107 protein-coding genes and 2 pseudogenes (2 of these 109 only partly in view) are annotated in these 111,007 nt (G+C 67.4%); 55 read left to right on the top strand and 54 right to left on the bottom strand.

What is annotated here, in order from left to right; all coding sequences use genetic code 11:
* The 3 genes from ACT2FV_RS11400 to ACT2FV_RS11390 form a co-directional block, all read left to right on the top strand.
* Nucleotides 1–425, top strand: the 3' portion of a protein-coding gene (locus tag ACT2FV_RS11400; RefSeq protein ID WP_444503865.1) for a sigma-54-dependent transcriptional regulator. Its footprint begins 937 nt before the window's first position; 425 of the gene's 1,362 nt are visible here — the last part of the coding sequence; its start codon lies beyond the left edge, outside the window; it ends in the stop codon at nt 423–425.
* Between the two features lie 25 nt (nt 426–450).
* On the top strand, nt 451–792 hold the full coding sequence (locus tag ACT2FV_RS11395) for a DUF3579 domain-containing protein (protein WP_059599091.1): 342 nt from the start codon (nt 451–453) through the stop codon (nt 790–792).
* A gap of 258 nt (nt 793–1,050) precedes the next feature.
* The gene (locus ACT2FV_RS11390; RefSeq protein ID WP_444503864.1) at nt 1,051–1,902 is read left to right on the top strand and encodes an alpha/beta fold hydrolase; all 852 of its coding nucleotides are present in this window, start codon (nt 1,051–1,053) and stop codon (nt 1,900–1,902) included.
* A gap of 99 nt (nt 1,903–2,001) precedes the next feature.
* Here the strand turns inward: ACT2FV_RS11390 and ACT2FV_RS11385 are convergent, their stop codons facing one another.
* Complete coding sequence (locus ACT2FV_RS11385; RefSeq protein WP_124904989.1) at nt 2,002–2,442, bottom strand: PACE efflux transporter; 441 nt, start codon at nt 2,440–2,442, stop codon at nt 2,002–2,004.
* Between the two features lie 97 nt (nt 2,443–2,539).
* Between ACT2FV_RS11385 and ACT2FV_RS11380 the strand changes: the two genes are divergently transcribed.
* Nucleotides 2,540–3,430, top strand: a complete 891-nt coding sequence (locus ACT2FV_RS11380) for a LysR family transcriptional regulator (protein ID WP_059599088.1) — start codon at nt 2,540–2,542, stop codon at nt 3,428–3,430.
* Between the two features lie 184 nt (nt 3,431–3,614).
* Here ACT2FV_RS11380 and opcM read toward each other — a convergent pair whose 3' ends face one another.
* The 4 genes from opcM to ACT2FV_RS11360 are packed head-to-tail and all read right to left on the bottom strand — an operon-like array spanning nt 3,615 to nt 10,517.
* A complete protein-coding gene (gene opcM / locus ACT2FV_RS11375) occupies nt 3,615–5,150 on the bottom strand; it encodes a multidrug efflux transporter outer membrane subunit OpcM (protein WP_124624244.1) in 1,536 nt (511 codons plus the stop codon).
* 10 nt (nt 5,151–5,160) lie between these two features.
* Nucleotides 5,161–8,361 carry a multidrug efflux RND transporter permease subunit CeoB gene (gene ceoB / locus ACT2FV_RS11370; protein WP_444503863.1) on the bottom strand — a complete coding sequence of 1,067 codons (3,201 nt, stop codon included), beginning with the start codon at nt 8,359–8,361 and terminating at the stop codon, nt 5,161–5,163.
* Between the two features lie 46 nt (nt 8,362–8,407).
* A complete protein-coding gene (ceoA, locus tag ACT2FV_RS11365) occupies nt 8,408–9,625 on the bottom strand; it encodes a multidrug efflux RND transporter periplasmic adaptor subunit CeoA (protein WP_059528484.1) in 1,218 nt (405 codons plus the stop codon).
* A gap of 31 nt (nt 9,626–9,656) precedes the next feature.
* Nucleotides 9,657–10,517 (bottom strand): alpha/beta hydrolase, encoded by an 861-nt coding sequence (locus ACT2FV_RS11360; protein ID WP_059599086.1) that lies wholly within the window; start codon nt 10,515–10,517, stop codon nt 9,657–9,659.
* A 173-nt stretch (nt 10,518–10,690) separates the two neighbouring features.
* Between ACT2FV_RS11360 and ceoR the strand changes: the two genes are divergently transcribed.
* Complete coding sequence (ceoR, locus tag ACT2FV_RS11355; protein ID WP_124624250.1) at nt 10,691–11,695, top strand: putative multidrug efflux transcriptional regulator CeoR; 1,005 nt, start codon at nt 10,691–10,693, stop codon at nt 11,693–11,695.
* 417 nt (nt 11,696–12,112) lie between these two features.
* Nucleotides 12,113–12,409, top strand: a complete 297-nt coding sequence (locus ACT2FV_RS11350) for a DUF4148 domain-containing protein (RefSeq protein ID WP_151048080.1) — start codon at nt 12,113–12,115, stop codon at nt 12,407–12,409.
* Nucleotides 12,410–12,637: 228 nt separating this feature from the next.
* Here ACT2FV_RS11350 and ACT2FV_RS11345 read toward each other — a convergent pair whose 3' ends face one another.
* From ACT2FV_RS11345 to selD, 3 genes are all read right to left on the bottom strand, one after another.
* Nucleotides 12,638–13,717, bottom strand: coding sequence for a purine-nucleoside phosphorylase (locus ACT2FV_RS11345; RefSeq protein WP_151048081.1), 1,080 nt, complete (start codon nt 13,715–13,717; stop codon nt 12,638–12,640).
* Nucleotides 13,718–13,958: 241 nt separating this feature from the next.
* Nucleotides 13,959–14,549: a LysE family translocator gene (locus ACT2FV_RS11340; protein WP_151048082.1), complete on the bottom strand. Its 591-nt coding sequence runs from the start codon at nt 14,547–14,549 to the stop codon at nt 13,959–13,961.
* A gap of 70 nt (nt 14,550–14,619) precedes the next feature.
* Nucleotides 14,620–15,684, bottom strand: a complete 1,065-nt coding sequence (selD, locus tag ACT2FV_RS11335) for a selenide, water dikinase SelD (protein WP_082728817.1) — start codon at nt 15,682–15,684, stop codon at nt 14,620–14,622.
* Between the two features lie 114 nt (nt 15,685–15,798).
* Here selD and ACT2FV_RS11330 point away from each other — a divergent pair, with 114 nt between their 5' ends.
* Nucleotides 15,799–16,635, top strand: coding sequence for a DMT family transporter (locus ACT2FV_RS11330; RefSeq protein ID WP_151048083.1), 837 nt, complete (start codon nt 15,799–15,801; stop codon nt 16,633–16,635).
* A gap of 96 nt (nt 16,636–16,731) precedes the next feature.
* Here ACT2FV_RS11330 and pdxR read toward each other — a convergent pair whose 3' ends face one another.
* Nucleotides 16,732–18,240: a MocR-like pyridoxine biosynthesis transcription factor PdxR gene (gene pdxR, locus ACT2FV_RS11325; protein ID WP_059599079.1), complete on the bottom strand. Its 1,509-nt coding sequence runs from the start codon at nt 18,238–18,240 to the stop codon at nt 16,732–16,734.
* 126 nt (nt 18,241–18,366) lie between these two features.
* Here pdxR and ACT2FV_RS11320 point away from each other — a divergent pair, with 126 nt between their 5' ends.
* Together ACT2FV_RS11320 and gabD are read left to right on the top strand one after the other, a co-directional pair.
* Nucleotides 18,367–19,650 (top strand): 4-aminobutyrate--2-oxoglutarate transaminase, encoded by a 1,284-nt coding sequence (locus tag ACT2FV_RS11320; protein WP_124624267.1) that lies wholly within the window; start codon nt 18,367–18,369, stop codon nt 19,648–19,650.
* 100 nt (nt 19,651–19,750) lie between these two features.
* A complete protein-coding gene (gene gabD, locus ACT2FV_RS11315) occupies nt 19,751–21,220 on the top strand; it encodes an NADP-dependent succinate-semialdehyde dehydrogenase (protein ID WP_044845770.1) in 1,470 nt (489 codons plus the stop codon).
* A 117-nt stretch (nt 21,221–21,337) separates the two neighbouring features.
* Here the strand turns inward: gabD and ACT2FV_RS11310 are convergent, their stop codons facing one another.
* Together ACT2FV_RS11310 and ACT2FV_RS11305 are read right to left on the bottom strand one after the other, a co-directional pair.
* Nucleotides 21,338–22,882 (bottom strand): methyl-accepting chemotaxis protein, encoded by a 1,545-nt coding sequence (locus ACT2FV_RS11310; protein WP_151048084.1) that lies wholly within the window; start codon nt 22,880–22,882, stop codon nt 21,338–21,340.
* A gap of 395 nt (nt 22,883–23,277) precedes the next feature.
* Nucleotides 23,278–24,822, bottom strand: a complete 1,545-nt coding sequence (locus ACT2FV_RS11305) for a methyl-accepting chemotaxis protein (RefSeq protein WP_174919834.1) — start codon at nt 24,820–24,822, stop codon at nt 23,278–23,280.
* 536 nt (nt 24,823–25,358) lie between these two features.
* Between ACT2FV_RS11305 and ACT2FV_RS11300 the strand changes: the two genes are divergently transcribed.
* On the top strand, nt 25,359–25,838 hold the full coding sequence (locus tag ACT2FV_RS11300) for a DUF523 domain-containing protein (protein ID WP_420868019.1): 480 nt from the start codon (nt 25,359–25,361) through the stop codon (nt 25,836–25,838).
* Nucleotides 25,839–25,935: 97 nt separating this feature from the next.
* Here the strand turns inward: ACT2FV_RS11300 and pcaF are convergent, their stop codons facing one another.
* Nucleotides 25,936–27,138, bottom strand: coding sequence for a 3-oxoadipyl-CoA thiolase (gene pcaF / locus ACT2FV_RS11295; protein WP_059599074.1), 1,203 nt, complete (start codon nt 27,136–27,138; stop codon nt 25,936–25,938).
* Between the two features lie 227 nt (nt 27,139–27,365).
* Here pcaF and ACT2FV_RS11290 point away from each other — a divergent pair, with 227 nt between their 5' ends.
* A complete protein-coding gene (locus ACT2FV_RS11290) occupies nt 27,366–28,154 on the top strand; it encodes an IclR family transcriptional regulator (RefSeq protein ID WP_059599073.1) in 789 nt (262 codons plus the stop codon).
* Between the two features lie 91 nt (nt 28,155–28,245).
* Here ACT2FV_RS11290 and ACT2FV_RS11285 read toward each other — a convergent pair whose 3' ends face one another.
* Both ACT2FV_RS11285 and ACT2FV_RS11280 read right to left on the bottom strand, forming a co-directional pair.
* Nucleotides 28,246–29,577 (bottom strand): MFS transporter, encoded by a 1,332-nt coding sequence (locus ACT2FV_RS11285; protein WP_124904971.1) that lies wholly within the window; start codon nt 29,575–29,577, stop codon nt 28,246–28,248.
* A gap of 56 nt (nt 29,578–29,633) precedes the next feature.
* Entirely contained in the window at nt 29,634–30,824 is a 1,191-nt protein-coding gene (locus tag ACT2FV_RS11280) for a M20 aminoacylase family protein (protein ID WP_151048996.1), read from the bottom strand.
* A gap of 510 nt (nt 30,825–31,334) precedes the next feature.
* Between ACT2FV_RS11280 and ACT2FV_RS11275 the strand changes: the two genes are divergently transcribed.
* Nucleotides 31,335–31,913: a peroxidase-related enzyme gene (locus ACT2FV_RS11275; RefSeq protein ID WP_124624312.1), complete on the top strand. Its 579-nt coding sequence runs from the start codon at nt 31,335–31,337 to the stop codon at nt 31,911–31,913.
* Between the two features lie 122 nt (nt 31,914–32,035).
* Here the strand turns inward: ACT2FV_RS11275 and ACT2FV_RS11270 are convergent, their stop codons facing one another.
* Together ACT2FV_RS11270 and ACT2FV_RS11265 are read right to left on the bottom strand one after the other, a co-directional pair.
* Complete coding sequence (locus tag ACT2FV_RS11270) at nt 32,036–32,911, bottom strand: SDR family NAD(P)-dependent oxidoreductase (RefSeq protein ID WP_444503862.1); 876 nt, start codon at nt 32,909–32,911, stop codon at nt 32,036–32,038.
* A gap of 199 nt (nt 32,912–33,110) precedes the next feature.
* Entirely contained in the window at nt 33,111–33,689 is a 579-nt protein-coding gene (locus ACT2FV_RS11265) for a TetR/AcrR family transcriptional regulator (protein ID WP_444503861.1), read from the bottom strand.
* Nucleotides 33,690–33,891: 202 nt separating this feature from the next.
* On the opposite strand from ACT2FV_RS11265, the gene zwf reads away from it, so the two are divergent.
* Nucleotides 33,892–35,367, top strand: a complete 1,476-nt coding sequence (gene zwf, locus ACT2FV_RS11260; protein ID WP_444503860.1) for a glucose-6-phosphate dehydrogenase — start codon at nt 33,892–33,894, stop codon at nt 35,365–35,367.
* A 101-nt stretch (nt 35,368–35,468) separates the two neighbouring features.
* Here zwf and ACT2FV_RS11255 read toward each other — a convergent pair whose 3' ends face one another.
* Entirely contained in the window at nt 35,469–36,413 is a 945-nt protein-coding gene (locus tag ACT2FV_RS11255; protein ID WP_444503859.1) for a LysR substrate-binding domain-containing protein, read from the bottom strand.
* A 101-nt stretch (nt 36,414–36,514) separates the two neighbouring features.
* Here ACT2FV_RS11255 and ACT2FV_RS11250 point away from each other — a divergent pair, with 101 nt between their 5' ends.
* The 7 genes from ACT2FV_RS11250 (at nt 36,515) to ACT2FV_RS11220 (ending at nt 42,922) form a co-directional block, all read left to right on the top strand.
* A complete protein-coding gene (locus tag ACT2FV_RS11250) occupies nt 36,515–37,717 on the top strand; it encodes an MFS transporter (RefSeq protein ID WP_444503858.1) in 1,203 nt (400 codons plus the stop codon).
* 28 nt (nt 37,718–37,745) lie between these two features.
* Nucleotides 37,746–38,069 (top strand): MoaF-related domain-containing protein, encoded by a 324-nt coding sequence (locus tag ACT2FV_RS11245; protein ID WP_151049001.1) that lies wholly within the window; start codon nt 37,746–37,748, stop codon nt 38,067–38,069.
* A gap of 16 nt (nt 38,070–38,085) precedes the next feature.
* The gene (locus ACT2FV_RS11240) at nt 38,086–39,048 is read left to right on the top strand and encodes an LLM class oxidoreductase (RefSeq protein WP_151049002.1); all 963 of its coding nucleotides are present in this window, start codon (nt 38,086–38,088) and stop codon (nt 39,046–39,048) included.
* A 149-nt stretch (nt 39,049–39,197) separates the two neighbouring features.
* On the top strand, nt 39,198–40,004 hold the full coding sequence (dkgB, locus tag ACT2FV_RS11235) for a 2,5-didehydrogluconate reductase DkgB (RefSeq protein ID WP_151049003.1): 807 nt from the start codon (nt 39,198–39,200) through the stop codon (nt 40,002–40,004).
* 90 nt (nt 40,005–40,094) lie between these two features.
* On the top strand, nt 40,095–41,210 hold the full coding sequence (locus ACT2FV_RS11230) for an alkene reductase (RefSeq protein WP_444503857.1): 1,116 nt from the start codon (nt 40,095–40,097) through the stop codon (nt 41,208–41,210).
* 20 nt (nt 41,211–41,230) lie between these two features.
* On the top strand, nt 41,231–42,235 hold the full coding sequence (locus ACT2FV_RS11225) for an aldo/keto reductase (RefSeq protein WP_444503856.1): 1,005 nt from the start codon (nt 41,231–41,233) through the stop codon (nt 42,233–42,235).
* A gap of 171 nt (nt 42,236–42,406) precedes the next feature.
* Nucleotides 42,407–42,922, top strand: coding sequence for a DUF3455 domain-containing protein (locus tag ACT2FV_RS11220; protein WP_151049006.1), 516 nt, complete (start codon nt 42,407–42,409; stop codon nt 42,920–42,922).
* A 137-nt stretch (nt 42,923–43,059) separates the two neighbouring features.
* On the opposite strand, the gene ACT2FV_RS11215 is transcribed toward ACT2FV_RS11220, so the two are convergent.
* Nucleotides 43,060–43,725, bottom strand: a complete 666-nt coding sequence (locus ACT2FV_RS11215) for an O-methyltransferase (RefSeq protein WP_444503855.1) — start codon at nt 43,723–43,725, stop codon at nt 43,060–43,062.
* 93 nt (nt 43,726–43,818) lie between these two features.
* Between ACT2FV_RS11215 and ACT2FV_RS11210 the strand changes: the two genes are divergently transcribed.
* The 7 genes from ACT2FV_RS11210 (at nt 43,819) to ACT2FV_RS11180 (ending at nt 50,719) form a co-directional block, all read left to right on the top strand.
* The gene (locus ACT2FV_RS11210) at nt 43,819–44,451 is read left to right on the top strand and encodes a TetR family transcriptional regulator (RefSeq protein ID WP_444503854.1); all 633 of its coding nucleotides are present in this window, start codon (nt 43,819–43,821) and stop codon (nt 44,449–44,451) included.
* 543 nt (nt 44,452–44,994) lie between these two features.
* Complete coding sequence (locus tag ACT2FV_RS11205; RefSeq protein ID WP_444503853.1) at nt 44,995–46,383, top strand: NCS2 family permease; 1,389 nt, start codon at nt 44,995–44,997, stop codon at nt 46,381–46,383.
* A 202-nt stretch (nt 46,384–46,585) separates the two neighbouring features.
* On the top strand, nt 46,586–47,179 hold the full coding sequence (locus tag ACT2FV_RS11200) for a hypothetical protein (protein ID WP_151049008.1): 594 nt from the start codon (nt 46,586–46,588) through the stop codon (nt 47,177–47,179).
* Nucleotides 47,172–47,420 carry a hypothetical protein gene (locus ACT2FV_RS11195; RefSeq protein WP_444503852.1) on the top strand — a complete coding sequence of 83 codons (249 nt, stop codon included), beginning with the start codon at nt 47,172–47,174 and terminating at the stop codon, nt 47,418–47,420. The genes ACT2FV_RS11200 and ACT2FV_RS11195 overlap by 8 nt, the downstream gene beginning before the upstream one ends.
* Nucleotides 47,417–48,337, top strand: a complete 921-nt coding sequence (locus ACT2FV_RS11190; protein ID WP_170296426.1) for a LysR family transcriptional regulator — start codon at nt 47,417–47,419, stop codon at nt 48,335–48,337. The genes ACT2FV_RS11195 and ACT2FV_RS11190 overlap by 4 nt, the downstream gene beginning before the upstream one ends.
* A 225-nt stretch (nt 48,338–48,562) precedes the next feature.
* The gene (locus ACT2FV_RS11185; RefSeq protein ID WP_059528597.1) at nt 48,563–49,345 is read left to right on the top strand and encodes an ABC transporter substrate-binding protein; all 783 of its coding nucleotides are present in this window, start codon (nt 48,563–48,565) and stop codon (nt 49,343–49,345) included.
* Between the two features lie 258 nt (nt 49,346–49,603).
* The gene (locus ACT2FV_RS11180) at nt 49,604–50,719 is read left to right on the top strand and encodes a succinylglutamate desuccinylase/aspartoacylase family protein (protein WP_059608103.1); all 1,116 of its coding nucleotides are present in this window, start codon (nt 49,604–49,606) and stop codon (nt 50,717–50,719) included.
* A gap of 142 nt (nt 50,720–50,861) precedes the next feature.
* On the opposite strand, the gene ACT2FV_RS11175 is transcribed toward ACT2FV_RS11180, so the two are convergent.
* Nucleotides 50,862–51,668 (bottom strand): MetQ/NlpA family ABC transporter substrate-binding protein, encoded by an 807-nt coding sequence (locus ACT2FV_RS11175; protein WP_124624350.1) that lies wholly within the window; start codon nt 51,666–51,668, stop codon nt 50,862–50,864.
* A gap of 308 nt (nt 51,669–51,976) precedes the next feature.
* Here ACT2FV_RS11175 and ACT2FV_RS11170 point away from each other — a divergent pair, with 308 nt between their 5' ends.
* From ACT2FV_RS11170 to ACT2FV_RS11155, 4 genes are all read left to right on the top strand, one after another.
* Entirely contained in the window at nt 51,977–53,137 is a 1,161-nt protein-coding gene (locus ACT2FV_RS11170) for a porin (RefSeq protein ID WP_059467242.1), read from the top strand.
* 220 nt (nt 53,138–53,357) lie between these two features.
* Nucleotides 53,358–53,618 (top strand): DUF2866 domain-containing protein, encoded by a 261-nt coding sequence (locus tag ACT2FV_RS11165; protein WP_059528608.1) that lies wholly within the window; start codon nt 53,358–53,360, stop codon nt 53,616–53,618.
* Nucleotides 53,619–53,741: 123 nt separating this feature from the next.
* Entirely contained in the window at nt 53,742–54,125 is a 384-nt protein-coding gene (locus ACT2FV_RS11160) for a DUF6232 family protein (RefSeq protein WP_151049009.1), read from the top strand.
* Nucleotides 54,126–54,196: 71 nt separating this feature from the next.
* On the top strand, nt 54,197–54,424 hold the full coding sequence (locus ACT2FV_RS11155; RefSeq protein WP_059608121.1) for a hypothetical protein: 228 nt from the start codon (nt 54,197–54,199) through the stop codon (nt 54,422–54,424).
* 324 nt (nt 54,425–54,748) lie between these two features.
* Here ACT2FV_RS11155 and ACT2FV_RS11150 read toward each other — a convergent pair whose 3' ends face one another.
* Both ACT2FV_RS11150 and ACT2FV_RS11145 read right to left on the bottom strand, forming a co-directional pair.
* Nucleotides 54,749–55,360, bottom strand: a complete 612-nt coding sequence (locus tag ACT2FV_RS11150) for a trimeric intracellular cation channel family protein (RefSeq protein ID WP_444503851.1) — start codon at nt 55,358–55,360, stop codon at nt 54,749–54,751.
* Nucleotides 55,361–55,368: 8 nt separating this feature from the next.
* Nucleotides 55,369–57,492 carry a penicillin-binding protein 1A gene (locus ACT2FV_RS11145; RefSeq protein WP_444503850.1) on the bottom strand — a complete coding sequence of 708 codons (2,124 nt, stop codon included), beginning with the start codon at nt 57,490–57,492 and terminating at the stop codon, nt 55,369–55,371.
* A 210-nt stretch (nt 57,493–57,702) separates the two neighbouring features.
* On the opposite strand from ACT2FV_RS11145, the gene ACT2FV_RS11140 reads away from it, so the two are divergent.
* Nucleotides 57,703–58,497 (top strand): aminoglycoside phosphotransferase family protein, encoded by a 795-nt coding sequence (locus tag ACT2FV_RS11140; protein ID WP_444503849.1) that lies wholly within the window; start codon nt 57,703–57,705, stop codon nt 58,495–58,497.
* Nucleotides 58,498–58,599: 102 nt separating this feature from the next.
* Here the strand turns inward: ACT2FV_RS11140 and ACT2FV_RS11135 are convergent, their stop codons facing one another.
* From ACT2FV_RS11135 to ACT2FV_RS11115, 5 genes are all read right to left on the bottom strand, one after another.
* On the bottom strand, nt 58,600–59,436 hold the full coding sequence (locus ACT2FV_RS11135) for a bifunctional allantoicase/(S)-ureidoglycine aminohydrolase (protein ID WP_059608096.1): 837 nt from the start codon (nt 59,434–59,436) through the stop codon (nt 58,600–58,602).
* Between the two features lie 703 nt (nt 59,437–60,139).
* Nucleotides 60,140–60,577 carry a hypothetical protein gene (locus tag ACT2FV_RS11130; protein ID WP_059608095.1) on the bottom strand — a complete coding sequence of 146 codons (438 nt, stop codon included), beginning with the start codon at nt 60,575–60,577 and terminating at the stop codon, nt 60,140–60,142.
* A 376-nt stretch (nt 60,578–60,953) separates the two neighbouring features.
* Complete coding sequence (locus ACT2FV_RS11125; RefSeq protein WP_444503848.1) at nt 60,954–61,613, bottom strand: methyltransferase family protein; 660 nt, start codon at nt 61,611–61,613, stop codon at nt 60,954–60,956.
* Nucleotides 61,614–61,777: 164 nt separating this feature from the next.
* Nucleotides 61,778–61,942: a hypothetical protein gene (locus ACT2FV_RS11120; RefSeq protein WP_006760791.1), complete on the bottom strand. Its 165-nt coding sequence runs from the start codon at nt 61,940–61,942 to the stop codon at nt 61,778–61,780.
* A 265-nt stretch (nt 61,943–62,207) separates the two neighbouring features.
* On the bottom strand, nt 62,208–62,627 hold the full coding sequence (locus ACT2FV_RS11115) for an HIT family protein (protein ID WP_059608093.1): 420 nt from the start codon (nt 62,625–62,627) through the stop codon (nt 62,208–62,210).
* A 116-nt stretch (nt 62,628–62,743) separates the two neighbouring features.
* On the opposite strand from ACT2FV_RS11115, the gene ACT2FV_RS11110 reads away from it, so the two are divergent.
* A complete protein-coding gene (locus tag ACT2FV_RS11110; RefSeq protein WP_151050201.1) occupies nt 62,744–62,992 on the top strand; it encodes a hypothetical protein in 249 nt (82 codons plus the stop codon).
* Nucleotides 62,993–63,185: 193 nt separating this feature from the next.
* Nucleotides 63,186–64,589, top strand: coding sequence for a serine hydrolase domain-containing protein (locus tag ACT2FV_RS11105; protein WP_444503847.1), 1,404 nt, complete (start codon nt 63,186–63,188; stop codon nt 64,587–64,589).
* Between the two features lie 66 nt (nt 64,590–64,655).
* On the opposite strand, the gene ACT2FV_RS11100 is transcribed toward ACT2FV_RS11105, so the two are convergent.
* The 4 genes from ACT2FV_RS11100 to ACT2FV_RS11085 form a co-directional block, all read right to left on the bottom strand.
* Nucleotides 64,656–65,279, bottom strand: a complete 624-nt coding sequence (locus ACT2FV_RS11100) for a glutathione S-transferase family protein (RefSeq protein WP_059608091.1) — start codon at nt 65,277–65,279, stop codon at nt 64,656–64,658.
* Nucleotides 65,280–65,420: 141 nt separating this feature from the next.
* Nucleotides 65,421–65,891 (bottom strand): DUF2269 family protein, encoded by a 471-nt coding sequence (locus tag ACT2FV_RS11095; RefSeq protein WP_124624373.1) that lies wholly within the window; start codon nt 65,889–65,891, stop codon nt 65,421–65,423.
* The gene (locus ACT2FV_RS11090) at nt 65,888–67,141 is read right to left on the bottom strand and encodes an SDR family oxidoreductase (protein WP_444503846.1); all 1,254 of its coding nucleotides are present in this window, start codon (nt 67,139–67,141) and stop codon (nt 65,888–65,890) included. Before ACT2FV_RS11090 ends, ACT2FV_RS11095 begins: the two co-directional genes overlap by 4 nt.
* Nucleotides 67,142–67,284: 143 nt before the next feature.
* Complete coding sequence (locus tag ACT2FV_RS11085; protein ID WP_059608088.1) at nt 67,285–67,818, bottom strand: GbsR/MarR family transcriptional regulator; 534 nt, start codon at nt 67,816–67,818, stop codon at nt 67,285–67,287.
* 205 nt (nt 67,819–68,023) lie between these two features.
* Between ACT2FV_RS11085 and fabV the strand changes: the two genes are divergently transcribed.
* Nucleotides 68,024–69,226 carry an enoyl-ACP reductase FabV gene (fabV, locus tag ACT2FV_RS11080; protein ID WP_059608087.1) on the top strand — a complete coding sequence of 401 codons (1,203 nt, stop codon included), beginning with the start codon at nt 68,024–68,026 and terminating at the stop codon, nt 69,224–69,226.
* Between the two features lie 164 nt (nt 69,227–69,390).
* Here fabV and ACT2FV_RS11075 read toward each other — a convergent pair whose 3' ends face one another.
* Both ACT2FV_RS11075 and ACT2FV_RS11070 read right to left on the bottom strand, forming a co-directional pair.
* On the bottom strand, nt 69,391–69,969 hold the full coding sequence (locus ACT2FV_RS11075) for a hypothetical protein (protein WP_174906839.1): 579 nt from the start codon (nt 69,967–69,969) through the stop codon (nt 69,391–69,393).
* Between the two features lie 179 nt (nt 69,970–70,148).
* Nucleotides 70,149–70,679, bottom strand: coding sequence for a GNAT family N-acetyltransferase (locus tag ACT2FV_RS11070; RefSeq protein WP_444503845.1), 531 nt, complete (start codon nt 70,677–70,679; stop codon nt 70,149–70,151).
* Between the two features lie 196 nt (nt 70,680–70,875).
* Here ACT2FV_RS11070 and ACT2FV_RS11065 point away from each other — a divergent pair, with 196 nt between their 5' ends.
* The 3 genes from ACT2FV_RS11065 to ACT2FV_RS11055 all read left to right on the top strand — a co-directional run bounded on the left by ACT2FV_RS11065 (nt 70,876) and on the right by ACT2FV_RS11055 (nt 72,298).
* The gene (locus ACT2FV_RS11065; protein WP_124624388.1) at nt 70,876–71,253 is read left to right on the top strand and encodes an ArsR/SmtB family transcription factor; all 378 of its coding nucleotides are present in this window, start codon (nt 70,876–70,878) and stop codon (nt 71,251–71,253) included.
* A complete protein-coding gene (locus ACT2FV_RS11060) occupies nt 71,216–71,701 on the top strand; it encodes an SRPBCC family protein (protein ID WP_059608083.1) in 486 nt (161 codons plus the stop codon). Before ACT2FV_RS11065 ends, ACT2FV_RS11060 begins: the two co-directional genes overlap by 38 nt.
* A gap of 120 nt (nt 71,702–71,821) precedes the next feature.
* Nucleotides 71,822–72,298 carry an SRPBCC family protein gene (locus ACT2FV_RS11055; protein WP_059608082.1) on the top strand — a complete coding sequence of 159 codons (477 nt, stop codon included), beginning with the start codon at nt 71,822–71,824 and terminating at the stop codon, nt 72,296–72,298.
* 25 nt (nt 72,299–72,323) lie between these two features.
* Here ACT2FV_RS11055 and ACT2FV_RS11050 read toward each other — a convergent pair.
* Nucleotides 72,324–72,539, bottom strand: a pseudogene (locus tag ACT2FV_RS11050) (amidohydrolase family protein); the annotation flags it as partial.
* Between the two features lie 163 nt (nt 72,540–72,702).
* On the opposite strand from ACT2FV_RS11050, the gene ACT2FV_RS11045 reads away from it, so the two are divergent.
* Together ACT2FV_RS11045 and ACT2FV_RS11040 are read left to right on the top strand one after the other, a co-directional pair.
* Nucleotides 72,703–73,341 (top strand): 2-hydroxychromene-2-carboxylate isomerase, encoded by a 639-nt coding sequence (locus ACT2FV_RS11045; RefSeq protein WP_444503844.1) that lies wholly within the window; start codon nt 72,703–72,705, stop codon nt 73,339–73,341.
* 528 nt (nt 73,342–73,869) lie between these two features.
* Nucleotides 73,870–74,565 carry a phosphatase PAP2 family protein gene (locus tag ACT2FV_RS11040; RefSeq protein WP_444503843.1) on the top strand — a complete coding sequence of 232 codons (696 nt, stop codon included), beginning with the start codon at nt 73,870–73,872 and terminating at the stop codon, nt 74,563–74,565.
* Nucleotides 74,566–74,701: 136 nt separating this feature from the next.
* Here ACT2FV_RS11040 and ACT2FV_RS11035 read toward each other — a convergent pair whose 3' ends face one another.
* The 3 genes from ACT2FV_RS11035 to ACT2FV_RS11025 all read right to left on the bottom strand — a co-directional run bounded on the left by ACT2FV_RS11035 (nt 74,702) and on the right by ACT2FV_RS11025 (nt 77,957).
* A complete protein-coding gene (locus tag ACT2FV_RS11035; protein WP_059608119.1) occupies nt 74,702–75,361 on the bottom strand; it encodes a glutathione S-transferase family protein in 660 nt (219 codons plus the stop codon).
* Nucleotides 75,362–75,485: 124 nt separating this feature from the next.
* The gene (locus tag ACT2FV_RS11030; RefSeq protein ID WP_124624409.1) at nt 75,486–76,556 is read right to left on the bottom strand and encodes a rhodanese-like domain-containing protein; all 1,071 of its coding nucleotides are present in this window, start codon (nt 76,554–76,556) and stop codon (nt 75,486–75,488) included.
* 309 nt (nt 76,557–76,865) lie between these two features.
* A complete protein-coding gene (locus ACT2FV_RS11025) occupies nt 76,866–77,957 on the bottom strand; it encodes an IS630 family transposase (protein WP_444503777.1) in 1,092 nt (363 codons plus the stop codon).
* 174 nt (nt 77,958–78,131) lie between these two features.
* Between ACT2FV_RS11025 and ACT2FV_RS11020 the strand changes: the two genes are divergently transcribed.
* The 5 genes from ACT2FV_RS11020 to ACT2FV_RS11000 all read left to right on the top strand — a co-directional run bounded on the left by ACT2FV_RS11020 (nt 78,132) and on the right by ACT2FV_RS11000 (nt 80,729).
* Nucleotides 78,132–78,539, top strand: a complete 408-nt coding sequence (locus ACT2FV_RS11020) for a PAAR domain-containing protein (RefSeq protein WP_151050218.1) — start codon at nt 78,132–78,134, stop codon at nt 78,537–78,539.
* A 4-nt stretch (nt 78,540–78,543) separates the two neighbouring features.
* Nucleotides 78,544–79,047, top strand: coding sequence for a DUF4123 domain-containing protein (locus tag ACT2FV_RS11015; RefSeq protein WP_151050220.1), 504 nt, complete (start codon nt 78,544–78,546; stop codon nt 79,045–79,047).
* Nucleotides 79,040–79,519 carry a hypothetical protein gene (locus ACT2FV_RS11010; protein WP_239007227.1) on the top strand — a complete coding sequence of 160 codons (480 nt, stop codon included), beginning with the start codon at nt 79,040–79,042 and terminating at the stop codon, nt 79,517–79,519. Before ACT2FV_RS11015 ends, ACT2FV_RS11010 begins: the two co-directional genes overlap by 8 nt.
* A gap of 118 nt (nt 79,520–79,637) precedes the next feature.
* A complete protein-coding gene (locus tag ACT2FV_RS11005) occupies nt 79,638–80,006 on the top strand; it encodes a restriction endonuclease fold toxin 5 domain-containing protein (RefSeq protein ID WP_338084137.1) in 369 nt (122 codons plus the stop codon).
* Nucleotides 80,007–80,018: 12 nt separating this feature from the next.
* Nucleotides 80,019–80,729, top strand: coding sequence for an immunity 52 family protein (locus ACT2FV_RS11000; RefSeq protein WP_151050224.1), 711 nt, complete (start codon nt 80,019–80,021; stop codon nt 80,727–80,729).
* A 39-nt stretch (nt 80,730–80,768) separates the two neighbouring features.
* On the opposite strand, the pseudogene ACT2FV_RS10995 reads toward ACT2FV_RS11000, so the two are convergent.
* Nucleotides 80,769–81,173 (bottom strand): annotated as a pseudogene (locus ACT2FV_RS10995) (DNA adenine methylase); the annotation flags it as partial.
* Between the two features lie 274 nt (nt 81,174–81,447).
* On the opposite strand from ACT2FV_RS10995, the gene ACT2FV_RS10990 reads away from it, so the two are divergent.
* The 3 genes from ACT2FV_RS10990 (at nt 81,448) to ACT2FV_RS10980 (ending at nt 84,301) form a co-directional block, all read left to right on the top strand.
* Nucleotides 81,448–82,467 carry an IS110 family transposase gene (locus ACT2FV_RS10990; RefSeq protein ID WP_124557756.1) on the top strand — a complete coding sequence of 340 codons (1,020 nt, stop codon included), beginning with the start codon at nt 81,448–81,450 and terminating at the stop codon, nt 82,465–82,467.
* Between the two features lie 609 nt (nt 82,468–83,076).
* Nucleotides 83,077–83,982 carry an HTH-type transcriptional regulator ArgP gene (locus ACT2FV_RS10985; RefSeq protein WP_059598957.1) on the top strand — a complete coding sequence of 302 codons (906 nt, stop codon included), beginning with the start codon at nt 83,077–83,079 and terminating at the stop codon, nt 83,980–83,982.
* A gap of 106 nt (nt 83,983–84,088) precedes the next feature.
* On the top strand, nt 84,089–84,301 hold the full coding sequence (locus tag ACT2FV_RS10980; protein ID WP_059598956.1) for a DUF1059 domain-containing protein: 213 nt from the start codon (nt 84,089–84,091) through the stop codon (nt 84,299–84,301).
* Nucleotides 84,302–84,410: 109 nt separating this feature from the next.
* Here ACT2FV_RS10980 and ltaE read toward each other — a convergent pair whose 3' ends face one another.
* The 3 genes from ltaE to ACT2FV_RS10965 form a co-directional block, all read right to left on the bottom strand.
* The gene (gene ltaE / locus ACT2FV_RS10975) at nt 84,411–85,424 is read right to left on the bottom strand and encodes a low-specificity L-threonine aldolase (protein ID WP_444503842.1); all 1,014 of its coding nucleotides are present in this window, start codon (nt 85,422–85,424) and stop codon (nt 84,411–84,413) included.
* 218 nt (nt 85,425–85,642) lie between these two features.
* Nucleotides 85,643–86,170, bottom strand: coding sequence for a hypothetical protein (locus tag ACT2FV_RS10970; RefSeq protein ID WP_444503841.1), 528 nt, complete (start codon nt 86,168–86,170; stop codon nt 85,643–85,645).
* Nucleotides 86,171–86,183: 13 nt separating this feature from the next.
* Nucleotides 86,184–86,507, bottom strand: coding sequence for a hypothetical protein (locus ACT2FV_RS10965; protein ID WP_444503840.1), 324 nt, complete (start codon nt 86,505–86,507; stop codon nt 86,184–86,186).
* Nucleotides 86,508–86,998: 491 nt separating this feature from the next.
* Here ACT2FV_RS10965 and ACT2FV_RS10960 point away from each other — a divergent pair, with 491 nt between their 5' ends.
* The 3 genes from ACT2FV_RS10960 to ACT2FV_RS10950 are packed head-to-tail and all read left to right on the top strand — an operon-like array spanning nt 86,999 to nt 89,608.
* On the top strand, nt 86,999–88,420 hold the full coding sequence (locus tag ACT2FV_RS10960; protein ID WP_124624418.1) for a cytochrome ubiquinol oxidase subunit I: 1,422 nt from the start codon (nt 86,999–87,001) through the stop codon (nt 88,418–88,420).
* A 29-nt stretch (nt 88,421–88,449) separates the two neighbouring features.
* A complete protein-coding gene (gene cydB / locus ACT2FV_RS10955; RefSeq protein ID WP_059598951.1) occupies nt 88,450–89,457 on the top strand; it encodes a cytochrome d ubiquinol oxidase subunit II in 1,008 nt (335 codons plus the stop codon).
* Entirely contained in the window at nt 89,429–89,608 is a 180-nt protein-coding gene (locus ACT2FV_RS10950; RefSeq protein WP_059598950.1) for a hypothetical protein, read from the top strand. The genes cydB and ACT2FV_RS10950 overlap by 29 nt, the downstream gene beginning before the upstream one ends.
* Nucleotides 89,609–89,711: 103 nt before the next feature.
* Here ACT2FV_RS10950 and ACT2FV_RS10945 read toward each other — a convergent pair whose 3' ends face one another.
* The 6 genes from ACT2FV_RS10945 to ACT2FV_RS10920 form a co-directional block, all read right to left on the bottom strand.
* Complete coding sequence (locus ACT2FV_RS10945) at nt 89,712–89,906, bottom strand: YqaE/Pmp3 family membrane protein (RefSeq protein ID WP_044848494.1); 195 nt, start codon at nt 89,904–89,906, stop codon at nt 89,712–89,714.
* Nucleotides 89,907–89,969: 63 nt separating this feature from the next.
* Nucleotides 89,970–90,440: a TIGR00725 family protein gene (locus ACT2FV_RS10940; protein WP_409360394.1), complete on the bottom strand. Its 471-nt coding sequence runs from the start codon at nt 90,438–90,440 to the stop codon at nt 89,970–89,972.
* A 70-nt stretch (nt 90,441–90,510) separates the two neighbouring features.
* Nucleotides 90,511–91,326, bottom strand: a complete 816-nt coding sequence (locus ACT2FV_RS10935) for an ABC transporter permease (RefSeq protein ID WP_420868018.1) — start codon at nt 91,324–91,326, stop codon at nt 90,511–90,513.
* 25 nt (nt 91,327–91,351) lie between these two features.
* Nucleotides 91,352–92,440: an extracellular solute-binding protein gene (locus tag ACT2FV_RS10930; RefSeq protein WP_151051831.1), complete on the bottom strand. Its 1,089-nt coding sequence runs from the start codon at nt 92,438–92,440 to the stop codon at nt 91,352–91,354.
* Nucleotides 92,441–92,475: 35 nt separating this feature from the next.
* Nucleotides 92,476–93,507: an ABC transporter ATP-binding protein gene (locus ACT2FV_RS10925; RefSeq protein ID WP_059598946.1), complete on the bottom strand. Its 1,032-nt coding sequence runs from the start codon at nt 93,505–93,507 to the stop codon at nt 92,476–92,478.
* 7 nt (nt 93,508–93,514) lie between these two features.
* Complete coding sequence (locus tag ACT2FV_RS10920; protein ID WP_059598945.1) at nt 93,515–94,366, bottom strand: ABC transporter permease; 852 nt, start codon at nt 94,364–94,366, stop codon at nt 93,515–93,517.
* 162 nt (nt 94,367–94,528) lie between these two features.
* Here ACT2FV_RS10920 and ACT2FV_RS10915 point away from each other — a divergent pair, with 162 nt between their 5' ends.
* The gene (locus ACT2FV_RS10915) at nt 94,529–95,425 is read left to right on the top strand and encodes a LysR substrate-binding domain-containing protein (protein WP_444503839.1); all 897 of its coding nucleotides are present in this window, start codon (nt 94,529–94,531) and stop codon (nt 95,423–95,425) included.
* Nucleotides 95,426–95,504: 79 nt separating this feature from the next.
* Here ACT2FV_RS10915 and ACT2FV_RS10910 read toward each other — a convergent pair whose 3' ends face one another.
* Nucleotides 95,505–97,181, bottom strand: a complete 1,677-nt coding sequence (locus tag ACT2FV_RS10910; RefSeq protein ID WP_444503838.1) for an alkaline phosphatase family protein — start codon at nt 97,179–97,181, stop codon at nt 95,505–95,507.
* Nucleotides 97,182–97,470: 289 nt separating this feature from the next.
* Between ACT2FV_RS10910 and ACT2FV_RS10905 the strand changes: the two genes are divergently transcribed.
* Nucleotides 97,471–97,692: a hypothetical protein gene (locus ACT2FV_RS10905; protein ID WP_059448952.1), complete on the top strand. Its 222-nt coding sequence runs from the start codon at nt 97,471–97,473 to the stop codon at nt 97,690–97,692.
* A gap of 69 nt (nt 97,693–97,761) precedes the next feature.
* Here ACT2FV_RS10905 and ACT2FV_RS10900 read toward each other — a convergent pair whose 3' ends face one another.
* On the bottom strand, nt 97,762–101,550 hold the full coding sequence (locus tag ACT2FV_RS10900; RefSeq protein WP_174919840.1) for a DUF748 domain-containing protein: 3,789 nt from the start codon (nt 101,548–101,550) through the stop codon (nt 97,762–97,764).
* 152 nt (nt 101,551–101,702) lie between these two features.
* The gene (locus ACT2FV_RS10895) at nt 101,703–103,142 is read right to left on the bottom strand and encodes a DUF1254 domain-containing protein (RefSeq protein ID WP_151052380.1); all 1,440 of its coding nucleotides are present in this window, start codon (nt 103,140–103,142) and stop codon (nt 101,703–101,705) included.
* Between the two features lie 378 nt (nt 103,143–103,520).
* Between ACT2FV_RS10895 and ACT2FV_RS10890 the strand changes: the two genes are divergently transcribed.
* Nucleotides 103,521–106,334 carry a heavy metal translocating P-type ATPase gene (locus tag ACT2FV_RS10890; RefSeq protein WP_444503837.1) on the top strand — a complete coding sequence of 938 codons (2,814 nt, stop codon included), beginning with the start codon at nt 103,521–103,523 and terminating at the stop codon, nt 106,332–106,334.
* A 168-nt stretch (nt 106,335–106,502) separates the two neighbouring features.
* On the opposite strand, the gene ACT2FV_RS10885 is transcribed toward ACT2FV_RS10890, so the two are convergent.
* The 4 genes from ACT2FV_RS10885 to ACT2FV_RS10870 form a co-directional block, all read right to left on the bottom strand.
* Complete coding sequence (locus tag ACT2FV_RS10885) at nt 106,503–106,982, bottom strand: GNAT family N-acetyltransferase (RefSeq protein ID WP_059598939.1); 480 nt, start codon at nt 106,980–106,982, stop codon at nt 106,503–106,505.
* A 159-nt stretch (nt 106,983–107,141) separates the two neighbouring features.
* On the bottom strand, nt 107,142–107,297 hold the full coding sequence (locus tag ACT2FV_RS10880) for a hypothetical protein (protein ID WP_170296432.1): 156 nt from the start codon (nt 107,295–107,297) through the stop codon (nt 107,142–107,144).
* 175 nt (nt 107,298–107,472) lie between these two features.
* Nucleotides 107,473–108,894 carry a flagellar hook-length control protein FliK gene (locus ACT2FV_RS10875; RefSeq protein WP_444503836.1) on the bottom strand — a complete coding sequence of 474 codons (1,422 nt, stop codon included), beginning with the start codon at nt 108,892–108,894 and terminating at the stop codon, nt 107,473–107,475.
* 104 nt (nt 108,895–108,998) lie between these two features.
* Nucleotides 108,999–109,697, bottom strand: coding sequence for an MgtC/SapB family protein (locus ACT2FV_RS10870; RefSeq protein ID WP_124624448.1), 699 nt, complete (start codon nt 109,695–109,697; stop codon nt 108,999–109,001).
* Nucleotides 109,698–109,809: 112 nt separating this feature from the next.
* Between ACT2FV_RS10870 and ACT2FV_RS10865 the strand changes: the two genes are divergently transcribed.
* A complete protein-coding gene (locus ACT2FV_RS10865) occupies nt 109,810–110,919 on the top strand; it encodes an AGE family epimerase/isomerase (RefSeq protein WP_444503835.1) in 1,110 nt (369 codons plus the stop codon).
* Here the strand turns inward: ACT2FV_RS10865 and ACT2FV_RS10860 are convergent.
* Nucleotides 110,892–111,007, bottom strand: the final stretch of a protein-coding gene (locus tag ACT2FV_RS10860; RefSeq protein WP_444503834.1) for a methyl-accepting chemotaxis protein. Its footprint extends 1,513 nt past the window's final position; only the last 116 of its 1,629 coding nucleotides appear in the window; the start codon falls outside the window, past its right edge — the gene reads right to left on this strand; the stop codon is at nt 110,892–110,894. The two genes, ACT2FV_RS10865 and ACT2FV_RS10860, sit on opposite strands and share 28 nt — an antisense overlap.

Here is a 111,007-nt window from a genome sequence, read left to right as displayed (position 1 = left end):
AGCTGCCGCCGCTGCGCGAGCGGCGCGAGGACGTGCCGCTGCTGTTCGAGCATTTCGTGCTCGCGGCCGCGCGGCGCTTCGGGCAGCCGGCGCCGGTCGTCACCGCTGCGCAGGTGTCCGAACTGATGACGCACGCGTGGCCCGGCAACGTGCGAGAACTGCAGAACGTGGCCGATCGCTTCGTGCTCGGGCTGACCGGCGACAGCCTGCTGTCGTCCGGCGGCGAACCGGCGGCAGGCGGCACGCTTGCCGAGCAGATGGCGTATTTCGAGCGGATGCTGATCGAGGACGCGCTGCAGCGTCACCACGGCAACGTGGCGGACGCAAGCGTCGCGCTCGGCATGCCGAAGAAGACGCTTTATCACAAGCTGCGCAACCTGCGGATTCCCGCGCGCGGCGACGCGGCTGCCGACGGCGGCGAGTGACGCGAACGAGGATACGCACACCGGCATGGATCGCATCGACATCACCGAACACGGCCGCCTCATTGGCCAGACACGCGGCCACCTGATCCGCGGCGTCACGCGCGCGCAGAAGACCTTCCGCCCGAGCGACTGGCCCGAACGGCTCGCGGGCGTCATCACGCTGTTCGTCGGCGAGCGGCGGCCCGGCTATCCCTGCGCGCTGTCGCGGCTCGCGATGCCGATCGTCGACGGCGGCGTCAAATGCCTGTTCGTGTCGGACGAATTGCGCGACGTATGCGCCGACGCGTTCGACTTCGCGATGCAGTTCGCCGCCGACAACGATCTTCCCGTCGAGCTTCAGACCGCGCCCGCGCTGGCGGTGCGGTAATGCGCGGGCCGCATTCGGCGGCCCTTCCCCCGCTTTTTCCCGTTCCGATGCGCGCGTGCGCAGGCGTCGGCATGTGCTTTCAGCCGCGCAACCAATCGTCATACGATTGAAAGGTCCGACACATCCCCAAGCTGCGACAAGGGTTTTCAGCCTTGCCATCAATAAAATTGATCGTGACGATGAAAATTATGCGTTTTCCTTGCAGCTTGCCGTGAGGCATAGTTGCGACGTGATGACGCACCCATTGAGTTTTCAGTCATGAACATGCGAATCGAGCCGTCGGTGCTCGCGAACCCCGACCTGCAATTTGCGACGCTTTCGTCGGGCATCAGCCTGCCGTATGTCGAGCGGGGGAGCGGCGCGCCGATGGTGTTCGTGCACGGATCGTTGTGCGACTACCGTTACTGGGATCCGCAACTCGCGTCGCTGTCGGCCCACTACCGCTGCATCGCGCCGAGCCTCAGCCACTACTGGCCGGCCGTCGAAGCGGGCATCCAGGATGACTTCAGCTGGCAGAACCACGTCGACGAGCTCGCCGAATTCATCGACGCACTCGACCTCGGCCCCGTGCATCTCGTCGGCCACTCGCGAGGCGGCAGCGTCGCGTTCAACGTCGCACGCCAGCATCCGCAGCTCGTCGACACACTCACGCTCGCCGATCCGGGCGGCCCGCTGCAGCAGCCGGGCGTGCGCGAAGCCGCGCTGCCGCCCGCCGCGATCGCACTGCGCACGAAGGCCGTGAACCTGATCGGGCAAGGCGAAGTCGAAGCCGGCCTCGAGATGTTCGTCGATTCGGTCAGCCTGCCCGGCGCATGGAAGAAGAGCACGTCGCGCTTTCGCACGATGGCGATCGACAACGCGAGCACGCTGCCGAAGCAGCTTCAGGATCCGCTGCCCGCGTATTCGCAGCACACGGCGTCGGACATCGCGTGCCGCACGCTGCTGATCGACGGCCAGCGCAGCCCGAAGATGTTCCGCAACAACGTCGACACGCTGTCGCAGTGGATCGGCGCTGCGCAACGGCAGACCGTCGCCGGTGCGTCGCACGGGATGAACGCGGCGAGCCCCGCGGTGTTCAACCGTTACGTGCACGAGTTCGTCGCCGCGTAACGCTCGTGGGCGGCATGCGCGCCGCCCGCGGCTCCCCTTTCTCATTCGAAGCGAAGCGATGCGGACTGCCTGCATCGCGTCGCTTCGTCCGCCTCGGCGTCACATGATCGGTTCGGGCTTGCGCGTCACCGCATCAGGCAACCCGAACACGCTGTCGAACGACCAGTTGTACGCGAACGTGAAGATCGGGAAGAACACGATCAGCACCGCGTCGTACAGGAACGCCTGCAGCAGCGACACGTCGAGCCACCACGCGATCAGCGGGATCAGGAACGTCACGAGCGCGACCTGAAAACCGATCGCGTGCACGACGCGCCGCGCGACGGTGCGCGTCGTTTCCGCACGCCGCCGCTCCCACGCCTCGAATCCCAGGTTGTACAGAAAATTGACGATGACGCCCGTCGTCGAGATCATCACGCCGAGCAGGCCGCTCGTCGTCGCGCTCGCGCCGCTCAGCATGCCGAGCACCGACGACGCGACGAGGATGCCGAGCACCTCGAACATCACGACGTAGACTATGCGTCTCTTCCATCCTTGCATGACCCACCACCTTCCTGTCGAACGAGGTGGCGAGACTACAGCGGGCACTTCGCCCGCAAAAGTCAGGTCCTTTCAATTTTTCTGACAGGAGGCGCGCGTGCTGACCAGCGACCATATCGACATGCTGCTTACGGTCATCGACAAAGGCTCGTTCTCGGCGGCCGCGCGCGCGCTCGGCCGCACACCGTCGGCGGTCAGCATGGCGATCGCGAACCTCGAGGCCGAGCTGGACCTCGTGCTGTTCGACCGCGGCACGCGCGAGCCGACGCCGACGGCCGCGATGGCCGCGCTGCTGCCCGATGCGCGGTCGATCGCCGAACGGTTGCAGGCATTGCGCGCGCATGCGCAGCATCTGTCGGAAGGCGTCGAGGACACGCTGCGGCTCGGCCTCGCGGCGGAGCTCGACGGCGCGCCCGTTGCGCGCGCACTGACCGCCGTCGCCGCGAAATATCCGGCGCTCGCGATCAGCATCGTCTCCGCGCCGCAGGACGCGATCGTCGACGCATTGCATCGCGGCGCGGTCGATCTCTGCGTCGCGTACGGCGGGCTCGATCTTCATCCGCAGGAACAGATCCACGCGCTGTGGACCGAAACGCTGATCGCCGTCGCCGCGCCCGGTCATCCGACGATCGCCGAAGCCGCGCATCCCGGGGCGATCGAGCGGCTGTCGGGATTCCGGCAGATCGTGATCGCGGACCCGGAACGGCCGCTCACCGACGTGCGCCCCGTGATCGGCAACCGCACGTGGAAGGTGACAGACATGGCCACCGCGATCGCGCTCGTGAAGGCCGGGCACGGCTGGGCGAACCTGCCCGACTCGGTGATCGGCCGGTATGTCGCCGACGGCGAACTCGCGCCGCTCGTGTTCGCGAACATCCGCAACGGGCTGCGGCTGCCCGTGTACCTGCGCCGGCCGAAGCACACGGGGCTCGGCAAGGCGGCCAGCGAACTGGTGCGGGCGCTGCGGGCTGAAGACAGTCTCAGCTGAACGGTGCGGCGAATCATCGCCGCGCCGTGGGTCAACGCACGGCGGATCGACCGTTAGTTGCAATCAACGCATCGTCGTTGCCCCGTTGATCGACCGATCCGCGTCGCCGCGGATCGGTTGTTTCGATCGTCGACCAAACACCGGTTTCGGTGACGCATGGCGAACCGCCACGCGCACCGACGCCTCAACGCACGGCGACTTCCTGCTTGGCCGTCGCCGCATCGCCGACCGCCGTCGGCGCCGCGCCCCACCCGCCGCCGAGCGCGCGGATCAGGTTGACGGTCGACACGGCCTGCGCACCGGTCAGCTGGTTCGCCTGCAATTGCGACTGCAGCACCGACCGCTCGCTGTCGATCACGTCAAGATATGCGACCTCGCCCTCCTGATACTGCGTACGCGACAGTGTCGCCGCACGACGCGACGCATTGACGGCCGCATCCTGCGCGCGGATCTGGTCGTCGAGCAGACGCAGATCGGCGAGATTGTCCTCGACCTCACGGAACGCGACGAGCACCTGCTGCCGGTAGTTCGCGACCTGCTCGTCATACTGCGCGCGCGCCTGCTGCACGCCGGCCGCACGGCGCCCGCCGTCGAACAGCGGCAGCGTCAGCGCGGTGCCGGCGAACGGCCCGAGCAGGAACGTGCGGCTCGACCACAGGAACAGGTTGCCGAGCGTCGACGCTTCATAGCCGAACGCGCCCGTGATATCGAGCTTCGGGAAATACGCCGACTTCGCGAGGCCGATCCGCGCGTTCGCGGCCGCCATCGCGCGTTCCGCAGCCGACACGTCCGGGCGGCGTTCGAGCAGCGCGGACGGCAGGCCCGCGGGGACCTTCACCGCGACCGGCACGATCGGCGTCTCCTTGAACGCGAAGTCCGCGGGCGCCTTGCCGAGCAGGATCGCAAGCGCATGCTCGGACGCCGCGCGCCGGCGCGCGACGCCGACCGCATCGGCCTGCGCGCTCGCCAGTTCGTTCTTCGCGCGCGACACGTCGAGCTCGCTGATGTCGCCTTCGTTGAAGCGGCGCTGCACGAGCTTCAGCGCCTGGTCGCGCAGTTCGACCGTGCGGCGGTACAGGTCCTGATCCGCGTCGAGCTGGCGCAGTTCGAAGTAGTTCTGCGCGACGTCCGCCTGCAGCGCGAGCTGCACCGAACGGAACAGCGCTTCGCTCTGCGCCTGGTCGGCACGCGACGCCTCGACGTTGCGGCTCACGCGGCCGAACAGGTCGGCCTCGTACGACACCGTGCCTTGCGCGCGCCACAGCGTCGCGTTGGTCGGGCCCGTGCCCTGCGGCTGGAACTGCGACGCCGACGACAGCCCTTCCCGCGTCGGCCCGAACCCGGCGCCGACCTGCGGGAACCACTGCGAGCGCGCGGTGCGGGTCGCCGCGCGCGCTTCCTCGACGCGCGCCGCCGCGGCCTTCAGGTTCTGGTTCGCGGCGAGCGCCTGCGACTCGAGCGAGTCGAGCACCGGATCGCCGAACACCTTCCACCATTCGCCGCGATGCTCGCCGTCCGCCGGTTCGGCGGTTTTCCACGTGCCGGCCTGTTCGCCGGCCGCGAGCGTCGGCGCTTCCTTGAACGCCGCGGGCGTCGACACGTCCGGGCGCTTGTAGTCGGGCCCCACCGCGCACGCGGCGAGCAGCGTCGCGAGCAGGGTGCTCGCGGCCGCCACCTTCGCGAAGCGCATCAGGCCATTCGTGTTGTGCATGTTGTCCATCTTGTTTTCCTCAAGCATCCGATGCCGGCACGCCCGGGGCCGTCACGCCGTAACCGGCCGAGTCCTTGCCCGCGACGTGGATCTTGCCGCCCGCGAGCGTACGCAGCACGACGTAGAACACCGGCGTCAGCATCAGCCCGAACAGCGTCACGCCGAGCATCCCGAAGAACACCGCGACACCCATCGCATGCCGCATCTCGGAGCCCGCGCCCGTCGACATGACGAGTGGCACGACGCCCATGATGAACGCGATCGACGTCATCAGGATCGGGCGCAGCCGCAGCCGGCTCGCCTCGATCGCGGCCTCGAGCGGCGTCCTGCCGTCATGCTCCAGTTCGCGTGCGAATTCGACGATCAGGATCGCGTTCTTCGCCGACAACCCCACCAGCACCATCAAGCCGATCTGCGTGAAGATGTTGTTGTCGCCCTGCGTGAGCCACACGCCCGTCAGCGCCGACAGAATGCTCATCGGCACGATCAGGATCACCGCGAGCGGCAGCGTCAGGCTTTCATACAGTGCGGCGAGCACGAGGAACACGAGCAGCACGCTGATCGGGAACACATACATCGCTGAATCGCCGGCAAGAATCTGCTGGTACGTGAGGTCGGTCCATTCGAACCGCACGCCACGCGGCAGCGTTTCATGCGCGATGCGCTCGATCGCGGCCTGCGCCTGACCCGACGAGAAGCCCGGCGCCGGGCCGCCGTTGATGTCGGCCGCCGTGTAGCCGTTGTAGCGCACGACCATTTCCGGGCCGAACGTCGGCGTCACCGTGACGAGCGACGACAGCGGCACCATCTCGCCACGGTCGTTGCGCGTCTTCAACTGCAGGATGTCGTCCGCGCGCTGGCGGAACGGCGCATCGGCCTGCACGCGCACCTGGTACACACGCCCGAAGCGGTTGAAGTCGTTCACGTACAGCGAGCCGAGATACACCTGCATGGTGTTGAACACGTCGGTGACCGGCACGCCGAGCTGCTTCGCCTTCACGCGGTCGAGATCGACGTTGAGCTGCGGCACGTTGATCTGGTAGCTCGTGAACAACGGGCCGAGTTCAGGCGCCTGCTGCGCGCGCTTGATGAAGTCGTTGGTCGCATCCGACAGCTTCGCGTAGCCGACCGCGCCGCGATCCTCGATCTGCATCTTGAACCCGCCGAGCGTGCCGAGGCCCAGCACCGGCGGCGGCGGGAACACCGCGACGAACGAGTCCTTGATCGCACCGTACTGCTGGTTCAGCGCACCCGCGATCGCACCGGCCGACAGCGCCTTGCCGTGCCGCTCCGAGAACGGCTTGAGCGTGACGAACACGATGCCCGCGCTCGAACTGTTGGTGAAGCCGTTCACCGACAGCCCCGGGAACGCGACCGCGCTCTCGACGCCAGGCTGCTTCAGCGCGATCGAGCCCATGTCGCGGATCACCTTCTCGGTGCGATCGAGCGACGCGCCGTTCGGCAGCTGCGCGAACGCGATCAGGTATTCCTTGTCCTGCGCGGGCACGAAGCCGCCCGGCACGATCTTCGACACGAGCACGGTCGCGCCCACCAGCACGAGGTACACGCCGAGCATCAGCGTCTTGCGCGACAGCACGCCGCGCACGCCGCGGCCGTAGTTCTCCGCGCCGCGATGGAACACCTTGTTGAAGCGCTTGAAGAAGCCGCCGAGCACGCGGTTCATCACGCGCGTGAGCCAGTCCTCCTTGTCGCCATGGCCCTTCAGCAGGATCGCGGACAGCGCCGGCGACAGCGTCAGCGAGTTGAACGCCGAGATCACCGTCGAGATCGCGATCGTCATCGCGAACTGCTTGTAGAACTGGCCGGTCAGGCCCGACATGAACGCGAGCGGCACGAACACGGCGACGAGCGTCAGCGCGATCGCGATGATCGGCCCGCTCACTTCCTGCATCGCCTTGTAGGTCGCCTGCCGCGCGTTCATCCCGCTTTCGATGTTGCGCTCGACGTTCTCGACGACCACGATCGCATCGTCGACCACGATACCGATCGCGAGCACCATCCCGAACAGCGACAGCGCGTTGATCGAATAACCGAAACCGAGCAGCAGCGAGAACGTGCCGATGATCGACACCGGCACCGCGATCAGCGGAATGAGCGATGCGCGCCAGGTCTGCAGGAACACGATCACGACGAGCACGACCAGCGCGATCGCTTCGAGCAGCGTGTGCACCACGGCCTTGATCGACGAGCGCACGAACTGCGTCGGGTCATAGACGATCTTGTAGTCGACGCCGGCCGGCATGTCCTGCTTCAGCTCGGCCATCGTCTTGCGCACTTCGTCGGAGATCTGCAGCGAGTTCGCGCCCGGCGACTGGTTGATCGCCATCGCGACGGCCGGCTTGTTGTCGAGCAGCGAGCGCAGTCCGTACTCGGACGCATCCAGCTGGATCCGCGCGATGTCGCGCAAGCGCGTGACGCCGCCGTCCGGCGTCGTCTTCACCACGATGTCGCCGAATTCGTCCTCCGTCTGCAAGCGGCCGCGCGCGTTCACCGACAGCTGCAGCGGCGTGCCGGGCAGCGACGGCGACGCGCCGATCACGCCGGCCGCAACCTGCACGTTCTGCTCGCGGATCGCCTGCACGACGTCCTCCGCGGACAGCCCGCGCTGCGCGACCTTCTGCGGATCGAGCCATATGCGCATCGCGTAGTCGCCCGAACCCCACAGCTGCACCTGGCCGACGCCCTGGATCCGCGACAGGCGATCCTTCACGTTGATCAGCGCGTAGTTGCGCAGATAGGTCATGTCGTAGCGGTTGTCCGGCGAGATCAGGTGGACCACCATCGTCAGCGTCGGCGAGCTCTTCACCGTCGTGATGCCGAGCCGCTGCACGTCTTCCGGCAGGCGCGGCAGCGCCTGGTTCACGCGGTTCTGCACGAGCTGCGTGGCCTTGTCCGGATCGGTGCCCAGCTTGAACGTGACGGTGATCGTCATGTTGCCGTCGCTGTTCGCCTGCGACTGCATGTAGAGCATGTCCTCGACGCCGTTGATCTGCTCCTCGAGCGGCGACGCGACCGTCTCGGCGATCACTTTCGGGTTGGCGCCGGGGTACTGCGCCTTCACGATCACGGAAGGCGGCACGACTTCCGGATACTCCGAAATCGGCAGCAGGAACATCGCGATCACCCCGCCGAGCAGGATGATCACCGATAGGACTCCTGCAAAGATCGGCCGGTCGATAAAGAATTTGGAAATGTTCATGTGTGGCTCTGTCTGGTTGAACGCGGAAACCGTAGCGGCGGGCCGCTTACGATTCCGCCTTCGCCGGTGCGGCCGGCTTCGCGTTATCCGCGAGCGGCGCGGACGGCGCATCGCCGCCCGTCATCGGGACCATGTGCGGTTTCACCTGCTCGCCCGGCCGCACGCGCTGCGTACCGTTCACGATCACGCGGTCGCCGGCGGACAGGCCGCTCACGATCACGCGCCGGTTGCCGTGCTGCAGGCCCTGCTGCACTTCGCGATACGACACGCGGCCCTGCTGGTCGACGACGAACACGAACTTCTTGTCCTGGTCGGTGTTGATCGCCGCGTCGTCGACGAGCAGTGCCTGGTGCGGCGCGCTGCCGCCCACCTTCACGCGTGCGTAGAGGCCCGGGACGAGCGCGCCGTCAGCATTGTCGAAACGCGCGCGCACGCGGATCGTGCCGGACGACGTGTCGAGCCGGTTGTCGACCGAGTCGATCTCGCCGCTGCGCGAGTAGCCGGTTTCATTCGCGAGGCCGAGCTCGACCGGCACCTTGCGGCCGTTACGCGCGCCGTTGATGTATTGCAGGTAGGTCTGCTCGTCCGCGTCGAACGATGCGTAGATCGGCGACACCGACACCAGCGTCGTCAGCGGCGCGGCCGATGCACCGGCCGACACGACGTTGCCGAGCGTGATTTCCGCGCGCGACACGCGGCCCGACACAGGTGCGGTGATGCGCGTATAGCCAAGGTTGATGCGCGCCGTTTCCAGCGCGGCTTCCGCGGCCTTCAGGTTCGCGCTCGCCTCGCGCGCGGCGTTCTGCTTCTCGTCGTAGTCGCGCTTCGCGATCGCGTTGTCGCCGATCAGCCGCTGCGCGCGCTGCCAGTCGCTCTGCGCGTAGCCGTTGCGGGCCTGCGCGGCGGCGAGCTGCGCGGCCGCGCGGTCGGTTTCGGCCTGATACGGGCGCGGGTCGATCACGAACAGCACGTCGCCCTTCTTCACGAGCGCGCCGTCCTTGAAGTTCACCGCGACGATCGTGCCCGACACCTGCGGGCGCACGTCGACTTTCTCGACCGCCTCGAGGCGGCCCGAATAGCTTTGCCAATCAGTGACGGTCTGCGGCACGACGGTCGCGACGTCGACTTCCGGCAGCGGCGCCGCCGCTTTCTCGGGTGCGTTCGCGTTCACGCGCATCGCGCCGAACGTGCCGAGGCCGACGACGGCGAGCGTCACGATCGCCGCTGTCGCGATTCGGGAACGGGAGGTGCGTAGGATGGCCATGTGGATCTCCAATAAGCGTGGATTGGTGTGGTTATTCGGAACGATTCGGCTGGCGCGCCTGGAAGCGGCACTGGAAGAAGCGCACTGCTTCCTCGAGCGCGGCTTCGTGCATCGCGAGCGCCGCGTGCGTGACGTCCGGGTAGCGGATCACCTGCGTGAGCACGCCCGATGAAATCAGGCAGCCCGCATATTTCTCCGCTTCGACGTGCAGCACGTCGTTCTGCGCGGTGACGACGAGCGTGGGCGGCAGGCCCGCGAGGCGCACCGATTCGAGCGGTGCCGCGTATGGGTGCATGCGCTGCGCCGCCTGCGGCAGATAGGCGCGATAACAGGCCGCGCATTCCCGCGCGGTGATGTCCGACGAAAGGCGTTCGGCGTCGCCGATGCGCGTCATGCTCGGGTCGAGCATCGGCCCGAACAGCGCCTGCGCGGCGATCGACACTTCACCGCGATCGCGCGCGATGAACGCGAGACAGTTCGCGAGCTGGCCGCCCGCGTCGTGCCCCGCGACGCCGATCTTCTTCGGATTGCCGCCGAACGCGCGGGCGCGCGTCGCGGCCCATACGGCGGCGCGATACGCATCCTCCGGCGCGGCCGGAAAAGGAAAGGCCGGCGCGAGCGAATAATCGACCGACACTACGAGAGCTGGTAAGCGTTCTGCTAAAAAGCGCGCGGCGAAGTCGGCGTCGTCGAGCGTGCCGCGCACGAAACCGCCGCCGTGGAAATAAAGCACTACTGGCAGCCCGGTCTTGTCCGGGCGGCGGTAGAGGCGCAGAACGATGTCCTGCGCGTAGCCGGGGATTTCCACCTCAGCGACCGTCAATGCCGCGCCGGCTCTGGCTTCGGCAGGCAATGCGGCTTTCAGGAATTTGCTGAATTCAGAAGCGTCCATGACGATGCAGCATCCATTTCGAGATGGAACGAATTCTGGGTCCGGCAGACATCGGGATAAATGCCTATAATCCGGCAACACAATTCAACACCCCCGAACAATCCCAGGCTGCTCCGCCTACAAAGCGGCGCAGCCTTGTTGTTCCGGCGGCAAATTAGATTGCGGAGGTTGTGATGGACCGGCTTCAGGCCATGCAGGTGTTTACGCGCGTCGTCGATACGAGCAGCTTCACCAAGGCAGCAGAAACGCTCAGCCTGCCGCGGGCGTCCGTCACGACGATCATCCAGAATCTCGAAGCATTCCTCGGCGTGCGCCTGATGCACCGGACCACGCGCCGGCTGTCGCTGACGCCTGACGGCGCCGCGTACTACGAACGCTGCGTGCGGATCCTCGCCGATGTCGAGGAAACCGAAGCAAGCTTCCAGAACAACAACCGGAAGCCGCACGGAAAGTTGCGTATCGACATGCCGGGCTCGATCGGGCGGCTGCTCGTGATCCCGTCGCTGTGCGAATTCCACACGCGCTATCCGGACATCGACCTGCAGCTCGGCCTGTCCGACCGACCGGTCGACCTGCTGCAGGAAGGCGTCGACTGCGTGATCCGCGTCGGTGCGCTGCAGGACTCGTCGCTCGTCGCGCGCCGCGTCGGCCTGTTCGAATGCGTGTCGGTCGCGTCGCCCGCGTATCTCGAGAAGCACGGCGAGCCGCAAGCGATCGAGGACCTGAGCGACCACAGGGCCGTCAACTATTTCTCGAGCCGCACCGGCCGCACGATCGACTGGACCTTCCTCACGGACGGCAAGGAAGTCGAGGTCAAGATGAACTCGATCGTGTCGGTCAACGACGCCGATGCGTACGTGACCTGCGGGCTCGAAGGCTTCGGCCTGATCCAGCCGCCGTTGTTCATGGTGCTGCCGCACCTGCGCGACGGCCGGCTCAAGGAAGTGCTGCCCGGCCTGAAACCGCTGCCGATGCCGATCTCGGTCGTGTATCCGCACAGCCGGCACCTGTCGCCGAAGGTGCGCGTGTTCGTCGACTGGATCGCCGAAGTGTTCGACCGCTGCCCGCTGCTGAGCGGCAAGGGCAGCCTCGACGCGACGTGCAGCAAACGCACGTTCGAGGAAGCCGAGCGTGCACCGGCGCTCGACACGCCGGTCATCAACGAGTGGGTCGCGTAATAGCCTGAACCACGGCGCGCGGGCTGTCCGGCCCGCGCGCCGCCCCGCCTTCGTGCCGCTTCGGTGTCACCTTCGTGCCACCTTCCTCGCCGCGCACCTCGCCTTTTCCGAATCCGCATCAGACCTTTGCGCCGCGTGCGGCAATCGTCCGCGCACGTCATCGCGCGAGCGGCGGCATACCGCCGCGAGGCCCGCTGCAGGCGGCTGCGGGCGATTTCGACGTCACCCTGACGACATTGCGAATCGCGATTGTTCCTCGAACACGACAAATCAATTCGCGTCTGCCGCATTTATCGCGTCCGAACAGATACCTAGAGTAAACCCTGTCGCGCACCTCGATGCGCATCGAACAGCCCCGTTTGACGGGGCCGGAGCGAGCGCTCAGGCGCCAACTCCGACCAACACAGGAGTTACGTCATGAACCGCCGCCATCTTCTCTCCGCCGTTGCCCTCGCACTCGCCGTGTCCGCACCGGCCTTCGCCGATACGAACACCCCGCACGCCGGCGACTACGGCAACACGTCGTGGTACACGCAGCACAACAACGGCCCGCGCACGCGCGCCGAAGTGAGCGCCGAAGTCGTGCAGGCTCGCCGCGACGGCACGCTGGCCTGGCTGCGCAAGGCGAATTCGTATCCGCAAGGGCTCGAACTCGCGGAAGGCCCGTATCGCCCGATGCCGGAAAGCAACCAGCTCGCAGGCGGGGGCCGCTAAACGTCGGTCAATGTGCAACGCCGCGCAGCGGATGATCCGCCGCGCGGCGTCGCGATACCGCCGTCGAACACTCGATTAGTCAGTTAGTTGCAGGAGTCTGTGATGAACGATCAACTTCCTTCGCCGCTCGATCATTGGGACGACACCACACCGGTGTGGACGCCGTTCCGTTCCACGCCGCAATCGCATTGACCGTCGCGCCGACGCCTCGTCGACAGCGTCCGGCCGTCAACGGCGCGGCACACCGTCGCGCCATTCGCCCCAGTGCGTGACGATGTCCTGCACGAGCGGGTTGCCGGCGCGATACAGGTTTTCGGTCGCCGGCGCGAAGCCGCCCTGCTCCGCGTAGTTCAGCAGGTTGTCCGCGCTCGTCTGCCCCGCATACGGCCGGTCGAAATCGGAGCCCGTGCGCAGCACCGCGACGCGCGACAGGTCGACCCGCTTCACGCTCGCCGCGCGTTTGAGCGCTTCATACGTCGCGTTGTCTTCCTGCGCGGTCATGCAGTAGGTGCCCTTGCCGTCGGTGAGGATCTTCGTCCACTGACGCGCGCGCTCGCCGATCAGCGTGCCCGAGAACCACGTATTGCCCGATGAGGTGTCGCACTGGATCACAGTCGGCGGCCGGTTCGCCGGCGCATACGTGAACTTCGCGCGCGCGGCCTGGGCCTGCGCGCTGTCGGCAAGCACGACGTTGCGCGACAGCGCATAGGCGGCGTCCGTCAGCTGCGGGTTGAGCTGGAATACTTCGGTGCGATAGTCGAGCGGCGGCTTGTCGTTCGGGCTCTTGGTATTGATGCCGAGAAAGCCGGTGTTCCAGCCGGCCGGAATCTCGCGCGCATCGAGCTCCCACTGCAGGCTGAAGTCGACCAGATATTTCGACCACGCGGCGGAACCGACCGTGCCTTGCGCGGGGTCGACGCCCGCGATGCCCGACACGAGGAAATACGTGCGGCGCAGGTCGAAGCGCTGCGAGAACGTGAGCGCCATGATCGTCGCGGAGGCGTTCGCATAGCCCATGCCGGTCGTCACCACGCACACGTCCTGCTTGTTGCAGTGAACGGCCGGATAATCGGGCGACAGGCCGGGCACGGTGATGTCGCGCCACGGGCCGAGCCGGTCGAGCCATGCCTGGCCTTCCGGACCGAACATCGTGATGATCATGACCTTGACCGGGCGGCCCTGTGCACCGGTCTCGGCGAATGCAGCGTTGCCCGCGTCGTTGCCCTGGTTGTCCTGCGCGATCGACGGCGCGGTCGCACAGGCGGCAAGCGAGAATGCAGCGGCGGAAAGGATGGAGCGAGTCAGCATCGGCGTTCCTTGTTTCGGGGATGTTGGGTGAGAACGGCTCTCGGAGACTGCGCGAGGGAGTATAGAACGCGCATGCGCGAGGAGGAACCCGGCTACGAAACGGGCTGCGGTGTTTGGTCACGCGGTTCTTGCGCGCGTGGTTCGAACGATATCCGACAAAAAATCAGGAATGCCATTCGATTGAGCGACGCGACATTGCCGCTACCGATCGTGACGGACGACGGCACCCGATTCGCTAAAGCTAAACGCGCAGCATCCCCGCGACGCCATAACCGAGCACGACCAGCGCCGCCAGCACATGGCTCGCCACGAGCCATCGCGTCGACTTCACGATGCGCCCGATCGCGCTGCCGCCGAACGCGAACACGAGTTGTCCGACGAGACTGCCGGCAAACACGCACAAGGCGCCGAGCAGCCAGTGCCGATGCGCGCCGGCCGCGGCAGTGGCATAGCCATAGAACAGCAGGATGGTCAGCGGATTCGCGAGCGTGACGAGGAACATCGACGTGAACGGGCGCGTGCCCGGCGCCGGGGCGACGCCATCCAGCGTGCGGCGCCGATCCTTCAACGCCTGCCACAGCATGCGTGCGCCCATTGCGAGCAACACGAGCGCGCCGACGACGCGAAACAGCGGCAGGTACGACGCGAGCGTGCTCGCGAGCAACGCCCCGATCGTGAACGCGACGAGCGCATAGCAGCCGTCGGCCGACGCCACGCCGACCGCCGCGCGAACGCCGCTCGCGATGCCGGCGCGCATCCCGTGGTTCGCGATCATCAGCGCGACGGGCCCGACCGACAGCGCGATCGTCAGCCCGAACAGGAAATCGTTCATCGGTCGTCGATGCCTTCGAGGGAAGGTCTCGATTCTAGCGACCGAAAGCGATCCGCAGTCAGGAAACGCGTCAGGCGACGTCGACGCGCGCGGGGCCGTCCACCATCTCGCCGATCACCGCCGCGCGGTCGAAACCGTCGGCGCGGAAGCACGCGAGCACGTCGTCGACCGCGTCCGGCGCGCACGCGACCAGCAGGCCGCCGGACGTCTGCGGGTCGGTCAGCAGCGCCTGCGCGACCGGCGGCAGCCCGTCGGCGAGCCGCACGTCGGCGCCATACGCGGCCCAGTTGCGGCCCGATGCCCCGGTGAACACGCCGTCGGCGACGAACGCCTCGACGCCCGCCAGCCACGGCAGCGACGCGTAATGCACGCGCGCGGTGAGGTGCGCGCCGCGCGCCAGTTCGAGTGTGTGGCCGAGCAGCCCGAAGCCCGTGACGTCGGTCAGCGCATGCACGCCCGGCAGCGCGGCAAGTTCGGTGCCCGGCCGATTCAGCTTGGTGGTCGTCGCAACCATCTGCGCGTAGCCCGCGTCGTCGAGCTGGTTCTTCTTCAGCGCGGCCGACAGCACGCCGACGCCGAGCGGCTTGCCGAGCACGAGCACGTCGCCCGCGCGCGCGGCCGCGTTACGCTTCACGCGCGACGGATGCACGACACCGATCGCCGCGAGCCCGTAGATCGGCTCGACCGAATCGATCGAGTGGCCGCCCGCGACCGGAATACCGGCATCCGCGCACACCGATTCGCCGCCGCGCAGCACGGCTGCGATCGTCTCGTGCGGCAGCACGTTGATCGGCATCCCGACCAGCGCGAGCGCGAGAATCGGCTTGCCGCCCATCGCGTAGACGTCGGACAGCGCGTTGGTTGCCGCGATGCGGCCGAAGTCGAACGGGTCGTCGACGATCGGCATGAAGAAGTCCGTGGTCGCGACGATCGCCTGTTCGTCGTTCAGCCGGTAGACGGCCGCGTCGTCGGAGGTCTCGGTGCCGACCAGCAGGTCCGGGAACAGCGCTGGCGGCGTGGCCCGCTTCAGCAGTTCGGACAGCACGCCCGGCGCGATCTTGCAGCCGCAGCCGCCGCCGTGGGACAGGCTCGTGAGGCGCGGAACAGCGGGCGGGGTGAGGGTGGCTTCGGTCATCGTCGGCATCCGGTGAATAACAACGCTCCATTATCGACAATTCCGCGCGAGCGCGCCGGATACCCACATAATTGATGGCGCTCGCCGCTCCCCCTCCCGTCCGCACCTTCGTTCATGGATCACCTGTTCATCGGCCTCGTGCTGTGCTCCGCGTTGCTGCACGCGATCTGGAATGCCTTCCTCCACGTCAGCGAAGACCGGCTCGTCCAGCTCGGCACGATGTCGCTGCCGTATCTCGCGTTCGGCATCGCAGGCGCCGTGCTGCTGCCCGCGCCGGCGCCCGCCGCCTGGCCGTATGTCGCGGCGTCGGCGGTGCTCGAGGTCGCGTACTGCTTCACGCTGGCGCGTGCGTACCGCAACGGCGAGTTCGGGCAGATCTATCCGATCGCGCGCGGGATCTCGCCGCTGCTCGTGTCGGTGCTGGCGCTCGCGATGCTGCACGAGCGGCCGACGCCGTTCGGCTTCGCGGGCATCGCGCTCGTGTCGTTCGGCATCATGTCGCTCGCGCTGCGGCGCGGCTTCCGGTTCTCCGGCGAAGGCGTGCCGTACGCGCTGCTCACGGGTGTGTTCATCGCCGCGTATTCGATCTGCGACGGGATCGGCTCGCGCGTGTCCGGCAGCGCGCTCGGCTACATCGCATGGGTGTACCTGCTGTGGAGCGTGCCGCAGCTCGTGCTCGTCTGCGTGCTGCGCGGCGGCCCGCGCGCGGTGCTCGGCTCGCGCACCGCCCTCACGCAGGGCGCGATCGCCGGCACGATATCGCTCGCCGCGTATGCGATCGTGATCCTCGCGTACCGGCACCTGCCGGTCGCGACGGTGTCGGCGCTGCGCGAGACGAGCTCGATCTTCGCGGTCGCGATCGGCTGGTTCGTGATGCGCGAGCGGCCCGGTGCGCAGCGGCTTGCCGCATGCGCGCTGGTGGTCGCGGGCGCGGCGTTGATTCGGCTTTGACGTGCGGCAACGACGGGCCGGTACGGTGGAGACACTCATTGGCCAATCTGCCGACGCCCCGCCCCGCAGCACGCGCATGCCGCCGTCCCGTTCTCGTCAGACCGTCGCGACGACCTGGTCGAACGCCCGCTCGTCGATCGCCTCGGCCAGCGTCGCGAACGCCGTCGCGATCTCGTCCTCCGGCACGCACGCATAACCGAGCAGCAAGCCCGATGCCGCACGTTCGCGCTGCGCGTAATAACCGGACAACGGCCGCACGACGATGTTGCGTTCGAGCGCGGCCTGCGCGACCGCGCGATCGTCGACACCGTCCGGCAGCCGCGTGACGAGATGCAGCCCCGCGTCGCTGCCGAGCGCCTGAAGCGTGTCGCCGTAGCGGCGCGCGACCGCGTCGAGCAGCACCTCGCGGCGCTGCCCGTACAGCGTGCGCATCTTGCGGATATGCGACACGAAGTGCCCTTCCGCGATGAACTCCGCGAGCACCGCCTGCTGCAGCAGCTGACCTTCGCGATACAGCTCGGCGCTCGCGGTCGCGAAGCTCTCCGCGAGCGGCTCCGGCGCGACGAGATACCCGACCCGCAGCCCCGGGAACAGCGTCTTGCCGAAGCTGCCGACGTAGATCACCTGCCCGGCCGTATCGAGCCCCTGCAGCGACGCGAGCGGGCGGCTGCCGTAACGGAATTCGCTGTCGTAGTCGTCCTCGATGATCCAGCAGCCGTGCTGGCGCGCGTATTCGAGCAGCATCCGGCGCCGCGCGAGGCTCATCACCATCCCGAGCGGATACTGGTGCGACGGCGTGACGAGCATCAGCTTCGGCGGCTCCGCGAGATCGGCGGCCGACGGCGCGATCCCTTCGTCGTCGACCGGAATCGGCCGCGTGGTGAGCCCCGATACGTTCAGCACGCTGCGCACGCCCCAGTAGCACGGATCCTCGGTCCAGATCGCGTCGCCCGGATCGGTCAGCAGCCGCACCGCGAGGTCGATCGACTGGTGGATCCCGGTCGTGATCACGATCTGCTCGGGCGTGCAGCGCACCGAGCGCGACGTGCGCAGATAGTCGGCCAGCGCCTCGCGCAACAGCGCGAGCCCGCCGCCCGGCGCATAGGTCAGCAGATCCGGGCGCAGGCGCCGCCAATACTTGTTGTGCAGCCGCGTCCACACGCGCGCCGGAAAGCGCGACACATCGGGCACGCCCGGCATGAACGCGCCGCCCTGGCGCTTCGACACGCCCGCGCCTTCGACGAGCCGCGTGCCGCGCGAGGACAGCCGGCGCGCGGAAGAAGGCGCCACCGCCGGCCCGGCACCCGCGTCTGCCGGCGCGCCGACGATCTCGTCCGGCGCGCTGTCGGCGACGAACGTGCCGCGCCCCGTGGCCGAGTTCACATAGCCTTCGAGCGCAAGCTGTTCGTAAACCTGCGTAACCGTGTTGCGGGCGATCCCCAGCTCGGCCGCGAGCAGCCGCGACGACGGCACGCGCGTGCCGGCCGGCAGTTCGCGCGACAGGATCGCCTGCTGCAGCAGCCGGTGCAGCTGCCGGTAGATCGGCTGTTCGCCGCCGCGCACGAGGCGCTGCGCCAGCCAGTCCGACAACACGCTAGCGCGCATGATTGGCTCCTGAATATTTATTGAAATGGCTCTGATTGCCAGAGCCAAATGTGATTATAGTCGCCTCCATGGGCTGCCAACGCGGCCGTTTTTTATCCCACCGGACAGAACATCAAGGAGATGACCGTGAAGAATGCCGACCTGCAGGCCCGCAAGAACGCCGCCACCCCGCGCGGCGTCGGCGTGATGTGCGATTTCTACGCAGCCCGCGCCGAAAACGCGGAGCTGTGGGATGTCGAAGGCCGCCGCTTCATCGATTTCGCCGCCGGCATCGCGGTGCTGAACACGGGCCACCGCCACCCGAAGATCGTCAAGGCGATCGCGGATCAGCTGAACAGCTTCACGCACACCGCTTACCAGATCGTCCCGTACGCGTCGTACGTCGAACTGGCCGAAAAGATCAACGCGCGCGCACCGGGCGACTTCCCGAAGAAGACCGCGTTCTTCACGACCGGCGCCGAAGCCGTCGAAAACGCGATCAAGATCGCGCGCGCGGCAACCGGCCGTCCGGGCGTCATCGCGTTCTCGGGCGGCTTCCACGGCCGCACGATGATGGGCATGGCGCTGACCGGCAAGGTCGCCCCGTACAAGCTGAACTTCGGTCCGTTCCCGGGCGACGTGTTCCACGCACCGTACCCGAACGCGCTGCACGGCGTGACGACGGCCGACTCGATCAAGGCGATCGAGATGCTGTTCAAGGCCGACATCGATCCGAAGCGCGTCGCCGCGATCATCTTCGAACCGGTCCAGGGCGAAGGCGGCTTCAACCCGGCGCCGGCCGAGTTCGTGCGCGCGCTGCGCAAGATCTGTAACGAGCACGGCATCCTGCTGATCGCCGACGAAGTCCAGACGGGCTTCGCGCGTACCGGCAAGCTGTTCGCGATGCAGCACTACGACGTGCTGGCCGACCTGATCACGATGGCGAAGAGCCTCGCGGGCGGCATGCCGCTGTCGGGCGTCGTCGGCCGTGCCGACGTGATGGACGCGGCAGCCCCCGGCGGCCTCGGCGGCACGTACGCGGGCAACCCGCTGGCCGTCGCCTCGGCGCACGCGGTGCTCGAGATCATCGACGAAGAGAAGCTGTGCGAACGCGCGACGCAGCTCGGCGACGTGCTGAAGGCGAAGCTGAATTCGCTGCAGGCCGACGTGCCGCAGATCGCCGACGTGCGCGGCCCGGGCGCGATGATCGCGGTCGAGTTCCTGAAGCCGGGTTCGGGCGAGCCGGACGCGGAATTCACGAAGCGCGTGCAGGCGCGTGCGCTCGAGCGCGGGCTGCTGCTGCTCGTGTGCGGCGTGTACTCGAACGTCGTGCGCTTCCTGTTCCCGCTGACGATCCCGCAGGCCGTGTTCGACGAAGCGCTCGTGATCCTCGAGGAAGTGCTGAAGGAAACGGTCGGCGTGCCGGCCTGAGTGCCCGTCCGCTTCAACTGAATGGGCCGCCGCCGTCGTGAAGACGGCGGCGGTCGTTTTCATCCGTCCTTATCCGTCCTTTTCAAAGCAGGCGAAGCATATGAGCACTGTTCAGGAAACCCTGGCACTGAAAGACCCGTCGCTGTTCCGTCAGCAGGCGTACGTCAACGGCGAATGGCAAGGCGCGGCGAACGGCGAGTCGTTCGAGGTCCGCAACCCGGCAACCGGCGGCCTGCTCGGCACCGTGCCGGCGATGGGCACGGCCGAGACGCGCCACGCGATCGAAGCCGCGAACGCCGCATGGCCGGCGTGGCGCAAGAAGACCGCGAAGGAACGCGCGGCGATCCTGCGCAAGTGGCACGACCTGATGATGGAAAACGCCGACGACCTGGCGCTGATCCTGACCACCGAGCAGGGCAAGTCGCTGGCCGAAGCGAAAGGCGAGATCGGCTACGCGGCATCGTTCCTCGAGTGGTTCGCAGAGGAAGGCAAGCGCGTGTACGGCGACACGATCCCGACGCCGGCGAGCGACAAGCGCATCGTCGTGACGAAGGAAGCGATCGGCGTGTGCGCGGCGATCACGCCGTGGAACTTCCCGGCGGCAATGATCACCCGCAAGGTCGGCCCGGCGCTCGCGGCAGGCTGCCCGATCGTCGTGAAGCCGGCGGAAGCCACGCCGTTCTCGGCGCTCGCGATGGCCGTGCTGGCCGAGCGCGCGGGCGTGCCGGCCGGGGTGTTCAGCGTCGTCACGGGCGACCCGAAGGCGATCGGCGGCGAACTGACGTCGAACCCGATCGTGCGCAAGCTGTCGTTTACCGGCTCGACGCCGGTCGGCCGCCTGCTGATGTCGCAATGCGCGGCGACGGTCAAGAAGGTGTCGCTGGAGCTCGGCGGCAACGCACCGTTCATCGTGTTCGACGACGCCGATCTCGATGCGGCCGTGCAGGGCGCGATCGCGTCGAAGTACCGCAACAGCGGCCAGACGTGCGTGTGCACGAACCGCTTCTACGTGCATGAAGCCGTGTACGACCAGTTCGCGCAGAAGCTCGCGGCGGCGGTAGGCCAGCTGAAGGTCGGTCGCGGCACGGAGCCGGGCGTCACGCAAGGCCCGCTGATCAACGAAGCGGCCGTGCTGAAGGTCGAGGCGCACATCGAGGACGCGCTCGCGAAGGGCGCGACCGTCGTGACGGGCGGCAAGCGCCACGCGCTCGGCCACGGCTTCTTCGAGCCGACCGTGCTGACGGGCGTCACGCCGGCGATGAAGGTCGCGAAGGAAGAGACGTTCGGGCCGCTCGCGCCGCTGTTCAAGTTCGGCAGCGACGACGAGGTGATCCGCCTCGCGAACGACACCGAGTTCGGTCTCGCCGCGTATTTCTACAGCCGCGACATCGGCCGCGTGTGGAAGGTCGCCGAGGCGCTCGAATACGGGATGGTCGGCGTCAACACGGGCCTGATCTCGAATGAAGTCGCGCCGTTCGGCGGCGTCAAGCAGTCCGGCCTCGGCCGCGAAGGCTCGCACTACGGCATCGACGACTACGTCGTGATCAAGTACCTCTGTCTCGCCGTCTGACGGTTCAGGGCCGGTCGCGTCCGTGACCGGCCCTGACCGCCCGGCCGGAGCCGGGCGGTCACGACGCGGGCCGGCGCCCCCTCTCCGCCGCGCCCGCGTCACCTCCCTCCGCCGCCTTCAACGAAACACGTTCACCGCATCGACGAGTCGCGTCGCCTGCTGCTTCAGACTTTCCGACGCCGCCGCGCTCTGCTCGACCAGCGCCGCGTTCTGCTGCGTGATGTTGTCCAGATGCACGACCGCCTGATCGACCTGCGCGACGCCCGTGCTCTGCTCGGCCGTCGACGAACTGATCTCCGCGATCAGGTCCGACACACGCTTCACCTGCGTGACGATGTCCTCCATCGTCCTGCCCGCGCCGTCGACGATCCGTGCGCCCGATTCGACCCGCTCGACGCTCGCGCCGATCAGCGTCTTGATCTCCTTTGCCGCGTTCGCGCTGCGCTGCGCGAGCGCCCGCACCTCGCCGGCGACCACTGCGAAGCCTCGCCCCTGATCGCCCGCGCGCGCCGCCTCGACCGCCGCGTTCAGCGCGAGGATGTTGGTCTGGAACGCGATGCCGTCGATCACGCCGATGATGTCGGAAATCTTGCGTGAACTGGCCGTGATGTCGTTCATCGTCGTCACGACCTCGCTCACCGCCTGCCCGCCTCGCTCGGCCGCCTCGCTCGCGGAAACCGACAACTGGTTGGCCTGCAGCGCCGTCTCCGCATTGCTCGACACCGTGGCCGTCATCTCGGCCATCGACGCGGCCGTCTGCTGCACGCTGGTCGACGCCTGCTCGGTGCGCGCGCTCAGGTCGTTGTTGCCCTGCGCGATCTCGTTGCTCGCGCGCTGCACGTTGTGCACCTGCTCGCTGACGTCGTCGACGAGCCAGCGGAACATCAGCCCGAGCTGGTTGATCGTGCGCAGCGTCATGCCGATCTCGTCGACGCGGTTCATCGCCACGCCGGTACGGCTCTCGCCGGACGCGACGCGCAACGCCTGGTCGCGCAGCTGCATCAGTGGACGCGCGATCTGCGCATCGAGCCACAGGCCAGCGGCCACCGACACGCCGGCCGTCGCGGCGGCAAACGCCGCGAGCCCGCCGCCGGTCAACCCGCATGCCCAGCCCGCGCCGACGACGGCCGGCGCCAGCACGCACAGCGTCGAATGCAGCCGCGCGCGCACCGACATCGTCTGGAACAGCGACGCGACGCGCATCAACCCGGTCCGGACGATCAGCCCCTTGTGGAACCGGCGATTGCCCGCCTTGCCTTCGCGGAATGCGCGATACAGCGCGTCGGCCGCGGCGATCTCGTCGCGCGACGCCTTCGTGCGCACCGACATGTAGCCGGTCGGCTGCCCGTTGCGCATCACCGGCACCGTATTCGAACGGACCCAGTAGTGATCGCCGTTCTTGCGGCGATTCTTAACAAGCGCGGTCCACGGTTCGCCGTTCTTCAGCGTCGCCCACATGTCGGCGAACGCCTCCTTCGGCATATCCGGGTGCCGCACGACGTTGTGCGGCTGGCCTTCGATCTCCTCGGGGGAAAATCCGCTGACCTGGATGAACGCGGCATTCGCGTATTTGATGTAACTGTCCGCGTCGGTGGTCGACATCAGCGTCGCGTCATCGGGGAATTCGAATTCGCGTTGCGTGACAGGCTGGTTATTGCGCATGGTGTGGAGTTCCCGGTTGCGGATCTTGCGTCCGCTTGTGAATTGGATCGAGACCGTACGCATCGCGGTCGTCCCGCATGCGTTCGATCACACTCCTGCGCTTTCGGCAAATCTGCCGAAAACATTATGCCGACCACGGGTAAATATGCATTAATTTCGCACCATCTTGATTCAGCCGAAAATTTTGTTTACAGGTGAATCAAAAAAACCGTCTTATCAAATACTTGGCCACTAATTGTCTGATTAATGTAAACATATCCTCCGCCCGGATCAGCGAATAAATCCGGGCCCGGAAATGAGAATTCTTCTCGTTCTATATATATTCGAATCGAATCGGAACGCCGGGATTTAACCAGCTCGCCGCGACGGAACGCGCAGGCGCCCGCCCCCGTCGATTATCGAAACACGTTCACCGCATCGACGAGTCGCGTCGCCTGCTGCTTCAGGCTTTCCGACGCCGCCGCGCTCTGCTCGACCAGCGCCGCGTTCTGCTGCGTGATGTTGTCCAGATGCACGACCGCCTGATCGACCTGCGCGACGCCCGTGCTCTGCTCGGCCGTCGACGAGCTGATCTCCGCGATCAGGTCCGACACACGCTTCACCTGCGTGACGATGTCCTCCATCGTCCTGCCCGCATCGTCGACCCGCCGCGCGCCCGACTCGACCCGCTCGACGCTCGCGCCGATCAGCGTCTTGATCTCCTTCGCCGCGTTCGCGCTGCGCTGCGCGAGCGCCCGCACTTCGCCCGCGACCACCGCGAAGCCTCGCCCCTGTTCGCCCGCGCGCGCCGCCTCGACCGCCGCGTTCAGCGCGAGGATGTTGGTCTGGAACGCGATGCCGTCGATCACGCCGATGATGTCGGAAATCTTGCGCGAACTCGCCGTGATGTCGTGCATCGTCGTCACGACCTCGCTCACCGCCTGCCCGCCTCGCTCGGCCGCTTCGCTCGCGGACACGGCGAGCTGGTTCGCCTGCAGCGCGGTCTCGGCATTGCTGTCGACGGTGGCCGTCATCTCGGCCATCGACGCGGCGGTTTCCTGCACGCTCGACGCCGCCTGCTCGGTACGCGCGCTCAGGTCGTTGTTGCCCTGCGCGATCTCGTTGCTCGCGCGCTGCACGTTGTGCACCTGCTCGCTGACGTCGTCGACGAGCCAGCGGAACATCAGCCCGAGCTGGTTGATCGTGCGCAGCGTCATGCCAATCTCGTCGACGCGGTTCATCCGCACGCCGCGGCGGCTTTCGCCGGTCGCGACGTTCAGCGCCTGGTCGTGCAGCCGTTTCAGCGGACGCACGATCTGCGCATCGAGCCACAGGCCAGCGGCCACCGACACGCCGGCCGTCGCGGCGGCAAACGCCGCGAGCCCGCCGCCGGCCAGCCCGCATGCCCAGCCCGCGCCAACGACGGCCGGCGCCAGCACGCACAGCGTCGAATGCACGCGCGCGCGCACCGACATCGTCTGCGGCAGCGACAGGATCCGCATCAACCCGGTCCGGACGATCAGCCCTCTGTGGAACCGGCGATTGCCCGCCTTGCCTTCGCGGAACGCGCGATACAACGCGTCGGCCGCGGCGATCTCGTCGCGCGGCGCCTTGGTGCGCACCGACAGGTAGCCGCGCGGCACGCCGTCGCGCATCACCGGCACCGCGTTCGCGCGCACCCAGTAGTGGTCGCCGTTCCTGCGGCGGTTCTTCACGAGTGCGGTCCACGGTTCGCCGTTTTTCAGCGTCGCCCACATGTCGGCGAACGCCTCCTTCGGCATATCCGGGTGCCGCACGACGTTGTGCGGCTGACCGACGAGTTCGTCGTTCGAGAAGCCGCTCACGTATTCGAACGTCGTGTTCGCGTACGTGATGATGCTGTCGGGATCAGTGGTCGACATCAGCGTGACGTCATCGGGAAATTCGAATTCTTGTTGGGTAACAGGTTGGTTGTTGCGCATGCAAGGCTCCGAAAGGCGGATCCGTCTGCGGGATCCGCGCGGCGCGAAAATCACGCTCAGTAGCCGAAAAACGGTTTATCGCTTTACGACGGTCTCGTCCTTACTGTCGGCAACCACCGGGAAATCCTTAGTCCGAAAGCGCATGAAATATCGGATTCCGTCATCGACATGATTTCGATCAAATATTCCAGCGATAATCGCGTCCAGCGCTTCGCGGATACAGCCCGATGCTTGGCGGGATTACGTCACGCGACGCATCGGTTCAGACAACCATTGCGCACAGCGAAACGATTCGGCCTGATCGACTCCATTCAACCGGCATATGAATTCGACGCAATAATCCGGCGATCAATGGAATCGGTCGTGTCGGAATGCGGTGGCGGACATGCCGCTCGGCGCGAGATCATCCGTCATCCGTACGCGCGCGAACGCAGCCCGTGCGTAGAATTTCCGCTCGCTCACCACCACCGCCCGCTCGGAGAACGACATTGCAGAACGCGTCGCCGCCACCCGCCTCGCCGAAGATCCTCGTCAGCATGTGCGTGCTCGGTCACCCCGTCCGTTACAACGGCTCGGCGAAGACCGCGGCGCACGAAACGCTCGCACGATGGCAGCGCGAAGGGCGCCTGGTGCCCGTGTGTCCGGAACTGGCAGGGGGATTGAGCGTGCCGCGTCCGCCCGCCGAAATCGCCGACGGGGAATCAGGGCAACGCGTTTTGTCGGGTGCCGCACGCATCGTCGACGTGCACGGCACCGACGTGACAGCGCCGTTCGTCGACGGCGCGCACACCGCGCTCGCGCTGGCACGCGCGCACGACTGCCGCTACGCGATCCTGGCGGACGGAAGTCCGTCGTGCGGAAGCAGTTTCATTTACGACGGGCGTTTTGCGGGCCGGCGGCATGCCGGCGCCGGTGTGACGGCGGCGCTGCTGCGCCAGCATGGCGTCGAGGTGTTCGCGGACACCGAGATCGACGCGCTCGTCGCACGCCTCGCGCAACGATCGCAAGCTGAATGACGATGTGGCCGGCACGTTGATCGCGTGCCAGCCACATCGTTTGGAGAGGGAACCCGGTCAAGCGGCGTGAACCTCGCCACGTGACCGGATGACGCGATCAGACGCGCTCGATCGCGATCGCGATGCCCTGGCCGACGCCGATGCACATCGTGCACAGCGCGAAGCGGCCGTTGGTGCGGTGCAGCTGATACATCGCCGTCGTCACGAGGCGCGCGCCCGACGCGCCGAGCGGATGGCCGAGCGCGATCGCGCCGCCGTTCGGGTTCACGCGAGGATCGTCGTCGGCGACGCCCAGCATGCGCAGCACCGCGAGGCCCTGCGACGCGAACGCTTCGTTCAGCTCGATCACGTCGAACTGGTCGATCGTCATCCCGAGCCGTGCGAGCAGCTTCTGCGTGGCCGGCGCGGGGCCGATACCCATCACGCGCGGCGCGACGCCCGCCGTCGCGATGCCGAGCACGCGTGCGCGCGGCGTCAGGCCGAAGCGCTTCGCAGTGGCTTCGTTCGCGAGCAGCAGCGCGGCGGCGCCGTCGTTGACACCCGACGCGTTGCCGGCCGTCACCGAGCCGTCCGGACGCACGACGCCCTTCAGCTTCGCGAGCGTTTCGAGCGACGTTTCGCGCGGATGCTCGTCACGCGAAAAAACGACCGGATCGCCCTTCTTCTGCGGAATCGTCACCGGGACGATTTCCTCGGCGAGCGTGCCGTCCTGCTGCGCACGCGCGGCCTTCTGCTGGCTGCGCAGCGCGAACAGGTCCTGGTCGGCGCGGCTGATGTTGTAATCGACCGCGACGTTCTCGGCCGTCTCCGGCATCGAATCGACGCCATGCAGTTGTTTCATCAGCGGATTGACGAAGCGCCAGCCGATCGTCGTGTCGTAGATGTCGGCCTGACGCGCAAATGCGCTGGCAGCCTTGCCCATCACGAACGGCGCGCGCGTCATGCTTTCGACGCCGCCGGCCACCATCAGCGCGGCTTCGCCCGATTTGATCGCACGCGCGGCCACACCGACCGCGTCCATCCCGGAACCGCACAGGCGGTTGATCGTCGAACCCGGCACGCCCTCCGGCAGCCCCGCGAGCAGCGCGGACATGCGCGCGACGTTGCGGTTGTCCTCGCCGGCCTGGTTCGCGCAGCCGTAGATCACGTCGTCGATCGCCGTCCAGTCGACGTCGCGGTTACGCTCGACGAGCGCCTTGAGCGGCACCGCGCCGAGGTCGTCGGCGCGCACGCCGGACAGCGCGCCGCCGTAACGGCCGATCGGGGTACGAATCGCATCACACAGAAAAGCTTCGGTCATCAGTGTCTCCGGTCTCATGCAAGGCTGGGAAGTGAATGAAACGCGCCCCTTGCATTGCCCGCCGGGATGCGCTTAAATGTTCTATATACGAACATAAGATCGTGTATCGAACGTTCAGCGCATCATAGGGAGTGCGGGGACGACCTGTCAAGCGCCCGGTCCGCGGTGCGGTTGGCGTGTCAGGCCCCATGCGCTATCTTCTCGGCTGCACGACAATCCGACCGTTCATGACAACCGAAGACATCCAGACGAAACCGGGCGACTCCTATGTGCAGTCGTTCGCGCGCGGCCTCGCGGTGATCCGCGCATTCGACGCCCAGCGCCCGGAGCAGACGCTCACCGAGGTCGCCTCGGCCACCGGGCTCACGCGCGCCGGCGCGCGCCGGATCCTGCTGACGCTGCAGACGCTCGGCTATGTCGAGGCCGACGGCCGGCTGTTCCGGCTCACGCCGAAGATCCTCGAACTCGGCTTCGCGTATCTCACGTCGATGCCGTTCTGGAATCTCGCCGATCCGGTCATGGAGCAGCTGTCCGCGCAGATCCACGAAAGCTGCTCGGCCGCCGTGCTCGACCGCACCGAGATCGTCTACGTGCTGCGCGTGCCGACCCGCAAGATCATGACGATCAACCTGTCGATTGGCAGCCGCCTGCCCGCATACTGCACGTCGATGGGCCGTGTGCTGCTGTCCGCGCTCGACGACGCGGCGCTCGACGAAACGCTTGCGCAGAGCGGCATCCGCGCACACACGCCGCGCACGATCACAGACATCGGCGAGCTGAAGGCGACGATCGCACAGGTGCGCCAGCAAGGCTGGGCCGTGGTCGACCAGGAACTCGAAGTGGGCTTGATGTCGATCTCGGCGCCGATCCGCAACCGGCGCGGGCAGGTGATCGCCGCGATGAACATCAGCGGCAACGCGCAGCGGCACACCGCGAAGCAGATGGTGAAGGAGTTTCTCGGGCCGCTGCAGCAGGCCGCGCAGACGGTGTCGGAGCTGGTGGCACGGCGCGGATGAGCGAAGGGGCGCGCGTCGTACCTGAGGGTGGTGCGCGGGCGGTAAGCGCGTATCGCCGCTTGCCGCCCGTCGTGCCGCGCCATGCTTTGCGTCAGTCCATCGAATCCCGCGCCGTCTCGCGCAGCATCGCGACCGCGATCAGCGACAGCACCACGCACGCGGCCACGTAGCCGGCCGGCGCGAGCTTGCTGCCCGTCGTCTTCACGAGCCAGGTCGCGATCAGCTGCGCGGTGCCGCCGAAGATCGTCACCGCGAGCGCATACGCGATCGAGATGCCCGTCGCGCGCACGTGGCGCGGCAGCGATTCGCACATCAGCGCCATTTCGGATGCCGAACCGAGCGAATAGAACAGCAGCATCAGCGCGGTCAGCGGCAGGATCACCGGCAGCGTCGGATGATGGTTCATCAGCCAGAACGCCGGGAACAGCAGCAGGACCAGCACGCCGCGTCCGACGAAGATCGGCAGGCGCCGGCTGCCGAGGCGGTCCGACAGCCAGCCGAACAGCGGACACGTCACCAGCATCACGCAACCCGACGCCACGCCGACGAACATCGACAGCTTCATCGGCAGCCCGAGCGTATGGATCGCATAGGTCGGCATGTAGAACGTCAGGATGTAGGTCGACACCGTTCCGCCCATCACCGTCAGCATCAGCAGCAGCACCGTGCGCGTGTGCTGCGAGAACAGCTCGCGCAGCACGCCGCGTTCGATCCCGTGATGGCTGTCGCCGGGCGCATCGTCCGCGAGCCGACGGCGCAGATACATGCCGACCGGCGCGATCAGCACGCCCACGAGGAACGGCAGGCGCCAGCCCCAGCCCTCGAGCGCGTCCTTCGTCAGCGTGTTCGACAGCAGCGCCGCGAAGCCCGACCCCATCAACGCCGCGCCGCCCTGCGTCGCCAGCTGCCAGCTCGCGCGGAACGCGCGGTGCGACGTGCCGCCCTGCTCGATCAGCGTGGACGTCGCCGCGCCGAACTCGCCGCCCTGCGAGAAGCCCTGCATCAGCCGCGCGCAGACCACCAGCAGCGGCGCGGCCACGCCGACCTGCGCGTAGGTCGGCGCGATCGCGATCAGGCCGGTGCCGAGCGCCATCAGCATGATCGTCAGGTTCAGCGCGGCCTTGCGGCCCTTGCGGTCCGCATAGACGCCGAGCACGACGCTGCCGAGCGGCCGCGTGAAGAAGCCGGCGGCGAACGTCGCGACCGACAGCAGCAGCGACGTGGTCGGATCGCTCGACGGGAAGAACAGCGTGCCGATCAGCACCGCGAAAAAGCCGTACACGGTGAAATCGAAGAACTCCAGCCAGTTGCCGATCACGGCCGCCGCGATCGCGCCGCGCTTCGTGACGGCCGGTGCGCCGCGCGCATCGGTTTCGGCAGCCCCCGTCGACGCGGGGTGCAGCGCGAGATGGTCTTTCTGCATCGTTCGTTTCTCCTCTCAATGCGGCCGGAAGCGCCGGCCGCGCGCCGCCGCCGGGGTTACTGCCCGAGGTATCGCTCGACCAGACGCGTCCAGAACGCCGCGCCGATCGGCAGGTTGCGATCGTTGAAGTCGTACTTCGGGTTGTGCACCATGCAGCCGTCCTCGCCTTCGCCGTTGCCGAGCCGCACGAACGAGCCCGGCCGCTGCTGCAGCATGAACGCGAAATCCTCGCTGCCCATCAGCAGGTCGGCCTGCTCGACCACGTGCGCGTCGCCGACCAGCTCGCGCGCGACCTGCGCAGCGAAATCCGTTTCGGCATCCGTATTGACGACGACCGGATAGCCTTCGATGTACTCGACGTGCGCGGTCGCACCGTAACTCGCGGCCTGCGACTCGGCGAGCTCGACGATGCGGCGCTTGAGCAGCGCACGCACGTCGGGGCTGAACGACCGCACGCTGAGGTCGAGGCGCGCGCCGTTCGGGATCACGTTGTTCGCGGTGCCCGCGTGCATCGAGCCGACCGTGACGACCGCCGGCTGCGACGGGTCGACGTTGCGCGCGACGATCGTCTGCAGCGCCATCACGATGCTCGCCGCGACGACCACCGGGTCGACCGTCAGGTGCGGCCGCGCCGCGTGGCCGCCGACGCCCTCGATCGAGATGATCGCCTTGTCGCCGGCCGACATGAACGGGCCGCGCCGCGTGAGGAACACGCCGGGCGCCGCGCCCGGATGGTTGTGCATGCCGAACACCGCATCGCACGGAAAGCGCTCGAACAGGCCGTCGTCGATCATCTTTTTCGCGCCGCTGTCGACGCCGTGCTCCTCCGCCGGCTGGAAATACAGGTGCACGGTGCCGGAGAAGTTGCGCGTCTTCGCGAGGTGTTGCGCGGCGCCGAGCAGCATCGTCGTGTGGCCGTCGTGGCCGCATGCGTGCATCTTGCCGTGCGTGCCGCTCGCGTACGGCAGGCCGGTCGCCTCCAGGATCGGCAGCGCGTCCATGTCCGCACGGATGCCGATGCTGCGCGTGCCGTCGCCGACGCGCAGCGTGCCGACCACCCCCGTCTTGCCGACCCCGCGCGTCACTTGCCAGCCCCATTGCTCGAGCTTGTCCGCGACGAGCGCGGCCGTCTCGTGCTCCTCGTACGCGAGTTCCGGATGATGGTGAATGTGGTGGCGAATCTCGCGCAGCCCGCCGGCGGCGGGCATCAGATCCTCGATTTCGGTGAATCGGACGTCGGTGGTCATCAAGCGGCTCCTGCTGATCGTCAGCGTGTCAGCCGCACGCGAACGGTTGCGTGCGGGAAAGCGAGCCACTATAGCGAGCCGATATCGGTTCAATAAGATGCGGAATTTTTCACCGCGATAAGATTTATTAATCAGGGTTAATACGGGCACGGCGGAGGCCACTTCGCGTCCCGACCTCGTCGACGCTTGCGTGATGACCCTCGCAAACAAGCGCTGCTGGAGATTGCGTCTACCGGCTGCGTGGCCTCGGCACGAAAGGCATGAATTGGCCGAACGATCAAAAGAAAAACGCGGGATGAAAAGAAGTAATTTTCTTTACAATCATGGCCTTGGACCATCACACAGGGAAGCACGTCATCCCGCGCGCCGACGAACCGATCGGCGGCAAGGTGCGCGGCCGCATCGTCGTGGACGTCAACGCACGGCGCCGGCAACGGCCATCCGTCGATTCGATTCAGGCCGGCGGCTCGTGCGTCGAGACCGCCCGCACCAATTTATCCAGGAGACCTCATGACCGCTGCAGACAACGCGCCCGTCAGCCGCTTCCCCGTGCCGGCACTCGAAGACCTGCCCGACGACATTCGCGAACGAATCGCGACCGTCCAGGAGAAATCGGGCTTCGTCCCGAACGTATTCCTCACGCTCGCGCATCGCCCGGACGAGTTTCGCGCGTTCATGGCATACCACGATGCGCTGATGGACAAGCCGGGCAACCTCACCAAGGCCGAACGCGAGATGATCGTCGTGGCCACCAGCAGCGTGAACCAGTGTCAGTACTGCGTGATCGCGCACGGCGCGATCCTGCGCATTCGCGCGAAGGATCCGCTGATCGCCGACCAGGTCGCGACCAACTATCGCAAGGCCGACATCACCGCGCGACAGAAGGCGATGCTCGACTTCGCGATGAAGGTTTCGCAGACCGCGCACCAGGTGGGCGAAGCGGACTTCGATACGCTGAAGTCGCATGGCTTCACCGACGAGGACGCCTGGGACATCGCGGCGATCTCGGCGTTCTTCGGGATGTCGAATCGCATCGCGAACGTGACCAACATGCGGCCCAACGCGGAGTTCTACGCGCTAGGGCGCTGAAGGCGGCCGGCAACGGCGATCCGGCGTGCATGCGACCGGGCGTCATCCAGTCGCCGCGCGTCGGCGCCGGCGGGGCGTTGGCGCGGCGCTCAAGCGAACCCGCGATGCCCCGGCTCCCAGACTTACCCGACCTTCTTCAACGCCTGCAGTCCCTCCGGCAACTTCGCGTCCGGGAACATCGTCGACAGCGTCGTATCGCGCCACCGCGCCGCCTCCTCTGCACGCTGCGCTTCCGCCTGCTCGCACACGAACAGCGCATCGCCGCCGAGCAGCAGACGCATCGGCACGTCGTCGCGACGCGACAACTCGACGATCAGCTTCGCGATCCGCGCCGGATCGCCGACCTCGTGGCCGCCGTACGCGCCGAGCAATTCGAGAATCTTCCCGACCGACGGCTGATAGTCGGGCAGCAGGCCGTCGACCTCGCGCTTCGCCTGCGCGGCCCATTCGGTGCGCATCCCGCCCGGCTCCAGCGTGCAGACGCGCACGCCGAACGGCGCGACTTCCTTCGACAGCACGTCGCTGAACCCGCCGACCGCCCACTTCGCGGCCTGATACGCGGACAGGCCGGGCGTCGACGTGCGCCCGCCGACCGACGACACCTGGAAGATGTGGCCCGCGCGCTGCGCACGCATCGTCGGCAGCACCGCGCGCGTCAGGTTGACCACGCCGAACAGGTTCGTTTCGATCTGGTCGCGGAAGTCATCGGCGCCGATCTGCTCGAACGGCGCCGTATGACCGAAGCCCGCGTTGTTCACCAGCACGTCGATGCGGCCGAACGCGTCGCGGGCGGCCGCCACCGCATGCGCGGCTGCCGCTGCGTCGGTCACGTCGAGTTCAATCGGCAGCAGCCGGTCGCCGTACCGTTCTTCCAGATCCGCGAGCCGCGCGGGATCGCGCGCACCGGCCGCCAGACGATCGCCCGCCGCCAGCACCGCTTCCGCGATCGAGCGCCCCAGGCCGCGTGCGGCCCCTGTTACCAGCCAGACTTTCGACATTTTCCACTCCTCGACAAGGTTGAAATCACAAAATGAATGATTACTCACTCATTAATACAGGCGCTGAAACGGTGACTTTCACCGTGCCGCGCCCTGCCTGAAACCGCCTTCCGCCGCGGCGGATGCGCCCGAACCGAACGCGCCGCCGCTCACCCGTCTCCTGCCGTCCGCCAGGCAGCCCGCCCGGCGAGCCGTCCACTCATACTGCGTGCAACACGGCCCACAGCGCACGAAACCCCGCTTCCCGGTATCCGTCGGCCAGCGCCGGAGCGCGCGCGATCGATTCCATCGCCGTTTCCGCGATCGACGTGAACAGCGCCGCGCAGAACGCGTGCGCATGGTCGGCCTTCAGCCCGCCCGCAGCCGCAACCTGCGCGCGCAGCAGCGAGCTGATCGCGCCGAACCCCTCGGCCCCGGCCGCGCGATGCGCGTCGTCGATGCGGCCGCTCACGCCGAGCTGCTGCAGCGCGCGGCGCCCGTCCGGATTCGCGACGCCCCACGACACATAGCCGTTCCACGCATGCCGCATCGCCTGTTCGGCCGGCGCGTGTTCCGGAAGCCCGGTCATCATCGCCTCGCGCATGTCGGCCTTCAGGCTCAGGTACAGCGCATTCAGCAGCGCATCCTTGGTCTCGAAATAGGTAAACACCGTGCCTTCCGCGACGCCGGCGAGCCGGGCAATGCGCGCGGTGGTCGCGCTCGCGCCGTCCTCCGCGAGCGCGCGGGCGGCGGCAGCGAGGATGGCGTCGTGCTTGTCGGGACTGCGCGGTCGGGCCACGTTCGATTCCTTTAATGAGTGAGCGCTCAATCATAATCGCGGCATGCGTGCCATGCAAGCGCTGTTACGACACGGGAACACATACACAATCGATCAAAAGCGTGCACTATTAGCGTTTTCACGTACTGGCGCGCCAACGCACCGGCGCCCGGCGCTTCGACGTTCGTTCCACGCTCACACCGCTTCAGACCGCGATCCACTCATGACGAATAAGCCCAACCAGACCGAAGCCGACCAGCCCGTCGACATGATCATCTTCGGCGGCGGCGGCGACCTGGCCGCCCGCAAGCTGTTGCCCGCGCTGTACATGGCGCACCTGCACTGCAACCTGCCGCCGGAGACGCGCATCATCGCGGTCGGCCGGCGCGACTGGGGCATCGACGGCTATCGCAAGTTCATGGACGAGCAATCGCGCCCGTTCATCGACGACAAGGCGTTCGACGCCGACGCATGGGCCCGTTTCCTCGACCTGTTCAAGTACGTGCTGATCGACGTGAACGCGCCGGAAGACTACGCACGGCTCGCCGAAGCGGCGCGCACCGACGCGATCCGCGTGTTCTACCTGTCGACGTCGCCGGAGCTGTTCACGACGATCTGCGACAACCTGTCGGCCGCGCACCTCGTCGATTCGCGCTCGCGCGTCGTCCTCGAAAAGCCGCTCGGCCACGATCTCGCGTCGGCGCAGGCGATCAACGATGCGGTCGGCAAGCATTTCGCGGAATCGCAGATCTACCGGATCGACCATTACCTCGGCAAGGAAACCGTGCAGAACCTGATGGTGCTGCGCTTCGGCAACCCGATCTTCGGGCCGCTGTGGCAGGCGCCGAGCATCCGCAGCGTGCAGATCACGGTGGCGGAGACGGTCGGCGTCGGCAGCCGCGCGGGCTTCTACGACCATACCGGCGCGCTGCGCGACATGGTGCAGAATCACCTGCTGCAACTGCTGTGCATCGTCGCGATGGAACCGCCGGTGTCGCTCGACCCGGACGCGGTGCGCGACGAGAAGCTGAAGGTGCTGCGCTCGCTGCGGCCGATGGCGCTGTCGGACGTCGCGCGCGACACGGTGCGCGGCCAGTACACGGCCGGCGCGGTCGACGGACAGCCGGTCAAGGGCTATCTCGAGGAGGACAACGTGCCGGCGGACAGCCACGCGGAAACCTTCGTCGCGCTGCGCGCGCACATCAACAACTGGCGCTGGGCGAACGTGCCGTTCTTCCTGCGCACCGGCAAGCGGCTGCAGCGCCGCCAGTCGGAAATCGTGATCGAGTTCGCGGACATGCCGTTCTCGATCATCCCGAGCGGCCCGCGCCACTACAGCAACCGCCTCGTGATCCAGCTCCAGCCGGAAGAGTCGATCCAGTTGCAGATGCTCGCGAAGGAGCCGGGCAGCGGGATGAAGATGGTGCCCGTGAGCCTGAACCTCGACCTGCAGCAGGCGATTCCGGAGCGGCGCGCGGAAGCGTACGAACGGCTGCTGATCGACGTGATCCGCGGCCGCCTCACGCACTTCATGCGCCGCGACGAGCTCGAAGCCGCATGGTCGTGGGTCGAACCGATCCTCGACGGCTGGAAGCAGCTCGGCGATCGCCCGCGCCTCTACACCGCAGGCACGTTCGGACCGGCGGCATCGTCGGCGCTGCTGGCGCGCGACAACATGTCGTGGTCTGAGGAAGCGTAAGCCTTGCACGACGGCGTGCCCGCGGCGCAAGCGCCGTGCGGCACGCCGGGTCACGCCGGCGCCCGAAGCCGGTTGCCCGCTGCCCTTCCAGCGCGCCGCCGTTACAGCGGCCCCATCCACGCAGCCTTGCGCCGCGTCGACCCATCGCTGCCGCTGCTCCCGCCGCCCAGCACCTCGATCATGTAATCGACGAACGACGCGATCCGCGACGAGATCGCAGTGTTCCGGTAATACACCGCGTTGATCGGCTGCTCGACCTCGAGCGTCTGCCGCGCGAGCACCTGCACGAGCCGGCCGGCCTCGCGATCCTGCGCGGTCATGAAGTCCGACAGGCACACCACGCCCGCCCCCTCCAGCGCGAGCTGCCGCAGCGTCTCGCCGCTCGACGACCAGATGCCGGGCTCGATGCGGCTCGGCTCGCCGTCCGCGCCGAGGATCGGCCACACGTTCAGCGATTCGGGCTGCGTGAAGCCGAGCAGCGTGTGCTTGCCGAGATCCTCCACCTTGCGCGGCTGGCCGTGCGCTTCGATGTACGCGGGGCTCGCGAGGATGCGCAACCGGCTGTTGCCGATCCGCCGGCTGTGCAGCGTCGAATCCTTCAGGCGGCCGATCCGGATCGCGACGTCGGTGCGCCGCTCGAGCAGGTCGATGATCCCCTCGTTGCTGTTCAGCTCCAGCTCGACCTTCGGAAAGCGTTCACGGTAGCCGCGCACGAGCGGCACGATCACATGCAGCATGAACGGCGTCGCGGCATCGACGCGCAGCCGCCCCGACGGCATCTCGCGCCGCGCGAGCATCTGCTCCTCGGCGTTCTCGACCGATTCGATGATCGCGCGCGCATCCTGCAGGAATGCGCGCCCCTCTTCGGTCAGTTCGAGCCGGCGCGTGGTCCGGCGCAGCAGCGTGGTCTTCAGCTTCTCCTCGAGCCGCGCAAGCGTGCGGCTCGCCGCCGACACGGTGACGTCGAGCTGCTGCGCGGCGGCGGTGATCGAACCGGTGTCGACCACGGCGGCAAAGGCCTGGAGTTCGTCGAGCGTGATTTTCATTGTTGACCTGAAATCAAAACAATTTGGTTTATAGACCAGTTTTTCAGCAAAAGTAAAGGCGGCACACTGCGATCCATTCTTACTGGAACCTGGATCCCGCCATGCCACTCGCCCTGCTTGCGCTGACCATCAGCGCCTTTGCCATCGGCACGACCGAATTCGTGATCGTCGGGCTGATCCCGACGATCGGCGCCGATCTCGGCGTCAGCCTGCCGTCGGCCGGCCTGCTCGTCAGCCTCTACGCGCTGAGCGTCGCGATCGGCGCGCCGCTCCTCACCGCGCTCACCGGCCGCGTGCCGCGCAAAACGCTGCTCGCCGCGCTGATGGCGCTCTTCACGATCGGCAACCTCGTCGCCTGGCAGGCGCCGGGCTACGAATCGCTGATCGTCGCGCGCGTGCTCACCGGCCTTGCGCACGGCGTGTTCTTCTCGGTCGGCTCGATCATCGCGACCACGCTCGTGCCGAAGGACAAGGCCGCCAGCGCGATCGCGACGATGTTCAGCGGCATGACCGTCGCGTTCGTCGCCGGCATCCCGCTCGGCACCTTCATCGGTCAGCACTTCGGCTGGCGCGCGACGTTCCTGATCGTCGCGCTGTTCGGCCTCGTCGCGTTCCTCGGCGCCGTGGCCTTCGTGCCGCGCGGCCTTCCGCGGACGCCGCCGGCGCCGCTCGCCCGTCAGTTCCGCGTGCTGGCCCAGCCGCGCCTGCTGCTCGTCTATGCGATGACGGCGGTCGGCTACGGCGGCTCGCTGATCGCGTTCACCTACATGGCACCGCTGCTCGAACAGATTGCCGGCTTCACGCCGTCGCAGGTCAGCCTCGTGCTCGTCGGCTACGGCGTGTCGGTCGCGTTCGGCAACGTGTGGGGCGGCAAGCTCGCCGACCGCGTCGGCCCGGTCAAGGCGCTCAAGCAGATCTTCCTGGTGCTCGCGATCGTGCTGCTCGCACTGACCTTCACGGTGCACGTGAAGTGGCTCGCGGTGCTGACGATGCTCGCGTGGGGCGCGGTCGCATTCGGCAACGTGCCGGGCCTGCAGGTGTACGTCGTCAAGCAGGCGCGCCACTTCGCGCCGGACGCCACCGACGTTGCATCGGGCTTCAACATCGCCGCGTTCAACCTCGGCGTCGCCGGCGGCTCGTCGCTCGGCGGCCTGATCGTCGCGAACGTCGGCCTCGGCCACACGCCGTGGATCGCCGCCGTCGTCACGCTCGGTGCGTTCGCGCTGACCGCGCTGAGCGGCCGCCTCGATCGCGGCCAGGGCCTGCCCGAACGCACGGCCGAACCCGTCGAACTCGCCCATTGAACGTCACTTTCCGCAGGAGCCGCACAGCATGAACGCATCGACCCGACGTCCGCCGTTCGCCGGCAAGACTTTCGAAGTCCGTTACGACGGCCTCACCGCCCTCAACGCGTATGACGAGGACGGCCTCCACATGCGTTACGAGATCACCGAAGGCGCGTACGCCGGCGCGACGGGCGAAGTCGCCTTCACGTGGCAGCACGTCGCCGGCGAGACCTACGCGATCTCGTGGCAGGAAGCCGACCGCGCGACGGTCGTGCACATCGACGATTTTGCCGCCGGCACGTCGCGCTCGTTCTTCACCGCGTCGTCGCTCGACTTCTACCGGCTCGAAGGCAGCCTGCGCGCGATCTGAACGGAGACGCCCGACCATGTCCACTTCACTCGACAAACTCGCCGAAGGCGGCTTCACCATCGGCATCGAACTGCCGCTCGACAACGACTGGTCGCCGGCCGGCGACGCGAAGCGCCAGCATGACGGCCGCCGCCCCGGCGTGCCCGACCTGGAAATCCACGCGGAGCTCGCGCAACTGGCCGACACGCTCGGCTTCCGCGCGCTCTGGGTGCGCGACGTGCCGGTGTACGACCCGTCGTTCGGCGACGCCGCGCAGGTGTTCGAGACCTTCTCGTATCTCGGCTACCTCGCCGGCATCACGCGCGACATCCTGCTCGGCACGGCGGCCGTCGTGCTGCCGCTGCGCGAACCGCTGCTGACGCTGAAATCGGCCGCGACGATCCAGGAACTGAGCGGCGGCCGCCTGCTGCTCGGCGTCGCGAGCGGCGACCGGCCGGTCGAATATCCGCTGTTCGGCCGCGACTTCGCATCGCGCGGCGCCAACTTCCGCGACCAGATCGCGCTGCTGCGCGACGGCGCGCGCGCGCATCTGCCGCCCGGGCTCGACGTGCTGCCCGCCGCGCGCTCGACGGTGCCGCTGCTCGTCGCGGGCCTCGCGCAGCAGACGCCCGCATGGATCGGCGAGCACATGGACGGCTGCCTCGCGTATCCGGGCACGCCGGCCGATCACCTGCAGCGCGTCGCGAACTGGCGCGCGGTGGCCGGCAACAAGCCGTACGTGAGCTTCATCCACCTCGACCTCGCGGAAGATCCGCACGAGCCGCTGCAGCGGCACCGCTTCGGCGCGCGCGCCGGACGCATCGCGCTGACGGAGGAACTCGCAGCGATGCGCGCCGCCGGCGTGCAGCACATCGGCCTGCATTTCCGCCGCAACCGCCGCTCGCTCGACGAGACGCTGGCCGAGATCGCGTCGGACGTGCTGCCGGTGTTCCATGCGAATGCCGCGGCCGATGCGAACGCGCTGACGGGCGCCGCCTGAGGCCGCCACGCCGCCAGCCAGCGGGATCCACGACCAATATTTGACTTTAAATCAAATATTTTTGACCTCTAAAGGCGTTTATCTCATCAGTCCAGGGCGCCAGAATGATTTCCATACCGCAATCGCTCCACCTCTTCCAGGAACACATGATGAGCAACATTCCCGCATTCGGCCTCGGTACCTTCCGCCTGCAAGGCCAGGTCGTCATCGACTCGGTCCGCAACGGCCTCGAGGTCGGCTACCGCGCGATCGACACCGCGCAGATCTACGGCAACGAAGCCGAAGTCGGCGAAGCGATCGCCGCATCGGGCGTGCGCCGCGAAGACCTGTTCCTCACGACGAAGATCTGGGTCGACAACTACGCGCCGGAAAAGCTGGTCGCCAGCCTCGAGGAAAGCCTGCGCAAGCTGCGCACCGACTACGTCGACCTGACGCTGATCCACTGGCCGGCTCCCGAGAGCGGCGTGTCGGTCCAGGCATTCATGACCGCGCTCGCCGACGCGAAGGTGAAAGGTCTCACGCGCCGGATCGGCATCTCGAACTTCAACATCGAACTGACGAAGGAAGCGATCGCGGTGGTCGGCAAGGATGCGATCGCGACGAACCAGATCGAACTGAGCCCGTACCTGCAGAACCGCAAGCTGGTCGAATTCCTGAACGGCGAAGGCATCCACGTGACGTCGTACATGACGCTCGCATACGGCAAGGTGCTCGGCGACCCGGTGATCGGTGCGATCGCGCAACGTCACGACGCGACGCCGGCGCAGGTCGCGCTGGCCTGGGCCCTGCAGCTCGGCTACTCGGTGATCCCGTCGTCGACGAAGCGCGAAAACCTCGCAAGCAACCTGCTCGCGCAAACGTTGCGCCTGACCGACGAGGACATGGCGCAGATCGCCGCGCTCGAACGCAACGGCCGCGAAGTCGACCCGGTCGGCCTCGCGCCGAAGTGGGACTAAGGCCTGCTCCCGCTGATAACAGGCCCCGGCATCGCCCCCTCAATCGAACCGTCCGCGGCCAGCCGGCCGCGGCACCGACAGGAATCCCTCATGACCCAGGACCCGCTTTTCCAACCGCTGCAATTCGGCTCGCTGACACTGCCGAACCGCATCGTGATGCCGCCGATGACGCGTTCGCGCGCCAGCCAGCCCGGCGACGAAGCCAACGAACTGATGGCCGCGTATTACGCGCAGCGCGCGAGCGCGGGCCTGATCGTCAGCGAAGGCACCTACATCGCGCCGCTCGGCAAGGGCTACGCATGGACGCCCGGCATCCACACGCCGTCGCAGGTCGCCGGCTGGCGCAAGGTGACGGACGCCGTCCACGCAGCGCATGGCCGCATCTTCGCGCAGCTCTGGCACGTCGGCCGGCTGAGCCACACGAGCCTGCTCGGCGGCCGGCAACCCGTTTCGTCGTCGCCGCTCCAGGCGAAGGGCGTGAACGTGTTCGTCGCCGGTGAGGACGGCAGCACGCCGGGCTTCGTGCAGGCGTCCGAGCCGCGCGCGTTGTCCGTCGACGAAATCGGCGAGATCGTCGATCAATACCGCGCCGCCGCGCGCAACGCGATCGAAGCCGGTTTCGACGGCGTCGAGCTGCACGGCGCGAACGGCTATCTCGTGAACCAGTTCATCGACTCGAACGCGAACACGCGCACCGACGCGTACGGCGGCTCGCTCGACAACCGGCTGCGCTTCCTGCGCGAAGTCGCGCAGGCGTTGATCGAAGGCACCGGCGACGCGTCGCGCGTCGGCATCCGCCTCGCGCCGCTGACCACGCTGAACGGCTGCGTCGACGACGATCCCGAGACGACCTACCTCGCCGCCGCGAAGCTGCTCGGCGAACTCGGTGTCGGCTACCTGCACATCGCGGAAGCCGACTGGGACGACGCACCGCTGATGCCGGTCGAATTCAAGCAGCAGCTGCGTGCCGCGTTTCTTGGCGTGCTGATCTACGCCGGCGCGTACACCGCCGAGCGCGCGCGGGAAGGGATCGCCGCCGGCTGGGCCGACCTCGTCGCCTTCGGCCGACCGTTCGTCGCGAACCCCGACCTGCCCGAGCGCCTGCGCACCGGCGCCGCGCTCACGCCGCACGACCGCAACACGCTGTTCGGCGGCGGCGCACGGGGCCTGACCGACTATCCGACGCTCGCGCAGGCCGCGGCCTGAGCGATCGACAGGAGTCCGACATGAGAATCACGTCCCCTTCCCGCCTGGGTTTCGGCACCGCGCCACTGGGCAACATGTATCGGGACATCCCGAACGAAGAAGCACTGGCCACCGTCGACGCGGCATGGGAAAGCGGTATCCGCTACTTCGACGCGGCGCCGCTGTATGGCGCCGGCCTCGCCGAGCTGCGCCTCGGTGAAGCGCTCGCCGGCCGGCCGCGCGATGAATATTCGCTCGGCACCAAGGTCGGCCGCCTCGTGCTCGACGAGCACGAGGATGCGTCGCAGCGCGATCTCGGCGAGAAGGGCGGGCTGTTCCGCCATGGCCTGCCGAACAAGGTCGTCTACGACTACACGGAAGACGGCACGCTGCGCTCGATCGAAGCGAGCCTCGAGCGGCTGCGCACCGACCGCCTCGACACCGTGTGGATCCACGATCCGGCGATCGACTTCCACGGCGAGCGCTGGCTCGACGTGTTCGACGTCGCGATGTCGGGTGCGGCCAAGGCACTCACGCGGCTGCGCGACGAGAAGGTCATCGAGGGCTGGGGCCTCGGCGTGAACCGGATCGAGCCGTGCGAGCTCGCGCTCGAGCGCTCGGATCCGGACGGCTTCCTGCTCGCCGGCCGCTACACGCTGCTCGACCATGCCGGCGCGCTCGAACGGCTGATGCCGGAAAGCGCCGTGCGCAGCCTCGGCATCATCGTCGGCGGCCCGTACAACTCTGGCGTGCTCGCGGGCGGCACCCACTTCGAATACCAGCCGGCCACGCAGGAGATGCTCGACCGCGTCGCGCGCATCCGGCAGATCAGCGAGCAGTTCGGCGTCGATGTCCGCGCGGTGGCGCTGCAGTTCTCGCTCGCGCACCCGGCCGTCGCGGCCGTGATCCCCGGCGCGAGCCGGCCCGAGCGCATCGACGAGAACCTGCGGCTCGCGTCGGCGCCGATTCCGGCAAGCCTGTGGGACGCACTGAAGGCCGAGCGCCTGATCGCGGAACACGCGCCGACACCGGCCGGCGCGGCCTGAGCCGCTTGCGCGCGACCGCCGCGACGAGCGGCCGCGCACATCCATTCCCGTGCAATCGCGGCGGCTATCGCCGCGATTGCCATTTCCGAATTGCAGCCTGCGCAATCGCCGTCTAACGTTCATAAGATCGACTTCGCACGACCGTCACCCGACCTGAAAGGACGCTCCGCCATGCCAAGCCGCTTTCCGAAACGCGACATGCTGCAGGCCCTCGCGGCCCTTTCGTTCGCGGCCTGCATCTTGCCGGCCCATGCCGACGATGCAACCGGTCTCGTGCCGCCCCAGCCGGCGTCGCCCGTGCTGTCGACGACCGCGACCGGCGTGCAGATCTACGCATGCGAATACGACGCCGGGCACCGGCTCGCGTGGGCATTCCAGCGCCCGGAAGCGATGCTGTTCGACGCCACCGGCGCGCTCGTCGTCCGGCACGGCGCGGGGCCGTCGTGGGAATCGCTCGACGGCAGCCGCATCACCGGCAAGAAACTCGCGGAAACGCCCAGCGCGCACCCGGGCAGCATTGCGCAACTCCTGCTCGCCGCGACGCCGGCAGCAGCCGGCACGCTCGCCGGCGTGCGCTTCGTACAGCGGCTCGATACCGTGGGCGGCACGCCGCCGGAGGCGACGTGTGCGACCGAACATGCGATCGGCCGCTTTCCGTATTTCGCGCGATACGTGTTCCTGAAGTAACGCGCGGCGGCATCCCGAAGCGCGGACGCCGCTACCAGGATGCTCACAAGTCCATTTGATCAGTCATCCTGCATTTACTGATCGTATGTCCGGTGTATTCATCGTCATCGATCCGGCCAGGACATGATGCGCGCGCGTCAGCGCGTGCGCATCGACAGCTCGACGTCGCCGCCGAACGGGACCGACAGATAGCCGTTTTCCGGCGCGCGCACGTAGGCGAGGTAGTCGGGACTGTATTGCGCGTTGTCGGCAATGACAAACGCGCCGGGCCGCAGCCGGCGCCCGACCAGCGCGAGCACCTCGGGATACAGCGCCTTCGCGCCGTCGAGCAGCAGCAGGTCGACCGTTTCGGGCAGATCGGCCGCCAGCGTGCGCAGCGCATCGCCTTCGCGGATCTCGACGAGATCGGCCAGCCCGCCGGCCGCCAGGTTCTCGCGCGCCCGCGCGACCTTCGACGCCTCGAACTCGCTCGTGATCAGCCGGCCGCCGCCGTTGTCGCGCAGCGCGGCCGCGAGGTGCAGCGTCGAGATCCCGAACGACATGCCGAATTCGACGATGGCGCGCGCGCCGTTACTGCGCGCGAGCATGTACAGCAGCGTGCCCGTCTCGCGCGACACCGCGAGCGGATAGTCCTTCAGGCGTGCATAGAAATCGGCGTAATCGGTCTTGCTGCGCATCAGCCGCGCGTGCTCGTCGTGCGTCAGGTCCGCGAAGTCCGGGCTCGACGTGGGCGACGATGCGTCGGCTTCGTCGAACAGGCGCGCGAGCAGCGACGCCAGCGGGTCGTGAATCAGGGTGGTCATGCGAATCTCCGGTGTCAGGTTGAGTGCGTCAGGGCGCCCGACTAGAATATGACGAACTATTCAGGTTTTACTATTCGCATTGGCAGACCCGTCATGACCGACCGCCGCAACGCCCCGATCGCCTCGCGCAGACTGCCTCGGCAGGCCCGCTCGACCCAGCTCGTCGATGACGTGCTGCAGGCCGCTATTCAGGTTCTGGCGACCGAAGGCGCGCAGCGCTTCACGATGGCGCGCGTCGCCGAGCGCGCCGGTGTGAGCGTCGGTTCGCTGTATCAGTACTTCCCGAACAAGGCGGCCGTGCTGTTCCGGCTGCAGCACGACGAGTGGCGCCAGACGTCCGGGATGCTGCGCGGGATGCTGGAAGATCCGCACAAGACGCCGCCCGAGCGGCTGCGCACGGCCGTCCATGCGTTCATCCACTCGGAATGCGACGAGGCGCGGATGCGCGTCGCGCTCGACGACGCCGCGCCGCTCTATCGCGACACACCCGAGGCGCAGGAAGCGAAGGCCGCCGGCAACCGGATCTTCAGCGCGTTCATGCTCGACGCGCTGCCCGACGCACCGGATGCCACGCGCGCGCTCGCGTGCGAGCTCATCACGAGCACGCTCACGAGTTCCGGCAAGGCGTTTTCGGAAACCGAACACACGCCGGCGGAAATCGACGCGTACTCGGCCGCGATGGCCGACATGTTCTGCGCGTATCTCGCGCAGCTCGCGCGCGGCTGACGCAACGACGGCGACGACGGCAACGACGCACGCCAGCGCAGCACGCGCGCGGCCCCGGTATCATCCGGACTCACGTTGCGCACGGCGGCGCGGCGCGTCACGCGCGGCCGTATTCACGCACCTGCGCGGCCTCGATGAAAGACATTCGTAATATCCGATGCGTCACCCGCTCCGCCCCTGCCCGCCGATCCAGCATTCGAATAATCGCCTTAACGGATTCGAACTAGGCGTATACACGCGTTCCGCGACGACGAAGCCCCGTTGCACGCCGATATAAGCGCTGCGACATGCGCTGCATGCTCGTCCCCCAATGGGACGTGACGGGCCGTTCGCCTAACCTTCGCTACGGCAAAGCACACGTGACGGGGTCGACTACACCACGCGTCGTACGACGCGACACGCGCGCCCATCGACGCGCGGACGACGACACGAATCGCGCGTGATGCGTCCCCACGACGCTGCCGATAATTTCAACCAGATTCGAGACACCCTGACGACGGCCTGCCACGGGCCGTTTCAGCATGCTGATAAAGGAGCAAGCTCATGAGTGATACCCCGGTGCAGCCGACGGTCGGCGTCGGCGCGGAAGAAACGGACTTCGGCACCAAGGGAGTCATCGACCGGTACTTCGGCATTTCGTCGCGCGGCAGCACGCAGCGTCGCGAAATCGTCGCGGGCGTGACCACTTTCCTCGCGATGGTCTATTCCGTGTTCGTCGTGCCCGGCATGTTCGGCAAGGCCGGCTTCGACACGAGCGCGGTATTCGTCGCGGTCTGCCTCACCACCGCCTTCGGTTCGCTGCTGATGGGCCTGTGGGCGAAGCTGCCGATCGCGATCGGCTGCGCGATCTCGCTGACGGCGTTCACGGCGTTCGGCCTCGTGCTCGGCAAGGGCCTGCAGCCGACCGTCGCGCTCGGCGCCGTGTTCCTGATGGGCCTCGTGTTCACGGGCATTTCGGTCACCGGCGTGCGTTCGTGGATCCTGCGCAACCTGCCCGCGGGCGTCGCGCACGGCACCGGCATCGGCATCGGCCTGTTCCTGCTGCTGATCGCGTCGAACGACGTCGGTCTCGTGATCAAGAATCCGGGCGCCGGCCTGCCGGTCTCGCTCGGCCAGATCACCGCGTTCCCGGTCATCATGTCGGTCGTCGGCCTCGCCGCGATCTTCGGGCTCGAGAAGCGTCGCGTGCCCGGCGGCATCCTGCTCGTCGTGGTCGCAATCTCGCTGATCGGCCTCGCGTTCGATCCGGCCGTGAAGTATCGCGGCATCTTCGCGCTGCCGTCGCTGAGCGCACCGGGCCACGCCTCGCTGATCGGCGCGATGGACATCAAGGGCGCGCTGTCGATGGCCGTGCTGCCGAGCGTGCTGGCACTCGTGATGACCGCCGTGTTCGACGCGACCGGCACGATCCGCGCGGTCGCCGGTCAGGCGGGCCAGCTCGACGAGAACGGCCGCATCATCAACGGCGGCCGCGCGCTGACCGCCGATTCGGTCAGCTCGATCTTCTCCGGCTTCCTCGGCGGCGCGCCGGCCGCGGCCTACATCGAGTCGAGCGTCGGCGTGGCCGCCGGTGCGAAGACGGGCCTCGCGGCCGCGGTGGTCGGCGTGCTGTTCCTGATCGTGATGTTCTTCTCGCCGCTCGCGGGCCTCGTGCCGTCGTACGCAACGGCCCCCGCGCTGATGTACGTCGGCCTGCTGATGCTCGGCAGCGTGAGCAAGCTGCACATGGACGACATGGTCGATGCGATGTCGGGACTCGTGTGCGCGGTATTCATCGTGCTGACCGCGAACATCGTGACCGGCATCATGCTCGGCTTCTCGACGCTCGTGATCGGCCGCATCGCCAGCGGCGAATTCCGCAAGCTCAACGTCGGCACCGTGCTCATCGCGGCCGTGCTCGTCACGTTCTATCTCGGCGGCTGGGCGATCTGACCGCGCATCATGCGCGACGTCGCCGGCACAAGGGCGGCGCGCATCGGGACGATCCCGTCTCCTCCACCATCGTCGTTGATGGTCTCCAGGCCTGGAAACGCATGTTTCCAGGCCTTTTTTGTCGGTGCGGCCGGCGGTGCGGCGCGTCGCGCCGCGCGTGCGCACGCGGTGCTACGATCGCATTTTGTCCCCCGGAACGCCCATGAATCCGTTCGGCATCGTCTCTGAATCAGACACGCGGACCGCGGCGAGCAAGCCGCCTTTCATCCCGTCGTTCGGCTTCGTCGAAGTTCATGAATCCCGGCCGATCGACGCGCCGCCGTCGCGCATCATCGACGCCGTGGCCGCGCTCGACATGCGCGCCGATCCGGTCATCGATGCGCTGCTTGCCGTGCGCGAATCGCCGGCGGCCATCGCGCGTGCGCTGGCCAACCGCCCCGCCGAAGGCGCACGCGAACGCTTCGGCTTCGATACGTTCACGCTGCTGCATCGCGACGAGACGTCGCTGTCGCTGGGGCTCATCGGACGCTTCTGGCGCCCGACGCCCGACGTGCGCACGATCGACGACGCCGAGGCCTTCGTCCGGCACGACGATCCGCGCGATGCGAAGCTGGTGCTGCGGTTCGAGGTCGTCGGACTGTCTTCCGGCACGCGGCTGCTGCGCACCGAAACCTTCGTGCACTGTCCGAGCACGCGCACGCGCCTGCTGTTTCTGCCGTACTGGCTCGCAATCCGGCTCGCGAGCGGCTGGATCCGCCGCCGCACGCTCGCGGCCGTCGAACTGGCGCTTGCCTGACACACCCGGCCGCCACGATATCTTCACGCGGTGCGTCGTAGCGCGGCGCATCGCGACGACGTCACGCCCCGCATGCACCGTCATCTGCAATCCTGATCGGTTCGCCGTCGATCTCGACGAAGAAATGCCGTACCGTGCCCCGCGGTTTTTGTTCCGCCCGGCGTTCGCCGCCGCGGCGCGCTACCCTATCGATCTTCGCGCCGGCGCCCCGGCCCGCCGCCAGATCCGAACCGATCGATGACCCGCATCCGAAACCACCTGAACATCGCGCAACTCCAGGCGTTCGTCTCCGCCGCGCATCTCAAGAGCCTGCGCGCCGCCGCGCGCGAACTCGGCGTCACGCAGCCCGCGATCACGCACACGATCCGCGAACTCGAGTCGGCGCTGAACGCGGAACTGCTCGCGCGCAGCGTGCGCGGCGTCGAGCTGACCGCGTGCGGCCATGCGCTGCTGCCGCGCGCCGAGCAGCTGCTCGGCGACATGCGCCGCACCGTCGAGGCCGTCGAGCAGGTGAAAGGCGAGATGTCCGGACGTGTCGCGGTCGGCACGATGCCGTCGATCGCGCTGACCGCGCTGCCGCGCGCGGTCACCGCATTCCGCCAGTCGATGCCGAACGTGAGCCTGCATCTGGTGGAATTGACGGTGCCGGACGCGCTCGCGCAATTGCGCAACGGCACGCTCGACATCGCTGCGATGCACCATGTGCCCGCGCTCGACCGCGATTTCACGCAGGTGCCGCTGCTGTCGACCGAGTTCACCGTCGTGATGCGCGAAGGCCACCCGCTCGCGCACGCGCGCCGGTTAGAGGAACTGCTCGACGCCGAATGGATCGTCACGGTCGGGGCCGAGCAATTCCCGCACAGCGTGATGGTCGGAATGTTCGAGGCGCGCGGGCTGCCGCTGCCGAAGCGCCTGCTGCGCTCGCCGATGTCGTTCGCGGTGACGCTCGGGCTCGTGGCGCGCTCCGACGTGATCGGCTGCTTCACGCGCCCGCTGGCCGCGATGGTGGCGCCGCTCGGGATTCGCACGGCCGACCTCGACGAAAGCATGCCGCGCTTCGACCTGTCGATCATCGCGCGCCGCGACCTGCTGCCGACGCCGGCCGTATCGCAATTCGTCACCTGCCTGCAGCGCGCGGTCAACGAAACGCTCGGTTGAATCGTTCCTACGTCTGAAACGGTCGTGCGCCGCACGCATGGCCGTCGGGTCCGGTATCGGGGCATGTCCTAGGCGCCCTGCCGGTATTTTGTCTTGATAATCTTGCGCACGTCGCGCGCCCGCATCGGGCAGCGAAACGGACAGCTCGACGCGAAGCCGCGCCGGGCCGAAGGCTTACGGCGCGGCACAACCGCGCACCCATCGAACAAAACGAGGAGTCACCGAGTGAAAAAGATTCTTGCGGCTGTGACCGTAGCCCTGCTCGCCGTATCGGCCGGCACTGCATACGCGAAGGACTGGACGACCGTGCGCTTCGGCGTCGACGCAAGCTACCCGCCTTTCGAATCGAAAGGCGCTGACGGCAAGGTGGTCGGGTTCGACGTCGACCTCGGCAACGAAATCTGCCGCCGCATGAACGCGAAGTGCGTGTGGATCGAAAACGACTTCGACGGGATGATCCCGGCGCTGAAGGCACGCAAGTTCGACGGCGTCCTGTCGTCGATGTCGATGACGCCGGCGCGCCAGGAACAGATCGCGTTCTCGTCGAAGCTGTTCAACACGCCGACGCGCCTCGTCGCGAAGAAGGGTGCCGGCCTGATGCCGACGGCCGAATCGCTGAAGGGCAAGTCGGTCGGCGTCGAGCAGGGCACGATCCAGGAAACCTACGCGAAGACGTACTGGGCGCCGAAGGGCGTGAACGTCGTGCCTTACCAGAACCAGGACCAGGTCTACGCCGACCTGATCTCCGGCCGTCTGGACGGCGCGCTGCAGGACGCGGTGCAGGCTGAAATCGGCTTCCTGAAGACGCCGCGCGGCGCGAGCTTCGATTTCGCCGGCAAGGATATCGACGATCCGAAGACGCTCGGCAACGGCGCCGGCATCGGCCTGCGCAAGGAAGACACCGACCTGAAGGCGAAGATCGACGGCGCGATCGCCGGCATGCGCAAGGACGGCACGTACGACAAGATCGCGAAGAAGTACTTCGATTTCGACGTGTACGGCAAGTAACACCGCGCAACGCGCGCTTCGCATCCGCGCAGACGGGCTCCGCAAGGAGCCCGTTTTTTTTGCCCGCGCGCGACGAAAGACTGCGGGGCACGCATGCACGACGGGCCGCGGCACCGTTATTTTTTACGCAACAACCCGATGATTCGTAAAGGAAATCGACTTGCCCGGCGCGCGGTTTGATAGGTTCGCGCAAGGCAACGTACAATCGATCTTCCACGCATACCGGATCACTCGCGGCTGCGCCGCCCTCCCCTCATCATGCAAACGCAGACCCATCCGCTGATTTCCCCCGCCGTCGGCACCGAACGCCAGATCACGAGCTTCCACTACGGCCCGCGCGGCCAGAAGAAGGTCTACATCCAGTCGTCGCTGCACGCGGACGAACTGCCCGGCATGCTGGTCGCCGCGCTGCTGCGCCGCAAGATCGCCGCGCTCGAGACGGCCGGCAAGCTGCGCGGCGAGGTGATCATCGTCCCGGTGCCGAACCCGATCGGCCTGTCGCAGCATGTGTTCGGCGATCACCTCGGCCGCTTCGAGCTCGGCTCGATGCAGAACTTCAACCGCAATTTCTACGATCTCGCGGCGCTCGTGCTGCCGCGCATCGAAGGCCGCCTGACGAACGACGCGCAGCGCAACCTCGCCGCGGTACGCGCCGCGATGCGCGAGGCGCTGGACGAACAGAAGCCGCGCACCGAACTCGAATCGCAGCGCCTCGCACTGCAGAAACTGTCGTTCGACGCCGACATCGTGCTCGACCTGCATTGCGACAGCGACGCGGTGATGCACCTGTATACGAACCCCGATCTGTGGGAAGACGTCGAGCCGCTGTCGCGCTATCTGGACGCGCAGGCGTCGCTGCTCGCGCTGAATTCGGTCGGCAATCCGTTCGACGAGATCCACAGCTTCTGCTGGTCGGATCTGCGCAACCGCTTCGGCGATCGCTTTCCGATCCCGAACGGCGCGATCTCCGTCACGGTCGAACTGCGCAGCGAGCGCGACGTGTCGTACGAACTCGCGGAGAAGGACGCGCAAGCGATCGTCGAATACCTGACCGAGCGCGGCGTCATCGACGGCACGCCGGCGCCGCTGCCGCCGCTCGCGCATCCGGCCACGCCGCTCGCGGGCACCGATCCGCTCGTCGCACCGGTGTCGGGCGTGATCGTGTTCCGCACGCCGGTCGGCGCGTGGATCGAGGCCGGCCAGGACGTGGCCGACATCGTCGATCCGCTGACCGATCGCGTGATCACGCTGAAGAGCAGCGTGTCGGGCGTGCTGTACGCGCGCCAGATCGTGCGCTTCGCGACCGCCGGGATGGAAGTCGCGCGGATCGCCGGCGCGACGCCGATCCGCACCGGGTCGCTGCTGTCGGCCTGAGCCCCTGAACCCCTGCGCCGCCTGAGTAGCGGCCGGCCCGCGCGCCGCAGCACGGCGCGCCAACGAAATCGCCCGCTTGCGCGGGCGATTTGCTTTTCGGTCTGGCGCGATGCCCGCGACGCGGGCTGGCCACGGCCGAGATTCAGAACGCCGGCACGATCGCACCGCCGAACTTCTGGTCGATGAACTTGCGCACGTCGTCCGATTCATAGGCCGCGACGAGCTTCTTCACCCACGGCTTGTCCTTGTCCTGCGCGCGCACCGCGATCAGGTTCGCATACGGCCCGCGCAGATCCTCGATCGCGATCGCATCCTTCACCGGCGTGAGCCCGGCCTTCACCGCGTAGTCGGTGTTGATCGACGCGGCGTCGAGGTCGGGCAGCGCGCGCGGCAACTGCGCGGCGTCGAGCTCGACGATCCTGATCTTCTTCGGATTCTCGGCGACGTCGAGCGGCGTCGCGTTCACGCCGTTCGTGCCGGCGCCCGCCTTCAGCTTGATCACGCCGTATTTCTGCAGCAGCAGCAGCGCACGGTTGCCGTTCGACGGATCGTTCTGGATCCCGACCTTCGCGCCCACCGGCAAGTCCTTGAGCGACTTGAGCTTCTTCGAATAGAAGCCCATCGGCGCCGTGTACGTCAGCCCGACGTTGACGATCCTGTAGCCGCGCTGCTTGATCTGGCTGTCGAGAAACGGCTGGTGCTGGAAACCGTTCGCATCGAGGTCGCCCGCGTCGAGCGCCGCGTTCGGCTGCACGTAGTCGTTGAATTCGATGACCTTGATCGCGAGGCCTTCGCGTGCGGCGACTTTCGTCACCTCGGTCCAGATCTGCGCGTCGGGGCCGCTCATCGTGCCGATCTTCAGCGTCTGGGAGTCGGCGTGCGCGCCGGGCGCGGCAAAGGCCAGCGCCGCGGCAAGCGCGCCGAGGCCGGTCAGGATCGAACGTCGCATGGTGTCCTCTTGTCCCGTGTCGTTGTTGAAGCGCGCATCGTGGCACGGGGGCCGGAACGGCACCAACCAAGCTTATTTCATGTACATATTCCGGATCCCGATCGAATCTCAGGCGGAATCGGTATAACTCCGTGCTGTACAACCGGGCAGAATCCAGTGTCGCTTCGGCACCACAGATTCGTCATATGACAAAGCCTGTCACATTCATTACGTGACCCGCCGATAAAGTTGCGACCGGTCCGTGAAAGCGCCCATAGAGAGCGCCGGAACCGCAACTGGACACGCCATTTACTCGCTCGGAGAATCCTTTGAACAAGAAACTGTTGACCATCGCCATCCTTGCAGCAACGGCTGGCGCGGCACACGCACAAAGCAGCGTGACCCTGTATGGCGTCATCGATGCCGGTATCAGCTACGTGAACCACAGCAAGACCGCGAACGGCGGCAGCGGCAAGCTGTTCAAGTACGACGACGGCGTGGCCCAGGGCAGCCGTTGGGGCCTGCGCGGCACCGAAGACCTCGGTGGCGGCCTGAAGGCAATCTTCGTGCTCGAAAACGGCTTCAACAGCGGCAACGGCACGATCGGCCAGGGTGGCGCGATCTTCGGCCGTCAAGCCTATGTCGGCCTGAGCCAGTCGCAATACGGCACGGTCACGTTCGGCCGCCAGTACTCGTTCTCGACCGACATCCTCGGTTCGAACTACTCGACGGGCGGCAACACGGTCGCGGGTAACTACGCGTACCACGTGAACGACATCGACCAGCTCACGTCGAGCCGCATCAACAACTCGGTGAAGTTCCAGAGCGCGAACTACGCCGGCTTCACGTTCGGCGCGTTGTACGGCTTCTCGAACTCGACCGACTTCGCCGGCGCCCCGTCGACGACGACGGGCACCACGACGACGGCCGGTTCGTCGCGCGCATACAGCTTCGGCCTGAACTACGCGAACGGCCCGTTCGCACTCGGCGCCGCATACACGGACATCCGCTTCCCGAGCCAGTCGACGCCGGCATTCTCGACGTCGATCGCGAACATCGCGCTGACGAACATCCGCGACCTGCGCACGTACGGCGTCGGCGGCCGCTACATCTTCGGCCCGGCAACGGCATGGCTGCTCTGGACGCGCACGCAGTTCACCCCGATCGCGGCTGGCGCATCGGGCACGTTCTACAACGCGTATGAAGCAGGCGTGAAGTACGCGATCACGCCGGCCCTGTCGGCAGCAGCGGGCTACACGTACACGAACGCAACGCAAAGCGGCAACTCGGCGCACTGGAACCAGGGCAACCTGGGCCTCGACTATGCGCTCAGCAAGCGTACGGACGTGTACGGCCTGGTTGTCTACCAGAAGGCGTCGGGCAACGGCGTGCAAGCGCAGATCGGTTCGAGCACGAGCTACTTCAGCACGTCGGGCAACGGTTCGTCGAACCAGCTGGCCGCTCGCGTCGGTATCCGTCACAAGTTCTAAAGCATCCGCTTAACTGTCCGCTCATTTCGCGGACGACGACGGCAAGAAGCGCCCCGCTCCACGCGGGGCGCTTTTTTATGGGCTTTTAAGTTTCGCTTAATTCTGGGCTGAGAGGATGCTCTCACCCCCCCTGTTGGCCGCCTGAGCATCGGCGGCTTTTTTTTTGAGACCCACTACGGCACCGGCATCAACTGCCCACAAGACAGGATCGGAGCCCAAGATGATCGAAGATACCGTTTTCAGCCATCTGCACGCGATTCTGACGCGCCGGCATTCGCTGCCCGTCCAGAGCTGCCGCGTGTCGGTGGAAATGCAGCGCCCGTGGGGCCGCCCGTACCGGCTCGTCGAATGGACGATGCATCTCGACGCGCCCGCGCGACGCCAGATCGTGCCGGCCGAATCGACCGACGAAGAGATCGCCGAGGTCGTCGCGTCGCACGTGCCGGGCCGACTGTACGGCGACGGCCGGCTGCAATTCTGACTCCCTCCGTTACCCGCCGTTGCCCGCATCGCGGCCGGCCCGCACGCATCGTGCGGCACTCGGTCTCGTTTGACGCGGCAACGAATTCTGCTACGCTGCGCGTTTTCGTCCACGCAACACACGATGGAAAACGCATTCAACGAACGCGGCGTGATGGTCACGCGCAACGGCCTGTCGGCCACCGGGCAGGTCTTCCCGCTGCGTGACATCCGCAACGTCGATGTCGTCAAGATCCCGAAGAATCGCCTCGTGCCGTCGCTGATCTCGCTGATCGGCGTGGCCACCGCCGTCGCAGGCGGCATCGGCGCATCGAGCGCCGCGCTGGTCGTCGGCGTGATGCTCGCCGTCGTCGGCTATCTCGCCTGGACCACGCAGGACATCACATACCGGCTGATGGTCGAAATGCCCGACGGCAAGCGCGAAGCGCTGTCCAGCGTCGACGCCGAATTCGTCGAGCGCGTCGCGCAAGTCGTGCGCGATGCACGGACGGCGACGGCCGCCGGCTGATTTCCGCTGCGCGCGCCGACCACCTACTATTGAATGAGCGGCACGCCGCCGCGTCGTTCGAGGAGGTCGGCATGAACGCCCAATCGCTGTCCGGCATGCTGCGCGCGCAGGAACTGCTGCTCGTCTCGATGATCCGCGCGCTGCCGCCCGACACACGCAGCGTGCTCGTCGACCTCTACGCCGAACAGCTCGCGTTCGCCGAACAGGCCGGCTTCGAAGGCCACGGCGATCGCGCGACGCACGACGCGTTCATCGCGCATGCGCGCAACCTGCTGATTCGTATCGAATCGCTGGCCTAGGGCCGGCCCGCTTTCACCGCATGTCTCGCCGCGCGGCCCGCCCGATCCGCGCCGACGCTGCGCGTCCGCACGCGCCGCTTTTCGCCCTTGAATCGATAATAATTCTCATTTACAACGGCGAAATTATCCATTTCCTGTCAATTCTCCGTTCGCCGCCAGCCGCGCGCGAACGGGCCAGCCAGGTGAACGCGCCACCCCGCCAGCCTTCGGGCTAGTCATCGTCAATGGGAGACCACCTGTGCATTGCTATCCGGCGACGGGCCGCCACCGGTCATGGTGCCGGCGTAGCACGCGCGTATCGTCGCGTCCGCGCGGCAACCTCGCTCAATGCTCGACGTCCGCGACACCGAACGTCCGCATTTTCCATCCCAGCCGCACCGCAAGCATGCGCGTCGTGAAGCCCGCCGCCAGCGCGACCACCGACGCCAACCCGGCATCGATGCCGAGATGCTGGATCCCGACGTACAGCGTGCCCGTGAAGAACGCGACGCTCGCATACAGTTCCTCGCGCAGGATCAGCGGCATCTCGTTGCACAGCAGGTCGCGCAGCATCCCGCCGCAGACACCCGTGATCGCGCCGGCCAGCACGACGATGATCGGCGCGGCGCCCGTCGACGCGCCGATATCGCAGCCGATGATCGTGAACGCCGCGAGACCGATCGCGTCGACGGTGACGAACAGCGTCTTCATCCGCGCGACGTGCCGCGCGGCCCATGACGCGACGGTCGCCGCGGCGAGCGTGATCACGAGGTACTCGGGATGCACGATCCAGCCGAGCGGATAGTGGCCGAGCAGCACGTCGCGCACCGTGCCGCCACCGAGCGCCGTCACCGCGCCGACGAGCGCGAGCCCGAAGCGGTCCATCCCGCGCCGCATGCCCATCAGCGCGCCCGACATCGCCTCCGCGACGATCGCGATCAGATAAAGCGTATGCATCGCGCGCCTCAGTCCTGGGTACGGAACAGGTCGAGCACGCGTTCGCGCTCGGCCGCATCGACGGCTGCGGGCATCGGTTCGTCGGGCTTGCCCTTCTCGCCCGATGCATCCGGCGCCTCGGAGGCCGGTGCGCCGCCGCACGCGAAGCGGCTGCGGATGAACGGCGGCACGTCTGCCGTGCACGTGCCGCGCGTGTATTCGGCGTACACGAAATCACCGTCGACGAGCGCGACGTCCTGCGGCGGCGTCGCATCGACCGGCGTGCGTCCGTCGACGGCCGTCTTCATGTAGTCGAGCCAGACCGGCAGCGCGAGCGTCGCGCCGGTCGCGCGTCCCATCGGGCGCGGCGTGTCGTAGCCGAGCCACGCGACCGCGACGATCCCCGACGAGTAGCCAGCGAACCAGACGTCCTTCGATCCGTTCGACGTGCCCGTCTTGCCGGCCGCGTCGTCGCGACGCAAGGCGAGCGCGCCACGCGCGGTGCCGGCCTTCACGACGTCGCGCAGCATGCTGTCCATCACGAACGCGTTGCGCGCCGACACGACGCGCGCGCCTTCAGGCGTCGTCGCCTCGTACATCGCGCCGCCGTGACGCTGCTTCACCGACAGGATCAGGCGCGGCTCCATCCGCGTTCCGCCGTTCGCGAACACGCTGTATGCGCTCGCGAGTTCGAGCGGCGTCACCGCGCCCGCGCCGAGCGCGAGCGGCAACGACGCCGGATTGCGCTGCGCGTCGAAACCAAAATGCACCGCGTGCTGCTGCACGTAGCGCGCGTCGGCGGCCTGCATCAGGCTGACCGCAACCAGGTTCTTCGAGCGGACGAGCCCGCGCCGCACCGGAATGAAGCCCTCGTAGCGGTTGCCGAAATTGCGTGGGCGCCACGGCCGCGCGCCGGTTTCCTCATGGGTGAGCGTGCGCTGCGTGTCGTCGACCAGCACGCCCGGAAAGTAGCCCTTCTCCAGCGCCGCCGAATAGACGAACGGCTTGAAGCTCGAACCCGGCTGGCGATACGCCTGCAGCGCATGGTCGAACACGTTGCGGTTGAAATCCGCGCCGCCGACGAGCGCGAGCATGTCGCCCGTCGCCGCATCCAGCGACACGAGCGCGCCTTCGAGCCCGTTGCGCGCATCGCGCTTCGTGCCCGGCTGCCGGCTCAGCGTGCGCTGGAGCGCGGCTTCGGCCGCGCGCTGGTCGCGCATCGAGATCGTCGTGGTCACGTCGAGGCCGAGCGTATAGGCGTCGTCGCGAAAGCGCTCGACCATCATCCGGCGCGCGCGCTCCGCGACGTACGGCGCCGCGATGATGCCGGGCGGCGGCGTGGTCGCCAGCGCGATCGGCATGTCGGCCGCGGCGCGATACGTCGCGTCGTCGAGCTCGCCGAGCGCATGCATGCGGCCGAGCACGTAGTTGCGCCGCGCGGTCGCGCGCGCCGGATTGACGACCGGATTGAACGCGGACGGCGCCTTCGGCAATCCGGCGAGCACGGCCGCTTCGCCCGCGCTCAGCGCGTCGAGCCGCTTGCCGAAATACACATTCGCGGCCGCCGCGAACCCATATGCGCGCTCGCCGAGATAGATCTGGTTCATGTAAAGCTCGAGCAGCTTGTCCTTGCTGTACTCGCGCTCGAGCTTGATGGCCATCAGGATCTCGGCGAGCTTGCGGCTCAGCACCTTGTCGCGCGTCAGGTAGAAGTTGCGCGCGACCTGCATCGTGATCGTGCTGCCGCCCTGCCCCGGCTGTCCCGTCACGACGTTCGCGAACGTTGCGCGCGCGAGGCCGCCGATATCGATCGCACCGTGCTGGTAGAACTTCGCGTCCTCGGCCGCGAGCAGCGCGTGCCGCATGAGCGGCGGAATGCGTTCGAGCGGCACGAACTCGCGGCGCTCGACGCCGTACTCGGCCAGCAGCTCGCCATCGCGCGAGAAAATCCGCAGCGGCAGCGCGGGACGATAGACGGCCAGGTGCTCGACGGATGGCAGCTGCGTCCAGATGCGGTGGATCGTCCATGCGCCGATGCCCGCGCACGCGAGCGTCAGGCCGACCAGCGCACCCGCGAGCATGCGCCATGCACGGCGCGGCGACGTAGGAGGCGGTGCCGGTGGCGGCGGAAGATTGGCTGGGTGATCGGTCATGCAGGCTCCTTCTTCAATGCGGCGAACGCGGGCGCGCAACAGGCGCCCGTCGGTCACGGAAGGCGCGCATTGTCGAAGGGATGCCGGGATACCGGAACATTCTTTAGCCTAAGTTTTGCTAGCTAAATTTTATTTAGGAAGGGTTGCGCGGGCAGCTGTGCCGGGCGAACCGCGCGGCGCACGAGCCAGTTCGCCTGTACCATCGTCTGCATGTTCGACACGTACCTGCGCCTGTGGGACCTCGTTCCCGACGGCGGCCCGATCCTGACCGCGAGCGGCGGCGTGCTGCCCGTCGTCTGGCACGCGCGGCCCGCGATGCTGAAGGTCGCGACCTGCGACGAAGAGCGCCGAGGCAATGCGCTGATGACCTGGTGGAACGGGGATGGCGCCGCGCGCGTGTGGCTGCACGACAGCGACGCGGTGCTGCTCGAACGCGCGCAACCGGCACCCACGCTCATCGGCCTGTCCGTCGCGGGCCACGACGACGATACGATCCGGATCGCATGCCGCGTGGTCGCGCGGCTGCATGCGCATCGCGCACCGGCAACGCCCGAGGTCGTGCCGCTGACTGACTGGTTCCACGCGCTGCTGTCGCACGACACGGGCGATGACACGCTGCGGCGTTCGGCCGCGACGGCGCACCGGCTGCTGGCCGCGCCGCCCGTCGACGACGTCGTGCTGCACGGCGACATCCATCACGGCAACGTGCTGCACTTCGGCGATCGCGGCTGGCTGGCGATCGACCCGAAGGGGCTGCGCGGCGACCGCGCGTTCGATTACGCGAACCTGTTCTGCAATCCCGCGCACGACATCGCCGTCGATCCCGCCCGTTTCGCGCGGCGCTGCGCGCTCGTCGCCGAGGCCGCGCAACTCGACCGCCGCAGGTTGCTGCAGTGGGTCCTCGCCTGGGCCGGCTTGTCCGCGGTCTGGCTGATGGAGGACGACCTGCCGCCCGATACGCGTGTGCAGGTCGCGAGGATGGCTGCCTCGGCGCTCGACGAGTAGCGTGCGACGGCCGTCACCCCGTCGGCTGCATCGCGTAGCGGCGCCCATGAAAAAACCCGCCGGCATGCACCAGCGGGTTTTCGTGTCCGACGTGCGCGACGCTTAGCGCGCCGGATTCAGCGTCAGGTTCATGTGACGGTTCACATCCTTGTACAGCAGGTAACGGAAGCGGCCGGGGCCACCCGAATAGCATGCCTGCGGGCAGAACGCGCGCAGCCACATGAAGTCGCCCGCTTCCACCTCGACCCAGTCCTGGTTCAGGCGATAGACGGCCTTGCCTTCGAGCACGTACAGGCCGTGCTCCATCACGTGCGTCTCGGCGAACGGAATCACGCCGCCCGGCTCGAACGTCACGATGTTCACGTGCATGTCGTGACGCATGTCGCTCATGTCGACGAAGCGCGTCGTCACCCATGCGCCGTTGGTGCCCGGCATCGGGATCGGCTCGACGTCCTGCTCGTTGGTCACGAACGCTTCCGGCAGCGCAATACCGTCGACGACCTGGTAGTGCTTGCGGATCCAGTGGAAACGCACGGCGGCATCGCTGACGTTGTGCAGCGTCCAGTCGGCGCCCGGCGGGATGAAGGCGTAGCCGCCCGGCTTCAGCGTGTGCTGCTTGCCTTGCAGCGTCAGTTCGGCCTCGCCTTCGACGACGAACAGCACGGCTTCGGCGTTCTTGTCCTGCTCGGGCTTGTCGCTGCCGCCACCCGGATTCACTTCGACGATGTACTGCGAGAAGGTTTCGGCGAAACCCGACAGCGGACGCGCGATCACCCACAGGCGCGTGTTGGTCCAGAACGGCAGCCAGCTGGTGACGATGTCGCGCATCACACCCTTCGGAATGACCGCGTACGCCTCGGTGAACATCGCACGATCGGTCAGCAGATCGGTCTGCGGCGGGTGGCCGCCATGCGGCGCGTAATACGTTGTCTTAGACATAAAGCATCCAGGCAATGGGTTGGTCCGGCCCCGGGTGGCAACGGCAGGCGCGGCACGCGTGTGGGGCACGCATGCGGCGGCGGGACATCGCTGCCGGGGTGGCTTGAAAGCGCGGGCGCCTTCGTTCGGTCGGCCAGGCTTCGCGACGGGCCCGCCCGGTTCAGCGGGCGGGGGCGAGCCATGCTTGCGGGTCCGGCGGCCGGGCCGCGGACACTCGGGGTCATGCGGCGGGGCACGGGGGACGGCACGGTTCGATTCCGTACGCGGGCAGCGCTGACGATAGCGAAGTCGATCCCGATCGACCAATTAAATGTTGCGATGACATCCATTCGATTTCGCACTACCCGCCATTGCGCGCGATGGCCCGTGAACGCGTGCCGCGGACACGTCCGCGCATCAGGGAAATCCTGATGACCGGGCGGCAACGCGTCGATCGACGAGTGCGAAATGAGGATGACCGAACCTGCGCGGCTGCATGTCGATGCAACTGGCGATGTCGTCTACAAGCGGGAAAGGTGAAGCGGGAGAGAGCGTGCCAACCCGTCGAGCGGGGTCGGGCATGGACTGCCGGAGAGGGTGAAGGGCCGCCGGTCTTGCCGGCGACGGCGGCCCGGCTGAGGCCGCCGGGCCGGCTGTCGGATCGGGTGCCGACGTGCCGGGCGCGCCGGTGCGCAAGCCGCGCACCGTGCCGCGCCCGCGGCGATCAGTCCCAGTCGCGGTGGTGGCGATGCTTGCGGTGACGATAGCCGCGATCGCCGTGATCGCGTTCGTACGAGCTGCGCGACATGTTGCCGCCCAGCGCCGCGCCCGCGCCACCGCCGACGGCCGCGCCCAGCAGGCCGCCCGTGCGGCCGCCCATTGCGTTGCCGGCTGCGGTGCCTGCGCCGCCGCCGAGGGCGCCGCCGATGATTGCACCGGTGCGCTCGCGACGGTTCGACGTCACGGCACCACCCGCGCCGCCGCCGATCGCGCCGCCGATGACGGAGCCGGTGCTGCCACCGACCGCGCCACCGACCGCTGCGCCGGCAACCCCGCCGAGCGCGCCGCCAAGCGCATTGTTCAGGTCACCGGCCATTGCCGGCAGTGCGGTCGCGCCGGTCAACGCGGCGACGACGAGAGCGGGGGCGATTTTCTTCCACATTCCCGTATTCTTCCTTGTTCGCAATCTGGTTATCGAAAGTCCGCTCGATACGACGATCTGAATCGATCGACGTCGATGCCGGCATTGTGCCGAATCCCGGACCAATTCATTTCAATGAGCTTGCGGCGAAGAATAGCACCGGTCGAGCCGGCTTGCCGTCGACATTCTGGTAACAAGTTGTTTACCGGAAGAGGACCGGAAAAGGTTGCCGGAAACCGCCGCCAAAGCACGCCGGCAGGGGCTCCGGCCATGGTCAAGCCCCGTTTTTCGGCAATGCCGAACGTGCCCGTCGCGCGGGTTCGGACACACGTGGCAACACATCGGAGGCGCGCCGCGAGCCGGCGGCATCGCCCGGGTCGTTCGGGCCATACGAGGGTCAGTACACACCCGGAATCAGCCGCCAGGTGTGCGCGCAGTACGCGTCGTATTCGGCGCCGAATTGCGCGCGCAGCAGCGCCTCCTCGGAACGGATGCGCGCGACGAGCGGGATCATCGTCAACGCGACGAGCAGCAGCCCGACGCCCGAGCGGAACGCCAACGCCCAGCCGGCCGCATTGACGAGCAGGCCGAGATAGCTCGGGTTGCGGATCCTGCGATAGATGCCGTCCGTCACCAGCGTATGGCCGGGCTGGATCGCGACGAGCCCGCTGAAGCGCTTGCCGAGCACGAACACGGGCCAGATGCGCAGCACGCCGCCCGCGACGTACAGCACGACGCCGATCCAGCGCACCGTGGCGCCGCCGAAGGTCCACACGTCGAGCCGGTCGGTCAGCGCCGGCACATACGCGAGCAGCAACCCGCTGGCGCCGAAGGCCGCGAGCACCCAGCGATTGTCGCGGTTCTCGCGCTCGCCGGTGCTCAGGTTGCCCTCGGTCAACAACGCGACAGCGGCCAGCGCGAGCGTTGCGACGGCGATGACGGTCAGTTGCGGATGCGAGAAGAAGGCGGCAAACCCACCGATGCCGAGCACGGCGAGCCCGAGATAGACGAGCGTGGAGACGCTCGCAGCGATTGCGAACTTGCGCGTAACGGCCATGGCTTGCCTCGCCGGAGGGGGCTTTCCTGTGAAGTATAGGAACCCGGGCGGGCGATGCGCACGCGAGCCGTCATGCGGCGCGCGAGTTTTCCCTGCGAGAGGCGGCGGCGCGTCGAACGACGCGCTCGATCGACGTGCGGGCGGCGCCCGCGGCCGCCGCCCGGTCAGCGAATGCGGAAGTTGCCGCCGATTCCGACGCTGACCGGCGGTGCGTAATAGGCCGGCGCATAGCCGTAGTAGGCCGGCGCGGGCGCGTAGCCGTAAGGCGGCGCGACATAGCAGCCGGACAGGCCGCCGATCAGCGCAAACGTGATGAGAACTTTGTACATGGCTCGATTCCCGGCAAGAAGGACACGTCGCATCGCGCGAAAGCCGTGCCGTCGCAGCCCTTGACGGCCGGCCCGAAGAGGCAACCGGCGGCAACCGGCCCGTCCTGTCGCTCGATGCAGCAATGCGCGGAGTCTAGCGCCGGAGCCGCCAGGCCGAGTTTCGCGAGCGGTTACACGTGTTACGTGGTGTGACCGCTGAAACAGGTGCGAACGGCGTCGCCGCACGCGCCCGCTGGCGCCGCCCGAATCACGAGCCGTCCATGCGTTACACGAAACGCGCGCGGATACGCTCGGCGAGCGATTCGAGCGTGGCCGCGTCGGCGATGTCGCGCGCGTGCATCCGCAGGTCGACGCCTTCCCAGCGCGGAATCACGTGGAAATGCACGTGCGGGACCGTCTGGCCCGCCGCCGCGCCGTTGAACTGGCCGATGAACACACCGTCCGGCACGAGCGCCGCGCGCACGGCCGCCGCGACGCGCTGCGTCATGCGGATGCCGGCCGCCGCCGCGTCGCCGGACAGCTCGAAGATCTGCGCGGCCGGCTCCTTCGGGATCACGAGCACGTGACCGTCGGCCTGCGGCATGAGATCCATGATCGCGAGCGTTGCGTCGTCTTCGGCGACCTTCACGCACGGCAGTTCGCCGCGCAGGATCCGGGCGAACGGGTTGTTGTTGTCGTAGGACATGGCGTTTTCCGATTTTGCGATTGCGGTTTGACTGGGAACGATGCCGGACGATTATCGGCCGACGGCGGGTCGGATTTCAACTTGTCAGGCCGTGTCGCGATCGCGGTGAACAATGCATGCCGGCTCGCGTGTCGTGTCGCTCGCCGGGTGGAATATCCGGCCGTCGCCATCCGTTTATTCCGAGTGCGGGTTCGCACGGCAAGACCGCGGATCCGCGCCGGACCGATCCCAACGCGCTGGTGGTCGGCCCGACCGGCCTCGCGTACGCCCCGAACATCGACGTGCCGTATGTCGCGTCCACCGACGACAACACGAATACCGCGACGATCTGGACACTGCGTTCGGACGACAACAACGCACAATGACGCACCACGTGGACGGGCCGAATGCGGCCCGTTCGAACCTGCTCGATCGACACATGCGATTCGCACACGCCGGGCACCATGCCGCCTGATCGACGCCGCCCGGCGTCGCCACTCCCGCGATTGCCACCGCTCGCCCGAACCTGCGACACTGCCGGATCGTTGCCGGCCGGCACGCCACCGAGGACGCTCGCGCATGACGATCCCCTTCAAATCGCTGATCCTGCGCGGCGTCGCCGTCGCGCTCGTCGCCGCGCTCGGCTATACCGGCTACATGCTGTCGCGGCTCGCCCCGATCGCGACGGGTTATGCCGCGAAGGCGCTGTGTTCCGGCGTGTTCGTGTCGGGCCGTCCGGCCGCGTCGGTGATCGATGTCGACATCATGGCCGGCGTGCACCCGCTGCTGAAACTGGTGCGCCCGTCGATCGATCCCGAGCATCATCGTGCCGTCGCAACGTTCGCCGGGTTCGCGCCACGCGAGGCGGACTTCCGGCCCGGGCTCGGCTGCACGCTCGCGCTCGGGCCGTCGCCCGGCGTGCTGCCGGCGGCGCTGCCGCCCGTCCCCGATCCGCCGCCCGCGCAGGAAGCGGCGCCGGCCGCACCGCCCGCCGGCATCGACGCACGCAAGCTGCAGGCCGCGCTCGACCGCGCGTTCGATGAACCCGATCCGGCGCGGCCGCGGCGCACCCGCGCGGTCGTCGTGATGTGGCGCGGCCAGGTCATCGCCGAACGCTATGCGCCCGGCTTCACGGCCGACACGCCGCTACCCGGCTGGTCGATGACGAAGACCGTCACGGCCGCGCTGGCCGGCATGCTCGTCGCGCAGCACAAGCTGTCGCCGGACGCGTCGGCGCTGCTGCCGGAATGGCGCGACAGCGGCGACCCGCGCGCGGCGATCACGCTCGACGAGCTGCTGCGGATGACGAGCGGCCTGCAATTCAACGAGGACTACGACGACCCGCTGTCCGACGTTGCCGTGATGCTGTTCACGCAGCCGGACACCGCGCGCTTCGCGTCGGCCAAGCCGCTCGCCGCGCGGCCCGGCACGCAGTGGTACTACTCGAGCGGCACGAGCGCGATCGTCGCGCGTGTGATGCGCGAGGCGATGGGCGGCACCGAGCGCGACTACCTCGCGTTTCCGCGCCGCGCGTTGTTCGCGCCGCTCGGGATGCGCAGCGCGGTGTTCGAACCCGATGCGGCCGGCACGCTCGGCAGCGCGTCGTTCATGTATGCGAGCGCGCGCGACTGGGCGCGCTTCGGGCAGCTTCTGCTGCAGGACGGGGTGTGGGACGGGCAGCGGCGGCTCCCGGAAGGCTGGGTGCGCTACCTGACGCGCGCAACGCCGCTGTCGACGCGCGGAGAATTCGGCGCGCATCTATGGGTCAAGGTGCCGGAGCCGTTCAACGATCGCGATCCGCACGCGCGTCCCCTGCCCGCCGATGCGTTTCATGCGGTCGGCCATGAAGGCCAGTTCGTGAGCGTGGTGCCGAGCCGCAAGCTGGTGGTCGTGCGGCTCGGTCTGTCGCGGCCGGAATCCGCGTGGAATCACGAGGCGTTTCTCGCGCGCGTGCTCGAGGCCGTACCGGCATCCGGCACGTGACGTGCCGCGGGGAGGCAGCGTTGCGGCGGCAGTCACGTCGCCGCGACGCGCGTGAGATGCAATGCGTTACGGGTTCGCGCTGCCCGCATACTGCTTGAAGCCCTCGCGCGTCGCCAGACGCTCGATGTAGCGCTTCACCGCCGGGAATTCCGGGTGCTCGAACGGCGTGCCGAACCAGCGGTTCACCGACAGGCCGATCGGAATGTCGGCGAGCGTGAAGTGGTCGCCGGCCACGAACGCGCCGGTCGCCTCGAGCTGCGCGTTCAGTATCTGCATGTGCTTCGTCCAGCCCGCGATCGACTGCGCGATCGCCGCCGGGTCCTGGTGATCGGGCGACTTGCGCACGAGGCCGAGGAACGCACCCACCCACGAACGGTTCAGGTCCGTGCCCTGCCAGTCTATCCACTGGTCGACGCGTGCGCGCGCACGCGGCTCGGCCGGATAGAGCGCGTCGCCGCCATAGCGGTTCGCGAGATAGCGGATGATCGTGTTCGACTCCCACAGCACGAAGTCGTCGTCCTTGATGACCGGCACGAGGCCGTTCGGATTCAGCGCGAGGTAGGTCGGATCGTTGGTCGTGCGAAAGCCAGCGCCCCAGTCTTCCTGTTCGAACGGCAGGTTGAGTTCGGTGCACAGCCACAGCACCTTGCGAACGTTGATGGACGGGATCTTGCCGAGGATGTGCAGCATGCAGGCTCCTTGTGAGGTCGAATGCGAAGCGTTCGGACCGCGCGAAACGGCCCGAACGCGCTCCTGCCGAAGTTATACACGAGCGCACGGGAATCGACAGGCCGTCAGGCGAAACCGCTGCGCGCGGCCCCGCTGCTTCGCTTACATAGGCTTGACCACCATCAGAAAATACACGCTCAGCATCGCGAAGAACGCCGGATAGCCCAGCAGCTCCCAGCGCTTCGCATAACGCCAGTAGCGCGCCGGCAGCTCGGCATCGCCATTCGCATGCGCGAGCTTCGCCATCGCGGCCAGCTCGATCTGGAGCCACACGACCGGCAGCCAGCACGCGCCCGCGACCGCATACAGCACGATCGACGCGATCAGCCACGGCGTCGTCCACGGCCAGCCGGCCGTATGCGCGAGCCACAGCCCGGACGCGGGCTGGAACAGCACGGCCGGCGTCGTGAACCACCAGTCCGCGCGCACCACGAGGCGCGACACGGCGGCGATCGCCGGCACGGAGCACGTGCGGTTCGCGAAGAACAGGTAGAACGCGGTGCCGAAGCCCGTACCGACCATCAGCACCGAGGACAGGATATGCAGCGTCTTGATCACGAGATAGGTGCTCATGCGTGTTCTTCTTCTGAAAAGAGGATCAACAGGATCGCGAGAATCGGCACGTTCTTCAGCACGGGGCCGAACGGCTCGGCGAGCAGGCCAGGCATCGTGGCCGCGATGACGGCCGAATACGCGACGATCAGCGCGCCTTGCGCGGCCCACAGACGGCGGGACGGCGCGGCGACGGTCGCCACGCCGAACGCGAAGTCCAGCGCGCATGCGCCGTAGAGCGCGATCAGCGCGGGCAGTCCGCTCAGGTGGGCGCGGGCGAGCATGGCGAGGCTGTCGTGCCGCGGATGAATGAACGCGCTGGCGATGGCCGTCCAGATCCAGACGATCGCGAGCGCGCTGAGCAGCAGCGGCCGCCGCCACATCGCGAGCGCATCGCAGCGCAGCGCGGCCGCGTTCGCGCCGATGAAATCGCGCAGCCCGCGCGGTGGCCGGCCAAGCACGGCCGTGAGCGCGGCGGGATCTCCGGTATTGCCGCCGCGCAGCATCGTCCACGTGTCGCGGGTCAGCATCGCGCCCGGCATCGTGCCGAGCAGCGCGGCCGCCGTGCCGACCAGCGGGCTCGGCAGCGCGACGCGCGCCGCCGGCGGGAAACCCAGCGCGGCGCGATAGACGCTCAGCATCTCGCGATACTCGACTTCGTCGGCACCGACCGCGTCGATGACCGGACGGCCGGCCGCCGGCGCATCGACGAGCCGCGCGACGAGCTCGGCGAGATCGTCGACGTGCACGGGGCGCAGCCGCTGATGGCCGCCCGCAGGCAACACGTGCACGGGGAGGCTCGCGAGCATCCGGAAGAACCGGGCGGACGTGCCGGCGGTTCCGTAGACGAGCGCCGGACGCACGATCCGGTAATCGAGCGGCAGCGTCTGCAGGAAGGTGTCGGCCGCGTACTTGCTGGCGAAATACGGCGTGTCGCCGCGCTCGACGCCCAGCGCCGAGATCTGGATCACGCGTCGCACGCGGGCACGGCAGCATGCGGTGAAGAGCGCGCAGGGCGCCGCGCGATGCACGGTGTCGAACGTCGCATCACGCCGGTCGGCGATGATCCCGACCGCATTGATCACCACGTCGACGCCATCCAGCCGGGCGAGCCACGCGTCGGGATCGACATCCTTCGCGAAGTCGATCGCGACGTCGTGCGCGCCGACCGCATGCCGCACGCCGCGCAGCACGCGATGGCCGCCGGCCTCGAGCCGCGCGCTCAGCGCCCGCCCGATGAAGCCGTTCGCGCCGCAGACGAGGACGTTCATGTCGCACTCCGCGATGCGGAATGCCGGCGGATCGACAGCATGATCTCGTTCATTTTTTCATCCTCTCTGTACAGTTATTTCTGTAAAGACAGAAATATTGAATCCAAAAAAAGCGGGCTGCGTGCCCGCACGTCCGGTGCCGCCTACTTCGACGACTTGCGCCTGACCGTCTGGCTGATCTTCGCGCCGATCCCGAGCGCCTTCATCAGCGTATCGGGCTTGAGCCGCAGCATCTCGTCCGACCAGGTCGTGAGCGTCTCGACGAACTGCAGCGTGTCGCGAATGCGCTGTTCGGTTTCGCGGCTCTCGTCGGCGATCTCGGGGCTCGTCAGGCAATCGCGCAGCACCGTGAGCGTCGGTTCGATCTCGCGTTGCCGCCGCCCTTCGACGATCAGCTTGAACAGTTCCCAGATGTCGGTCGACGTCTCGAAGTGGTCGCGGCGATCACCCAGCACGTGCACGACCTTCGCGAGCCGCCACGCCTGCAACTCCTTCAGGCTCGTGCTGACGTTGGAGCGCGCGACGTTGAGCGTCTCGGCGATCTCGTCGGCCGCGACCGGCCTTCCGGTCAGGTACAGCAGCGCATGAATCTGCGAGACGGTGCGGTTGACGCCCCACCGCGAGCCCATTTCGCCCCAGTGGAGGATGAATCGTTCGGCAATCGGTGTGAGTTCCATGTCGGGAAATTTAGTTTTTTCAGTTATTTCTGTCAAGAGAGAAATATCTGGCCGCTACGCAAATCGCCGCGTCGATGGTCCGACCCCGCGCAACTGCGAATGCCGCCACCGCCCGCGTTTCCCGCCCTGCCCGCCCGCTTCCATTACAATGCGCGGGATTTTTCCGATTTCAGGCCGTCCCCCGCCTTTCTGAATAGAGGTTTCCATGATCATCAAACCGCGCGTGCGTGGCTTCATCTGCGTGACGACTCATCCGGTCGGCTGCGAAGCCAACGTCAAGGAACAGATCGACTACGTGACTTCGCACGGCCCGATCGCCAACGGCCCGAAGAAGGTGCTCGTGATCGGCGCGTCGACGGGCTATGGCCTCGCCGCCCGGATCTCGGCCGCGTTCGGCTCGGGCGCGGACACGCTGGGCGTGTTCTTCGAGCGCGCCGGCAGCGAAACGAAGCCGGGCACCGCCGGCTGGTACAACAGCGCCGCGTTCGAGAAGTTCGCCGCGCAAAAGGGGCTCTATGCGCGCAGCATCAACGGCGACGCATTCTCCGACAAGGTCAAGCAGATCACGATCGACACCATCAAGCAGGATCTCGGCAAGGTCGACCTGGTCGTCTACAGCCTCGCGGCACCGCGCCGCACGCATCCGAAGACGGGCGAAACGATCAGCTCGACGCTGAAGCCGGTCGGCAAGTCGGTCACGTTCCGCGGCCTCGACACCGACAAGGAAGTGATCCGCGAAGTCTCGCTCGAGCCGGCGACGCAGGAAGAGATCGACGGCACCGTCGCCGTGATGGGCGGCGAGGACTGGCAGATGTGGATCGACGCGCTCGCTGAAGCCGGCGTGCTGGCCGACGGCGCGAAGACGACCGCGTTCACGTATCTCGGCGAGCAGATCACGCACGACATCTACTGGAACGGCTCGATCGGCGAAGCGAAGAAGGATCTCGACAAGAAGGTGCTGTCGATCCGCGACAAGCTGGCCGCGCACGGCGGCGATGCCCGCGTGTCGGTGCTCAAGGCCGTCGTCACGCAGGCGAGCTCGGCGATCCCGATGATGCCGCTCTACCTGTCGCTGCTGTTCAAGGTGATGAAGGAAAAGGGCACGCACGAAGGCTGCATCGAGCAGGTGTACGGGCTCCTGAAGGACAGCATGTACGGCGCGACGCCGCACGTCGACGACGAAGGCCGCCTGCGCGCGGACTACAAGGAGCTCGATCCGCAAGTGCAGGCCAAGGTCGTCGCCATGTGGGACAAGGTGACGAACGAGAATCTGTACGAGATGACCGACTTCGCCGGCTACAAGACCGAGTTCCTGCGCCTGTTCGGCTTCGAGATCGCCGGCGTCGACTACGACGCGGACGTGAACCCGGACGTGAAGATCCCGGGCATCATCGACACCACGGTCTGACGACCGGGCCCGCCGCGCGCGACGCGTGGCGGCGGGCCGACTCTCCAGCAGCAAAGCCCGAACGGCGTCACCCCGTGCGGACACGTCCGCCGACAGCGCGGTTCGCACTTGCCGTGCGAGCGCGTCGGCGGCGCCATCCGCGGATCGGGCGATCGCGACCCGCGTTATTCCACCGCCCTTGCGGCATCCCACAGCGGCTGTCCGCCCAGCGCCGCATGCCACGCGCCGAAACGCGCGCGCCACGACTCGAACGGCTCCTTCAGCGGATGACGCGGATCGTCGCTGAGCGCATAGGCCATCCCCTCGATCAGCCAGCGCGGCTTGGTCGCCACCGCGAAGTTGCCGAGCACTTCGGCCTGACGATGATGGATCAGCTCGTGCGCAAGAAAGTAGGTCTGCCAGCCGCGCGGCGCGACGATCACGCCGAAATCCCCGAGCGTCAATGCCGCGCGTTCGCCCAGACCGAACATGTCGGCACACTCGCGCGTCGAGCAGAATACGACGCGCGGTGCCTCGCGAAACGGGCCCACGGCCGCCGCCGCGCGCGCATAACCGTCTCGATAGAGCTGCTGCGCGGCGCCGAACTTCGCGGCATCGTCCGTGCAGATGTCCGCGCTGGGGCACGACACGCCGGGAAGCAGCGCGGGCGCGACGACGCGTAGCGGCTTGACGAGCGCATAGGCGGCAATCGGCACCGCGACGAGCAGGCCCGTGAGGGCGAAGGCGACATGGGAGCGTTTCATCGAGGCGGCGATTCCGTTGGCATGGCGGTGGCGTGTTCCAGCACGAATATATCGGAGCGGCGCCGTCGCCATCCGACATTTTTTCCGTCCGGCATCCGCCATCCTGCGTCCGGCCCACGGCCCCGCTCCGCCGCACTGCGCGCCGATCGCGAACCGGATTGCGATCGCATCCAGCCCGGTTACGCGAGCTGCTTGTGAAAATACGTCGTCGCGCACAATGCGCCGTCGGGCATCAGCGCGAAGTTCGGCACGACGCCGACGCGCTCCCAGCCGGCCCGCTCGTACAGACGCTCGGCATCGCCGCCCGTCACGGTGTCGAGCACGAGCACGGTCTTGCCGGCATCGCGCGCGGCTTCGTCGGCAGCCGTCAGCAGCCGCGCCGCGATCCCCTGCCGGCGTGCATGGCGGGACACGAGCATCTTCGCGATGTCCGCGCGATGCGGCTGGTTCTCCGGCTGCGCGGTCACGACCTGAACGGTGCCGACGATCCGGCCGGCGACGTCCTCGGCGATGAGCAGGATGCGCTCGCCGCCCGCGACGCCATCGGCGACGCGCGTCCAGAACGCAACGGCGGTCGAACGCTCGATCGGCAACATGAAACTGACGGACGCGCCACCCTCGACGCAATCGATCAGCACGTCGGCCAGCGCGTCGATGCGCGCATGCGCTTCGCTCGCATCGAGGCGGCGCACGGTCACGGGTTCGGTCATACCCTCTCCGGTATATCAGGTGGGGCACGCGTTCGGTCGGCGTGCGCCCGGATCGAATGGAACGCCGACGTGCGGTCGATGCATGCACAGCGGCGGCCGGTGCAAGGCAACACGGCGCCCAGCCCGATTGGCGCGTGTTACCGCCCCATCATGCTACGCGATGAAAAATCCGGCTGAATCGCCTATGCTTAGCCACATGGCTAACTTTCAACCCGGCATCAGCGACGTATTCCACGCACTCGCCGATCCGACACGCTGCGCGATCGTCGGCGCGCTCGGCAATGGCGGGCGGACCGTTTCGGCACTGGCCGCGCCGTTCGACATGGCGCTGCCGTCGTTCATGAAGCATCTCGCGGTGCTCGAGCGCAGCGGCCTCGTCACGACCCGGAAGACTGGCCGCTCGCGCACCTGCGAGCTGGTCGCCGGCCGGCTGGCGGAGGCGGAGCAGTGGCTCGCCGCGCAGCGCGCGCACTGGGAAGCGCGCTCCGATCGTCTCGTGGAATTCGTCGAACGCCGTCACCAGGAGGAGCAAGCGCATGTCAGCCAGCCACGTCGACCCCGCCGAAGCCCATGACCTCGTCATCACGCGCACGCTGCGCGCGCCGCGCCACGCACTCTGGCGCGCATGGACCGACCCGGAATTGCTGAAGCAATGGTGGTGCCCGAAACCGTGGACCACCGAAGTGCACGCGTTCGACCTGCGCCCGGGCGGCGCCTTCCACACGTTCATGCGCGGCCCTGACGGCGGCACGAGCGACAACCCCGGCTGCTTCCTCGAAATCGTGCCGGAAGCGCGAATCGCATTCACGTCGATGCTCACGGGCGGCTGGCGGCCGCAGGTGCCGTGGCTGGGCTTCACGGCCGTCATCACGATGGCCGACGACGACGCCGGCTGCCGCTACGAGGCGCGCGTGATGCACCCTGATGCCGCCACGCGCGAGCGGCACGAGGCCCTCGGCTTTTTCGATGGCTGGAACATCTGCATCACGCAGCTCGACGAATTCGCGGCCGCGTTGCGCTGAATGCGGCCGCATGCGCGGGCCATTGCATGCGGCCGCGCGCGCGCCTAGGATTCCTGAAGGGCGCATGACGAGACGCCGGCATCCGGCGTGCGCCGTCGTGCGCGTTCCGCGGGAGGCCATATGCTGCACATGCATACGCATTCGACCCGGGTCAGTCGGCACCTGAACGCGCCGCGCGAGTGCGTCTACCGCGCGCTGCTCGATCCGCGCGCCGTCGAACAATGGAAAGTGCCTGACGGCATGACGTGCCGCGTGCACGCATACGACGCGCGCGAAGGCGGCGCGCTGCGCGTGTCGCTGAGCTACGACGCACCTTCGGACGGCACCGGCAAGACCACCGCGCACACCGACACCTATCACGGCCGCTTCGTGACGCTCGTGCCGGACCAGAAGATCGTCGAAATCGACGTGTTCGAAACCGACGATCCGATGCTGCGCGGCGCGATGACGGTCACGATCATGCTGTCCGACGAAGCAGGCGGCACACGCATCGATGCGGTACATGACGGTGTACCGCCCGGCGTGCCGGCCGCCGACAACGAGGCCGGCTGGCAAATGGCGCTCGCCCGGCTGGCCGCGCTGGTCGAGACGGGCTAGCGCGAGGCGACGGGCGCAGGACGCATCAGCCGAGCCGGTACGCGCGCGTGACGGTCCCGCGGAACAGCGCATCGCGCTCGCTCGGGCCCGCATGCGCGGTCAACCGCTTGAACGCGTTCCAGCCGTTCACGTACGAATACGAACCCTTGTCGACCGGGAAATTGCTCTCGAACATGCAGCGCTCGGCGGCGCAGGCGCGCGCTACGATGCGCAAGCCGTGCGCGACAGTCTCGCCCGATTCGCGGTACCGGACGGCCCCGCCCAGCCCTAACCGGCCGCGCGCATGCGGCGATGAGGCAGCGCAAAAGGCGGCCGCATGCGACACTGGCCGTCGACGCATGCAACACGCCGTCGAACGGCGCCGCACATGCAACCGCCGTCCGGACACGCAAGGGAACCCCACGATGAACGCCGCGCGCACCGCCACCTGGTATTTCGATTTCGTTTCGCCGTTCGCGTATCTGCAGCAGGAACGGTTCGATCAATTGCCGCCTGCCGCCGCATACGCGCCGAAGCCGATCGTGCTCGGCGCGCTGCTCGCACACTGGGGCCAGAAGGCGCCGGCCGAGATCGCGGCGAAGCGCATCTTCACGTATCGCCACGCGCAATACCGCGCGGACAAGCTCGGCATTCCGTTCCGGATGCCGCCCGCCCATCCGTTCAACCCGATCCGGCCGCTGCGCCTCGCGATCGCGATGGGCGGCTCGCCCGACGCGATCCGGCGGATCTTCCGCTACATCTGGCGCGACGGCCAGGACGTATCGACGCCGGATGGCTTCGCCGCGCTGTGCGAGGCGGTCGGCTTTCCGGAAGGCGTGACGGCCGTCGAAGCCCAACCGGTGAAGGACGCGCTGCGTGCGAACACCGATCAGGCGATCGCGCACGGCGTGTTCGGCGTGCCGACCTTCGAACTCGACGGCGACCTGTTCTGGGGCGACGACGCGACCGACATGTTCGTCGACTGCGCGACGTCGCGCGCGTGGCTCGACTCGCCCGAAGTGCGCCGCATCAGCGCGCTGCCCGAAGGTATCCGGCGCGGTTGACGACACGCGCGACGATGCTTGCGTGTCGCGCCCTTCGACGAGCAGCGGCACGGCTTCGCGCATCATCGCGACGAAGTCCACGAGCAGCGCTTGGGGCGCGAGCGCTGCAGGCAAATGCGGAGCGGGCAGCCCAACACGGCTTGCACACCTTTTCTTTTTATTTTCGTTCGGTGCTTCGCGGCGCGGCGCAGCGCGGCAGATCCACGCGGGATGCGACGCGCATTCGGTCATCCGATGCAAGTGCGCGATCGCTCACCGGATTATCCAGTTCAACACATTATTTTTCGACGATGCGCAGTGAACGCGCGCGCAACCGTCAGATGATTCGACATGACCGCGCCGCACGGTCATTCCCAATCCGGCCCCATCGGAAAATCGCGTTTTCTAAGGGGAATCCCGGTATTTTTTCCCATTTTCTTCGAAATTACCGGTGACATACTTGCCCCCCATTGCGCTCCCGTGCGAGCGCGCTTCCTGATCCCTGCCGGTCACGTGTCATGTGCTGCGTGTCCGCCGGGGTCGCAGAACATGAACAATTTCGACACCGCGATCCAGACCTTCCTCACCCACATCACGTTCGGACCGCTGATGAATCACGCGATCCGTGTGATCGCCGGCCTCTATACGTTCAAGGGCTTCATCCTCATCCCCGTGCTGTGCTGGCTGTGGTTCCAGCCGGGACCGGAACGCGAACGGCAACGCGAGCTGGTCATCGCGACGGTCGCGAGCGGGCTCGTCGCGCTCGCGTTCGGCCGGCTGCTCGCGAAAATCCTGCCGTTCCGCGTGCGGCCGATCTACAACCCCGATCTGCACCTGCACTTCCCGTCCGAGGAACTGCGCGCGGCCACGCTGCAGGCGTGGAGTTCGTTTCCGAGCGATCACGCGATGCTGTGGATGGCGATCGCGACAGGCATCTTCATCATCGCGCGCCGGGCCGGCGTGCTCGCGCTGCTGTATGCGGTCGTGTTCATCTGCGTGCCGCGCGCGTATCTCGGCTATCACTATCCGACCGACCTGATCGCCGGTGCCGCGATCGGCATCGCAATCGCGTGGCTGCTGACGCGCGATGCGATTCGATCGCGCTTCGCGACGCAGGTGCTGGAGGCGATCCGGCGCTTCCCCGCGCCGGCCTATACGCTCGCGTTCCTGCTGTGTTTCGAGCTGATCACGCAGTTCGACGAACTGCTGACGCTCGCGCAGTCGGTCAAGCACACGGCGATGTAACGGGACGGCGCCGCCATGCATCCGCTGCTGTCGTCACGACGCCCAGGCACGCGCTGCCGGCCCTGCGCGGCGGCATCACGCCATGCGCACGCCGCCGGTCAGGTCGCCGCTGCGTCGGCACCCGCGGCCGCGCATGTCAGTCGCGATCGGGCGCGCCGAGCGGGAAGAACGCACGATACGGCCGCGCTTCGTCGACCGCCCGCGCGAATGACGGCCGCGCAAGCAGCCGCTTGCGATACGCGATCACGTTCGCGAACGACGGGTCGATCCGGTGCGTCCAGTCCGCGTAGAACAGGAACGGCGCCGCGCCGCAGTCGGCGAGGCTGAAGCGGTCGCCGGCCGCCCATTCGCGATCGGCCATCGTGCGATCCAGCCACGCATACGACGTTTCGAGCATCGCGCGCGCGTCGGCGACACCCCGCGCATCGCGCTCGTGCGCCGGACGCAGCGCATCGAACACGACCTTCTGCTGCGGCGTCGATACATAGTTGTCGAAGAAGCGATCCATCGTCCGCACTTCCAGCGCCGCGCGCCGGTCGTCGGGCACCAGCCGCACGGGGCCCGGATGGTAGAGGTCGAGGTATTCGACGATGATCGTCGCCTCGATCACGGTGCGGCCCGCGTCGACGAGCACCGGGAAACGCTTCATCGGCCATAGCGCGGCCAGTTCCTGCATCGGCTTCGGATCGTCGTGCGCGAGCACGCGATACGCGAACGGCGTGCCGTTCTCGTACAGCGCGGTCAGCACCTTCTGGCAGTAGGACGAAAAGGGATGGGCGTATAGCGTCGGCGTCATCGCGGGGCTCTCAGGTTTCGGCGCCGCGTCATGCAGCGCCATGTGATCGGATCCCTTGACGACGAACGGCGCCTCGCCGATTCGACAGCGGCCCGAACATTTTTTCGTATGCGGTATCGCGCCGTTACGACCGGCCGTCCATCACGACGCGACCTTCGCCGCGCCAGCGCAGCATCCCGCCGCCGAGGTTCGCGACCGCATCGAAACCGGCCTTCAGGAGAATCACCGTCGCCTGCGCGGAGCGGCCGCCGGCACGACACACGGTCACGATCGGCCGGTCGTGCGCGAGCTCGCCGGTGCGCGAGGCCAGTTCGCCGAGCGGAATCGGCGTCGCGCCGGGCAGATGGCCGAGCGGGCCCGAGAATTCGTCCGGCTCGCGCACGTCGACGACCTGCACCTCCGGCAGGTGATCTTCGAGCCACTGCGGATCGATTTCCCAGAACCCGGCGAACGTGTAGACGAGCGGCGCCCAGTCGGCCACCGCGTGCGCGTCGGGTGCGTTCGCAGCCACGCCGCACTGCAGGTTCGCCGGCACCGCGACGTCGATCTGGCGCGGATGCGCGAGCCCGAGATTGCGCATGTAGCCCGCGAAATCGTCCTCGCTGAGATCGCCGCCGAGGCGCGGGTTGAAGCGCCGCTCCTCGCCGACGCTCGTCACCGTCAGCCCGCGATAGTCGTGCGCGGGATACAGCAGGCAGGCGGCCGGCAGCGTGAACAGCCGGCCGTGCACCGCGCGATACAGCGCGCGCGGGTCGCCCTGCTGGAAATCCGTGCGGCCGGTGCCGCGTATCAGCAGGCAGTCGCCGGTGAACGCCATGGATTCGTCGTCGAGCACGAGGCTGATGCAGCCGCTCGTGTGGCCCGGTGTCGCGCGAACGGTGAGGTAGCGCGTGCCGAATGCGCAGCGATCGCCGTCGTTCAGGTAACGGTCGGCGCCCTGCGCGCCGCTCGCGGCCGAAATCGCGATCGCGCTGCCGGTGCGCTGCTTCAGCAGCCACGCACCCGTCACGTGATCGGCGTGCACGTGCGTGTCGACGGTCGCGACGAGCCTTAGCCCGAGTTCGTCGAGCAGTGCCGCGTCGCGGCGCACCTGCTCGAACACAGGATCGATCAGCAGCGCTTCGCGCGATGCGCCGTCGGCAAGGAGGTACGTGTAGGTCGACGATTGCGGGTCGAAGAGTTGCCGGAAGATCATGGCGAAGTCGCTCCGTCGGCTGGGCGTGCGGGTTGTGCGGATAGTGCGAAGGGTGCCGGTTGCGACACCCGCCGCGCGGGGCGCGCGTTCATACAGGGTAGTGCAAAACGCGCACGCCACCCGCATCGTTGCATGCGGTGAGGTGTCATGCCGCGCCCCGGCCATCGCGCGCGCGGTCTTACGCTACCGCCTGTTCTCGTCTTACGTTCACGGGAATTGCGTCGGCATCTCGATGACGATCGATCACAGACAAAGACAGGTATCCCGACTCGTTCGCGCTCGACCAGCTTCGTCGCATGATCAACAGCGCTAGTGTCCTGTTCCGCTGATTCGCGAGCAAAGTCGATGCAGCTTTTCGAGGATGGAATCGGCTGACGCGGTCCAGACGAACGGTTTGCAGTTTTCGTTGTAGTGGGAAACGAATTGATCGATTCGCTTGACCAGTTGTTTGACCGAGCCGAACGAGCCTCTACGGATCGCTTTGTCGGTGATCAGCGCAAAGAAGCGTTCGACCTGGTTGAGCCACGAACTGTAGGTGGGAATGAAATGCATATGCCAGCGGGGGTGTGCCGCCAGCCACGCCTTGACCTTCGGATGCTTGTGACTGCCGTAGTTGTCGACGATGCAGTGCACGTCGAGTTCGGCTGGCACGGCCTTGTCGATTTCGCGCAGAAACGACAGGAATTCCTGATGTCGATGACGCGGCTTGCAGGTAGCGAGCACGGCGCCATTGAGCACATTCAGGGCGGCAAACAGCGTCGTGGTGCCATGACGGACGTAATCGTGAGTGACGCCTTCAACGTAGCCGAAACCCATCGGCAGCATGGGTTGCGTGCGCTCGAGCGCCTGACATTGGCTCTTCTCGTCCACGCACAGCACCAGAGCGTTCTCCGGCGGACTGAGGTACAAGCCGACCACATCGCGCAGTTTCTCGATGAAGAACTGATCGGTCGAGAGCTTGAAGCTTTCACTTCGATGCGGCTGCAGACCCAGCAGTTTGAAGTAACGGTGCACGCTCGTCGGCGAGATGGCGGTTTCGGCGGCAATCGTGCGCACGCTCCAGTGAGTGGATCCATCTGCCGGCTTCGTGTGCAGGGTCTTGTGAATCAGTTGGGCCAGCCGTTCGTCGTCGATGGTGCGTGGCTTGCCGGGACGTACTTCGTCATAGAGTCCGTTGATTCGCTGATCCAGAAACCGCAGACGCCACTTGCCCACCGTGGCACGCGTGAGTTGCAGGCGTTGCGCGATCGCGCTATTGGGCTCGCCGTCAGCCGCCGCCAGCACGATGCGCGCCCGCGAGACCAGCGCAGCCGAAATCGAGCGAGAGCGCGCTATCGACATCAGTTGCGAACGCTCGTCTTCGCTCAGCACCAGTTCCGCCTTCGGTCGTCCCATCACCATGCTGACGTCTCCCGTTCCGTTGACGTCAACATGCTACGTGAACATAGACCAGTTAACAACGGAACGGGACACTAGCTTCGATTGACAATAGTTGACCGACTGCGCGATAGCCAACGGCCGGTCTCTCTCCCGGAAATGGTAAATTCATACCAAAACCACACCTACGAGAGAACTATGGCCCGAGCCATGATCTGCGTCGGCGACACGACGACGCACGGTGGCCGCGTGCTGGAGGGCAGCGCGAGCGCGACGATTGACGGAAAACCCATTGCCGGTGTCGGGCATAAGGTACTTTGCCCGCAGTGCAAGGGGGTATTTCCGATCCTGCCCGCCACCGGGCGACGTTACCCGCACCAAATTGCAGGTCGGGAAACGGCCATCGAAGGCATGAAAACCGCGTGCGGCGCTACGCTGATTGCCTCGCAGTCATCCGCGACGCTCGACGACGTCGGGGCCGGCGAGGCATCGACCGGCGGCGCAGTAGCAACCGCCTCTGCCACGTTGGCTCCTTCGCCGACGCTCTGCCTCGAATGCCTGAAGTCCGCGGCCGAAAATGCTGCAACTATGACCGCGCGCGGGTAGAACCATGACCGGCAATTCGATCGAAGCGTTCTACTTCACGCGGCAACAGCAGTTGACCATGCAGGTGCACTTGTACGCCCTCGTCGACGGCCTCCTGTTCGAAGACGCAGCCGGCAGATCACCCCCTCAGCGATCGCAAGCAGCCGTGGCACTATTCGACGGCACACCGGACGCTTCGCTGGCCGATGCGGGTCCGTGGTTGCTCGACTACGAGCGAGCAACCGGCAACGTGCGACGCTCGCTATCCGTCATGGCCGGCGGCCCGACCGGCGTATCTTGGCTGATCAGCGCCTATCCGACCGAATCGCTCGCGGACGAGCTGCGTGGCCGCCTCGATGTGAGCCTGCCGGACGGACGCACTGCCCTCCTCCGGTTCTACGATGCCCGCATCATGGCCGACATGGCGTCGCTGATGGAGCTCACGCAGCGCATGCAGTTCTTCGTCCCGACATTCAACTGGCTCGTGGAGGTGAACGGAAAATTGAAGGGAGTGCACCCGCATGCTTGAACTGACAAGCGAACAGATCGCCGGCCTGGCCGAGATCGATGCGCGCGGATACGTCGAACGCACCCGGCTCGATCTCATCAAAGCAGATCCGAAGCTGGCCGATGACGCCACGCTGCCAACGCGGCTCTGGAACGCATACGTCGCTGCTCGGCGACTCGGCATCCAGTCCGACGAGAATGTCGCTGCATTTCTTCGGATCGAGGCATACGCTCCGAACTTCTACGAGAAGCCCGCAACCCGCGCGTGGCTTACTCGGCCAGGACGCTCAACCGACGCGCGTTTTCATGATTACCTTCGCGTCATCAAATGGCGCATCGAACATCCGCAATACAACGGGGGATCTCGAGATGGCGGGATTGGTGGTACCGATAATCGAAGCGGCGGCAGTGGAACTTGGGCCGCTCTTGGCGCGCGCTGGCGCAGCCTTGTTGGGCGGGGTGGCAGTGGCGGGAACGGGGAGTCTGTCGGGTGATACGCCGAAGGACAAAAGTGACGCAAAGCCCGACGTGCGCGCAATTCCACGAACCGGCGAGAGCTGCAAGAAGTGCCCGCCAGAGGAAACTGGCAGGGCGGAAAATAAGACGCACCATATGTCCGACCACTCGCGCGAGTATCAAGGCCGCATCACCGGCCGGCCGTACAGTAACGCGGGAAAATGGAATGAGGAATGGGTGTGGCAAGGCATCGCATTCGACGGCTTCCTGCCGGCCGCGTGCATGCTGCAGGAGGCAAAGTCCCGCTATGCGCAGTTCCTTCAGCGAGACGACGATGGCGAACTGGAACCTGTCTCTTGGTTCAAAGGCTTCCCCGGAATGGTCTCCGATATTGAGCGGCAAGGCGGCAAAGTGAAGCTGTTTCCCCCGGCACGTTTGACGTGGTACTTTGAAGAAGCGGAGGTGCGTGAGTACCTGCTCAAAGATCTCCGACGCAATGCGGTTCTTTCCGTCGTACAACCGTAAACCGAGAACAAGATGGACTTCAGCCTTCAGTTCAGGGACGAGACACTAGCCCCTACAGACTTCGAGAAGATACTGTCACGCATTCACATCGTCGTGTCGACGATGGGTGCAATCGATTCGACGCTAAGTACTTGGTTCGCGCAAGGCGACACCTTGGATGAAGCGCTACTGTACCCAGCGTTCGAAAATGGCCAGCCATCGACGGCACTGCTCGCGGTCCTAAAGCATCAGTTTTCAGACGATCCGTCGCGATCCTACGTTGCGCTGTGGAACGGGATTCAGAACAAGGGCGAAGGAGCCACGATCGCATGTCACGTCGGCGAGAATGCCGTGCCGCATTCCTTCGAGATCAAAATATCCAGTTCGGCGGTACTAGGGAACATCGATTCAGTTCAACGAATTGTGAGCGCCACGGTCGCCGCGTTTCGGCCCGCCTATGTTTCGGTTTCTCCAAGGAGTTACGCGGCGAAGCAGGTATTCGACGACAAGCCGGGGGTCGGCTGGATGATTTATTTGCCGAAGGTGATCACGCAACAGCAGGTTCCGGAGGCACACGCGATTGTTCCTGTCCCTGAGGCCGGAAAGATTCAGACCGGCACAATCGTCGTCAGCACAACTGACGCCCCGTTCTCGATGAAGAATCCCGAGCACATCGAGACAGCGAACCGTATCGAGATTCGACTCGTCGACCAAGACCTCCTGCCTACATTCGCCGACCTGTAAGTAGGTTGCCGGCACGATGCACCGCGCCGGCAACGTTGATTAGAACAGCCCCACGGGCTGCGCCGCGTCGTCCCAACTGAAGATGATCAGTTCGTTCCGTTCAGCGGCCCGGCCGCCTCCACCAACGGTGTACTGAATCGGCACGGTCTCGATGTGGAACCCGTCGAACACACGTCGAATATCGGGATGATCGTTGAGGCTCACGATTGCACGCCCCTTGATCGACCGCAGGCGCTGCGCCATTTTCTCGTACTCTCCAAACGGGAATGCCACGCCGTAGCCCTCCGTCTCGTAATACGGCGGGTCCAGATAGAACAGCGTATGTGTCCGGTCGTATCGATCAATGCACGCGGCCCAATCGAGCCGCTCGACGAACGTGTTCGCGAGCCGCAGGTGTGCCGCTGACAGTTCTTCGTCGATGCGCAGCAGGTTAAGGCCCGGCGGCGTTTGGAGCAGCCCCCTGAAACGCCGGACACAGTCACCCACTTACAATAACGGGTAGGCATAAGACTGTGTTTTTGACTAACACCAGGCAGGTCGTGAAGACGATGAAGCGCGACTACGTCGCCTTCATGCCGAAGCCGGACGCAGCAACTGCTGCACACAACCTGGCCATCGCGTTCGAGCAATGAAATGAACGCCTCCCACCCAAGCCGAGACGACGGTGCCGACCTATAGTTAGACGGCCAAGGAGTCTTGGTACAAGTCGGAGGTCGATATGCTGCTCACGCCAGTCGGGATTGACATCGCGAAGTCAGTAATTCAGGTGCACCACATGGACGCAACCACGGGCCGCACTGTCAGCAAGACGGTCAAACGTGCAAGCTTTTTGCAGTATTTCGCAAATCGTCCCCCTTGCCTTATCGGAATGGAGGCATGCGGTGGCGCGCAACATTGGGCACGTGAACTGACAAAACTGGGACATCAGGTCAGGCTGCTCTCACCGAGATTCGTGAAGGCATTCAACATCGGCAACAAGAGCGATGCGGCGGACGCGCGAGCGATCTGGCTGGCTGTCCAACAGCCGGGCAAGCAGGTTGCCGTAAAAACCGAAACGCAGCAGGCAGTGCTTGCCATGCATAGGGTCCGCGAGCAGCTTGTGAAGATGCGGACGATGCAGATAAATGCTTTGCGCGGTCTGATGACCGAATACGGAGAGGTTATGGGCAGGAGCCGCGCGACCCTCGAAAGAGAAATGCCAGGCACCCTGCAAAGGCTCGCCGAACGTCTACCGGAAATGCTGATCGACACGTTGCGTGAAAGATGGAGCGAAGTCGCACGAATGGATGAGCAGATCGCAAGGATTGAGCAACGGCTTCGCGTCTGGCTAAAGCAGGACAGAAACTGTTCAGCCATCGCAGAAATTCCTGGTGTCGGCCTCCTTACTGCCACGGCGGCCGTGGCCACGATGGCTGATCCCAAGTCGTTTAGGTCGGGGCGAGAGTTTGCAGCGTTTATAGGGCTCGTTCCCCGACAGTCTGGATCGGGCGGAAAGGTAAATCTGTTTGGGATCAGCAAAAGGGGCGACAGCTATTTACGCACGCTCTTAACTCACGGAGCGCGCTGCGTACTGGCAAATGCCAAAGACCCGGGTCCTTGGGTCGAGCAGCTAAAGAAGCGACGGCCAGCGAACGTGGTAGTTATCGCTCTGGCGAACAAGCTTGCACGAATCATCTGGGCTGTCCTCGCACACGATCGGCCCTATGAAAAGAGCTATGGGAGTGTTCGTCCGACGTGAACATACTCCCCCATCGGAGCCGGTAAACAGCAACTCAGCCAAAAAACTCATTGTGCTGTACATGTACTATCAACAGGTTGCGCAGGCGCTTCGCTGATATGACAGAACAGGTAGGACCGGGACTCGCTGAACCTGGGTTGTAATGTGAGCTCCGAGCTCGTTTGAGCAATGAGGTGCGAGTCAGCGGATTTCATCGGGGCCCGCAGCAGTGGTTTGAGCTGCAATCAGGCCGGATATACAGCTGCAGCCCGTCTTGTTCTGAATTTCAAGCAAAGCTTCTCGCAAAGGGAGGCGTTCATATACATTACAACGAGAAGCATCCCCATAGCGCGCTGAAATACCGCTCGCCTCGCGAGTTCCGGCGCTCGATGGATTCAGCAACCTTAGTGTGACGCTGTGTCCGGAACTACAGGGGTCAACTTCATCCGATATGCGCATCTAGCGCCAGACCATCTGGCACATCATGCCGAATCGGTCACAGTTTGGTCCCAAGGTGTGACCGATTTCCATGCCACACTTGATCGTCAAGCATCATGATCGGCCCCAATGCCATGACTACCAAGGCTTCATCGTTTTAAGTATGACAACCTGTCTCGGGCAATCTGATACATGTCGATGACGATCGATCCGAAGCAGGCCGCCGCGCTGCTGGCCGTCGCCGACACCGGCAGCTTCGAGCAGGCCGCCGTGCGCCTGCACGTGACCGCATCCGCCGTCACGCAGCGGGTGCGCGCGCTGGAAGCGAGCCTCGGCACGCCGCTCGTGCTGCGCACGCGTCCGTGCCGGCCGACGGTGGCCGGACAGCGCGTGCTGCAGCACCTGCGCCGCGTCGCGCTGCTGCAGGCCGACCTGCAAAGCACGCTCGCGGCCGAGCGCGAATCGCCGATCTCGGTCACGATCGCGCTGAACTCCGACAGCCTCGGCACCTGGTTCCTGCCCGCACTGACGTCGGTGCTCGCGGGCGAGCGCATCCTGTTCGAGCTGATCGTCGAGGATCAGGATCACACGTTTGCGCTGCTCGAAAGCGGGATGGCCGTCGGTTGCGTGACGACCGAGCCGAAGCCGATGCGCGGCTGCGTCGCGACGCCGCTGGGCACGATGCGCTACCGGCTGCTCGCGGCCGCCGCGTTCGCCGGGCGCTGGTTCCCGCGCGGCCTGAGCCGCACGAGCGCGCGCGTCGCACCGGTCGTCGCGTATTCGCGGCGCGACACGCTGCAGTCCACGTTCCTCAAGGAGAAATTCGGGTTGCCCGAAGGCGCGTATCCGTGCCATTACGTGCCGGGCACGCACGCGCATTTCGCGGCGGTGCGGCACGGGCTCGGCTACGCGATGGTGCCGGAGCCGCTGATCGGCGGCGCGCCGCTCGACGCGCAGGGGCTCGTCGATCTCGCGCCCATGCATCCGACCGATATCGCGCTGTACTGGCACGCATGGACCGTGCAGTCGCCGACGATGGCGTCGCTGTCCACGCGGGTGGTCGAAGCGGCGCGCCGACTGCTCGCGCCGCTGTCCTGACCAGCGTCGCCGGCACGTCGCCTATACTTTTTTCGTCGGCCTCGCGAACGCGCCGCGCGGCCGATCACGCCCATCCGGCCGTTCCCTTTCCCGTGAGGAGAACATCATGTCCCGCCGCTATATCGATTGCCGTGAGTTTCCCAGCGCGATGCATTGCTCGGTCGCGATTTCCGCCGACTCCGACAACGAACTACTGGAGGCCGCCGTGCAGCATGCGGTCTCGGTGCATCAGCACACCGACAGCGCCGAACTTCGCACGCAGCTGAAAGCACTGTTCCGCGACGGCACGCCGCCCGCCGACATGCCCCGGCACGCGTAGTCCACCGGCACGCCAGATATCGACAGACGGGCCACAGCACCGCCCAGTCGCCTCCCCACTCCCGCTTCGCGCCGCGCCTGCGCCCCCGGGCCGGCCGGCGCATTCCACCTTACGCGCGCCGCTGCGCGAAATACGCGCCAACCGCGTCGATGAAGGTATCGATATCCGCGCGCGACACGTCGCAGTGCGTGACGAAGCGCGACGCGTACAGCATCTGCGTGAGGATCCCGCGTTCCTTCAGCCACGCCTCGAGCGGCGCGCAATCGGCTTCGGGGAATTGCGCGAACACCATGTTCGTCGCGTGCGACAGCACCTTCACCGGCTCGATGCGCGCGAGGCCGGCGGCGAGATGCGCGGCGTTCGCGTGATCGTCGGCGAGCCGCTCGACGTTGTGGTCGAGCGCATACAGGCAGGCCGCCGCGAGAATGCCGGACTGCCGCATCCCGCCGCCGAGCACCTTGCGCCAGCGCTGCGCGCGCTCGACCAGCGCGCGATTGCCGACCAGTACCGAACCGACCGGCGCGCCGAGCCCTTTCGAGAAGCAGATCGACACGGTATCGAACGGCGCGCACAGCTCGGCGATCGCGCGGCCCGACGCGACGGCCGCATTGCACACGCGCGCGCCGTCGAGGTGGGTCGCCAGCCCGCGGCTGCGCGCGAGCGCGACGGCTTCCTGCACATAGCCGTCCGGCAATACCTGGCCGCCGATCGTATTTTCGAGCGCGAGCAGGCGCGTGCGGGCGAAGTGGTTGTCGAGCGGCTTGATCGCCGCGGCGATCTTCGCGAGCGGCAGCGTGCCGTCCGGCGCATTCTCGATCGGCTGCGGCTGGATGCTGCCGAGCACGGCCGCGCCGCCGCCTTCGTACTTGTAGGTGTGGGCGAGCTGGCCGACGATGTATTCGTCGCCGCGTTCGCAATGCGCCATCAGCGCAGCCAGGTTGCTTTGCGTGCCGCTCGGGAAGAACAGGCCGGCCTCCTTGCCGGCCCGCTCGGCCGCGACCGCCTGCAGGCGCAGCACGGTCGGGTCGTCGCCCCATACGTCGTCGCCGACTTCGGCGGCAGTCATTGCGGCCAGCATCGCCTGGCTCGGACGTGTGACGGTATCGCTGCGTAAATCGATCATCTTCGTGCCCTGAGTGAACGCGGACCGGAACCGATGCGCCCGGCCCTGCCGAAACGAGACTCAGAGTGTACGCAATTCGCGCAGCGCCTGCCGATGCATCGCGCCGCCCAAGGAAGCGGCGCTCGATCGCGCGCCACCGCCGCACGATCCCCCCGCGACCGGCACGAAGCGACGCGCCCCGCGCCGGGGCGGGGAGTCCGGCATTCGGGGCGGCATCGTCAATAGCGCGGCGGCGGTGGCTGGACACCCGGCGGCGGCATCGGCGGTGCCGCGCGCTGCGCGCCCCCGACATATCCGCCGCTCATCCCTCCCGGCACCGGCACGCGGTTGCCGGTTGCGTACATGCATTGCAGATACGCGTAGTCGTAGCGGCGCTGGACGTCGTAGGCCGAGCCCTGCGCGGCGCCCGCGCCCACGACGCTGCCCGCGAGCAGCCCGGCACCCGCGCCGACGGCCGCACCGGAGCCGCCGTTGAACGCGGCGCCGGCGGCCGCGCCGAGCGCGGTGCCGACGGCCGCGCTGCCGACCGCGCTCGCGGTGGACGCCTGCCCGGCGCTCACGCCGCCCGATTGCTGGAACGCGTACTGGCGGCAGTTCGCATCGTCGACGCGGAACTGGTCGAACGACTTGCCGGTGCCCGGCAGCGCCATCGCGCTGGGCCCGGTCGGCATGTACGCGCACGCGCCGAGCAGGCCGGCCAGCGCCAGCACGGCCGGCACGCGCAGCGATCGAATCATGGGGTTCATCGTCGGGCCTCCCTCATTGCGGCCGCGCCGGCACCGATCGCCAGCCCGACTTGCAGGTCTTCACATACGGGTAGTAATGCTTCGACGCGTCGCAGTAGTACCAGACGTCCGCGCCGCCTTGCTGCGGCTGGTCCTTCTCGACGTACTCCGGCGGCGGACCGGGATCGACGGGCACCACGACCACGGGCGGCGGGTAGTAGTACGGCGCCGGAACGACCGGGTAGTAATACGGGTAACCGGGGCCGACGTACACGCCGACCCGGGCGGCATGCGCGACGCCGCCCGTCGCGACGGCCACCGCGGCAACCGCGCCCAGCACGAGCTTCAATCCATTCACGTCACGTTCTCCGGCAGGACGGTTCGTCGATACGAACCGGACATATCGAACGCTACGCCGTGCGCGATTCGCCAGCCATTACAGGCGCGGGCGCCAATGTTGCGCGACGTTACCCATGTAACCGGCCCCGTCAGCCAGGGCCCGCCAGCGGGACTGCACGCGTTACGCGTCAACGCGCCGAAACGGACTGGCCGCAGGCGGCGGCGCCACGCAGCACGCCGGTTCGCAACGCGCCGTTCCGATGACGCGACGCGCCATATTGACGCATGTGCGACAGACCGCCACGTCACGATCGCGCACGCGACGACCGGTGTTGTTGATACGAATCAACGATTTATCCCGAAAACGCGCGCGGCGGACTGGACATCTGCGACGAGTTGGCGCATTTCGCGGCGCAATATCGCGGCACATACTCCAGCCAACCCCGATGCCCCGTCGGCCGGGGTCCGCCGGCACCCGCCGGCGGGTATCGTCAGCCTCGGTCAACTGGTATGGACACCGCTTTTTCGGCCCTCGATCTGGCCCGCCTGCAATTCGCGTTCACCGTCTCCTTTCACATCGTCTTCCCGGCGCTGAGCATCGGCCTCGCCAGCTTCATCGCCGTGCTCGAATATCGCTGGCTGAAGACCGGCAAGCAGTACTACAAAACCCTCTGCCTGTTCTGGTCGAAGATCTTCGCGGTCGCGTTCGGGATGGGCGTCGTCTCCGGCGTGGTGATGAGCTATCAGTTCGGCACGAACTGGTCGGGCTTCTCGAGCTTCGCCGGCGCCGTCACCGGCCCGCTGCTGATGTACGAGGTGATGACCGCGTTCTTCCTCGAAGCCGGCTTCCTCGGCATCATGCTGTTCGGCTGGAATCGCGTGAGCCCGCGCGCGCACTTCGGCGCGACGCTGATGGTCGCGATCGGCACGCTGATCTCGACGTTCTGGATCCTCGCGTCGAATAGCTGGATGCAGACGCCGCAAGGCTTCGAGATCGTCGACGGCCGCATCGTGCCGACCGACTGGTTCGCGATCATCTTCAACCCGTCGTTCCCGTACCGCCTGTTCCACATGGCGATCGCCGCGTTCATCGTCGCCGCGCTCGTCGTGGCCGCGACGGGCGCATGGCACCTGTTGAAGGGGCGCCGCGACAAGGGCGTGAAGAAGATGTTCTCGATGGCGCTGTGGCTGCTGCTGGTGCTCGCGCCGCTGCAGGCCGTGATCGGCGACCAGCACGGCATCAACACGCTGAAGCACCAGCCCGCGAAGATCGCCGCGATCGAAGGGCTGTGGGAAACCGAAAAGGGCGGCACCGCGCTCAACCTGTTCGGCATTCCGGACATGCAGGCGGAGACCACCCGCTACGCGGTGAAGGTGCCGCATCTCGGCAGCCTGATCCTCACGCACAGCTGGGACGGCGAGATCCGCGGGCTCAAGGACTTCCCGCCCGAGGACCGCCCGAACTCGACGGTCGTGTTCTGGAGCTTCCGGATCATGGTCGGCCTCGGCTTCGCGATGATCGGCCTCGCCGCGCTCGCGTGGCTGCTGCGCCGCCGCGGCACGCTGTATGAATCGAAGTGGTTCCAGCGCTTCGCGCTCGTGATGGGCCCGACCGGCTTCGTGTCGTTGCTCGCGGGCTGGGTGACGACCGAAGCGGGCCGCCAGCCGTGGGTCGTGTATGGCGTGATGCGCACCGCGCAGGCCGTGTCGCCGCTTTCGGTGCAGCAGGTCAGCCTGTCGATGATGACGTTCGTGATCGTGTACTTCCTCGTGTTCGGCACCGGCGTGTACTACATGCTGAAGCTGATGAAGGCCGGCCCCGCGCTGCCCGACGTCAAGCACGACCCGAAGCACGACATGCCCGACACGCGCCCCGATCACACCGCGCGCCGCCCGATGTCGGCCGTCGACGAGCTGATCGAGACCGTCTGAGCCCACCCCATTCGCAAACGAGAAAACCTATGGACGTCACCGTAATCTGGGCCGCGATCATCGCATTGGGGCTCTTCATGTACGTCGTGCTCGACGGCTTCGACCTCGGCATCGGCATCGTCTTCCCGTTCTTCCCTGACGAGAAGGAACGCGACCTGATGATGAACACCGTCGCGCCCGTGTGGGACGGCAACGAGACGTGGCTCGTGCTCGGCGGCGCCGGGTTGTTCGCGGTGTTCCCGGTCGTCTATTCGACGGTGCTGTCGGCGCTGTACCTGCCGCTGATCTTCATGCTGGTGTGCCTCATCTTCCGCGGCGTGTCGTTCGAGATCCGCGCGAAGGCGCGCCGCACGAAGCAGCTGTGGGATCTCGCGTTCATCGGCGGCTCGGCCGGCGCGACGCTGTTCCAGGGGATCGCGCTCGGCGCGTTCCTGCAGGGCATCGACGTGAAGGACGGCGTGTACGCCGGCGGCGCGTTCGACTGGCTCACGCCGTTCAGCCTGCTGACGGGCCTCGGCCTGATCGTCACGTATGCGCTGCTCGGCTGCTGCTGGCTCGTCGCGAAGACGGAAGGCGACCTGCAACGGCGCCTGCATCGCGTCGTGTGGCCGCTGACCGTCGTGCTGCTCGGCTTCATCGCGGTCGTCAGCCTGTGGACGCCGCTGCAGGATCCGGCCATCGCGCAGCGCTGGTTCGATTCGGGGCTGTTCTGGCGCCTGCTGCCGGTGCCGTTCCTGGTCGCCGGGTGCGCGGTGTGGATGCGTCGCGCGGTCCGCGACCGGCACGACATGACGCCGTTCGTGCTCGCGCTGGCGCTCGTGCTGCTCGGCTACGTCGGCCTGCTCGTCACGCTGTTCCCGTATGCGATTCCCCAGACGATGACGATCTGGGAAGCGGCGGCACCGCGTTCGAGCCAGACCTTCACGCTGGTCGGCGCAGCGGTTATCCTCCCGATCATCATCGCCTACACGACGATGGGTTACTGGGTATTCCGAGGCAAGGTGCGCCATGAAGACCAGCATTACTACCACCACTGATTCCGCCGCTCGCCAGCCCGACGCGCCGCGGCCGCGGATGCGCGGCTGGATGTGGTTCGTCGTGCTGTGGGCGGGCGGCGTGCTCGGCGCCGTCACGCTCGGCTACGCGTTCAAGATCTTCATGAACCTGACGCTGTTCGCGGTGAAGTAAGCGGCGCGGCCGCTTCGATCGAACGACGATCGGAGCGGCCGTTTTCATGTCGCCGGCCGATGTTTCCGATTCGCCGGCCTCGCCGGCGCCGCGCGCCTCTCCCCTACCGCCGCTCGCGCAGCGCCGCCTCGATCTTGCGATCGGTCTTGTACTGGCTCAGCGCATACACCGACCAGATCGCGGCCGGCAGCCAGCCGATGATCGTGAGCTGCAGGATCAGGCAGATCACACCGGCGATCGGGCGGCCGATCGTGAAGAACTGGAACCACGGCAGCAAGAGGGCAAGCAGCAGACGCATCGGATTTCCTTTTTCGCATCATTGAGGAACAACGTACGCGGCCAATATGGCGCGTCATGCCCCTCATTTCAAGCCGACCTGCTCCGAACCGGACAGCCATCGCGCAACGCGCGCGACGAGCAGACCCGCTTCGTCGAAACGCTCGACGCCCGCCACCTGCGGCGCGTCGCAGATGCCGAACACCGGCTTGCCCCATTGCAGCCCCAGCGCGATTTCCGACAGCGTGCCGAGACCGCCGCCGACCGCGATCAGGCACACTGATGCGCGCGCGATCAGCGCGTTGCGCGTAATGCCGAGCCCGGTCGGCAGCGCAACGGTCAGATACGGATTCGCGTCCCGCGCATCATCCTCGGGCAGCAGCCCGATCGCGCATCCACCCGCGGCCCGCGCGCCGCGCGCGGCGGCCTCCATCACGCCCTGCTTGCCGCCGCCGACGATCGCGATGCCCGTCGCCGCGATCCCGTGCGCGATCCGCTCGGCGACGGCGAGCTGCGTGTCCGTCGCGTCGCGCGGCCCGATCACGCCGACCGGCATCCGGTGCGGTTGCGCGCCGCGCTGTCGCTGCGCGAGTTGCGCCAGCGCGGCGCGCGTGTCGTTCGACCATTCAATGACGTCGTTGCCGTGCAAGTCCTTCCCCCAGTGCAAGAACGCAGGTGCAAAGCGCCGTCAGCACGATCGACAGCACGGCGGCCTGCGAGAAATCGGTCTGTCCGTCGGACAGCTTCAGATACATCAGCAGCGGCAGGATGTTGACCTGCGTGCCGGCCAGCGCGAGCGCCGTGCCGTACGTGCCGAGCGCGATCGCACCCACGAGGCACCACGCGGACGCGATCGACGGCCACAGCTCCCGCCACGCGACGTCGAACCACGCGCGCCACGGCCGTGCGCCGAGCGTGAGCGCCGCCTCGAGCGGCCGCCGGTCGAGATTCGCGAGCGCCGGGTAGAGCATCAGCGCGACGCGCGGGATCAGGTAATACGCATAGGCGAACGCCAACCCCGGCATCGAGTAGATCGCGCCGCCGACCACGGTCGGGTCCGCGCCGAGCGACGCCAGCAGCATCGTCACGAAACCGGCGCGGCCGAACACAAGGATGAAGCCGTACGCGATCACGAGGCCGGAGAAGGCGAGCGGCACGCCGAGCAGCGCGAGCGACCAGCGGCGGCGCGCCGGCGACTGCCCGGCCAGCACGAACGCCACCGGCACGCCAACGGCGACGGACAGCGTGCCGGCGCCGATCGCGAGCGCCAGCGAACGCACGATCGCGTCGGCGACGAGCGGATCGCCGAACACCGCGGCGAACGCGCGACCGCCGCCGTCGAACGCGGCGCCGACGAGCGCGGCGAGCGGCAGCGCGAAGCACACCGCGAACAGCGCGGCCGCCGGCACCGCGCCGTAGCGGCGCAGGACGCCATGCCGCATGGACGAAACCCGCATCGCGCGCCCCTTACTTGCCGAGCGTGGCCTGCGACCAGAGCTGGTCGACTTCGGCCTTGTGCGTCGCGGCCTTCGCGACGTCGAGCGGACGCACCTGCGGCGCGTTCGGCAGCTTCGCCGCGACGTCCTGCGCGACCGGCGTGCCGGGCACGGCCGGGCGCACGTAGCCCTGCGCGAACAGCCCCTGTCCGACGTCGCTCATCACGAGGTTGAGCCACAATTGCGCGGCGGCCGGATTCGGTCCGTTCTTCACGAGACTCATGGCATACGGCGCCGATACACTGCCGTCCTGCGGGATCACGACTTCGGCCGCATCGCCCATGCCGTCCGTGTACTTGGCCTTGAGCCCGTCGTTCTCGTAGCCGATCAGGATCGGAATCTCGCCCTTGACGAATTTCGCGTAGGGCGTCGTCCCCTCGACGCGCAGCACGTTGCCCGCCTGCTTCAGCTTGCCGAAGAACTCCGCGCCAGGCTTCGGGTTGTCGACGCTGCCGCCGTTCGCATAGGCGGCGGCGAACACGGCGACCTGCCCCTGCCCGGTCGAGCGCGGGTCGAGATAGACGACCGCATTGCGATATTCGGGCTTCAGCAGGTCGGACCAGCGCTGCGGCACGTTCTTCACGAGCTTCTTGTTGACGAGCAACGCGATGTTCAGCGAGTGCACCGCGAACCAGCGGCCGTCGGCCGCGCGAAACACCGTGGGCAGCTTGTCGAAATTGACCGGCTTGAACGGCGCGACGACGTCCTTGGCCGTCGCATCGAGCGCCGACGCCGCGAAGTAGTACGCCGTGTCGGCCTGCGGGCGGCGTCGCGACTTGTCGAGCGCGACGACCGTGGCCGCCGAGCCGATGTCGTTGTACGTGATCTCGACCTTCGGGTAACGCTTGCGGAATTCGGCGAACAGCGACTTCCAGTTCGCCCATTCCGGGCCCGTGTCGAACGACACGACGAGCCCTTCGTCGGCGGCCTTCTCGTACAGCGCATCCTCGCCGGGATACAGCGACGCGGCATGGGCCAGCGCCGGCGCGAAGGTCGCGAACGCGCAGAGCGCCAGCAGGCGGCGGCGCGTCGCATGAAGAAAGTGGCGGCGTGCAGACATCGTGATTCTCCGTTGAATGAATAGGTCGCCCGCGCTCACGCGGCGGGCAGCACGAGCAGATGGCGCGGCTCAATCGACACGCAGCGCGCGGGCAGTTCGCGCCCTTCGCCGAGCAGTGCGTCGGTCGCGCCGGCCGGCACGAAGTCGAAGCGCTGTGTCGCGCCGAAGTAGCGCACCTCGCCGACGCGGCCATCGATGCGGTTCGCGACGTCCCCGGGTGGATCGGGTTGCAGGTGTTCCGGCCGGATCAGCACGTCGACCGTGTCGCCCGGCCGGTGCGCCCCCGTCTCCGCGCACAGCGTCGTGAACCGCACGTCGACCGCGCCATGTGCGAGCACACGGCCGCGCAGCAGCGTCGAATGGCCGACGAAACGCGCGACCTGTGCGGTCGCAGGACGCTCGTACAGGTCGCGCGGGGTGCCGGCCTGCAGCATGCGTCCGCCGTCGACGATCGCCACGCGATCGGCCATGCTGAGCGCTTCGTCCTGGTCGTGCGTGACGAGCAGCGTCGTCGCGCCGCAGGCGCGCTGCAGCGCGCGAATCTCGTCGCGCAACTGGTGGCGAATCCCGGCGTCGAGCGCCGCGAGCGGCTCGTCGAGCAGCAGCAGCTTCGGTTCGATCACGAGTGCGCGGGCCAGCGCGACGCGCTGCTGCTGCCCCCCGGACAGCAGCGCCGTGCTGCGATCGGCCTGCGCGGCGAGGCCGACACGTTCGAGCATCTCGAGCGCGCGACGGCGGCGCGGCGCCGCGGCGATGCCGCGCATCTTCAGGCCATAGGCGACGTTGTCGACGACCGACAGGTTCGGAAACAGCGCGTAGTGCTGAAACACCATCCCGACCTCGCGCTGCCACACCGGCACGCCGGCCATGTCGCGGCCACCGATCGCGATGCGGCCGCGGTAGCCGTCGAGCAGGCCGGCGGCGAGGCGCAGCAGCGTCGATTTGCCGGAGCCGCTGCGGCCCATCACGGCGAGCAGCTCGCCCTGGGCCGCGGACAGCGTGACCGCGTCGACGCCGTGACGGGCGCCCGGATACTGGAAGCTGACGTTTTCGAAATCGAGACTCATGACGGTTTCACTTCAGGCGTTGCACGGTGAAGACGGAGGCGAGTGTCGCGAGCACGGCGAGGACGAGCAGCACGACGGTCGCCGCGCAGGCCATCCCGGACGCGCCGTAGAACGCCTGCAGCAGCACGATCGGATAGTTGCGGTAACGGAAGCCCGCGATGAGGTTCGAGATCTGGAATTCGCCGATCGACAGCGCGGCGACCATCACCAGGCCGGAGAACAGGCTGTGCCGCAGGTTCGGCAGCACGATCGTGAAGAACTGGCGCAGCGGCGTCGCGCCGAGCGTCGCCGCGCATGCCTCGAGATGCGCGAGGCCAAGGTGGCGCAGGTCGCTCAGCAGCGTCTGCAGCAGGTACGGCAGCGTCAGCACGGCGTGCGCGGCGATCATCAGCGGCAGCGTGCCGAGCCACGGCAGCGCATCGCCGCTGAAGATCGCGATGTAGCCGAACCCGAGCGTCAGCGCCGGAACCGCGATCGGCATCAGCATCACGATGCGCGCCGCGAAGCCGCGGCCGGCCAGTGCGCGGTGATGCAGCGCATAGGCGAGCGGCAACGCCAGCACGGCATTGATCGCGCAGCAGGCGAGTGCGACCACGAGGCTCGTGCCGAATGCGCGGGTAAAGCTGCGATTCGCGGCCAGATCGACGAACCAGTGCGACGTGATACCGGTCGGCAGCAGCGTGTTCGTCCACGACTGGCCGACCGAGCCGATCAGCAGCAGCACGATCGGGAGCGCGAGATACAGCCCGAACACGGCGACGAACGCCCGCAGCAGCAGGCGTCCCGCCATCGCGCGCGGCCGTTTGTTACGACGAATCGGAATAGCTTCGGCAAGGGCCGGAGCGGATGGCGGATGCATGGCGAATCTCGCTGACGGACACGGAACGGGTCACGCAACGCCCGCCGGGCCGGGCCGGAACGCGTTGTCATGACGGACGCAGTGTGCGGATCCGACATGGCATCGTCATGAAAAAAACGTACAACGCCCGCATCGATCTGTGCGCGCAAGGAATAGTTCGCCGTGAAGCACCTGTTTCCCAACGTCGCGGAGCTGCACGCGTTCGCGAGTTCCGTGAAGTACCTGAACTTCTCGTATGCGGCGCGCGAGCTCGGCCTGACGCCGAGCGCGGTCAGCCGGCAGATCGCGAATCTCGAGACGCTGTTCGGCGTGAAGCTATTCGTGCGCGAGGGGCGCAATCTCGCGCTCACGCGCGCCGGGCAGCTTTATCACGCGCGCGTGATCGGCCCGCTGCGCGAGATCGGCAACGCATCGATCGAATTGCTGAGCGCGCGCGAGGACAGCGACCTGCTGACGATCGCAAGCGTGCCGACCTTCACGACGAAGTGGCTGGTGCCGCGCCTCGCGCGCTTTCTGGCCGGCGCGCCGGAGGTCACGCTGAGTTTTCGCCGCCATCTCGCGCACGGCGACATGTTTCCGTTCGGACTCGACGCAGCAATACGCTATGGCGACGGCGCATGGGAAGGCGTACGATGCGATTACCTGGACGGTCGCACCTTCGTGCCGGTCTGTTCCCGCGAATTCGCGGCGCGACATGCGCTGCGCACGCCCGGCGACACGGCCGCCGCGCCGCGGCTCGTGCACGAGCAGGCGGACATCGCGTGGTCCCTCTGGGCGGAGCGCCACCGCGTCGCCGGGATGAACGCGCTCGCGGGGCCGCGCTTCGAACAGTATTCGGTGCTGATCCAGGCCGCGCAAGCCGGGCTCGGGCTCGCGCTCGTGCCGCGCTTCCTGATCGTCGACACGCTCGCGAGCGGTGCGCTCGTCGAACCGTTCGACGCGCCCGTCGACGTCGACGCGCAAGGGCACTACCTGTGCTACGCGCCGGAGCGCCTGGAGACGAGCGCCGCGTTGCGGCGCTTCCGGGAATGGATGCTCGACGAATGCGCGGACCGATGAGCGCGCCCGACATGGCCGGGCGCGCCTGGACGGCACGGCGGCGCCCGTAGCACGTCGCCGTACCGCCCCTCACGTTGCGTCAGTGGTCGATGCCGAGCCCCGGCAGCACGTGCGTGTTCTCGGCCACGACCGCGTGCAGCAGCTTCGGATCGGCGCCGAGCAGCCCGAGGATCGTCGGCGCGACCTGCTTCGTGCCGACGAGATCGCTCACGATGCGCGCGCGGTGAAGCCCCGGATAGGACACGAGCAGGCCGAGGTGGCTGTCGTCCGGCGCATTGCCGCCGTGCTCCTCGTCCTTCTTCGTGCTCGACGTGTAGATCACGCCCGGATTCGGCTGCACGATGATGTCCGGCGTGCGGCCGTTGGCCGGATCGCCGAATCGTTCGGCCAGCGCCGCGCCGTACAGGATGTACGCCTGCGAGCCGTCCGCGCAGATCCCGGGCGCGTTGCAGCCGAGGTTCGCCTTCAGCGTCCGCACCACGGCCGTGCGCTGGCCGCGGTCGCGCAGCCAGATCAGGCCGACGTCGTCGGTCTGCACGAAGCCCGTGCCGACCAGGCCCGAGCCGTCGTTCAGGTTGCCCGTCGTCGTGTTGTTCTGGCCGAAGTTGCCGTTCGGATCGAGGTAGTTGTTCGCTTCGAGCAGCTTCGTCAGCGTGTCGCCATTCTTCACGAGCTTGGTGTGATCAGTCGGCGACTGGCCGTGCTTCGCCGTGACGATCACCGCCGTCTGCGTGTACAGGTTGCGCTGCTTCAACTCGTTGACGATGCGGCCGATCGAGTTGTCGACGTACGTGATCGCGTTCGCGACCTGGCCGTTCGGCGTGAAGTTCGCGTCGAGATAGCCGCCGCCCTTCGCGACCGGCGCCTTCTGCGCGACGCTGAGCGTCTGGAAGTTGGCGCCGAACAGCGTCGGCACCGGCGCGTTCTTCGTGCCGGTCGAGTCGCGGCCGTCGATCTGGTTGACCAGCGCCTGCACGTGCAGGTTGTCGAAGCGCGCGGTGTGTGAATAGACGTCGGTGTATGCGGTGTTCGTCGCCGGGTCGATCGAGTTGATCTCGGTACGCATCAGATCGTCGACGCCGGTGCCCGACGGGCCGTTCAGCCAGTCGTAGCCCCACGCGTGCTTGTCGGCCCACGCGGTGTACGCGTTCGGCACGCCGGCCTTGACGGCCTCGAACACCGTGTTGGTCTTCACGTAGTTGTGCGGATAGACCGGCACGCACTGGCCATTGACCTTCGCATGCGGGATCGCCTGCGGGTTGAACGCGCCGCCGCCGTCGAGGTGCAAGAGCGCGCCGCCATTGAACGCATCGATGCCGGTCGTCTCGTCGAACACGACGTTCCAGCCCTGTTTGCCCGAGCAGGTCGTGTCGCTCGGCGCATACAGGTTGCGGTCATACGACACGTCGTAGAACAGGCCGGCCGTCTTCGGCGAGCCGCCCGTCACGAGCGCCGCGAGGCCCGGGAACGAATCCGACAGGCCCGGTGTATAGGCGTTCGCGTACGTGACGCCGTTTTGCGCGAGCACCGCGATGTTCGGACACGTGTTCGCGCCGATGCAGCGCGCGAGGTCCTGTTCGTGCAGGCCGTCGACGCTGATCAGCAGCACGTGCTTCACGACGCGCCGGCCGCGGCCGGCGTCATTACCCTGACCGTCGCCGTCCTGCTGCGCCGCGTAGACACCCGCGCTTGCGAGCGCCAGCGCGCCCGCCAGCATCGCCGCCACCTTCCGCTGCTTACCAAGAAAAGACATCATCACCCCACCTCATCGATTGACGTTGAACTGCGTGACCTGCCAACAGGCGAGCAGAATATGGCCGGATCGTGCGGCGCTCCGATGAAGCGGGGCTTTCTGTTTTCTGTCAAACGTAACCAATCGCAAATGACACGACGCCGTCGCAAAGCAAGGCGAGCGGGCGCACGCCGCGACGTGCGCACCGGGCCGGTGCTTCGTGCGCGCCATCGCCCGCCGCGGCATTTTTTTCGCACTTGGCGCATGACTATTGGCGTGTGATAAAGGGTTTTCCCTGACCCGGAGCACGAGTATGTCGACCCTGGAAGCTCTCCGGTTCGTGCTGGACGATGCACGTACCCCCGAAATCATTCGCCACCACGTCGTCGACGCGCTGCAATACGCGCTGCGCAACTACGGACAAGTGTTTACCGCGAAGGAGGTCGAGTGGCTGACGCAGTGGGACGATGCCCGCCTGCCGCTGGCCGCGAGGAAGGAACTGGACAAGCGCGAACCGGCGATCGCCGAGCGCTGAAAGGAAGGCGCGCCGCCGCGCCCGATTGCCGGTCGGGCGCGGCGGCGGCGGATGATGGCGTGACGCGGCTTACTGCAGGCCGAAGTCGACGCGGGTCGTCGCGCCCTTGTCCTCGATGCCCTTCGCATCGAGCTTCGGCGCCACGACGAACATGCGGCTCGAATCGATCTTGCCGTCGAGGTACTGGCGCACGGCCTGCGCGCGCTGCTGCGCGAGCGCGCGCAGCGCGTTGTCGTCGGCCGGCGCGTGATCGGCGAGCGCCTTCTTCATGTCCGCATCGGGCAGCGTCTTCTGCAGGCCGATCAGGTTGCGCGGCTTCTTGAAGTCGGCGGCCTTGTATGCACGCGTCAGGTACTTGGTGTACTCGGCCGGTTCGACCTTCACCGACATCGGATCGATGCTCTCGCCCTGGCCGACCACGTCCTTCAGCTTCTGCTGACGCACCAGCCGCTCGACGTACGCGTCGCGCAGCCCCGGCGTGTCCTTCGCCGGATCGACGCGGCCGATCAGGTCCAGCCGGATCGACGGCTTCTCGGTCAGCATCTTCACGACGGTGTCGAGCTTCTTCTGCTGCGCGTCGGTCAGCGCGTACGAGCCCGGCGCGAACTCGACGTACCCGAGATCCTCGCCGCCGCTGCCGCCAAACGCGTTCGCGAGCAGCGTGAACGGCGACGTCACGGCCTTCGCGATCAGGTTCAGCACCGCGCGCCAGATCAGCCCGCCGACGCTGAACTCCGGATTCGACAGCGAGCCCGACACCGGCAGGTTCACGTCGATCTCGCCGCGCGTGTTCTTCAGGAGCGAGATCGCGAGCTTCACGGGCAGCTTCGTCGCCGTGTCGTTCTCGACGTGATCGCCGAACGTGAGCTGGTCGATGAAGATGTGGTTGTTCGCCTTCAACTGGTCGTTCGCGAGCTCGTAATGCAGGTCGACGTTGAGCTTGCCCTTCGTGATCGGGTAGCCGGCGTACTTCGCCGAGTACGGCGTCAGGTTGGTCAGCTCGATGTCATGCGCGGTCGCCGTGAGGTCCAGCGCCGGCTTGTCGATCAGCGGGTTCACCGAGCCCTTGATCGAGATCGGCCCGTTGCCCGCGAGATTCGCGGCGACGTCGACCGGCGCGGACGTCGTCGAGTCCGTGCCGAACGCGCCGACCGTCCCCTTGATCGCGACCAGGTTCGCCGTGTAGTTCGGCTTGATGAAGTTGTCGGTGTAGGTCACGCGGCCGTTCTGCAGCACGAGCTGGCCGAAATGCATGCGCACCGGATTCTGCGGCGGCGGCGGGGCCTTCACGGCGACCGTCGCCGATGCGGCGGCCGGCGCGGACGCCTGCTGCACGGCCGCGGCCGGCGGCGTCATGCCCGGTGACAGCGGCACAGGTTCGTTCTTGCTCGCGTCGCGCGTGAGCGACTGCGCGGGGCCCGTCTCCTTCGCGACGACGTCCTTCAGGTTCAGCCGCCCCTGCGCATCGAGCAGCACGCGGCCGTAGAAGTTCGAGAAGGTCACGCGCGCGGCGTCGACGTCGGTGCCCCTCTCGTCGTAGTTCACCTTCAGGTTCGACAGCGCGAGCGAGCGCCAGCCCGCGAACGGGTCGGACGTCGCCTTGTCGAGCATCCGCACGTCGACCAGCGCGACATCGCCGCGATAGGTCGCGCGCGGCACGTCCTTCACCTGCGCGAACGTCAGGTTGCCCTGCGCGTTGAGCAGCGCGCTCGCGATGGTCGCGTTCAGCGCGCTGCCGAAGTACGGCTCGAACGCAGCCGCGTCGAGGCGGTTGCCGTTGATCTTCAGGCCGAGCTTCAGCGGCTGCGCGGTCACATCGCCCGACACGTTCACCGAGCCCTTGCGGTTCAGCGTCGCCTTCAGCTGAACCGGCAGCGGCTTCGTCATGTCATCGCTGATCTTCTGCACCGACAGGTCGAGCGGCTTGATCGCGAGCTTCACCGGGCGCGGCGTCGACAGGTCCGTGAAGTTCGCGGACGACTCCTTCACGTTGAGCGCGTCGATCCGGTAATGCCACGACGGCGCGGCCGCCTCGGCCTTGCGCGCGACCGTGCGCTTGGGCACCGCCTTCTGCGCGGGTTCGGCCAGCGCAGCCAGGTCGATCTTGCCGTCCTTCAGGCGCTTCACGTCGAGCGCGAGCCCGGTCGCATCGACGCTCGCGATTTCCGCCGTGCGCGCGGCGACGTCGACCTTCGCGATCTTCGCGCTCGCGTCGGGCAGCACGATCGCGGGCGCCTTCGCGTCCGGCGTCGCGAGCTTGAGCGACTTCAGGCTCACCGTGCTGTCGGCGACCTGCGCGTCGAGCGGCGTCTTGCCCCAGTCGGCCTTCGCGTTGACGCTCGCGCCGAGCGTGCCGTCGAGCACGCGCGCACGGGTCGCCTCGCCGAGATACGGCTGCAGCGCCGGCAACGCGAGCGCGTCGACCGTCAGCTTCGTGTCGGCCTGCTTCGCCGCCAGGCTGAACGCGCCTTCGGCCTTCACGTCGCCGCCGCGCGACAGCGACGTCGACAGCGTGTATTTCGCGGGCGTCTTGCCCTGCAGCGTGAAGCCGTCGAGCGTCGCGGCGAGCTTCGTCAGCGACATCGCGGTCGGCGTCGCGGGCACGCGGTCGTCGACGTTGATCGTGCCGCCGTCGATCGCGAAATGACGGATCGTCAGGTCGAGCGGCGGCGCTTCCTTCGCGGCGGCTTCGACCTTCGCGCCGCTCGCGGCGTTGGCGGCGGCGACGGCGGCAGTCGATGCGGCGGCGCCCGATGCGGCCGGCTTGCCCGCGTCGGCCTTCGGCGCGGCGGCCGGCGGGCCGGCCAGCTTCTCGACGTTCAGCAGGCCCTGCTTGTCGCGCGCCAGGTCGACGACCGGCTGGTCGAGCCGGATCTCGTCGAAATGCAGCACGTTGCGCAGCGGCTCGAGGCCGGCGGCCGCGACGTGCACGCCGCGCGCGGCGAACAGCGGCGCCGACGCGCGGTCGGTCACCTTCGCGTCGTTGAGATCCACGGTGCCCGACACGCGCAGCGACGGCGTGTCGCCGCTCATCACGAAATTCAGCGTGAGGTCGCTGCTCAGCAGGCCGCTCGTGACGATCACCGGCAGCTTCGCCGGCGCGTACGAAATCAGCTTCGGCACGTCGAGCCGGTCGAACTTCAGCGCGACTTCCGACTCACGCGACAGCGCGAACGGCTTCGTCTTGCCGTCGATCGCGATCGGGCTGCCGTCGAATCGCGCGCGCAGCTTCGGCTGCACGAAGATGTCGGTCTTCGATGGCAGCGTCGCGATGAACGGAATGCCGAGCGTCCAGTTGTCGACCACGTGCTTTTCGTTCAGCAGGCGGTCGTCGAAGTCGATCCGCCCGTCGTTGACCTGAATGTTCGATACCGAGAAATGGGTCGGCTTGCTTTCGGGTTTGGACGGCGTCGAGAACTTCTCGATCAGATCGGTGAAGTTGAAGCGCTGCGCGTCGTATCGGACGACATGGAAGCGCGGCGAGTCGACGCGCACTTCGTTGACGATCGGCGCGCCGCGGAACAGCGACGACCACGACGGCCGCACGACGAGCTTGCCGATGTCGATGAAGTCGCCCTGGCCGCCGCGCTCGCCGACGTGCACGCCGTCGGCTTCGAGGTTCAGCGTGTAAGGGTTCAGCGCGATGCGCCGGATGGTGGACGGCCGGCCGAGCTGCTGGCTCAGTTGCTGTTCAGCAATGTGACGAATCAGCGGCGGCGCCGCGAAGAATCCGAGCAGTCCGAATAAAACGAGGAAGATCAGCACGCCGAGGCCGATGCGCCGGGTCCGGCGCGAGCGTGCCACGCCGCCGAGGGCATGAAGGGTCGAGGATACGGTTTCTTTGTCTGCGCTTGACATGCTTGGATGCCTCGGGAATGGATGCCGGGCCGCGCCGGAAAACCGGCACGGCCGCGCACGCTATCCCGAAAGTATAGGCTCAGGTGGTGACGGAACGACGTTCGGGCGAGGCCGCCGCGCCCGCGCATCGGACAGTGGCGGCGCCCATCGGTTCATTTTCGGACGACGACGGGCGGCATCCACGAGCCGTCGCTCGCCTGCGGCTTCGGTGCGTAGAGTCGCAGCGCGAGCGCGAAATCGGCGCGCGGCGCCGGCAGCCAGTTGGCCGCATGCGTGCCGCCAGGCGACGCCGACACGACCACGTCGATCGAGCCGTCGTGGTTGCGGCGCAAGCGGTCGCGGTCGCCGAGCGAGCGGCGCGCCGAGCCGACGTCGGGCAGCGCGCCGTTCGTCGCGTACGGCGTGAGCGTCCAGAACCCGCGCACCGGCGGCAGCGCGCCCGGCGCGAAATGCAGCACGTAGCGGTTTGCGCCGTTCAGCGAGTGGCCGTCGCTGTCGACGCGCACGAGCGCGAGCGTCTCGTCGTCGCGCGTCGCGGTGCCGAACTGCGTGTAGGCCGCGTACGCGCGCAGCGCGTAGTCCTGGCCGTACTTGCCGGCCGTGTCGCCGATCCAGCTCCAGCCGTTCGCGCTCAGCAGGTTCGACGGCGGCGTCGCGAGCCGCGCGCGCGCCTCGGCGACGCCGGCCGTCGCGGCGCTCAGGCGATCGCCCGTCCACAGCACCGGATAGCCGGCCCTCACGCCGATGTCGCCGAGCAATTCGTTCGCGTGCGCGTCGTCGGCCGGTGCCGGGTTGTCTTGCAGCGCCTGCGCGAAGCGCGTGAAGAACGCCTTCGGGTCGAGCGCGGCCACCTGCTCGGCCGGCGTGCCGCCGCTCGCCGCTTCCAACGGCGCGCTGCCCGCATGGACCGCGACCGACGCGCCACGCGTGCTGCCCGTATAGACGGACAGCGGCACCACGCGGATCGCCCGCTGCAGTTTCTTCACATTCGTGAGGTCGCGCCCGCCGCTCGTCTGCAGCCGCACTTCGAGCCACGCGTTGGCCGACGGCACGTCGATACGCAATGCGCCCTTCGGCAGGGTGCCCTGCCAGTCCTTCGCGGCGAAGGCAATCGTTTGCGATCGCGCGGCGCCGCGAGCGCCACGCGCCGCCACGCTCGACGACGACCACAGCACGTTCGTCCACATGTCGAGCGCGCGGGCATCCCAGTAGCGGCCGCGGGTATCCGGCAGCGTCACGATCACCGGCTCGGCACCGACGTCGAGCCAGCCGGTCGAGTCAAGCGTGTCGACGCCCGGCAGCGGCGGGTTGAGCGCGCCGACGGGCGGCAGCGCCTGCGCGTGACGCAGCGTGTTGAGCGGCGCCTGGCCCGGCTGCGCGCTGTCGCCGCCCGTCGCGGCTTCCTTCGCGACGTCCATCAGCACGAGCGGATACGCGTATATGTAGGAGTCGGCCACTTCGGCGCGCATCCAGCCGGTTTTCCGCTGGATCGCGTCCGGTTGCGACGCGCATCCGGACAGCAGCGCCGCCAGGGCCAGCGACGCGCCTGCAGCGCGACGCAGAGAAATTGATTCTCGTAGGTTTTCAATCATTGATTATTGGCCGAATATCGTTCTTGTCAGTCAACGCCTTGTTCGACTCACGATCGGCGAAAGCAAGGCACCCCAGCGTGCCCGGTCGCCGCTTCGCCGGGCGGGCGCTGATGTCAGGCCGGTATCATAGCGCCTAAGGGCATCCCCCAATATGCCGAATATCGGGTGCAGCGGTAGCCGGGCTGTCGTCAGCCAGGACTTCCATTGATCCGGCCCTCGTCCGGAGCCGCCCGACGCCTGCGCAGGGCAGCATGACGGGCGAGAATGGGTCGCCGTCGGCACGATCCCGTATTGCATCGCCCCCCTTGACCTTCCCATCATGGGAATGTTGATACTGGAGTCAGTCGCGGCACGAACCGCGCTTTTGGGGAATCCAACATGACTGAATCACTCGCCTCCGCCGACATGCAAACGATCGAACTGACCATCGACGGCATGCATTGCGGCGGCTGCACGGGCCGCGTGCAGCGTGCGCTGGCCACCGTGCCGGGCGTCGTCGATGCCGCGGTCGATCTCGACGCGCATGCGGCGACGGTGACCGCGCAGGACACGGTCGAGCCTGCGAAGCTCATCGCCGCGGTCGATGCCGCCGGCTATCGCGCGGCCGTGCGCGAAGCGGCGGTCGAAGCCGTTGCGTCCGCGCACGTCGAGCACGCGACGCACGCGAACGCCCGGCCCGCAACGGCGGCGACGGCACTGCCCGCGCCCGCCGCCAGCATCGAACTCGACATCGACGGCATGACCTGCGCGTCGTGCGTGTCGCGCGTCGAAAAGGCGCTGGCGAAGGTGCCCGGCGTCACGCGCGCGTCCGTCAACCTCGCCACCGAGCGCGCGACCGTCGACGCGGCACCGGACGTTTCCGCGTCGCAACTGGCCGAAGCCGTGCGGCAAGCCGGCTACGACGCGACATGGGTCGCCGCGCCGCCGCCGGCCGCTTCCCGCGATCTCGAATTCGACATCGGCGGCATGACGTGCGCATCCTGCGCCGGGCGCGTCGAAAAGGCGCTGGCCGCCGTGCCTGGCGTCACGCGCGCGTCGGTCAATCTCGCGACCGAACGCGCGTCGGTGCATGGCACCGGCGCGCTCGACGCCACCACGCTGATCGCGGCGGTCACGACGGCCGGTTATCGGGCGTCGCTCGCCGTTGCGCCGGACCCGAGCGCCTCGACCGACGCCGACGCCCGCGCCGGCGAACCCGCACAAGCCCCCGACGCCCGCAAGCGCCGCGAAGCGATCCGCGAACGCAATCTCGTGATCGGCTCGGCCGTGCTGAGCGTGCCGCTCGTCGTGCCGATGCTCGTCGCGCCGTTCGGCATCGACGCGATGCTGCCCGGCTGGCTGCAGCTCGTGCTCGCGTCGATCGTCCAGTTCGGCTTCGGCGCACGCTTCTACCGCGCCGCCTGGCATGCGGTGAAGGCACGCACCGGCAACATGGACCTGCTCGTCGCGCTCGGCACGTCGGCCGCGTTCGGCCTGAGCCTGTGGATGCTGCTGCGCGACTCCGCGCACCCCGGCCATCTGTATTTCGAGGCATCGGCCGTCATCATCACGCTGGTGCGCTTCGGCAAATGGCTCGAAGCGCGCGCGAAACGCCAGACGACCGAGGCGATCCGCGCGCTGAACGCGCTGCGTCCCGACCGCGCGCGCGTCGTCGAGCACGGCGTCGAACGCGACGTGCCGCTGGCGCAGGTGCGCGTCGGCACGACCGTCAGCATCCGTCCGGGCGAGCGTGTGCCCGTCGACGGCCGGATCGTGTCGGGCCGCTCGCACGTCGACGAATCGCTGATCACCGGCGAAAGCCTGCCGGTGCCGAAGGACGACGGCGATCCGGTCACGGCCGGCTCGATCAACGGCGAAGGCGCGCTCGTCGTGGAAACCACCGCGATCGGCGCGGAGACGACGCTCGCGCGCATCATCCGCCTCGTCGAATCCGCGCAGGCGGAAAAGGCGCCGATCCAGCGGCTCGTCGATCGTGTCAGCGAAGTGTTCGTGCCGACGATCCTCGGCATCGCCGTGCTGACGCTGGTCGGCTGGCTGATCGCCGGCGCCGGCATCGAAACAGCGATCCTCAACGCGGTCGCGGTGCTCGTCATCGCGTGCCCGTGCGCGCTCGGCCTCGCGACGCCCGCCGCGATCATGGCGGGCACCGGCGTGGCGGCCCGCCATGGCGTCCTGATCAAGGACGCCGAGGCGCTCGAACTCGCGCAGCGCACCACGGTGATCGCGTTCGACAAGACCGGCACGCTGACCGAAGGCAAACCGTCCGTGACGGCATTCGAGGCCGTCGACATCCCACGTGAGCAAGCGCTCGCTCTCGCGGCCGCGGTCCAGCGGCAAAGCGACCACCCGCTCGCTCGCGCCGTCGTCGCCGCGCACGATGCGGACGTCGTGGCCCGCGGCGGCGGCGCGGGTTCGGCCGAGGTCGTCGCGGCCGATGCGCGCGCGGTGGCCGGACGCGGCGTCGAGGCGCGCGTTGGCGGTCAGCTTCTCGCACTCGGCAGCAGCCGCTGGCGCGACGAACTCGGCATCGTCGTGCCGCCCGCACTCGACGCGCGTGCCGCGGAACTCGAGCGCGCGGGCAATACGATTTCGTGGCTGATGCGTGCCGACGCGCCGCGCGCGCTGCTCGCGCTGATCGCATTCGGCGACACCGTGAAGCCGGGCGCGCGCGAGGCGGTCGCGGCACTGTCGGCGCGTGGCGTCGCGAGCGTACTCGTCACGGGCGACAACCGCGGCAGCGCGGCCGCCGTCGCGGCGGCACTCGGGATCGGCGAAGTGCATGCGCAGGTGCTGCCCGACGACAAGGCGCGCGTGGTGGCCGAACTGAAGCGCACGCACGGCGGAATCGTCGCGATGGTCGGCGACGGGATCAACGATGCACCCGCGCTCGCCGCGGCCGACGTCGGCATCGCGATGGCGACCGGCACCGACGTCGCGATGCATACGGCCGGCATCACGCTGATGCGCGGCGACCCGGCGCTCGTCGCCGATGCGATCGACATCTCGAAGCGGACGTATCGGAAGATCCAGCAGAACCTGTTCTGGGCGTTCGTCTACAACCTGATCGGCGTGCCGCTCGCGGCGCTCGGCTGGCTGAATCCGGTGATCGCGGGTGCGGCGATGGCGTTCTCCAGCGTCAGCGTCGTGACGAACGCGCTGCTGCTGAGGAGATGGAAAGGCCGCGCACGCTGATGCGGGCCACGACGGGCGACGGGTCATCCGACGGAGGTCCGGCGCTTGTCGTATTGGAAATGGCTTGCCGACCGGCGGGGCGCACATTGCATGCGCTGCGTCGGGACAGATCACCGGAAGAAGGCCGGGAAAACGGCAGCGCGCGTCACCGACGCGTGCGCACTGGCCTCAGCTCTGGACGACCGGCTTGATCAGCGTCGTCGTGATCGGCACGAAGCCGCACGCCCGATACAGCGCACGAGCAGCCGTGTTGTGATTGAACACCGACAGCCCGATTTCGGTGACGCCATGACGGCGCGCCTCGGCCTCCAGTGCATCGAGCGCGCGCATGGCCCAGCCCTGGCGGCGCCGGGTCGGGACGATGTCGAGATCGTAGATGAACAGCGTACGGTTCGGCCCTTCGGGCACGATCGCGTACCAGAGGTCGCCGACCGTGTCGCCGCTGGCGGCGTCGATCAGCTGGACGAGCGTCTGGCCGGAGGTGAGCAGGCCGTCGGGCAGCAGCGTATCGAAGCAGGCGCGGGCGCGGTTCGCCGCGTCGTCGGTCGCGTTCTGCCCGGATGACACGAGATCGCGCGCGTAGCCGTCGATGGCGCGCGTGCGGTATGCGTGGAATTCACCGGCCGTCATCGGCCGCATCTGCAGCATGGCCCGGGGGTCGCGAGGGAAGTCGGACTTCCAGTGTAGCGGGACGATCGCACCGGCGCGCGATGCGGCGGTGGAAAACGGGCAGGCAGTGGCGGCGAGCGCCGCGCTGAATCAGCGAATCAGCGAATCAGCGAATCAGCGAATCAGCGAATCAGCGAATCAGCGACGGTACAGGACGATCGGCACGAGGCTCGCACGACGCACGCGCTCGGCTTCGGCGTGACGCGCAGCGTACGAATATTCCGCGTCGAGCGGCAGGTGCGGGGAGACGAACAGGTCGTCGATCTTTTGCAGCAGGGCAAGAATGAAGCTCATGTGAGACTCCTGACAGATGGATCTAGGGTTTTCCCGTAGATGGATGCCATTCTAAGGGTTTTCCCTGAACTCTGCCAGCTCACCGCATCAGTTTGCCGCACCCGCGCCACCGCCGATCGACGGTCCGCCCCGACGCGCCTTGTCGTGCCGGGGTTTGCAGGTAGGGTCGGACGATTTAATGCGCTCGACGCACACGCTTCGCGGCCGCCGCCTCGCGGTTCGCATTGCGCTGCAGCCGGTCGACCTGCGACAGCATCGCTTCGTGGTGTTCCGCGAGCGTCATCAGCGTTGCCTGCTGCGTCGACAGGTCGGCAGCCAGCCGGTCGATCCGCTGCTGCCGGGCGTCAACTTCCTGTTTCAGGTGCGCGATCTGCCGCGTTTGCAGCATCAGCGCGACGAGCCCCGCGGACACGACGACCGTCAGCGCCAGCAGCAGCCGGTTGACGCGCCGCATCTCGCGATCGGCCGCCTGCTTCATGCCGGCCGTCTCGGCCTGCAGCGCGGCGAGCCGATCCGACAGCGGGCGCAGTTGCGTGTCGGGGTCGATAGCCGACGCGCTCGACGTGGCAGGTTGCGCACGATCCGCCGACGGCTTCGTCACGAACGACGCCGCGGACGCAACGGGCTGCACGAATGGCGAGACCGGCGCTGCGGCTGCCCGCGCGGCGTCACGGGCACTCGCGGCAACTGCGGTAATCGTGGGCTGCGCCGGTTCGGCGGTCGCCGACGGCTCGCTTGATGGCGCAGGATGCTGCGCCGAGGTCACTTCCGACTGCGCGTCGACGGCCACCGCTTCCGGCGCGCCGCGCGCCGCTGCCGCTTCGCGTGCGCCTGCGGCCACACGGCGCTTGCCACCGGAAGCTGCGCGACGCCCCTTCGTGGGCTCGCCGGGCGTCCGCGCTACTTCGTCGCGTGTGGCCGGCACGGCGGCGCCTTCGGGCTCACCGCCCGCTTTCGCCGGTCGGTCGCCGATGACCGCATCGACCGCACCTTCCGCCGCCCCTGCATTCGCCGTCGAACGATCGGCGCGCGTTCCGGCCGTGTCGCCGGCTTCCGCCACACTGCCGGTCTTCACCTGGCTGCCGTCGGTTGCCGGCTCGCCGGCTGCAGTCGCGGCGATACCGTCGGACAGCCGCGCCGCGCCGAGCTTCGTTGCATCGGCATCGGCAGCGGACGCGCGCACGACATCGGCATCGGCCACATCGCCGTTTGCACGCGTCGGCGCGGACTCCTTCGTTTTCGCAACGTCGGGCGCCGGCTCGACCGCCCCGCCGTCGGCGCCCGACGTACCGAACCCATCCAGCGTCGCCTGCCGGCCGGCGTCATCGCCGTCCGCGACGGCGGCCACCGCGTCGGCACCCGCCGCCCCGTCATCGTGCGAGGCCACCGGCCCGCGCGCGGCTGGCTCGAGCACCGGATCGCCGAACAGGTCGAGCGTGCGTTCGTCCCGCGGCGCATCGCCGCCCGTCGCGTTGCCGGAGCGCGCGGTTGCCCTGGCGGCGGTGTCTGCCGCGGCCGCGATGGAACGCGGACGCGAACGGGCCGACGAGCGGTCGGAGCGGGAACGGGAGCGAGGCAGGGAAACGGATTCGGTCATGGAGTCGGATTACAGGCCCGCGAACGCGGAACCGGATGTCGAACGGAATCAGTGACCGGCCATTGTCGCATGACCGATCGCCGATCCGGCCGATCGGATGCCGTCTATTCGTCGCCCGACAACCCGTTGCCTTCCTCGAATCGCGTGACGCACGACAGCCCGCGCAGCTTGTCGCAGATCGCGCGGTATTCGAGATCCGACACGCGCCCGAGTGCGATGCGCACCTCGTCGTGCTCGCCCGTGTCGTCGGCGCGCTGCACGATGAATTGCTTCACGCGCGCGCTGTCGGGGCCGAGGGCCGCGTGCAGCGAATCGAACGTCAGCGCGCCGCCCACCACCGTCAGCGCGAGCTGACGCCGTTGCCGCACCGTGAAGTAGCGCCGCTCGAGCGGCTTGATGCCGGCCAGGATGATCAGGATGATGATCGTCGCGGAAATCGACGCGACGTACAGTCCGCCGCCCACCGCGAGGCCGATCGCGGCGACCGACCACAGGCTCGCGGCGGTCGTCAGCCCGCGCACGATCTCGCCGCGCAACAGGATCGAGCCCGCGCCGAGGAAACCGATGCCCGACACCACCTGCGCGGCGATCCGCGACGGATCGAGCACGATGTGGTCGCTGCTGCCCAGCACATCGGCGAAACCGAACGCCGACACGATCATGATGAGCGTCGAGCCGACACAGACCAGCATGTGCGTGCGCAGGCCGGCCGCCCACGAAAGGCGCTCCCGCTCGAAGCCGATGACACTGCCGAGCGCGGCCGCGAGAACCAGCCGCATCACGAGTTCCAGGTTGCCGAGCATCCGATTTCTCTCCTGTCTCCTGTTTTGAGGACGGCCGCGCGGAATGGTTTATCCTTGGCCCCGGCCGCGCCGCTCCGCGCCGACTCAATTCGATCCAAGCGCTCAACCCGCCATGTCCGTTCCCGCTTCCGCTTCCGCCCAGGCCGCCCGATTGCGCGACCATTTTGCGCACGTCATCCTGCCGATCTGGCAGGGTTCAGGGTTCGACCAGACGCTGCGGCTACCGTTCGAGGCCGTCGATCCGGCCAACCATGCACCGCTGCCCGTCACCCGTTATCGCGCAATGGCATGCGCGCGACAACTGTTCGTGTTCGCGCAGGCCGGCCACACCGCGCACGCGGCCACGCTGTTCGACTCGCTGTGCAGCCGCTTCCGCGATCCGCGCCACGGCGGCTGGTTCTACAGCGTCGATGCACAAGGCGCGCCGCTCGACACGACCAAGGACCTTTATACGCATGCGTTCGTCGTGTTCGCGTGCGCCGCATGGCATGCGGCGTCGGGCGACACCGCGGCGCGCACGGTCGCCGAGGACACCGCCGCGCTGATCCAGGACCGCTTCGCGCCGCAGCCGGGCGACGCGCTGCTCGACGCCGCGCGTCACGCCGATTTCTCGTCATCGGGCAGCGGCACGCTGCAGAACCCGCTGATGCACTTGACCGAAGCATGGCTTGCGGCCGCCGATGCGTTCGACGATGCGGCGTTCGACGATGCGCTCCTGCGCACCGCGCAGGCCGTCGAGCGCACGTTCGTCGATACGGCGACCGGCTGCATCGCCGAACTGCCGCTCGGGGCGACCGACAACCGCTTCGAGCCCGGCCATCAGTTCGAATGGTTTTATCTGGTCGATGCGGCCGGCGCGCGTCTCGCGCAAACCGGGCTCCCCGACGCACTCGCGCGCGCGTTCGCATTCGCCGAGCAGCACGGGATCGATCCGCGCACGGGCGCCGTGTGTGCGGCAGTCGACGCGCAAGGCGCATGCATCGACGGCACGCAACGGATCTGGGCGCAGACCGAATACCTGCGCGCGCTCGCCATGCACGGCGGCACGCCGGCCTCCGCGCCGCTCGCGCAGCAGATCGAGCGCTTCGCCACGCGCTTCCTGCATCCGCGCGGCTGGTTCGAGTGCAAGACGGCCGACGGGCAGGTGTCGCGCGCCGACATGCCGTCGACGACGCCCTACCACCTCGCGACAGCTTACGCGGCGCTGCCCGCCGTTTCGTAACCGGCGTCGGCAAACGACGACGACGCGCGCTCGTCGCGAAGACCGCGAGCCGCGCGCGCGTCGCCCAGTTCGAACACCGACACCGCCT

Origin of the sequence: Burkholderia sp. PR2 (assembly GCF_052372875.1) — a bacterium.
GTDB classification, from domain to species: domain Bacteria; phylum Pseudomonadota; class Gammaproteobacteria; order Burkholderiales; family Burkholderiaceae; genus Burkholderia; species Burkholderia diffusa.
Note: the sequence above shows the minus strand (reverse complement) of the source record. Positions and strands in the feature narration are given on the sequence as shown.

Bases quoted from the DNA above. Each gene is read 5' to 3' on its own strand.
- ACT2FV_RS10920 (WP_059598945.1), bottom strand. From the start codon at position 94,366: ATGCATCCGCCATCCGCTCCGGCCCTTGCCGAAGCTATTCCGATTCGT.
- ACT2FV_RS11310 (WP_151048084.1), bottom strand. From the start codon at position 22,882: ATGCGCAATAACCAGCCTGTCACGCAACGCGAATTCGAATTCCCCGAT.
- pdxR (WP_059599079.1), bottom strand. From the start codon at position 18,240: ATGCGCGCTAGCGTGTTGTCGGACTGGCTGGCGCAGCGCCTCGTGCGC.
- ACT2FV_RS11130 (WP_059608095.1), bottom strand. From the start codon at position 60,577: ATGTGGAAGAAAATCGCCCCCGCTCTCGTCGTCGCCGCGTTGACCGGC.
- ACT2FV_RS10870 (WP_124624448.1), bottom strand. From the start codon at position 109,697: ATGCTCGGCAACCTGGAACTCGTGATGCGGCTGGTTCTCGCGGCCGCG.
- cydB (WP_059598951.1), top strand. From the start codon at position 88,450: ATGGACGTCACCGTAATCTGGGCCGCGATCATCGCATTGGGGCTCTTC.
- ACT2FV_RS11015 (WP_151050220.1), top strand. From the start codon at position 78,544: ATGACCGGCAATTCGATCGAAGCGTTCTACTTCACGCGGCAACAGCAG.
- ACT2FV_RS11205 (WP_444503853.1), top strand. From the start codon at position 44,995: ATGAGTGATACCCCGGTGCAGCCGACGGTCGGCGTCGGCGCGGAAGAA.
- ACT2FV_RS11390 (WP_444503864.1), top strand. From the start codon at position 1,051: ATGAACATGCGAATCGAGCCGTCGGTGCTCGCGAACCCCGACCTGCAA.
- ACT2FV_RS11105 (WP_444503847.1), top strand. From the start codon at position 63,186: ATGACGATCCCCTTCAAATCGCTGATCCTGCGCGGCGTCGCCGTCGCG.
- ACT2FV_RS11385 (WP_124904989.1), bottom strand. From the start codon at position 2,442: ATGCAAGGATGGAAGAGACGCATAGTCTACGTCGTGATGTTCGAGGTG.
- ACT2FV_RS11215 (WP_444503855.1), bottom strand. From the start codon at position 43,725: ATGACCACCCTGATTCACGACCCGCTGGCGTCGCTGCTCGCGCGCCTG.
- ACT2FV_RS10885 (WP_059598939.1), bottom strand. From the start codon at position 106,982: ATGCTGCAGATGCGGCCGATGACGGCCGGTGAATTCCACGCATACCGC.
- ACT2FV_RS11330 (WP_151048083.1), top strand. From the start codon at position 15,799: ATGGATCACCTGTTCATCGGCCTCGTGCTGTGCTCCGCGTTGCTGCAC.
- ACT2FV_RS11090 (WP_444503846.1), bottom strand. From the start codon at position 67,141: ATGAACGTCCTCGTCTGCGGCGCGAACGGCTTCATCGGGCGGGCGCTG.
- ACT2FV_RS11155 (WP_059608121.1), top strand. From the start codon at position 54,197: ATGAACGCCCAATCGCTGTCCGGCATGCTGCGCGCGCAGGAACTGCTG.
- fabV (WP_059608087.1), top strand. From the start codon at position 68,024: ATGATCATCAAACCGCGCGTGCGTGGCTTCATCTGCGTGACGACTCAT.
- ACT2FV_RS10900 (WP_174919840.1), bottom strand. From the start codon at position 101,550: ATGTCAAGCGCAGACAAAGAAACCGTATCCTCGACCCTTCATGCCCTC.
- ACT2FV_RS10905 (WP_059448952.1), top strand. From the start codon at position 97,471: ATGTCGACCCTGGAAGCTCTCCGGTTCGTGCTGGACGATGCACGTACC.
- ACT2FV_RS11220 (WP_151049006.1), top strand. From the start codon at position 42,407: ATGCCAAGCCGCTTTCCGAAACGCGACATGCTGCAGGCCCTCGCGGCC.
- ACT2FV_RS10890 (WP_444503837.1), top strand. From the start codon at position 103,521: ATGACTGAATCACTCGCCTCCGCCGACATGCAAACGATCGAACTGACC.
- ceoA (WP_059528484.1), bottom strand. From the start codon at position 9,625: ATGGCCATCCTACGCACCTCCCGTTCCCGAATCGCGACAGCGGCGATC.
- ACT2FV_RS11115 (WP_059608093.1), bottom strand. From the start codon at position 62,627: ATGTCCTACGACAACAACAACCCGTTCGCCCGGATCCTGCGCGGCGAA.
- ACT2FV_RS10925 (WP_059598946.1), bottom strand. From the start codon at position 93,507: ATGAGTCTCGATTTCGAAAACGTCAGCTTCCAGTATCCGGGCGCCCGT.
- ACT2FV_RS11070 (WP_444503845.1), bottom strand. From the start codon at position 70,679: ATGACCGAACCCGTGACCGTGCGCCGCCTCGATGCGAGCGAAGCGCAT.
- ACT2FV_RS11140 (WP_444503849.1), top strand. From the start codon at position 57,703: ATGTTCGACACGTACCTGCGCCTGTGGGACCTCGTTCCCGACGGCGGC.
- ACT2FV_RS11345 (WP_151048081.1), bottom strand. From the start codon at position 13,717: ATGCTGACTCGCTCCATCCTTTCCGCCGCTGCATTCTCGCTTGCCGCC.
- ACT2FV_RS10950 (WP_059598950.1), top strand. From the start codon at position 89,429: ATGAAGACCAGCATTACTACCACCACTGATTCCGCCGCTCGCCAGCCC.
- ACT2FV_RS11020 (WP_151050218.1), top strand. From the start codon at position 78,132: ATGGCCCGAGCCATGATCTGCGTCGGCGACACGACGACGCACGGTGGC.
- ACT2FV_RS11270 (WP_444503862.1), bottom strand. From the start codon at position 32,911: ATGTCGAAAGTCTGGCTGGTAACAGGGGCCGCACGCGGCCTGGGGCGC.
- ACT2FV_RS10985 (WP_059598957.1), top strand. From the start codon at position 83,077: ATGTCGATGACGATCGATCCGAAGCAGGCCGCCGCGCTGCTGGCCGTC.
- ACT2FV_RS11165 (WP_059528608.1), top strand. From the start codon at position 53,358: ATGATCGAAGATACCGTTTTCAGCCATCTGCACGCGATTCTGACGCGC.
- ACT2FV_RS10990 (WP_124557756.1), top strand. From the start codon at position 81,448: ATGCTGCTCACGCCAGTCGGGATTGACATCGCGAAGTCAGTAATTCAG.
- ACT2FV_RS11085 (WP_059608088.1), bottom strand. From the start codon at position 67,818: ATGGAACTCACACCGATTGCCGAACGATTCATCCTCCACTGGGGCGAA.
- ceoB (WP_444503863.1), bottom strand. From the start codon at position 8,361: ATGAACATTTCCAAATTCTTTATCGACCGGCCGATCTTTGCAGGAGTC.
- ACT2FV_RS11255 (WP_444503859.1), bottom strand. From the start codon at position 36,413: ATGAAAATCACGCTCGACGAACTCCAGGCCTTTGCCGCCGTGGTCGAC.
- ACT2FV_RS10940 (WP_409360394.1), bottom strand. From the start codon at position 90,440: ATGCCGGTCGGCGTGATCGGGCCGCGCGACGCGACGGACACGCAGCTC.
- ACT2FV_RS11350 (WP_151048080.1), top strand. From the start codon at position 12,113: ATGAACCGCCGCCATCTTCTCTCCGCCGTTGCCCTCGCACTCGCCGTG.
- ACT2FV_RS11065 (WP_124624388.1), top strand. From the start codon at position 70,876: ATGGCTAACTTTCAACCCGGCATCAGCGACGTATTCCACGCACTCGCC.
- ACT2FV_RS11240 (WP_151049002.1), top strand. From the start codon at position 38,086: ATGTCCACTTCACTCGACAAACTCGCCGAAGGCGGCTTCACCATCGGC.
- ACT2FV_RS10865 (WP_444503835.1), top strand. From the start codon at position 109,810: ATGTCCGTTCCCGCTTCCGCTTCCGCCCAGGCCGCCCGATTGCGCGAC.
- ACT2FV_RS11160 (WP_151049009.1), top strand. From the start codon at position 53,742: ATGGAAAACGCATTCAACGAACGCGGCGTGATGGTCACGCGCAACGGC.
- ACT2FV_RS11175 (WP_124624350.1), bottom strand. From the start codon at position 51,668: ATGCGACGTTCGATCCTGACCGGCCTCGGCGCGCTTGCCGCGGCGCTG.
- ACT2FV_RS11280 (WP_151048996.1), bottom strand. From the start codon at position 30,824: ATGACCACCGACGTCCGATTCACCGAAATCGAGGATCTGATGCCCGCC.
- ceoR (WP_124624250.1), top strand. From the start codon at position 10,691: ATGGACCGGCTTCAGGCCATGCAGGTGTTTACGCGCGTCGTCGATACG.
- ACT2FV_RS11005 (WP_338084137.1), top strand. From the start codon at position 79,638: ATGTCCGACCACTCGCGCGAGTATCAAGGCCGCATCACCGGCCGGCCG.
- ACT2FV_RS10880 (WP_170296432.1), bottom strand. From the start codon at position 107,297: ATGAGCTTCATTCTTGCCCTGCTGCAAAAGATCGACGACCTGTTCGTC.
- ACT2FV_RS10910 (WP_444503838.1), bottom strand. From the start codon at position 97,181: ATGATGTCTTTTCTTGGTAAGCAGCGGAAGGTGGCGGCGATGCTGGCG.
- ACT2FV_RS11060 (WP_059608083.1), top strand. From the start codon at position 71,216: ATGTCAGCCAGCCACGTCGACCCCGCCGAAGCCCATGACCTCGTCATC.
- ACT2FV_RS11210 (WP_444503854.1), top strand. From the start codon at position 43,819: ATGACCGACCGCCGCAACGCCCCGATCGCCTCGCGCAGACTGCCTCGG.
- ACT2FV_RS11075 (WP_174906839.1), bottom strand. From the start codon at position 69,969: ATGAAACGCTCCCATGTCGCCTTCGCCCTCACGGGCCTGCTCGTCGCG.
- ACT2FV_RS11025 (WP_444503777.1), bottom strand. From the start codon at position 77,957: ATGGTGATGGGACGACCGAAGGCGGAACTGGTGCTGAGCGAAGACGAG.
- ACT2FV_RS11045 (WP_444503844.1), top strand. From the start codon at position 72,703: ATGAACGCCGCGCGCACCGCCACCTGGTATTTCGATTTCGTTTCGCCG.
- ACT2FV_RS11395 (WP_059599091.1), top strand. From the start codon at position 451: ATGGATCGCATCGACATCACCGAACACGGCCGCCTCATTGGCCAGACA.
- ACT2FV_RS11290 (WP_059599073.1), top strand. From the start codon at position 27,366: ATGACAACCGAAGACATCCAGACGAAACCGGGCGACTCCTATGTGCAG.
- ACT2FV_RS11180 (WP_059608103.1), top strand. From the start codon at position 49,604: ATGCAAACGCAGACCCATCCGCTGATTTCCCCCGCCGTCGGCACCGAA.
- ACT2FV_RS10930 (WP_151051831.1), bottom strand. From the start codon at position 92,440: ATGTCTGCACGCCGCCACTTTCTTCATGCGACGCGCCGCCGCCTGCTG.
- zwf (WP_444503860.1), top strand. From the start codon at position 33,892: ATGACGAATAAGCCCAACCAGACCGAAGCCGACCAGCCCGTCGACATG.
- ACT2FV_RS11030 (WP_124624409.1), bottom strand. From the start codon at position 76,556: ATGATCTTCCGGCAACTCTTCGACCCGCAATCGTCGACCTACACGTAC.
- ACT2FV_RS11145 (WP_444503850.1), bottom strand. From the start codon at position 57,492: ATGACCGATCACCCAGCCAATCTTCCGCCGCCACCGGCACCGCCTCCT.
- ACT2FV_RS10960 (WP_124624418.1), top strand. From the start codon at position 86,999: ATGGACACCGCTTTTTCGGCCCTCGATCTGGCCCGCCTGCAATTCGCG.
- ACT2FV_RS11095 (WP_124624373.1), bottom strand. From the start codon at position 65,891: ATGAGCACCTATCTCGTGATCAAGACGCTGCATATCCTGTCCTCGGTG.
- ACT2FV_RS11125 (WP_444503848.1), bottom strand. From the start codon at position 61,613: ATGGCCGTTACGCGCAAGTTCGCAATCGCTGCGAGCGTCTCCACGCTC.
- ACT2FV_RS11275 (WP_124624312.1), top strand. From the start codon at position 31,335: ATGACCGCTGCAGACAACGCGCCCGTCAGCCGCTTCCCCGTGCCGGCA.
- ACT2FV_RS11300 (WP_420868019.1), top strand. From the start codon at position 25,359: ATGTGCGTGCTCGGTCACCCCGTCCGTTACAACGGCTCGGCGAAGACC.
- ACT2FV_RS11285 (WP_124904971.1), bottom strand. From the start codon at position 29,577: ATGCAGAAAGACCATCTCGCGCTGCACCCCGCGTCGACGGGGGCTGCC.
- ACT2FV_RS11040 (WP_444503843.1), top strand. From the start codon at position 73,870: ATGAACAATTTCGACACCGCGATCCAGACCTTCCTCACCCACATCACG.
- ACT2FV_RS11150 (WP_444503851.1), bottom strand. From the start codon at position 55,360: ATGCATACGCTTTATCTGATCGCGATCGTCGCGGAGGCGATGTCGGGC.
- ACT2FV_RS11100 (WP_059608091.1), bottom strand. From the start codon at position 65,279: ATGCTGCACATCCTCGGCAAGATCCCGTCCATCAACGTTCGCAAGGTG.
- ACT2FV_RS11340 (WP_151048082.1), bottom strand. From the start codon at position 14,549: ATGAACGATTTCCTGTTCGGGCTGACGATCGCGCTGTCGGTCGGGCCC.
- ACT2FV_RS11305 (WP_174919834.1), bottom strand. From the start codon at position 24,822: ATGCGCAACAACCAACCTGTTACCCAACAAGAATTCGAATTTCCCGAT.
- dkgB (WP_151049003.1), top strand. From the start codon at position 39,198: ATGAGCAACATTCCCGCATTCGGCCTCGGTACCTTCCGCCTGCAAGGC.
- selD (WP_082728817.1), bottom strand. From the start codon at position 15,684: ATGACCGAAGCCACCCTCACCCCGCCCGCTGTTCCGCGCCTCACGAGC.
- ACT2FV_RS10895 (WP_151052380.1), bottom strand. From the start codon at position 103,142: ATGATTGAAAACCTACGAGAATCAATTTCTCTGCGTCGCGCTGCAGGC.
- ACT2FV_RS11200 (WP_151049008.1), top strand. From the start codon at position 46,586: ATGAATCCGTTCGGCATCGTCTCTGAATCAGACACGCGGACCGCGGCG.
- ACT2FV_RS10970 (WP_444503841.1), bottom strand. From the start codon at position 86,170: ATGAACCCCATGATTCGATCGCTGCGCGTGCCGGCCGTGCTGGCGCTG.
- ACT2FV_RS11250 (WP_444503858.1), top strand. From the start codon at position 36,515: ATGCCACTCGCCCTGCTTGCGCTGACCATCAGCGCCTTTGCCATCGGC.
- opcM (WP_124624244.1), bottom strand. From the start codon at position 5,150: ATGGACAACATGCACAACACGAATGGCCTGATGCGCTTCGCGAAGGTG.
- ACT2FV_RS11225 (WP_444503856.1), top strand. From the start codon at position 41,231: ATGAGAATCACGTCCCCTTCCCGCCTGGGTTTCGGCACCGCGCCACTG.
- ltaE (WP_444503842.1), bottom strand. From the start codon at position 85,424: ATGATCGATTTACGCAGCGATACCGTCACACGTCCGAGCCAGGCGATG.
- ACT2FV_RS11055 (WP_059608082.1), top strand. From the start codon at position 71,822: ATGCTGCACATGCATACGCATTCGACCCGGGTCAGTCGGCACCTGAAC.
- gabD (WP_044845770.1), top strand. From the start codon at position 19,751: ATGAGCACTGTTCAGGAAACCCTGGCACTGAAAGACCCGTCGCTGTTC.
- ACT2FV_RS11135 (WP_059608096.1), bottom strand. From the start codon at position 59,436: ATGTCTAAGACAACGTATTACGCGCCGCATGGCGGCCACCCGCCGCAG.
- ACT2FV_RS10935 (WP_420868018.1), bottom strand. From the start codon at position 91,326: ATGCGGCATGGCGTCCTGCGCCGCTACGGCGCGGTGCCGGCGGCCGCG.
- ACT2FV_RS11360 (WP_059599086.1), bottom strand. From the start codon at position 10,517: ATGGACGCTTCTGAATTCAGCAAATTCCTGAAAGCCGCATTGCCTGCC.
- pcaF (WP_059599074.1), bottom strand. From the start codon at position 27,138: ATGACCGAAGCTTTTCTGTGTGATGCGATTCGTACCCCGATCGGCCGT.
- ACT2FV_RS11190 (WP_170296426.1), top strand. From the start codon at position 47,417: ATGACCCGCATCCGAAACCACCTGAACATCGCGCAACTCCAGGCGTTC.
- ACT2FV_RS10945 (WP_044848494.1), bottom strand. From the start codon at position 89,906: ATGCGTCTGCTGCTTGCCCTCTTGCTGCCGTGGTTCCAGTTCTTCACG.
- ACT2FV_RS11120 (WP_006760791.1), bottom strand. From the start codon at position 61,942: ATGTACAAAGTTCTCATCACGTTTGCGCTGATCGGCGGCCTGTCCGGC.
- ACT2FV_RS11245 (WP_151049001.1), top strand. From the start codon at position 37,746: ATGAACGCATCGACCCGACGTCCGCCGTTCGCCGGCAAGACTTTCGAA.
- ACT2FV_RS11035 (WP_059608119.1), bottom strand. From the start codon at position 75,361: ATGACGCCGACGCTATACGCCCATCCCTTTTCGTCCTACTGCCAGAAG.
- ACT2FV_RS10980 (WP_059598956.1), top strand. From the start codon at position 84,089: ATGTCCCGCCGCTATATCGATTGCCGTGAGTTTCCCAGCGCGATGCAT.
- ACT2FV_RS11110 (WP_151050201.1), top strand. From the start codon at position 62,744: ATGCCGGCTCGCGTGTCGTGTCGCTCGCCGGGTGGAATATCCGGCCGT.
- ACT2FV_RS11230 (WP_444503857.1), top strand. From the start codon at position 40,095: ATGACCCAGGACCCGCTTTTCCAACCGCTGCAATTCGGCTCGCTGACA.
- ACT2FV_RS11010 (WP_239007227.1), top strand. From the start codon at position 79,040: ATGCTTGAACTGACAAGCGAACAGATCGCCGGCCTGGCCGAGATCGAT.
- ACT2FV_RS11000 (WP_151050224.1), top strand. From the start codon at position 80,019: ATGGACTTCAGCCTTCAGTTCAGGGACGAGACACTAGCCCCTACAGAC.
- ACT2FV_RS10875 (WP_444503836.1), bottom strand. From the start codon at position 108,894: ATGACCGAATCCGTTTCCCTGCCTCGCTCCCGTTCCCGCTCCGACCGC.